The 115,343-nt window shown below is 58.3% G+C and carries 102 protein-coding genes (2 of these 102 only partly in view); 56 read left to right on the forward strand and 46 right to left on the reverse strand.

Going from position 1 to position 115,343, the window contains the following annotated elements; translation table 11 throughout:
* On the reverse strand, positions 1–1,150 hold the start of the coding sequence (locus ACO079_RS07335) for a TonB-dependent receptor domain-containing protein (protein WP_421792883.1). The gene continues 1,448 nt to the left of window position 1, outside the view; 1,150 of the gene's 2,598 nt are visible here — the first part of the coding sequence; the start codon lies at positions 1,148–1,150; its stop codon lies beyond the left edge, outside the window.
* A gap of 79 nt (positions 1,151–1,229) precedes the next feature.
* On the reverse strand, positions 1,230–4,037 hold the full coding sequence (locus ACO079_RS07340; RefSeq protein WP_421792884.1) for a beta strand repeat-containing protein: 2,808 nt from the start codon (positions 4,035–4,037) through the stop codon (positions 1,230–1,232).
* Between the two features lie 479 nt (positions 4,038–4,516).
* Here ACO079_RS07340 and ACO079_RS07345 point away from each other — a divergent pair, with 479 nt between their 5' ends.
* Positions 4,517–5,173, forward strand: coding sequence for a MarC family protein (locus ACO079_RS07345; protein WP_421792885.1), 657 nt, complete (start codon positions 4,517–4,519; stop codon positions 5,171–5,173).
* 96 nt (positions 5,174–5,269) lie between these two features.
* The gene (locus tag ACO079_RS07350; protein WP_421792886.1) at positions 5,270–5,443 is read left to right on the forward strand and encodes a hypothetical protein; all 174 of its coding nucleotides are present in this window, start codon (positions 5,270–5,272) and stop codon (positions 5,441–5,443) included.
* A gap of 530 nt (positions 5,444–5,973) precedes the next feature.
* On the opposite strand, the gene ACO079_RS07355 is transcribed toward ACO079_RS07350, so the two are convergent.
* Both ACO079_RS07355 and ACO079_RS07360 read right to left on the reverse strand, forming a co-directional pair.
* Positions 5,974–7,179 (reverse strand): serine hydrolase domain-containing protein, encoded by a 1,206-nt coding sequence (locus ACO079_RS07355; RefSeq protein ID WP_421792887.1) that lies wholly within the window; start codon positions 7,177–7,179, stop codon positions 5,974–5,976.
* Between the two features lie 289 nt (positions 7,180–7,468).
* On the reverse strand, positions 7,469–10,684 hold the full coding sequence (locus ACO079_RS07360; RefSeq protein ID WP_421792888.1) for a TonB-dependent receptor: 3,216 nt from the start codon (positions 10,682–10,684) through the stop codon (positions 7,469–7,471).
* A 326-nt stretch (positions 10,685–11,010) separates the two neighbouring features.
* On the opposite strand from ACO079_RS07360, the gene ACO079_RS07365 reads away from it, so the two are divergent.
* The 17 genes from ACO079_RS07365 to ACO079_RS07445 all read left to right on the forward strand — a co-directional run bounded on the left by ACO079_RS07365 (position 11,011) and on the right by ACO079_RS07445 (position 29,152).
* On the forward strand, positions 11,011–12,585 hold the full coding sequence (locus ACO079_RS07365) for an ArnT family glycosyltransferase (RefSeq protein ID WP_421792889.1): 1,575 nt from the start codon (positions 11,011–11,013) through the stop codon (positions 12,583–12,585).
* Between the two features lie 50 nt (positions 12,586–12,635).
* The gene (gene gspD, locus ACO079_RS07370) at positions 12,636–14,672 is read left to right on the forward strand and encodes a type II secretion system secretin GspD (protein ID WP_421792890.1); all 2,037 of its coding nucleotides are present in this window, start codon (positions 12,636–12,638) and stop codon (positions 14,670–14,672) included.
* Positions 14,669–15,424: a prepilin peptidase gene (locus ACO079_RS07375; RefSeq protein ID WP_421792891.1), complete on the forward strand. Its 756-nt coding sequence runs from the start codon at positions 14,669–14,671 to the stop codon at positions 15,422–15,424. The genes gspD and ACO079_RS07375 overlap by 4 nt, the downstream gene beginning before the upstream one ends.
* 158 nt (positions 15,425–15,582) lie before the next feature.
* Complete coding sequence (locus tag ACO079_RS07380; protein WP_421792892.1) at positions 15,583–17,556, forward strand: class I SAM-dependent methyltransferase; 1,974 nt, start codon at positions 15,583–15,585, stop codon at positions 17,554–17,556.
* Entirely contained in the window at positions 17,553–18,605 is a 1,053-nt protein-coding gene (locus tag ACO079_RS07385) for a rhamnan synthesis F family protein (protein WP_421792893.1), read from the forward strand. Before ACO079_RS07380 ends, ACO079_RS07385 begins: the two co-directional genes overlap by 4 nt.
* Positions 18,605–20,224 carry a GspE/PulE family protein gene (locus tag ACO079_RS07390; RefSeq protein ID WP_421792894.1) on the forward strand — a complete coding sequence of 540 codons (1,620 nt, stop codon included), beginning with the start codon at positions 18,605–18,607 and terminating at the stop codon, positions 20,222–20,224. Before ACO079_RS07385 ends, ACO079_RS07390 begins: the two co-directional genes overlap by 1 nt.
* Positions 20,224–21,420: a type II secretion system F family protein gene (locus ACO079_RS07395; protein WP_421792895.1), complete on the forward strand. Its 1,197-nt coding sequence runs from the start codon at positions 20,224–20,226 to the stop codon at positions 21,418–21,420. Before ACO079_RS07390 ends, ACO079_RS07395 begins: the two co-directional genes overlap by 1 nt.
* A 9-nt stretch (positions 21,421–21,429) precedes the next feature.
* Positions 21,430–21,822 (forward strand): type II secretion system protein GspG, encoded by a 393-nt coding sequence (locus ACO079_RS07400; RefSeq protein ID WP_421792896.1) that lies wholly within the window; start codon positions 21,430–21,432, stop codon positions 21,820–21,822.
* On the forward strand, positions 21,794–22,291 hold the full coding sequence (locus tag ACO079_RS07405; RefSeq protein WP_421792897.1) for a GspH/FimT family pseudopilin: 498 nt from the start codon (positions 21,794–21,796) through the stop codon (positions 22,289–22,291). Before ACO079_RS07400 ends, ACO079_RS07405 begins: the two co-directional genes overlap by 29 nt.
* Positions 22,278–22,616, forward strand: a complete 339-nt coding sequence (locus ACO079_RS07410; RefSeq protein ID WP_421792898.1) for a PulJ/GspJ family protein — start codon at positions 22,278–22,280, stop codon at positions 22,614–22,616. The genes ACO079_RS07405 and ACO079_RS07410 overlap by 14 nt, the downstream gene beginning before the upstream one ends.
* Positions 22,613–23,269: a prepilin-type N-terminal cleavage/methylation domain-containing protein gene (locus ACO079_RS07415; protein WP_421792899.1), complete on the forward strand. Its 657-nt coding sequence runs from the start codon at positions 22,613–22,615 to the stop codon at positions 23,267–23,269. Before ACO079_RS07410 ends, ACO079_RS07415 begins: the two co-directional genes overlap by 4 nt.
* Positions 23,266–24,150, forward strand: a complete 885-nt coding sequence (locus ACO079_RS07420; protein ID WP_421792900.1) for a general secretion pathway protein GspK — start codon at positions 23,266–23,268, stop codon at positions 24,148–24,150. The genes ACO079_RS07415 and ACO079_RS07420 overlap by 4 nt, the downstream gene beginning before the upstream one ends.
* Positions 24,147–25,163, forward strand: a complete 1,017-nt coding sequence (locus ACO079_RS07425; RefSeq protein ID WP_421792901.1) for a PilN domain-containing protein — start codon at positions 24,147–24,149, stop codon at positions 25,161–25,163. Before ACO079_RS07420 ends, ACO079_RS07425 begins: the two co-directional genes overlap by 4 nt.
* Entirely contained in the window at positions 25,160–25,645 is a 486-nt protein-coding gene (locus tag ACO079_RS07430; RefSeq protein ID WP_421792902.1) for a GspMb/PilO family protein, read from the forward strand. The genes ACO079_RS07425 and ACO079_RS07430 overlap by 4 nt, the downstream gene beginning before the upstream one ends.
* A complete protein-coding gene (locus ACO079_RS07435) occupies positions 25,642–26,130 on the forward strand; it encodes a hypothetical protein (RefSeq protein ID WP_421792903.1) in 489 nt (162 codons plus the stop codon). The genes ACO079_RS07430 and ACO079_RS07435 overlap by 4 nt, the downstream gene beginning before the upstream one ends.
* A gap of 144 nt (positions 26,131–26,274) precedes the next feature.
* A complete protein-coding gene (locus ACO079_RS07440; RefSeq protein ID WP_421788888.1) occupies positions 26,275–28,458 on the forward strand; it encodes a reprolysin-like metallopeptidase in 2,184 nt (727 codons plus the stop codon).
* Positions 28,459–28,468: 10 nt separating this feature from the next.
* Positions 28,469–29,152, forward strand: coding sequence for a hypothetical protein (locus tag ACO079_RS07445; protein WP_421788890.1), 684 nt, complete (start codon positions 28,469–28,471; stop codon positions 29,150–29,152).
* A gap of 35 nt (positions 29,153–29,187) precedes the next feature.
* On the opposite strand, the gene argC is transcribed toward ACO079_RS07445, so the two are convergent.
* From argC to ACO079_RS07460, 3 genes are read right to left on the reverse strand one after another with little or no spacing between them, the layout of a single operon-like run.
* Positions 29,188–30,132, reverse strand: coding sequence for an N-acetyl-gamma-glutamyl-phosphate reductase (argC, locus tag ACO079_RS07450; protein WP_421788891.1), 945 nt, complete (start codon positions 30,130–30,132; stop codon positions 29,188–29,190).
* The gene (locus tag ACO079_RS07455) at positions 30,129–31,448 is read right to left on the reverse strand and encodes an acetylglutamate kinase (protein WP_421788893.1); all 1,320 of its coding nucleotides are present in this window, start codon (positions 31,446–31,448) and stop codon (positions 30,129–30,131) included. Before ACO079_RS07455 ends, argC begins: the two co-directional genes overlap by 4 nt.
* Positions 31,448–32,458 carry an N-acetylornithine carbamoyltransferase gene (locus ACO079_RS07460; protein WP_421792927.1) on the reverse strand — a complete coding sequence of 337 codons (1,011 nt, stop codon included), beginning with the start codon at positions 32,456–32,458 and terminating at the stop codon, positions 31,448–31,450. Before ACO079_RS07460 ends, ACO079_RS07455 begins: the two co-directional genes overlap by 1 nt.
* Positions 32,459–32,649: 191 nt before the next feature.
* Between ACO079_RS07460 and kdsB the strand changes: the two genes are divergently transcribed.
* Genes kdsB through ACO079_RS07480 form a run of 4 tightly spaced genes read left to right on the forward strand, consistent with a single transcriptional unit; the run spans position 32,650 to position 36,390 of the window.
* Positions 32,650–33,432, forward strand: coding sequence for a 3-deoxy-manno-octulosonate cytidylyltransferase (kdsB, locus tag ACO079_RS07465; RefSeq protein ID WP_421788895.1), 783 nt, complete (start codon positions 32,650–32,652; stop codon positions 33,430–33,432).
* Positions 33,429–34,049 carry a histidine phosphatase family protein gene (locus ACO079_RS07470; RefSeq protein WP_421788897.1) on the forward strand — a complete coding sequence of 207 codons (621 nt, stop codon included), beginning with the start codon at positions 33,429–33,431 and terminating at the stop codon, positions 34,047–34,049. Before kdsB ends, ACO079_RS07470 begins: the two co-directional genes overlap by 4 nt.
* Positions 34,046–35,188, forward strand: coding sequence for a CaiB/BaiF CoA transferase family protein (locus tag ACO079_RS07475; protein WP_421788898.1), 1,143 nt, complete (start codon positions 34,046–34,048; stop codon positions 35,186–35,188). The genes ACO079_RS07470 and ACO079_RS07475 overlap by 4 nt, the downstream gene beginning before the upstream one ends.
* On the forward strand, positions 35,185–36,390 hold the full coding sequence (locus tag ACO079_RS07480; RefSeq protein ID WP_421788899.1) for an NAD(P)/FAD-dependent oxidoreductase: 1,206 nt from the start codon (positions 35,185–35,187) through the stop codon (positions 36,388–36,390). Before ACO079_RS07475 ends, ACO079_RS07480 begins: the two co-directional genes overlap by 4 nt.
* Here the strand turns inward: ACO079_RS07480 and ACO079_RS07485 are convergent.
* Positions 36,387–37,073: an SDR family NAD(P)-dependent oxidoreductase gene (locus tag ACO079_RS07485; protein ID WP_421788901.1), complete on the reverse strand. Its 687-nt coding sequence runs from the start codon at positions 37,071–37,073 to the stop codon at positions 36,387–36,389. The genes ACO079_RS07480 and ACO079_RS07485 overlap by 4 nt on opposite strands.
* A 168-nt stretch (positions 37,074–37,241) precedes the next feature.
* On the opposite strand from ACO079_RS07485, the gene ACO079_RS07490 reads away from it, so the two are divergent.
* Together ACO079_RS07490 and pbpC are read left to right on the forward strand one after the other, a co-directional pair.
* Positions 37,242–42,116, forward strand: a complete 4,875-nt coding sequence (locus ACO079_RS07490; protein ID WP_421788902.1) for an alpha-2-macroglobulin family protein — start codon at positions 37,242–37,244, stop codon at positions 42,114–42,116.
* A complete protein-coding gene (gene pbpC, locus ACO079_RS07495; protein WP_421788904.1) occupies positions 42,116–44,155 on the forward strand; it encodes a penicillin-binding protein 1C in 2,040 nt (679 codons plus the stop codon). The genes ACO079_RS07490 and pbpC overlap by 1 nt, the downstream gene beginning before the upstream one ends.
* Positions 44,156–44,270: 115 nt before the next feature.
* Here the strand turns inward: pbpC and ACO079_RS07500 are convergent, their stop codons facing one another.
* From ACO079_RS07500 to ACO079_RS07525, 6 genes are all read right to left on the reverse strand, one after another.
* Complete coding sequence (locus ACO079_RS07500; RefSeq protein ID WP_421788906.1) at positions 44,271–45,197, reverse strand: hypothetical protein; 927 nt, start codon at positions 45,195–45,197, stop codon at positions 44,271–44,273.
* 121 nt (positions 45,198–45,318) lie between these two features.
* The gene (locus ACO079_RS07505; protein ID WP_421788908.1) at positions 45,319–46,188 is read right to left on the reverse strand and encodes an alpha/beta fold hydrolase; all 870 of its coding nucleotides are present in this window, start codon (positions 46,186–46,188) and stop codon (positions 45,319–45,321) included.
* A 6-nt stretch (positions 46,189–46,194) separates the two neighbouring features.
* Positions 46,195–47,301 (reverse strand): ferritin-like domain-containing protein, encoded by a 1,107-nt coding sequence (locus ACO079_RS07510; protein ID WP_421788910.1) that lies wholly within the window; start codon positions 47,299–47,301, stop codon positions 46,195–46,197.
* 95 nt (positions 47,302–47,396) lie between these two features.
* Complete coding sequence (locus ACO079_RS07515; RefSeq protein WP_421788912.1) at positions 47,397–48,332, reverse strand: sterol desaturase family protein; 936 nt, start codon at positions 48,330–48,332, stop codon at positions 47,397–47,399.
* Complete coding sequence (locus ACO079_RS07520) at positions 48,325–48,747, reverse strand: hypothetical protein (RefSeq protein ID WP_421788913.1); 423 nt, start codon at positions 48,745–48,747, stop codon at positions 48,325–48,327. Before ACO079_RS07520 ends, ACO079_RS07515 begins: the two co-directional genes overlap by 8 nt.
* A gap of 70 nt (positions 48,748–48,817) precedes the next feature.
* Positions 48,818–51,379, reverse strand: a complete 2,562-nt coding sequence (locus ACO079_RS07525) for a TonB-dependent receptor (RefSeq protein WP_421788914.1) — start codon at positions 51,377–51,379, stop codon at positions 48,818–48,820.
* A 175-nt stretch (positions 51,380–51,554) separates the two neighbouring features.
* On the opposite strand from ACO079_RS07525, the gene ACO079_RS07530 reads away from it, so the two are divergent.
* From ACO079_RS07530 to rpmE, 10 genes are all read left to right on the forward strand, one after another.
* On the forward strand, positions 51,555–52,760 hold the full coding sequence (locus ACO079_RS07530; protein ID WP_421788916.1) for a serine hydrolase domain-containing protein: 1,206 nt from the start codon (positions 51,555–51,557) through the stop codon (positions 52,758–52,760).
* Position 52,761: 1 nt separating this feature from the next.
* A complete protein-coding gene (locus ACO079_RS07535; RefSeq protein ID WP_421788918.1) occupies positions 52,762–54,366 on the forward strand; it encodes a GMC family oxidoreductase in 1,605 nt (534 codons plus the stop codon).
* 7 nt (positions 54,367–54,373) lie between these two features.
* Positions 54,374–55,780, forward strand: a complete 1,407-nt coding sequence (locus ACO079_RS07540; RefSeq protein ID WP_421788920.1) for a coniferyl aldehyde dehydrogenase — start codon at positions 54,374–54,376, stop codon at positions 55,778–55,780.
* 17 nt (positions 55,781–55,797) lie between these two features.
* Positions 55,798–56,535 carry an SDR family NAD(P)-dependent oxidoreductase gene (locus ACO079_RS07545; protein WP_421788922.1) on the forward strand — a complete coding sequence of 246 codons (738 nt, stop codon included), beginning with the start codon at positions 55,798–55,800 and terminating at the stop codon, positions 56,533–56,535.
* Positions 56,536–56,557: 22 nt separating this feature from the next.
* Entirely contained in the window at positions 56,558–57,004 is a 447-nt protein-coding gene (locus tag ACO079_RS07550; protein WP_421788923.1) for a hypothetical protein, read from the forward strand.
* Between the two features lie 107 nt (positions 57,005–57,111).
* A complete protein-coding gene (locus ACO079_RS07555; RefSeq protein WP_421788925.1) occupies positions 57,112–59,427 on the forward strand; it encodes a penicillin acylase family protein in 2,316 nt (771 codons plus the stop codon).
* A 10-nt stretch (positions 59,428–59,437) separates the two neighbouring features.
* Positions 59,438–61,120: an alkaline phosphatase D family protein gene (locus ACO079_RS07560; protein ID WP_421788927.1), complete on the forward strand. Its 1,683-nt coding sequence runs from the start codon at positions 59,438–59,440 to the stop codon at positions 61,118–61,120.
* Positions 61,121–61,293: 173 nt separating this feature from the next.
* Complete coding sequence (locus ACO079_RS07565) at positions 61,294–62,289, forward strand: hypothetical protein (RefSeq protein ID WP_421788928.1); 996 nt, start codon at positions 61,294–61,296, stop codon at positions 62,287–62,289.
* Positions 62,290–62,292: 3 nt separating this feature from the next.
* Positions 62,293–63,306: a peptidoglycan -binding protein gene (locus ACO079_RS07570; RefSeq protein WP_421788930.1), complete on the forward strand. Its 1,014-nt coding sequence runs from the start codon at positions 62,293–62,295 to the stop codon at positions 63,304–63,306.
* Between the two features lie 95 nt (positions 63,307–63,401).
* Complete coding sequence (rpmE, locus tag ACO079_RS07575; protein ID WP_421788931.1) at positions 63,402–63,620, forward strand: 50S ribosomal protein L31; 219 nt, start codon at positions 63,402–63,404, stop codon at positions 63,618–63,620.
* Between the two features lie 74 nt (positions 63,621–63,694).
* Here the strand turns inward: rpmE and ACO079_RS07580 are convergent, their stop codons facing one another.
* Both ACO079_RS07580 and ACO079_RS07585 read right to left on the reverse strand, forming a co-directional pair.
* Positions 63,695–64,210 (reverse strand): DUF1465 family protein, encoded by a 516-nt coding sequence (locus ACO079_RS07580; RefSeq protein WP_421788933.1) that lies wholly within the window; start codon positions 64,208–64,210, stop codon positions 63,695–63,697.
* Between the two features lie 56 nt (positions 64,211–64,266).
* Entirely contained in the window at positions 64,267–64,461 is a 195-nt protein-coding gene (locus tag ACO079_RS07585; RefSeq protein ID WP_421788935.1) for a DUF1192 domain-containing protein, read from the reverse strand.
* A 75-nt stretch (positions 64,462–64,536) separates the two neighbouring features.
* On the opposite strand from ACO079_RS07585, the gene ACO079_RS07590 reads away from it, so the two are divergent.
* Both ACO079_RS07590 and ACO079_RS07595 read left to right on the forward strand, forming a co-directional pair.
* On the forward strand, positions 64,537–65,523 hold the full coding sequence (locus tag ACO079_RS07590; RefSeq protein ID WP_421788936.1) for an NAD(P)H-quinone oxidoreductase: 987 nt from the start codon (positions 64,537–64,539) through the stop codon (positions 65,521–65,523).
* 151 nt (positions 65,524–65,674) lie between these two features.
* Complete coding sequence (locus ACO079_RS07595; protein ID WP_421788938.1) at positions 65,675–66,367, forward strand: DUF1013 domain-containing protein; 693 nt, start codon at positions 65,675–65,677, stop codon at positions 66,365–66,367.
* Here ACO079_RS07595 and ACO079_RS07600 read toward each other — a convergent pair.
* The 3 genes from ACO079_RS07600 to ACO079_RS07610 form a co-directional block, all read right to left on the reverse strand.
* Entirely contained in the window at positions 66,343–67,152 is an 810-nt protein-coding gene (locus tag ACO079_RS07600; protein WP_421788940.1) for an SDR family NAD(P)-dependent oxidoreductase, read from the reverse strand. The genes ACO079_RS07595 and ACO079_RS07600 overlap by 25 nt on opposite strands.
* 13 nt (positions 67,153–67,165) lie before the next feature.
* On the reverse strand, positions 67,166–68,032 hold the full coding sequence (locus ACO079_RS07605; RefSeq protein WP_421788941.1) for a tetratricopeptide repeat protein: 867 nt from the start codon (positions 68,030–68,032) through the stop codon (positions 67,166–67,168).
* A gap of 86 nt (positions 68,033–68,118) precedes the next feature.
* Positions 68,119–68,289: a DUF465 domain-containing protein gene (locus tag ACO079_RS07610; RefSeq protein WP_421788943.1), complete on the reverse strand. Its 171-nt coding sequence runs from the start codon at positions 68,287–68,289 to the stop codon at positions 68,119–68,121.
* A gap of 92 nt (positions 68,290–68,381) precedes the next feature.
* Here ACO079_RS07610 and ACO079_RS07615 point away from each other — a divergent pair, with 92 nt between their 5' ends.
* From ACO079_RS07615 to ACO079_RS07625, 3 genes are all read left to right on the forward strand, one after another.
* Entirely contained in the window at positions 68,382–68,984 is a 603-nt protein-coding gene (locus ACO079_RS07615; RefSeq protein WP_421788944.1) for a UbiX family flavin prenyltransferase, read from the forward strand.
* Positions 68,981–69,442: a TIGR02444 family protein gene (locus ACO079_RS07620; protein ID WP_421788946.1), complete on the forward strand. Its 462-nt coding sequence runs from the start codon at positions 68,981–68,983 to the stop codon at positions 69,440–69,442. The genes ACO079_RS07615 and ACO079_RS07620 overlap by 4 nt, the downstream gene beginning before the upstream one ends.
* A 65-nt stretch (positions 69,443–69,507) precedes the next feature.
* On the forward strand, positions 69,508–69,723 hold the full coding sequence (locus ACO079_RS07625; RefSeq protein WP_421788948.1) for a YdcH family protein: 216 nt from the start codon (positions 69,508–69,510) through the stop codon (positions 69,721–69,723).
* Between the two features lie 13 nt (positions 69,724–69,736).
* On the opposite strand, the gene ACO079_RS07630 is transcribed toward ACO079_RS07625, so the two are convergent.
* The gene (locus tag ACO079_RS07630; RefSeq protein WP_421788949.1) at positions 69,737–70,474 is read right to left on the reverse strand and encodes a GGDEF domain-containing protein; all 738 of its coding nucleotides are present in this window, start codon (positions 70,472–70,474) and stop codon (positions 69,737–69,739) included.
* Positions 70,475–70,626: 152 nt separating this feature from the next.
* Between ACO079_RS07630 and purE the strand changes: the two genes are divergently transcribed.
* The 3 genes from purE to ACO079_RS07645 are packed head-to-tail and all read left to right on the forward strand — an operon-like array spanning position 70,627 to position 73,025.
* On the forward strand, positions 70,627–71,118 hold the full coding sequence (gene purE, locus ACO079_RS07635; RefSeq protein ID WP_421788951.1) for a 5-(carboxyamino)imidazole ribonucleotide mutase: 492 nt from the start codon (positions 70,627–70,629) through the stop codon (positions 71,116–71,118).
* 6 nt (positions 71,119–71,124) lie between these two features.
* Positions 71,125–72,201 (forward strand): 5-(carboxyamino)imidazole ribonucleotide synthase, encoded by a 1,077-nt coding sequence (locus tag ACO079_RS07640; protein ID WP_421788953.1) that lies wholly within the window; start codon positions 71,125–71,127, stop codon positions 72,199–72,201.
* 41 nt (positions 72,202–72,242) lie between these two features.
* A complete protein-coding gene (locus tag ACO079_RS07645) occupies positions 72,243–73,025 on the forward strand; it encodes a metallophosphoesterase (protein ID WP_421788954.1) in 783 nt (260 codons plus the stop codon).
* Here the strand turns inward: ACO079_RS07645 and ACO079_RS07650 are convergent.
* On the reverse strand, positions 73,022–73,720 hold the full coding sequence (locus ACO079_RS07650; RefSeq protein WP_421788956.1) for a COQ9 family protein: 699 nt from the start codon (positions 73,718–73,720) through the stop codon (positions 73,022–73,024). The genes ACO079_RS07645 and ACO079_RS07650 overlap by 4 nt on opposite strands.
* 115 nt (positions 73,721–73,835) lie before the next feature.
* Here ACO079_RS07650 and rpsU point away from each other — a divergent pair, with 115 nt between their 5' ends.
* A complete protein-coding gene (rpsU, locus tag ACO079_RS07655; RefSeq protein ID WP_421792928.1) occupies positions 73,836–74,090 on the forward strand; it encodes a 30S ribosomal protein S21 in 255 nt (84 codons plus the stop codon).
* A gap of 80 nt (positions 74,091–74,170) precedes the next feature.
* Here the strand turns inward: rpsU and ACO079_RS07660 are convergent, their stop codons facing one another.
* The 3 genes from ACO079_RS07660 to ACO079_RS07670 all read right to left on the reverse strand — a co-directional run bounded on the left by ACO079_RS07660 (position 74,171) and on the right by ACO079_RS07670 (position 77,168).
* Positions 74,171–75,628, reverse strand: a complete 1,458-nt coding sequence (locus ACO079_RS07660) for an ABC transporter permease (protein ID WP_421788957.1) — start codon at positions 75,626–75,628, stop codon at positions 74,171–74,173.
* A complete protein-coding gene (locus tag ACO079_RS07665; RefSeq protein WP_421788959.1) occupies positions 75,628–76,560 on the reverse strand; it encodes an ABC transporter ATP-binding protein in 933 nt (310 codons plus the stop codon). The genes ACO079_RS07660 and ACO079_RS07665 overlap by 1 nt, the downstream gene beginning before the upstream one ends.
* Positions 76,561–76,646: 86 nt before the next feature.
* Complete coding sequence (locus ACO079_RS07670; RefSeq protein ID WP_421788961.1) at positions 76,647–77,168, reverse strand: DinB family protein; 522 nt, start codon at positions 77,166–77,168, stop codon at positions 76,647–76,649.
* Positions 77,169–77,224: 56 nt separating this feature from the next.
* On the opposite strand from ACO079_RS07670, the gene ACO079_RS07675 reads away from it, so the two are divergent.
* Together ACO079_RS07675 and ACO079_RS07680 are read left to right on the forward strand one after the other, a co-directional pair.
* The gene (locus ACO079_RS07675; RefSeq protein ID WP_421788963.1) at positions 77,225–77,806 is read left to right on the forward strand and encodes a YceI family protein; all 582 of its coding nucleotides are present in this window, start codon (positions 77,225–77,227) and stop codon (positions 77,804–77,806) included.
* A 33-nt stretch (positions 77,807–77,839) separates the two neighbouring features.
* Positions 77,840–78,169, forward strand: coding sequence for a TraR/DksA family transcriptional regulator (locus tag ACO079_RS07680; protein WP_421788965.1), 330 nt, complete (start codon positions 77,840–77,842; stop codon positions 78,167–78,169).
* Here ACO079_RS07680 and ACO079_RS07685 read toward each other — a convergent pair.
* The 5 genes from ACO079_RS07685 to thiE form a co-directional block, all read right to left on the reverse strand.
* On the reverse strand, positions 78,166–78,450 hold the full coding sequence (locus ACO079_RS07685) for a hypothetical protein (protein ID WP_421788967.1): 285 nt from the start codon (positions 78,448–78,450) through the stop codon (positions 78,166–78,168). The two genes, ACO079_RS07680 and ACO079_RS07685, sit on opposite strands and share 4 nt — an antisense overlap.
* 58 nt (positions 78,451–78,508) lie before the next feature.
* Positions 78,509–79,303, reverse strand: coding sequence for an inositol monophosphatase family protein (locus tag ACO079_RS07690; RefSeq protein WP_421788968.1), 795 nt, complete (start codon positions 79,301–79,303; stop codon positions 78,509–78,511).
* Between the two features lie 3 nt (positions 79,304–79,306).
* Positions 79,307–79,873, reverse strand: a complete 567-nt coding sequence (gene efp / locus ACO079_RS07695; protein WP_421788969.1) for an elongation factor P — start codon at positions 79,871–79,873, stop codon at positions 79,307–79,309.
* A 126-nt stretch (positions 79,874–79,999) separates the two neighbouring features.
* On the reverse strand, positions 80,000–81,199 hold the full coding sequence (locus tag ACO079_RS07700) for a tetratricopeptide repeat protein (RefSeq protein ID WP_421788971.1): 1,200 nt from the start codon (positions 81,197–81,199) through the stop codon (positions 80,000–80,002).
* Between the two features lie 13 nt (positions 81,200–81,212).
* A complete protein-coding gene (gene thiE / locus ACO079_RS07705; RefSeq protein ID WP_421792929.1) occupies positions 81,213–81,833 on the reverse strand; it encodes a thiamine phosphate synthase in 621 nt (206 codons plus the stop codon).
* Positions 81,834–81,962: 129 nt separating this feature from the next.
* Between thiE and ACO079_RS07710 the strand changes: the two genes are divergently transcribed.
* From ACO079_RS07710 to ACO079_RS07720, 3 genes are all read left to right on the forward strand, one after another.
* A complete protein-coding gene (locus ACO079_RS07710; RefSeq protein WP_421788973.1) occupies positions 81,963–82,364 on the forward strand; it encodes a hypothetical protein in 402 nt (133 codons plus the stop codon).
* Positions 82,365–82,533: 169 nt separating this feature from the next.
* A complete protein-coding gene (locus ACO079_RS07715; RefSeq protein ID WP_421788974.1) occupies positions 82,534–82,917 on the forward strand; it encodes a hypothetical protein in 384 nt (127 codons plus the stop codon).
* 394 nt (positions 82,918–83,311) lie between these two features.
* The gene (locus ACO079_RS07720; protein ID WP_421788975.1) at positions 83,312–83,902 is read left to right on the forward strand and encodes a hypothetical protein; all 591 of its coding nucleotides are present in this window, start codon (positions 83,312–83,314) and stop codon (positions 83,900–83,902) included.
* A 157-nt stretch (positions 83,903–84,059) separates the two neighbouring features.
* Here the strand turns inward: ACO079_RS07720 and ACO079_RS07725 are convergent, their stop codons facing one another.
* From ACO079_RS07725 to rfbC, 6 genes are all read right to left on the reverse strand, one after another.
* Entirely contained in the window at positions 84,060–84,356 is a 297-nt protein-coding gene (locus ACO079_RS07725) for a hypothetical protein (RefSeq protein WP_421788977.1), read from the reverse strand.
* A 562-nt stretch (positions 84,357–84,918) separates the two neighbouring features.
* The gene (locus ACO079_RS07730) at positions 84,919–85,947 is read right to left on the reverse strand and encodes a class I fructose-bisphosphate aldolase (RefSeq protein WP_421788979.1); all 1,029 of its coding nucleotides are present in this window, start codon (positions 85,945–85,947) and stop codon (positions 84,919–84,921) included.
* Between the two features lie 39 nt (positions 85,948–85,986).
* Positions 85,987–87,177: a phosphoglycerate kinase gene (locus ACO079_RS07735; protein WP_421788980.1), complete on the reverse strand. Its 1,191-nt coding sequence runs from the start codon at positions 87,175–87,177 to the stop codon at positions 85,987–85,989.
* A gap of 22 nt (positions 87,178–87,199) precedes the next feature.
* Complete coding sequence (gene gap, locus ACO079_RS07740; RefSeq protein ID WP_421788982.1) at positions 87,200–88,213, reverse strand: type I glyceraldehyde-3-phosphate dehydrogenase; 1,014 nt, start codon at positions 88,211–88,213, stop codon at positions 87,200–87,202.
* 78 nt (positions 88,214–88,291) lie between these two features.
* Complete coding sequence (rfbD, locus tag ACO079_RS07745) at positions 88,292–89,158, reverse strand: dTDP-4-dehydrorhamnose reductase (protein WP_421788983.1); 867 nt, start codon at positions 89,156–89,158, stop codon at positions 88,292–88,294.
* Positions 89,155–89,727, reverse strand: coding sequence for a dTDP-4-dehydrorhamnose 3,5-epimerase (gene rfbC / locus ACO079_RS07750; protein WP_421788985.1), 573 nt, complete (start codon positions 89,725–89,727; stop codon positions 89,155–89,157). Before rfbC ends, rfbD begins: the two co-directional genes overlap by 4 nt.
* 130 nt (positions 89,728–89,857) lie before the next feature.
* Here rfbC and ACO079_RS07755 point away from each other — a divergent pair, with 130 nt between their 5' ends.
* Positions 89,858–91,060: an NAD-dependent epimerase/dehydratase family protein gene (locus ACO079_RS07755; protein ID WP_421788987.1), complete on the forward strand. Its 1,203-nt coding sequence runs from the start codon at positions 89,858–89,860 to the stop codon at positions 91,058–91,060.
* Here ACO079_RS07755 and ACO079_RS07760 read toward each other — a convergent pair.
* Complete coding sequence (locus ACO079_RS07760) at positions 91,057–91,743, reverse strand: sulfotransferase (RefSeq protein ID WP_421788989.1); 687 nt, start codon at positions 91,741–91,743, stop codon at positions 91,057–91,059. The genes ACO079_RS07755 and ACO079_RS07760 overlap by 4 nt on opposite strands.
* Positions 91,736–92,911, reverse strand: coding sequence for an acetylornithine deacetylase (argE, locus tag ACO079_RS07765; protein WP_421788990.1), 1,176 nt, complete (start codon positions 92,909–92,911; stop codon positions 91,736–91,738). Before argE ends, ACO079_RS07760 begins: the two co-directional genes overlap by 8 nt.
* A 126-nt stretch (positions 92,912–93,037) precedes the next feature.
* Between argE and ACO079_RS07770 the strand changes: the two genes are divergently transcribed.
* Positions 93,038–94,672: a pilus assembly protein TadG-related protein gene (locus ACO079_RS07770; RefSeq protein WP_421788992.1), complete on the forward strand. Its 1,635-nt coding sequence runs from the start codon at positions 93,038–93,040 to the stop codon at positions 94,670–94,672.
* Positions 94,673–94,779: 107 nt separating this feature from the next.
* Entirely contained in the window at positions 94,780–96,264 is a 1,485-nt protein-coding gene (locus ACO079_RS07775) for a TadE/TadG family type IV pilus assembly protein (protein ID WP_421788994.1), read from the forward strand.
* Here the strand turns inward: ACO079_RS07775 and ACO079_RS07780 are convergent.
* The 5 genes from ACO079_RS07780 to ACO079_RS07800 form a co-directional block, all read right to left on the reverse strand.
* Positions 96,261–96,893 (reverse strand): FKBP-type peptidyl-prolyl cis-trans isomerase, encoded by a 633-nt coding sequence (locus ACO079_RS07780; protein WP_421788996.1) that lies wholly within the window; start codon positions 96,891–96,893, stop codon positions 96,261–96,263. The genes ACO079_RS07775 and ACO079_RS07780 overlap by 4 nt on opposite strands.
* Positions 96,894–96,937: 44 nt before the next feature.
* Entirely contained in the window at positions 96,938–97,444 is a 507-nt protein-coding gene (locus tag ACO079_RS07785; protein WP_421788998.1) for an SRPBCC family protein, read from the reverse strand.
* Positions 97,445–97,531: 87 nt separating this feature from the next.
* Positions 97,532–99,460: an alpha/beta fold hydrolase gene (locus tag ACO079_RS07790; protein WP_421789000.1), complete on the reverse strand. Its 1,929-nt coding sequence runs from the start codon at positions 99,458–99,460 to the stop codon at positions 97,532–97,534.
* 23 nt (positions 99,461–99,483) lie between these two features.
* Positions 99,484–102,333, reverse strand: coding sequence for a M16 family metallopeptidase (locus ACO079_RS07795; protein ID WP_421789002.1), 2,850 nt, complete (start codon positions 102,331–102,333; stop codon positions 99,484–99,486).
* Between the two features lie 95 nt (positions 102,334–102,428).
* A complete protein-coding gene (locus ACO079_RS07800; protein ID WP_421789004.1) occupies positions 102,429–104,285 on the reverse strand; it encodes a dipeptide ABC transporter ATP-binding protein in 1,857 nt (618 codons plus the stop codon).
* Between the two features lie 112 nt (positions 104,286–104,397).
* Here ACO079_RS07800 and ACO079_RS07805 point away from each other — a divergent pair, with 112 nt between their 5' ends.
* Entirely contained in the window at positions 104,398–106,680 is a 2,283-nt protein-coding gene (locus ACO079_RS07805; RefSeq protein ID WP_421789006.1) for a PAS domain-containing sensor histidine kinase, read from the forward strand.
* On the opposite strand, the gene ACO079_RS07810 is transcribed toward ACO079_RS07805, so the two are convergent.
* The 4 genes from ACO079_RS07810 to ACO079_RS07825 form a co-directional block, all read right to left on the reverse strand.
* Entirely contained in the window at positions 106,677–107,618 is a 942-nt protein-coding gene (locus ACO079_RS07810; RefSeq protein ID WP_421789008.1) for an acyl-CoA desaturase, read from the reverse strand. The two genes, ACO079_RS07805 and ACO079_RS07810, sit on opposite strands and share 4 nt — an antisense overlap.
* Positions 107,619–107,766: 148 nt before the next feature.
* Positions 107,767–109,644, reverse strand: coding sequence for a polysaccharide biosynthesis protein (locus ACO079_RS07815; protein WP_421789010.1), 1,878 nt, complete (start codon positions 109,642–109,644; stop codon positions 107,767–107,769).
* Between the two features lie 83 nt (positions 109,645–109,727).
* Complete coding sequence (locus ACO079_RS07820; protein WP_421789012.1) at positions 109,728–110,249, reverse strand: DsrE family protein; 522 nt, start codon at positions 110,247–110,249, stop codon at positions 109,728–109,730.
* 8 nt (positions 110,250–110,257) lie between these two features.
* Positions 110,258–111,631 (reverse strand): spinster family MFS transporter, encoded by a 1,374-nt coding sequence (locus ACO079_RS07825; protein ID WP_421789013.1) that lies wholly within the window; start codon positions 111,629–111,631, stop codon positions 110,258–110,260.
* 368 nt (positions 111,632–111,999) lie between these two features.
* Here ACO079_RS07825 and ACO079_RS07830 point away from each other — a divergent pair, with 368 nt between their 5' ends.
* From ACO079_RS07830 to ACO079_RS07840, 3 genes are all read left to right on the forward strand, one after another.
* The gene (locus ACO079_RS07830; protein ID WP_421789014.1) at positions 112,000–112,323 is read left to right on the forward strand and encodes a hypothetical protein; all 324 of its coding nucleotides are present in this window, start codon (positions 112,000–112,002) and stop codon (positions 112,321–112,323) included.
* Positions 112,324–112,517: 194 nt separating this feature from the next.
* Positions 112,518–114,242, forward strand: a complete 1,725-nt coding sequence (locus ACO079_RS07835) for an autotransporter assembly complex protein TamA (protein ID WP_421789016.1) — start codon at positions 112,518–112,520, stop codon at positions 114,240–114,242.
* Positions 114,242–115,343: the beginning of a translocation/assembly module TamB domain-containing protein gene (locus tag ACO079_RS07840; protein WP_421789018.1), read on the forward strand. Its footprint extends 2,816 nt past the window's final position; only the first 1,102 of its 3,918 coding nucleotides appear in the window; its start codon is at positions 114,242–114,244; its stop codon lies beyond the right edge, outside the window. Before ACO079_RS07835 ends, ACO079_RS07840 begins: the two co-directional genes overlap by 1 nt.

Raw genomic sequence — 115,343 nt, forward strand, 5'->3', positions numbered from 1 at the left:
GCCAGCGCACTTCGAAATCGTTGAAAAAGTGCTCACCTGCCAATTGGAACATCCCCAGGGACCGCTCATACCAACCGGTGGATTCATCAAACACCTGCCCGGTTGCCCCCGGCGCGTTGAAGTCCCGGCCGGTATCGATCTGCGATTCCTTCGAGGTCGAATGCACATAAAATCCGGTCGCCTGGATCAGATGGTCGCCATTATCAAAGCTGATCGAGCCCAGCGCGTTGGTCTGAACGTCCAGTGCGGATTCCGTAGTCTGAAACTCATTCCCGATAATACCGCCGAGGACGAACTGACGCGTGGCGCGTTGCGTTTCCCAGCCCTGGCTATAGCCCGCAGCGCCGATCAGGCCGACGTCCCAATCGCCCATTGTCGTGGAATAGCCGCCTTCTAGATTGACTGAGGAGTCCGGACCCAATTCGCCTTGCTGGATCACCGTCAATGGTGAATTGACGAGGCTTTCACCCGCTGCTTCGATCTGCGCATCGGTGAGGCTGTTCAGGCGTGTGCCGCTATTGACGACCGCCTGAAGCGGGCCTGGCAAATCGCGTAGGCCGCCATCCCAGCCCGTCCAGTCCTGGTCCGAGCCATGATGGAACAGACCGTCTTCCAGCGTGGTTTCGGTATTGTATCCGATACTGGTTGACAGGTTGATGAAATTCTCGACTGGGCGGCGCAGCGTGCGCAAATCGATCAGACCGCCACCAAACTCGCCCTGATAATTGGCCGAGTAGGTTTTCTGGACTGCAATCCGGTCGAGCACGCCCGACGGGAAGAGATCCAGGGGAACCGTCCGGCGAAGGGGTTCCGGGCTGGGCAAGGGAGACCCGTTCAGAAGGGCCGACGAGTAGCGGTCGCCCAGGCCGCGGACATAGGCAAACCGGCCGCCAACCACCGACAGGCCGGACACCCGGGTCAGCGCAATCGCCGCGTCGCCATCACCGGAGCGTAAAAGATCTTCATTGGTGACAAAGGAGGCCACTTGCGCGGTCTGGCGCTGTGGCTCCGGGATAAATTGACCGCGCACGACAATCGTGTCCTGCGAGATTTGTTCGGCGGTTGCCTCGGCCTGTTGTGCCACAGCCGAAGGGGCTATGAACATCGTGCTGGCGAGGAGCGCACCGCTGAATGAGGTTACCGTTTTCATGGCTTGAACCTTTAAAATCGTGAGCGCGAAAGCATTGGCGGGGGTAGCGCTGACAGGGTTGCCAGCGCCCCGGCCCGTCCTAGCAAGGCGACGCGGCTGTCAGGCCACATGTCCAGCTATCCCACCAGGTGTCCTGGTTGTTCTGAACCGCACCGGCATAGGCGAGGTTCATGAACCAGGGATCCAGCGTGGTGGCATTGAAGGCCGTCACAGCGTTCTCGTTCGCGCCATTGATGAAGGTGCCTGACAAGGAGTTCGTTCCGACCACATTGTTGGTACCTCCATCGATGGCCGCCTGCGCCGTTCCGGCTTCAGAATTCGCGGTTTCGATGCCTGCGGCGCAATCAAACAGCACCGAGTCAAAACTCGGATCCTGGCCGACGCCCTGATACCCGGCTGTGCCATTCCCGGCCGAGCTCTGATAGCGGAAGCATTCATCGCCCTGTTCGAAGAGCACGCCGTTTACATAGCGGCCCACCGTACCGGTGTTCAGACGGAAGCCATTGCCGCCGCCCGAACGGGCCACGAAGGTGAAGTTGGCGACATTGGCATTCGACAGCGGCGTGACGCCATTGCCGGCTGAAGAAGCCTCGACAATATTGTCGCCGCCATTGGCTCGCTGGACAACAATCGCGCGCTGAATGTTGCCGTTATAGCCATTATCCGTGTCGATCGAGTCGTCATCATTTCCGGTCAGCACCAGATTGCGGACATTCACATTCCCGCCAAAGAATTCGACGCCATCGTCGGAATTGTTGTGCACCTGGATGTTTTCCAGCGTCGTTGCATCCGACACGCCTGCCAGGGTGATGCCGTTCAGCTCATTGCCCTGTGTGTTGATGGCGAAACCGGCGAACCGCACGCTGGTATAGGTCAGCGATCCAGACGATTCCGTGGTCGTCGCGCCGCCATAGATGGCATCTGGATTGGTCACGCCTTCCACAATGTTTTCACACTGGGCCGTGCCCGGCGTGGACGCATCGCGGCAGCGATTGATCGGCGCCCTGCCGAGGATCACCAGACCGCCCCATTCCGAAACCGCATCCGTCCGGTCGCCAGCCGCATTCGTGATGTCGTTTTCGGACGTAAAGATCACCGGATTGGCCGCCGTACCGTTCGAGAACAACTGCGAACCGCGGTTCACAACGACATAGTCAGACCCGCTGTCGCCATAAAGCGTCACACCCGATTCAATGGTCAGCGAGGCCGGATCACCGCCCGCCGCATTGCCGTCCGCGCCGACATCCACGCCGACACCAATACGGCCATCGATTTCATAGATATTGCCGCGCGTCAGGCGGATATCGCTCGTGATCACTCCGTTCAGACGGCAAACCGTCACGCCATTGATCGCAATACCCTGATCGGTCGTACCGTTCGGACAGGTCGGGTCCGGGAACAGGGCGAACGTCCAGCCAGCGGCCCAGTTCTGGGTCTCGGTGTCGTTCGGGCCGAACGCGCCGACATAACCGGTATTCGTCAGGAAGGGATCCACCGTCATGGCGTTGAAAGCGGTCATGCCGTTTTCATTCGGTCCCGGGAAATAACTGGCCGCCAGGGAGTTGGCCCCGACCACATTATTGGTGCCGCCATTGATGGCCGCCTGCGCCGTTCCGGCATCTGAATTGCCCGTTGCGATGCCGCCTGCGCAATCGAACAGAACCGAGTCAAAGCTGGGGTCCTGACCGGGGCCCTGATAGCCTGCCGTGCCGTTTCCAGCCGAGTCCTGATAGCGGAAACATTCATCCCCTGCTTCCACCAGCACACCATTCATGTAGCGGCCGACGGTGCCCGTATTCAAACGGAAGCCATTGCCGCCGCCCGCACGTGCGCGGAAGGTGAAGTTGTTGACCGCCGCATTCGACAGCGGCGTGACGCCATTCCCGGCTGAAGAGGCTTCGACAATATTGTCACCGCCATTGGCCCGCTGGACCACGATCGCATTCTGGATCGCGCCCTGATAGCCATTATCGGTATCGATCGAGTCGTCATCATTGCCGGTCAGCACCAGGTTTGTGACATTGACCGTGCCGCCGAAAAACTCGACGCCATCATCCGAGTTATTGTGGACCTGAACATTGCTGACGGTCGTGCCGTCGCCGGTGCCGGCGAAGGTGATGCCGTTCAGCTCATTGCCCTGCGTATTGATGGCAAAGCCGGCAAATTGAACGCGGACATAATCTAGGATGCCCGAACTATCATTCGGCGAAGCGCCACCATAGATCGCATCCGGATTGGTCACGCCTTCCACAATGTTCTCACACTGGACGGTGCCCGGCGTGGACGCATCGCGGCAGCGGTTGATCGGCGCGCGGCCGAGGATCACCAGACCGCCCCATTCGGAAATATTATCGCCACCGGCATCATTGCCGGGGTCATTGTCGGCCCGGCGGATCAGATCGTCTTCCGACGTCATCACGATCGGGTTGGCGGCCGTGCCGTCAGCCTCGATCCTCGAGCCGCGATTGACGACCAGATAGTCCGCCCCGCTGGTGCCGAACAGGGTCACGCCTGGCTCGATGGTGAGGCGCGCCGGGGAACCACCGGCATTGCCATCAGCCCCGACATCCGACCCGATATCGACGCGGCCCTGGATCCGGTAAACCACGCCGGTTTCATTCGTCAGCGTCAAATTCGACAGAACAGCGCCCGAGATCAGGGCCACCGTATTGCCGGCAACCGGCGTGGCCGCACAGGTAAAGCCGGCCGGGCAAGGCGCGGCACCCGTGCCGCCGCCACCACCGCCGCCACCACCGCCGCCGCCGCCGGGGCCAGTGCCCGGATTGGTGACGCCAGGAGAGGCGATTTCCGAACCCTGTGTACACGCGGCCAGCGTGCCAGCTGCCGCCACAAGCAACAGCTTTTTGAAACGCGAGTTGAATGACATTTAAAACCCCCAGGAGGAACAACGCAGAGCAAGCGGTTTGCACGCGAATCCGGACGGCTCGCGCGCGTGATCGGCGGCGAAAAAATCGGATGTTTGTAACGGCGAGATGACGGTTTTGATGTGGAATCGTGTCGGCACGGGTGTCTCAAGAAACCGTCATTCAGTGCACGGAATTTATAAAAATTCAGAGGCCTGTTTTTGGGCCGGTTTTCAACCACACCACATCAAAACTCCGCCCCCTCCTCACATCTATAAATTTTGTGTGACAGCGGCGCATGGGGGTTTTGGCGGCGGCTCAGGCGGCCCACACGGGTTCGCGTGTCAGAGGAAGGGGAGTGGCCGCCTTCTATCTCGGACGTCAAAGTCCTGACGTTATCCCCCTCAATTTTTCAACGCCGGTCTGCAAAACCGGGAATCGCCAAACGCCCACACCCGTGATAGGGCCGCTGAACCTCTGAACTGAACCGGACTTATCCGCCATGGACGCGCTCGACCTCACCCTCCTTACCGCCAGTTTCGTGACCTTTTTTGTGGTCATCGACCCGATTGGCGTGGCGCCCATTTTTGCCGCGCTGACCAATGGCTCTACGCCCGCGCATCGCCGCATCATGGCGATCAAGTCCGTGCTGATTGCCTCGGGCGTTTTGATCGCCTTTGCCTATGGCGGGGAATGGCTGTTAGGCGCGCTGCATATCAGCCTGGATGCCTTCCGGGCCGCCGGCGGGGTTTTGCTCTTCCTCATTGCGCTCGACATGATTTTCGAAAAGCGCACCGAACGCCGCGAGGAACGGGCCGAGAAAATGGCCGGTGAAGATCATGACATCGAGGGGACAAATGAAGACATTTCTGTCTTTCCCATGGCCATCCCCATGATGGCCGGGCCGGGCGCAATTGCGTCCATCATGCTGTTCATGTCCGCCGATGGGGGCAGCGCTCTGGGTCAGGTCGCGATATTTGGCGGCCTGGCGGCCAACCTTCTGCTTTGTTTGGTGATATTCTTGGCTATTGGCCCAGTTATGAAACTGCTGGGCGACACTCTGGCGGCCATGATAACGCGGATTCTGGGCGTGATCCTGGCAGCTCTCGCGGCGCAATTTATCTTTGACGGCATTGCCGGGGCCTTGCTGGCAGGCTGAGGCCCGGCTTTGTCCAGAGACTGCCAAATTCTGGCCGCAAGCGTTTTTTAAAGACTTTTTGCTAGGCTTTGAACGTCTTTGGAAAGGTCAATTTTGATGGTCCGGCTTGCCATGTTCATAGCAGCGCTTGCCCTGGTCCTGACCGGTGTGTCTGCCAGTGCCTATGCGTTCACGCATGGCCATGTGGAAGCCGGTATTGCCTTTCTCTGGCCCGCCCTTGCCCTGGCGCTGATCCTCGGCATGGCCGCACCGAAGCGCAATCAGACCTGAGGCGAATGCGGGCTAGCCCCCCTCATCAATCAACGCAACCAAACTTCGCGTGTAATAACTCTTTTTGTTCTGGAATTCGGCTGAAGCGAAATAGTCGCTATGGCGGCGCAATTGGCCTTTAACGACCGCACGCCATTCGTTGTCTCCGCGCGTACAGTCTAACACTTCCACCAGCGAGTATAACATGTGAGCGACGAACAGTTCGTACTGCGTCAATCGTCCTTCTGACCGAATTTTGGCCAAATCCGGCACAACAAGGTCAGGCCGGTTGATCGCATCTTCGAGGGAATGCCGGTAAAGTGACTTGGCCGTTGCTTCGCGTTGTATCGAACGGTTTGAATTGATCTGTATGTAGGCGTTGGGCAGTCAGACAATTGCAAAAGCAGCGGCTAAGGCCGTAGCGAACCAGCCGACTACCGTCGCGGAGTCGACCCAGCTGGAGAAATCAGGCTTAACTGCCTCAGTTTTTCTGGATGATTTCCCGCATTTGAAAACACAGTCTTAACGTTTCGAAAAAACGCCAACCGCTCCTACTCGTCCAGCTGATCAAGCCAATCGCCGGGCCCGTCGCCGGTCCGCAAATCCATCAGCGTTGGAAACAACCACCAGGGCGCATCACCATCCGCATTCCAGAGCGCAACGAAGGCGAAATCTGCCGCCGGCTCCATGTAGATCTGGGCCCCATAGCCGGACAAATATCCGGAATGTGTCAGCAACTCCCGGCCATTCCAGTTATACGTGCGCCAGCCCAGCGCATAACCGGTCGAGTCAATTCGCTCCGACAAGCGATGAAGCCGCCTTGTCTGGCTTGGCGTGTCGCCGAGGCTGGTGTGAACACGGCGGAGAACCGCCTCGGGAAGGCGCTGATTCAGACCAAGATGCGCGTTCGCATACGCGATCATATCGCGCAGAGATACATTCACACCGGCCGCTGAAACGGTCGTATCATACGCTGTCGCCGGGTCTCCTGCGGCGGGCAATCCATTGACGCGTTCGCGCCGGCGATGCGGCCTGGCCCAGCTTGCCGCAGTCATCAGATCGTCAACGCCGATCGTGGCGTCATCCATACCCAGCCGTTCAAAAAGCCACACCTGCATGGCCAGTTCAAAAGGCAGGCCCGCCGCCTGTGCCCCGAGTGTTTCCAGACTGGTATAGGCAACATTCTGATAGCTATAGCAGTCACCTGGTCGGCAAACGGTTCTTTGGGTCTGGAAGCGATCCCGCAGCTGATAAAGCTCGCTGCCGCGTTCCATGGCACGATCCAGTGCATAGGGCACAAGACCGGTCCGCTGAGCCAATACCTGTTCGGCCGTTGCACTGCGCCCGCGCGGCAAAGGCAGCAATTCGCGTGGCACTTCGCCCAGCAGGTCGAGCCGGCCTTCATTTTCCAGCAATGCCATGAGCGTGCCCGTCATGCCTTTGGACACCGAGGCCGCCCGGAAAAGGGTACGGTCCGTAACGGCACGGCCCGAACCGGCTTCTTCTTCACCCGCCGTATAGACCATGACGAGTTCGCCCTGATCGATAACAGCCACAGCCAGGCCCGCCATGTAGTCACGGGCTGCGACCTCTTCGAGACGATCACGGAAAGGATCAAGGTAATCCAGCGGAGTTGGCGCACGCGGCGGGGACGTCATCAAGACAGGCTCCAGCGCCAGGAACATGGCCGGGGACGTCTGAACAAACATGGCTGGATTGGACGCAGCAGCCTTGCCGGTCCAAACACACAGCAACATCATAACTCCCAATAGGGCGCGCATTTACTCCCCCAAAATCCGGTATCCCGCAGAAAGAAAAGCTCCTGCGTTGCTGACTGCGCTTCCACGTTTCTCCACCGAAGCAGAAAACTCCAAAGCGTTCTCCCAAGTCAGCAGCGGACCACCAGAGAAGCTAGCATTCTTCTCTTTCGCGGCGAGTCTTGCAAGAGGCGGGCCGAATTTCCTGGCAAATAAAAACGCTGGCCGAAAAGAAAAAGGGCGGCCCGAAGACCGCCCAATTCCTTATCCGGTACTCAAAAACGGGTTCTTAGAACTCGTAGCGGAAACCGAACTGGATCTGCCACAATGAGCGGCGCGAGATGCGGCTCTCATTGGAATGCGGAATTCCGCGAGCGTCGTCATAGGTATAAGCGCCCGTATTCGGGTCGATATCCCACAGTTCGACAACCGGCTGGAAGTACTCGTAACGAACTTGCTCCACACGGCCCCAGTCATCATTCAACAGATTGCCCAGGTTCTCGATGTCCATGAAGAAGACACCCCGTGCAGACCGCGGGAAGAAGGCCGGAATTTCCTGCTGGAACCGCAAGTCAAATACCGTCGACCACGGGCTCTGGAAGCCATTGGCCGGGGCGATTTGACCGGCATAGTTGATCAGACCGGTTTGCGCCAGATACGCGTTGAACGCGTTCAGATCAAAGCCCGGCGTGAAGTTGACCAGCGGGTCAGAGGTTGCCGTAACGACACCATTGGCATTGGTCTGCGGCACGTAGAAGAGCGTACCTTCGTCATCCGCTGCCCGTTCGTTGATACCGAACGGTGAAATGCGGCGGTACTTCCGGTTCGGGCCTTCCGTGTAGCCATAGGTGTACGAGAAGTTCCGGCCCGAGCGGCGTTCCATGAACAGCTCGACCCGTGTCTCATACTCACCAAAGAAAGCATGACGCCAGCCGAGACGGGCAGCAATCTGATGCTCGATCTCGTAGTTCGACGGACGAACCAGCGGGTTCTGACGGTCCGAGGTGGCATGGTCAGAATAGTTCGACGTCGCCGTGGAGGACGTGCCCGGATGGATCTCGTCGATATTGGCGTTGGTGTAGTTCAACCAGAATGACACACCGTTATCGAAGTCATTCGACAGGCTGAAGGCGTAGGTGGTGCCGCCACCGCCATCTTCATTGCGGATCAGAATTTCCTGTCGGGCCGTCGAACAGGAATAGATCGGGCGGCCATCAACCGGCGAGGTGCTCGTCGGCGTGGTGCACGATGCGTCATACCAGAACGGTGAATCCTGGCGGTCATCGAACAGGGCGTCGAAGGTGAACAGGAAGTTGTCGACGTCCGCGATGCTGAATTCGACATCTGCCCCCAGCGAGCCTCGCCAGACTGACGGAATTTCAAAGCTGGGATGCAAAGCATTCACATCGCCATCGCCTGATACCAGACCGGTCGTAGCGGCCGTCGGCAGAATGCGCGCATCCACATTGTTGATCGGCCCACCGATGAAGATCGAGTCAATCGTCACACCGTCGTTGGAATAACCGTTCGAAATCCACACAGCCGGGTTACCGCCAGAGAACAGCCCATAGCCACCGCGAAGGGTGATACCCGTCGTTTCAAACAGACCTGCCGAGAAATTCCGGTCCCAGGCGTAGTTGAAACCAAAACGCGGCATCCAGATGTTCAACCCGTCCAGCGTGGTCGTGTTGGAGAAGCCGTTGCGCGCCGCAAACTGCGGGTTCGGCGTGATGTTATTCGATGCGCCATAGGTTTCATAGCGCAGGCCGAACAACAGGGTCAGATTATCGTTCCACGTATATTCGTCTTGCACATAGAACGAATTAATCGAGTAATCCCAGTTCGCTGCACCATCGCGCTCATTGTTGGAAACGGCGTTGTTGTAGAACAGGCCGGAAGCCGTGCGGTTCTGGAGGTCGGTGATCGAGTCAAAGTCGTATGACCCTTCCGAACCCGGAACGAACAGGTTGAAGGTTTGCTGTTCGCGGCGTTCAAAACCGGTCGAGAACAGGTGGTTGCCAGCCACGTATTCACCACGCAGCGAGATTTGCGTCAGCTCGTTTTCCAGCTCGTTGGCATGACGGAAGAAGTCCGGACCAACCGAAACCGTACCACCCGTCGGCGTGCGGATCTGGAAGTTTGCGAAGTCCGCACCGTCAACCGAATTCTGCCCGGTTTGCTGAGTGGAAAAGGAATAACGGAACTCGGTCGAGAAGTTCGAGGTCCAGTCCGAGAGAACCTGCAAGGCGTAGGTCTCGGTCTGCTCCGAACGATTGTACCAGGTTGAGGGCGTACCGATGCTGGCGCCATCGTTCCGCTCTTGCGTCGAGGTGCCATCATTGGAGTTGTAGGTGAATTTGACCCGGTGATCTTCGTTGACGTTCCAGTCCACAGTGAACAGGAACTTTTCGTCTTCATTGTTCAGATCGGCCTGATCGAAATTCGTCAGGTTCAGACCATAGACGGTTTGCATGATGCCGAGGATCTGATCGACTTCTGCCTGCGTCACATTGTTTTCGGTAAACTGCCCCAACGGACCACCCAGCGGGGTCTCGCCAAGCGGATCAGTCCGCTCGAACAATTCGTAGGAAGCAAAGAAGAACAGACGGTCTTCAATGATCGGGCCGCCAAATGTGAGGCCCCAGGTCGTTTCTTCAAAGTCCGCCGTGCCCAGCTGGACGTTTTCAGTGGTGTCACCGATGAGGCTTTGGTCGGTGAAGAAGTAATAGGCCGAACCGGAAAAATCATTGGTACCCGAACGGGTCACAGCCGTCAGCGTGCCGCCTGTAAAGCCCGAGGTCTGGACATCGTATGGCGCAACTTCGACCGCAAGCGCTTCCAGCGCATCGATCGAAACCGGACCGCGGTTCTCGGCAGGGAAGCCCGAAGAGTTGAGGCCGAACAGGTCGTTCTGCGTCACACCGTCGAGGGTAAAGGAGTTGAAGCGGTTATTGGCACCTGCGATGGAGATGGCGTCGCCATTTTCCGGGTCCAGGTTCGCAAACGGCGAAAGGCGTGCAATGTCGCGCGGATCGCGGCTGATGCTCGGAAGACCGGTAATGTCGTCAATGTTGAAGTTGGCGCGCGGGCCTGTTGCCAGGTCACCGAGGTTCAAGGCCGAAGCCGTCACGACGATGACATCATCAGTCGTCGTACCGGACATCAGTGTGAGGGGAACATTCAGCGTTTCGCCGACGTTCAGGAAGACACCCTCGACACGCTCAGGCGAAAAGCCGTTCGCCGTGACCGTAATGGTGTAGGGACCGCCAACGCGCAGGCCGGTCGCCGAGAAACGGCCGGAGGCGTCTGTGGTCGTGGTCGAGGCCGTACCCGACGGAGCGTGAACGATAACAACCGACGCTCCCGATACGACGGCACCGCCATCGGCGGTCACAACGCCGCGGACGTTCGATGTAATCTGCTGGGCGTAAACAGCCGCCGGCGTGGCGACAGCGAACAGGGCGGCAGCAGCCGCGCTGTAAGCAATTTTTTTCGTAAATGACATGGTCTTCCAATCCCCACGAGTCGACGAAGCAGGGCACGCGCGTGCCCCTGTTAAACACGAGGCGGGCCATACTGCCGCTTATGGAAGGTTCCGTGACTCATTTGTAAAGCTTTTGTGACTAAAGCCGGGGTGCAGATTGTTGCGCTGCAACATCGCCGCGAAACACGATCATGATATACGCTCTAAACCATTTATATAAATTAATAATTCCATTCTCGCAGTTCTTGAACACTATCCACAAGTCTCAGTTTCCAGGCGAAGCTAGCCGCCGCATTTCGGAAAAAGTGAGGCTTGTATGTTACACCCCGTTCCGGCAGGAAGCCGTCATGCTGCCATCAAGCCAAACAGGTGAGTCGCGAGCGCCCCTCTATTGGGGGGCGATGGCCATTCTGGCGATTGCGCTATTACGGATTCTTGGCCTAGCCGCCAACCAGCTCCAACTCTACCCCGATGAAGCCCAGTACTGGGTTTGGTCCTGGACCATCGAATGGGGCTATTTTTCAAAACCCCCGCTGATTGCCTGGGTGATCGGATTATCGACCTCCATCCTCGGAGACACGGATTTTGCGATCCGCCTGCCTTCTCTTTTGTTTCATACAATGGGCGCTGTGTTCCTGATGCTGATCGCGCATCGGGTGGCAGGCGGATGGGCGGGCCTGTTCGCGGCGCTTGTCTATCTGACTATGCCGGGCGTGGGCATCGGGGCGATGGTCATTTCAACGGACTCGCTCTTACTGCCGCTTTGGGCGGGAGCACTCTACTGCCTGATCCGTTTGCGCGACGGCGAGGGTGGCTGGGTCTCCGCTGCCGGCCTCGGTCTCTTCCTGGGGCTGGCGTTTCTGGCCAAATATGCCGCTATCTATTTCCTCATCGGCACAGTGCTCGCTCTGGTCTTTGATCGCCCGGTGCGGCGGGCCTTGTTGTCATTCAAGGGGCTGCTCGCCGCGGTGCTCCTACTGTCGCTTTGGGGCCCGAACCTGCTTTGGAATGCGTCGAATGATTTTGCCACGGTCCAGCACACGGCGGCTAACGCGAACTGGCAGGGGAGCTTGTTCAACTTCGAAGAGATGCTTGGCTTTGTCGGTGAACAGTTTGGCGTTTTCGGCTTCCTTTCATTCCCGGCGATGTTGATCGCGGCTGTTCTCGCCTGGCGAACCCCGCAACGTACCGGGCAAAGCCTGGAACGATTGTTGACGCTCTATTGCCTGCCAGCCCTGGCGGCCGTTTCGGTTCAGGCATTTATCAGCCGCGCGCACGCCAACTGGGCGGCGTCCGCCTATGTCGCCGGCACGCTACTGGTAGTTTTTTTATTGCTGCGGGGTCCAAGATGGCGGCGCTACATTCTGATCGCCTCCATCGCAGCGGGGGCAATCTTCTCTGCGACCGTCTCAACGGTGGCCGCCCAGCCTTCGCTGGTTGCGGGCCAGAGTATCGCGCGCGGCGTTCGCCATTTGCAGTCCTGGCCTGAAACGGCCGAAGCGATCGCGCCACTGGAAACGAGAGGCAACTACACGGCGCTCGTGTTCGACAACCGGAATGTCTTCCATCAGATGCAGCGCTATGGCCGGAATTTACAAACGCCTCTGGCGATGTGGCAGCGATATGGCACGCCGCACAATCAGGCCGAGGCTGTCTGGGCGCTGGACGATGGAACACCCGGTCCGGTGCTAATCATTGCGGATCGCGAATGGGAACGCGCCCGCTTGCTTGCCGATTTTGAACGCGTCGAGGAAATCACAACGCTGTCCATTCCGACCGGTGGCCATGCTGATCGGCGTTTAACGGTGTATGAAGGCTATAATTATAGGCGTCTTCAAAGAGACGCCGATTACGAGGCGCGGTTTTCAGATGCTATGGCTGCTGGCAGTGCCAGCGGGGCAGATGAAACGCTTGGACGCTGAGAGGTCTGCGGTTTAACGTACGCTGCGGTTGGCACTGAAAGGTCGTGTGCATGTTGGTGAATAACTCGCTGCGCGTTCTGGGCATGCTTGTGCTCGCAACGGCTCTGGCCTCCTGTACGGCCAGCCGGCAGAGCGTGCTTACGGATGGCGGTCCATTATCGCGCCTGCCCGACACAAATCCGGCAACCAACACAGGCGAACGCCGGGAAGGAAATGGCGACATCATCCAGAGCGCCCAAAGGGGTGAGCGGCTCGAAGAAACCGTCATCTATGGCGAAAATGTCCGCCCGGGATCGGGCCGGATCCAGGCCGATGCTTTGCCCAGCGGGGCCTTTACGGTGAACTTTGCGGATGCCCGCGTCGATGAAGCCGCTCAAACGATTTTCGGCGACCTTCTGGATGAACCCTACCTGATCGACCCGCGTGTGCAGGGCCGTGTGACGGTCAATACGCCGCGGCCCCTATCGCGGGAGGGATTGCTCGCTCTTTTTGAAGCCAGCCTTTCGGTCAATAACGCAGCGCTCGTCAGCGCAGATGGTGTTTATAGGGTCATGCCCGCCGGTGAAGCGCAAACGGCAGGGCTGGCGCGGTTTGCCGCTGCGACCCAGCCGGGTTGGGGCGTGACCGCTATACCGTTGAGATTCATCGCTGCTAACGAGCTCCGGACGCTCATGGAATCGGTCGTCACGCGCCCGGGTGCCTTACGGGCCGATCCGGCGCGGAACCTGTTGCTGATTGTTGGATCAGCTCCTGAACGGCGAAATGCCGCCGCAGCCGCCGAAGCCTTCGACGTCGATTGGATGGCCGGTCAATCCATCGCACTAATACCGCTGGCCAATGCGAGTGCCGCTGACGTCATCGAGGATGTCAGGGCGATTTATGCCTCGGGCGGCGATGCCAACTCAAGCGGGGCTTTGAGGCTGCAGGATGTCGAGCGGCTGAACGCCATTCTGGCCATTGCGCCAAGCCGGCAGTTGCTCGATCAGGCGCGGGGCTGGATTGCCGAACTGGACATTGGCGGCGCGGATGGGTCCACCTTGCGCACCTATTTCCTGGAAAATGGCGAAGCCGAGGAAACCGCCGCCTTGTTGAATGAACTGTTGGGCGATGGTGCGCTCGGCGGCGTCGCACCGGACCTGGACACCGCCACGGCATCATCCAGCGGGTCTGGAAATGGCGGCAGGATGTCGGGAGAAATCCGGGTTATTGCAGACACAATCAACAATGCCATTCTCGTGCTCGCTGACCCGGCAGGGCAGGCCTTGGTGGAGCGGGCGCTTGAAGCGATTGACCGCACACCGGTTCAAGTCGTCATTGAGGCTGTGATTGCAGAGGTCACGCTGAACGATACGCTCCGTTACGGTGTTCAGTTTTTCTTTGAAGGCGACGGTATTGATGGCGTCGCTGACAGCGGCCGCGGCGGCTTTGGCGTTAGCGGTTTTGATGCGAATGGAAACTTCCCGGGCTTCAACATGCTGCTGGAAACCGGCGACAATGCGCGGGCCGCATTGGACGCGCTTTCATCTGTCACGGACCTGACCGTTGTCTCCTCGCCGACCGTGCTTGTCCGGGACAATGCAACGGCCAACTTCCAGGTTGGCGATGAAGTGCCAATTGTAACGCGCCAGTCCAATTCTGTGGTCAATCCGGATTCGCCCGTCGTCAACAATGTCGAGTTCCGCGATACGGGTGTGCTTCTAACGGTCACGCCGCGCGTATCCTCGACCGGCCTGGTTACGATGGAAATCGAACAGGAGGTTTCTAATGTCGCGACCGGATCGGGCAGCTCCCTGACGCCAACAATTTCGTCCCGCTCGCTGTCGACAACAGTGTCCATCCGCTCTGGACAGACCGTCATTCTGGGCGGTTTGATTGATGAAAGCCGGGATAATGCACGCGACAGCATTCCGGGGGTGAACCGCATTCCGCTGATCGGGGACGCCTTGAGCCAAACCACTCAGAACACCACGCGCACGGAGTTGCTGATTTTTCTCACCCCCCGCGTCATTGATTCCGACGAAGATGCAGCGGCGATCACAAACGAGATCCGGCGCCGAATGGAATTGTTAAATCCGGAACTCAATTGATCAGCGGCTTCCTCGAGGTTTTCCTTCTTGCTGCGGCTTTGTTCGTCGGAAGCTTTGTAACGGCCGCGGCCAACGCCTGGCCTGACTGGAAGCAAATCATCTCCGGGCGCTCCGGCTGCGGTGAGTGTGGCCGTCGCTTGAGTCTCATTGAACTCATTCCTGTGGTTAGCTTTCTGCTACAGCGCGGCGCGTGCCGGACGTGCGGCGCGCGCATCTGGTGGCTTCATCCTGTTGGCGAGATTTTCGCCCTTTTCATCGCAGCACTGTCCGTTTTCGTGTTCGATGGAGCGTGGTCGCTGGCAGGTTGCCTGTTCGGCTGGATCCTTTTGTTCGGCGCGCTTGTCGATGCGCGGACATTCTTGCTTCCCGATGTCGTGACCTTGGGGCTGATACCCGCCGGGCTCGCCATGTCATATACCTCAGGCGGCCAGAGCCAGCTTGTTATGTCTGCACTTGGCGCCGTCATCGGTTTTGCCAGCCTTGCGGTGCTCGGCCTGGTCTATCGCTGGCTACGCGGCCGGGAAGGCCTGGGTCTCGGGGATGCCAAATTGCTGGCCGCCGGTGGCGCCTGGGCCGGACCTTATGCCTTGCCATGGATTGTGACCCTGGGCGCAGGCGCAACCCTGTTCATCGTTCTGATCCGGCATGTTCTTGGTCAGAAAGTGGATGCGACCACAGCGGTGCCGCTGGGCCCCGGCCTCGCGGCAGGTTGCTATTTGGCCTATTGTTTGCCTTACCTCGTCCGGATCTGAGCGAAGGCATTCACGTGTTCAAACGGCACCCCCTGCAGATTGGCCCGAGCAAGAAACTGACCCGCAAACCGGACGGATTGTGGGCAGAGCCTTGGATGGTGTGGCGGGAAAACGGCTGGCGCGAATTAACGTGTCCCGCCTGCCAGACGACCAGCCTTATGCCGAAGCGCGTTGATGCAAACCCGCCCTTCAAGCCAAAGCTTCGTTATGCGCTCTATCAATGCGAATCCTGCGGCACGCTCCATTACCCGGATGCCGAGGTTTTCGAGTATGAGAGCCGCCGAGACGCAGACCTTGCGAGAAAGTTCTATCTGGAAGTCGGGGCCGGACTTGATGCCATGATTGCGCCCTTGGCCTGGGCGGGGATGGAGAACGTATCAAGCTATCTGGAAGTCGGCGGCGGCTACGGATTTTCAGTTGATTTCGCTGCACGCGAACTGGGTTGGGACGCCGCAAACATCGACCCTTCTTTTCTGGCACAGACCGGTGCACGCGATCTCGGACACCGGCATATCGCTGCCTATCTCAGCCCCGATCATGCCCTGGCCAATGCGTCATTCGACCGCGTGCTGTCCTCGGAAGTGATCGAGCATGTCAGCGATCCGGACCAATTCATTCAAACGCTGGATGCGGCGCTCGCGCCCAATGGCGTCCTGATGTTGACCACGCCGAACGCAAATGTTGTGCGATCGGGCGCGAGCCTTGATGAGCTTTTGCCGGTCATCACGGCAGGCCATCATCTCATCATATTTTCCGAAGCCGGCTTGAAGTCTGCGCTTAAGCGCGCCGGCTATGCGCATGTCCATGTCAAACAGGCCGGAGCGACCCTCTATGCGGTGGCGTCACATGAAAAGATCGATGTGAAGTTCGATGCGCGGCCAGACCGGGCGCGTTTGCAGACCTATCTTAAAAACCGGCTAGAGACGCTGGGCGATGACCACGCCCTGTTCTCAGCTTTTGCCGTTCGATTGCTGAAAGAGTGTGTCCATACCGCAAACTGGGAAAAAGCCGGAAAAATCCGCGACAAGGTCGCAACGCGATGGCTGAACGATTTCGGATTCGATATCAATCGGGCCGACGGCATCAATCCGGTCTTCATCCGGACCGAAAAAGGACAGCGAACACGTCTCCGGAAATTTGCGGCCAATTATCCGTTCTCACTTGCCATTGCGCTCTATTATTCGGGGCGGATTGAACAGAATTCAGGCAATATATCATCTGCAATTGCGGCATTCCGCGCGTCTGCGCGTGCTGCCAGAACGCTGCAATCGGCCTTCACAGCCATGTTCGCGGCCTGCCGGGAGACGGAAGAAGCCGGCCTTCGAAGCACGCTGGCCTCTGCCGAACTGGAAGCGTCAAGCCATCCGGACGCGGCAGTGCACAGCCTCCTCTCGGTCGCGGATCTGGACGGCGAGTTGTTGCAAACGGAATGGTCCCGCATCGCGTGTCATGTCTACGCGGCGAATGCGCTTTCGGGGCAGAGCGAAGCGGTTGAAGCGATCGAACCTTTTGTCAGGGGGCAAATCTCCGCCCGGATCGACCAAGAGCAGGGCCTGGATACAACCACAGGCTATGCAGCAGGCGGACTTGGGGAAACGGCCCTTCAACGCGGGCAACCAGACCATGCACGCCGATGGTTCAAAATTGCAGCTGATGCCATGAACGACCCGGCTGAAGAACTGGTTTTTACCAGGAAGGCAGCGGCACTTGAGCCCAAGCCCAAATCCCTCGGAGACCAGCTTGTTGATGCGTTGAATTCGGAACAACCCGAAGATGCAAATGAACCCGCCCGTACGCTATTGTCTTACCCGGTCGAACATCCGGAAATCTGCCGCTCAACGGCCTTTGGCCTGGGCATTTACAGCCTGAACATCAAACCCGATGCAACAGCCGCCGTGAAATGGTTTGCCCGGGCGGCCGAACTGTCCGTGGAAGATCAGAAGCTGGATGCCGAGTTTCATTTGGCATTGGCCGCAAACCGCCTTCCGGACAAGGAACGGGACCTGATTTTGCCTGACCTACTCCGAAAACTCGAAAAAGAGGTTCCAGAAAACAGTGATTTAAACTCGCGAGTGAGACTGTTAGCCGATAGGTATAGGGCCGAAACCGGCTTGAGGGAGACGCACGCGTGAGTTGGCGCCGATATATCCGATGGATCAAATGGCCCTGGCGATGGGTGTTCGATCAAAGAGAACGCAAGGATTATATCGCTCAAGCCACGTCCCGGCTGATCGCCTCAGCCATCGGTCCCAAATCCATGGTCAAGCAAACCTGGAGCGGCGAAACGGACCTGAAGACCGCAAAGGATGTGGCCGTCCTTGTGACATGGGATGCGAAAGGCCGCGTCCACGACTTCCTGATCGAGCATATGAAATCGCTCAAGAAGGCCGGACGGGCGGTCATCCTGGTGTCCAACAGTCCCAAATTTCCGGAATCCGAAATCGCGCGGGCAAAACCGTATTGCGCGCTAATCGCCTGGCGCAGGAACAGGGGGTACGACTTTGGCGCCTATCGGGATGGGCTTATGCTCGTGCCGGACTATGATGCGCTCAACTCATTGATTTTATTGAATGACAGCGTTTATGGCCCCTTTCAATCGCTCAGACCCCTGCTGAAGCAGATGAACGATAAACAGGCAGATGTCTGGGGGATGACCGACAGCTGGGATACACGCTGGCATTTGCAGAGTTATTTTCTGCTCTTTCATACGGCCGCCCTGCAAAATGAAAAAGTGCGCGCCCTCTGGACAAACTGGAAACATGTCCAATCCAAGTCGTGGATAATAAACAAGCTGGAAATCGGGTTGACCGGGCAGCTTGAGCGCGCCGGGCTTCGTTGCGCAGCGCTTTTTCCTTACCGCCGCGAAGTCACAAAGTTCGCCAATACGGTGCGGGACAATCAATTACTGGCGAATGAGAGCCTGCCGGAACCACATAGAAAACTGCTCGGCCGCATGCTGGAACTCGCCGACGCTGGCGCGCCGATGAATCCGTGTCATTTCTTCTGGGATCAGTTGATTGCGGATGGCTTTCCTTATTTGAAGCGGGAGGTATTGACCGCCAATCCGATTGGAATGCCGCGTCTCTACGAATGGAGTGATGTCATTTCTGACATCAGCGAGTATGATCCGGACCATGTCGTGCGGCATCTAAGAGCGATCGCGAAGAACCGGGTGGTGTAATGGACAGCCAGGCCGAAACCGGCTGGATCGAAACGATTAACGGCCTGTCCGAGGCCGATATTGGTCGTGCCCGGCGGTTATCGGCCGAAACCGGAGAAAGGCTGGCCCGCGCTTTGAAACGCCTGGGTGCCGCTTCGGATATTGCCATCGCGGATGCGTTGGCAAACGCAACCGGGCTTGAACGGATTTCCCTTGATGCCTTCCCGGCACAGCCTTTGGAAGCCGGGGGCGTATCGCCGCAATTTCTGCAGGACGCCAGCGCCATTCCGATCGCGTTGGAAGACCGTGAAATTGTGCTGGCGGTGGCAGATCCGACCGACCCCGCACCTGCTGAAGGGATCCGATTGGCGACGGGATTGAATGTCGCGCTTCGCGTGGCCGCCTTCGCAGACATAGAGGCCGCTCATTCGCGCCTCTACGGCGAAGCCGCCAGCGGAACCGAAAGCATTGCCGATGATTTTGGCGATGGCGAAGACTTAAAAGACCTCGCCAGCGAAGCGCCCGTCGTTCGCCTTGTGAATGACCTACTATCCGAGGCCCTGAATTCGCGCGCCTCGGATATTCATATTGAACCTTTCCGGGACCGGCTTCGTATCCGTTTCCGGATTGACGGCGTCTTGCACGATCAAACGCCGCCGAAGCCCGGGCTGGCCCGACTGGTTACCAGCCGGGTAAAAATCCTGGCCGGATTGGATATCGCAGAACGCCGGCGCCCGCAGGACGGCCGCGCCCGTACGACCATTTCCGGCCGCGCGCTCGACTTGCGGGTTGCAACCGCACCGACGGCCCATGGTGAAAGCGTCACTATTCGACTGCTGGAAGACCGGGATACGCAGGTAAAACTGGATGATCTGGGGCTTTCAGAAAAACAACGGACGCATCTGACCTCGCACCTGAGCGCGCCCTATGGATTGATCCTCGTAACCGGCCCCACCGGGTCGGGAAAAACCACCACGCTCGCTGGCGCTCTGGATCAGCTGAATGTGACCGAACGAAAGTTGGTCTCGATCGAGGATCCGATTGAATATCAGATCGAAGGCGTCAATCAGATCGCCGTGAACTCACCCATCGGTCTGACCTTCGCCAGTGTTCTCCGCTCCGTTTTGCGTCACGATCCGGATGTGATTGTGGTCGGCGAGCTCCGCGATGGTGAAACAGCCGAGATCGCGATCAATGCCGCCCTGACAGGCCATTTGGTGCTCGCGACTGTTCACACCAACACCGCCTCTGGTGCCGCCCCCCGCCTGATTGATATGGGCGTGGACCCGGCGCTGCTTCGATCAACATTGCGTTTATCCATTGCCCAGCGGCTGGTGCGCCAGCTTTGTCCGGACTGCAAGACGCCGGACGCCCCGCCTCCGGGCCTGAAAACCGCGTGGAAGGCCGTCGGCTGTGAGCACTGTGCTCATACCGGATATCGCGGCCGGATTGGCGTGTTTGAGTTCGTTGATATCAAGGATGACATCGCGGATGCGCTGAAATCCGGTGTCGCTGCGTCTGAGATAGAAAAGCTGGCACGGCAGAAAAACATGTCTTCCATTCGCGGAGATGCGCTCACCAAGGTTGAGGCCGGCATCACCTCGATCGACGAGGTCAATCGCGTACTGGGAGCCGCCTGATGGCGCTCTTTGCGGTCCGCGCTATCCGGCCAGATGGCGGTGAGGAAACCGTGCGCATCGAAGCCACGGACAAAACCGCTGCGGCGGCAACGGTCACCGCCCGCGGGCTGACACCCATCCGGGTTCAACCTGCGCGCCAGACCGCGCAAAGGCAGGCCTCTGGCCGGTCCCGCAAATTGGCGACCCGCATTGCCCGCGAACTTTCTGTGTTGATCGCCGCCGGGCTCAGCATCGAACCGGCCCTGGCGGCGTTGTCGCGTCACGCCGCAGATAAAAGATTGAAAGAGGCCGCAGACACGCTGCTGGCCGATGTGCGGAACGGCGCCTCTCTCTCCGAGGCTTTCGCGAAAAGACCGGAGCATTTCCCTGCGCCTTTCCCCGAAATTGCGGAGGCTGGCGAAGCGGGTGGAGCGCTAGGGGCGGCTCTGGGAGACCTGGCTGACGCGCGCGAACGCCGGGAGGCCGTCGAAGCATCTATTCGCGGGGCTCTGGCCTATCCGGCCTTTCTTCTGATCATGGCCATCGGAGCGGTTTCAGCTTTGCTGGTGTTCGTGGTTCCGCGTTTCGAAGGCCTGTTTGACCAGATTGGCCGGGACGTGCCGGTGCAAGCCGAATTCGTATTCGGTGCCGCGCGAGCGGTCGCCACTTATGGCCCGTGGATTTTGGCGCTGATCATTGGATTGGTCGTGCTTGCCAGGATCGCCCTCGCGCGGCCGGATATACGTGAAGCATTTGATCGATGGACGTTGGGATTGCCGCTGATTGGCGACAGCATCCGGACCATGATCGCCGCCCGCTTTTGCCGGGTTCTCGCGCTGCTTTTACAAAATGGCCTATCCGCCGTGCCGGCTTTGCGCCTCGCCGCGAGAGCAGCCGGAAACCGGTGGGCTGTGCGGCGTCTGGGAGAAGCCCTAGCCGAAGTTCGTACCGGACGCGGGTTTTCTGAACGTGTAGAAGCGTCAGATGTCCTGCCCCCGCTTGCAGCCGAGTTGCTGTCAGTCGGTGAGGAAACCGGCGATCTTGGCGCTGCAGCCGGGCGGCTCGCCAGCTTCTATGAAACCCAGTTTGAACAGAATTCGCGATTAATCGCCCGAATTGTCGAACCCGCCGTCATCGTGTTTGCCGGCCTTGCCATTGGCGGCGTGATCGTGTCGATTCTCTCCGCACTGGTCAGTATCAATCAGGTTGACTTCTAGAGGCTCATCATGCGCCAGACAAATAACACCAAATCAGACCCGCGAAGCGGCTACTCTTTGATAGAGATCATCGTTGTGTTGGTCATTATAGGCCTCTTGATCGCGCTGGTCGGACCTCAGGTTTTTCGCTTTGTCGGGCGTGCCAACAGTGACACCGCAGCCGCTCAAATCGAAAGTATTGCAACCCAGTTGAACTTCTATCGCCTCGAAAATGGCGATTACCCTGACGATCTGTCCGCGCTGGTGCTGGAAGACAACCAATCGGTGCCAAACGACCCATGGGATCAACCCTATGTCTATGAATATCTGGGCACAGGTCAGGCCCGCATAGGCACCTATGGCCGCGATGGCGAGGAAGGCGGTGAAGGCGAGGATGAGGACATCTTCCGCACGATCCAGTAGGCCAATCAACCACCGATCAGACCCCGGATCGGGCTACACGCTTACGGAATTACTGGTCGCGCTACTGGTCCTCGGGCTGGTGACCGCCCTGGTCGCCCCGATGCTGTTCCGGACGTCCCCGCAACGCGAATTAACCCGTTCCATCGAATTGATCGAACAAGCGGCCCGCATGGCCCGTACGGAAGCCCGATTGACCGGTCAGGATACCCTCCTGCGACTGGATGTGGACGCCCGCACCTTGCTCGTTTTGCCAAGCGAACAGACCTTCGCCTTGAACCGCGATATCGAGATCCGGGCAACCGTCGCCGAAGCTGAACTCGACGGAGACCTGGCCTCTGTCCGTTTTTTTCCAGAGGGCGCAACAACAGGCGGCACCTTCCTGCTGGCACTGGAGGACCGCGAAGCGGCCATGCGGATTAATTGGCTGACCGGGCAGGCAGAAAGGCTCGATCCCGATGAGCTCGACTAAGCGCGGTTTCACCCTGGTCGAGACGGTAATTGCCATGGCGCTGGCGAGTGCCGGGCTGGCGGCCGTGTATCAGGTCTATGCGTCTGCCGCCCGCGCCGAGCAAGGGGCCAGCCAGGCCGAGGCCGCCGCGGCGATTATGGAAAATCTGATGCTGACCATTGATGATAACGCGTCAGGTCAAACCGAAAACTTTGACTGGACGGTTGAAATTGCACCGTCTGCAGAACTGGATCAGTTGGAGATCATCACCATCCGGCTGACGACCGAAACGGGCCGTAATTTTGAGCTCCGCTACGAACGCGCACGGGCAGAGGCGCCGCAATGAAGCGTGGTTTCACTCTCGCGGAGATGCTGATCGCGCTCGCCCTGACGGCGCTAGCGATTGGCATCATCTCGGAAGGCGTCCGCCGCTCGCTGGATTTCCAGAACCAGCTGATGGCCTTCCGCACCGAGCGTGAAGACCAGAGCGCAGCCCTAGAGGCGGTACGAAGCCGCCTTGAACGATTGCTGCCGGCCATTCGCACTGAAACCGAAGACGGCGAAAGCGGCGTATATTTTATTGGTCAGCCGGATCGTTTGGTCTTCCTGAGCGCGGATCCGGGATATCCATCGCGTGCAGGCGTTTATGAATACCGCATGGAGATCGTGCCGGAAGACGGCGAATCGGACACCGGGCCTGCTCTGATTGTCTCGCGCCGGTCACTCACGGATCTCGACCGGTTCAACCAGCCCGATGAAGCGTGGCAAAGCTGGACATTGCCGCTCAGCCAATCGGTAAGCTTTGGCTATGCCGAAGCTGGCAGTAGCGGCTCTTCAAGCTGGCAAAGCCAAAGTGATTATCCCGGCTTGATCACCCTTGTGGCGGACGGCGCCGAAATGCCTTCGATCAGCATTCCATTGCCACAGGCTGCGCCGGAAACAGAGGCGCCGGACCCCGGATCGGAAAACATGGCGCAAAATGAGGCGGGTGAGCCATGAGATCGCGCCGCGGAATTGCGCTTTTGATGGTGGTGGCACTGCTGGCGCTTTTGTCAGTCGCAGCGGGAATGACTGCCCTTTCGGCGCGCACATCCGCCTCCAGCGCATTCGCCAGCCTGGAACGATTGGAGTTGCGCGCGTCGATTGATAGCGTGGTTGCACGTGCGGCGATCCAGCTCGCAGATGAAAATGATGGCACCCGCTGGCGCGCGGATGGGCGGCTCTATGAAATTGCCATCGGGGATATCGAGCTGGATATCCGCATTGTCGCAGAAAACGGACGCTTTGACCTCAATCAGGGCAACCCTGAAATCCTGGCCGCCCTGTTGGAAGAAATCGAGATATCACCTCTAGCAGCGCGCAGGATTTCCGGTGCCTTTGCAGATTGGCGCGACGAAGACGACGATGTCGGGCAAAACGGCGCAGAATCTGCCGCATATCGGGCAGATAACCGCCCTCCCCCCGGCAATCGCCCCTTCATTGCGGTTGAGGAGTTCCGCAATGTTCTGGGCGTTGACCGCGACGTCTTCTCACGGGTCGAGCCCTATCTGACCCTTTATGGGACCGAAGCAGTTTCTGCTGAAATCGCACCTCCCTTGCTCATAGAGGCCGCAGGCGTTTCCTCCGGAGATGCGCGGCGGATACTGTCGGCGCGAGCAAGAGGGGGCGAGCCGCCTGAAATCGACGGTTCGGCAGGGTTTGATCCTGACCAGCCAGCCGTTTATGCGATTTTCATCGAGGCAGAGGCCGGATCCGGTGCGCGAATGGCGCGTGAAGTCATCATTCATCTGCCCGGCGAAGAAGACTTGTATGATGTGCTATCCCGGCATAGCCATGTATTTGGATATGCCGAGTTTCTCAATCCGGAGCCGGATGCGTGACATCAATAGTGAACGCCATTCAGCGGGGCCTCAGCGCGTGGCGCGACGACGTGGACAGTGCAGCCGCCGATTTGCCGGTGATCGGCGGATTGTTCGCGCGCTCCTGGCGTGTGCTGCGCTATGATGCTTCAGGCTGCGTGTACACGAATGCAGACGGGGAAACGCTGGAGATTTCCGCGAGTGAGGATGCGGACGCCGCGAGGGCCGAGATCGCGCGGCTCGGGCGCAAGGGCCCACTGGTTCTGCGGTTGGCTGCGCCCCTAGGACTTAAACGGGAAGCGAGCTTTCCGACCGCCGCAAAAAAACACCTGGAGGAAGCGATCGAGCTGGCGCTTCCACGCCTTTCGCCTCTGCCAGTGGAAGACATCCTCTTCGCTGCGGATACATCCGGGATTTCAGAGACTGATGGCCGCTTCAGCCTGCCGATATCGATCATGCGGCAAGACACGCTCGCCGCGGCGATGCGGCGGGCAAGCGAATTTGGCCTCGACATCGCCGCTGTCGATCTTGAAACAGATGATCCGCGTGCCGCACCGGCAATCGATTTGCGGGAGAACAGATCCTCGCCGTCATCAGGACGTTCAGCCTTCATGATGAGTGCGGTGATCACCAGCATTCTGCTGGTTGCGATTGCAGGTCTCACGCTGGACCGGAATCTCCGCCTGGATCCGGTCTATGAAGCAGCCCGCCGACCGGCCAGCCTGGAAGCGCGCCTGGAAGCGGCCATCGAACATGCCGAGGACAAATCACGTGCAGGCTCTGCCGTTGCGGCGTTGGCGGATCTAAGCCGCCGGTTGCCCGATGGGGCCTATGTAACGGGTGTTTCCTATGAAAATGGCACCCTGCGATTGACGGGCCTTGCCTGGGATGCGGCCGCCGCCTTGCGGGCGCTGGACGCTGCGGATGAATTTGCTGACGCCGCCTTTGACGGCGCGACCGTCAGGGATGAGGAAACCGGGCGCGAAAGATTTGAACTCACAGTGCGCCATCGTGTCACTGGGAGCCGGTCATGAGCGCCAGTCCGCGGCAATTGATCTCGCTTGCCTGTACGGGCGTAGTTGTCCTGGCCGCCTCCATCTATTTTGCGATGACACTGAATGGCTGGTTCAAGATTCAAGCGGATACCGAGACGGCAATCGCCGAGCAGGCTGTTCCCCCGGCGGCCGACCCGGCGCGTTATCTAACACCAGGTGACAATCTCGCTGTCGCAACCTCAAACCTTCAAAGCCGGCTGAATTCCGCCGCGCGCAGCGCAAATGTCACAGCAAGCCGTGTCCAGATTTCCGATCCTGATGAGCGGGATCCGCTCGCATTGCGCCTCGAATTCCAAGCAGAAGGCGAAATGGAAAACCTCGCCCAATTGCTGCATTCCCTGGAAGCAGGATTGCCTGCATTGATCATTGAAGAAGCGCAACTGACCCCCATTCGCCGGTCTGAACGCCTGCAACTGACCGCGACCGTGAGCGCGCGACGCGAGCCGGGAGGCGATTCGTGACCCAACGAACCCGCTTGCTTCTCCTGGTAGCCGCTGTCCTCGTGGTGTTGGTCGCGCTTCGATATCTGGTCTGGACCGACACGGGTGTTGTCCAGCCATCGCCCCCGGCTGAACGAGCAAGCTCAACTGTCGAGATCCGTCAGGAAACCGGCGATTTCCTTCCAGGATTCGAGTCCTTCGATGCCATTGCTGCCAGACCGCTTTTCAGGTCCGACCGCCGGCCAGCGCCCGTTGAGGTCGTTCAAGCCCCTGTATTGACACCACAAACGGCAACACAAATCGGCGAGCCGGAATTTACGGTTATCGGCACCGTGACCGGGCCCGAGGGCGGCGTGGCAACGATTAGGACAGAGGGGGAAACCCGCCGGGCCTATGTCGGCGATACAATTGAAGGCTGGAGGATTGATTCAATTTCCAGAAGTTCGATCGAAGTCTCCAATAGTGGCAATGCCTATCGGCTGCCGATTGGCGAACGCGAGCCGTAAGCGGGATTGTTGCAAGGAAACGCGCCCGGAAAAACGAAGCGCAGGCCGGACTGGGTCAGTAGCATTGCGGGCCAGCCAATTCACGTTATTGTAGGCGGAGTTTGACGGTTTTCGTCTCCCCCGGCGATGTTTATGGAGTACAGCATGATACGAGCATGGATGGCGGCAATTGCGCTCTCTATCGCGCCCGCCTCGGCAGCTTGGAGCATGGATATGTTCCAGGGTGCCCAAACGCTCGCTTTCGATGGCGCGGCAGGCGATGAAGTCCGTTTCGAAAGCCTGTCTCCGAATGTTATGGAAATGTTGCCGGGCGAGCGTATCGAGTTGAACATCGGGGCGGGATATACCGCTGAACTCGACCGGATCGATGAACAGGCATTGGGCGCACGCACCTGGATCGGACGCCTCGAAGGGGGCGATCTCACCGATCGCGTGATTATTTCAGAGCTGAATGGCATCGCCTTCGGACGAATCGCAACGCATGACGGGGTCTGGAACATTGTTCCTGACGCAAATGGCGGGCACAGGGTCTTCCGGCATCCAGATAATGCGACCCGTGCCTATGGCTCCGATGATCAGGTGCTGCCGAGCGCGCCTGCGCTGGTCAGCGCGTATGAAGCCACCGCAATTCCGGCTTCGAACATTGATTCTGGACAAGCCGTCCCGGTCGGATCGAACGGCACGCTGGATATTGCCGTCGTCTATACACAAAGCATGGTCGACACTTGGGGCCTCGCCGTTGGCGGACGCGTGCAATACCTGATCGCCCTTCTTGATCAGGCTCTGGTCGAAAGCGACACAGGGATGCGGGCCCGGCTCGTTCATCTTAGCCAGGTCACAGGCGTAGAAGCCGCCAGCAATACAGCCACGATCTATGATCTTGAAGATGGTGTCGTGAACGGCATTGCTTCGGATAACCAGCCGCAGGGCGCCGGCCAGGATTTCAGCAGCCTGCAAGCCGTTCGCGATGCGGTTGGCGCTGACCTTGTCGTGCTGGTTCGTCGCCACTTCAGCCCGTCTGGCACCGTCAGCCGTCCTGGCGGCACCTGCGGGGCGGCATTCATCTCGGGTAGCGGCAATGGCTCAATTGGTCCGGCGGATGCCGGTATGGGCCTCTCGGTGGTCAGCGACTTCATCGACGGGAATGATACCAACCTCACTGACGGATACAGCTTTTGCTCGGACTTGTCCTTTGCCCAGGAAGTCGGCCACAATTTGGGTTTTGCGCACAATCGCGAGAATATCGGCGCGAGTGGCGTTTTTGACTACGCAAATGGCTATCGTGTCGATTGCGAATTCATCACCATCATGGCGCAGGGTTCAGAGCAATCGCCTGGCGTAAATTGCCCCGGTGCGGGCCGGCATGAAGTCCAGGTTCCCTATTTCTCCAACCCGGGCATAAATCTTTGCACGAATGGGGCCCCTTGCGGCGTTGACTCAAATAGCGCGAATTCCGCCGACAATGCGCTGGCGGCGCGCAATGCCGGCCTCAACGTCAACAATTTCCGGGCGGAAGTGCCTCGCATCCGCTCGTCGATTCTGCCGATTTCGCGGTCTGTCAGAAACGGCCAGACGGCAACCGCGTTTGCGACCCTGATCAATCCGGCCAGCTCCAATACGACCGCACAAGGCTGTGGGTTGCGGCTGGCCGGGTCTGACGCCTCAAGCTTTACATTCCAGACAACCGATGCGTCCAATGAATTGACCGGCACGGCAAACACACCGGTCGACATCCCTGCAGGCGGGTCCCAGAATTTCGTTTTTGCGGTGACATCGGCCACAACTTTCGTGAATGACAGCAATCAGGTTGGTTTCACCGTTCCCAGCATCAATGATGAAACCGAGCTTTTCATCGAAGCCTATTGTGCCAATCGGCGTTCGGATGAATATGTCCGGGGTCTGAATTCGCTCAGCTTCACCTCATCCCCCTCACCGGTCGCAGATGTGATCGCCCTCGTGGCAACGGTTAATAATGACGGCTGGATCGACATTCCGGCCACCGGCAATCCGGTCGGCATTGCTTCCGTGGCAGTCTCGAATGTTGGACAAGGCGTGATTATATCGGCATCTGCCGATACCGGCGGCCGGTCTTTCGGCATTGAGAGAATTGAGCTTTGCGGCACGGATGCGCAAGGCAATTGCCTGACAGCGAGAGATGATACCATCAACGCCATTCTTCAAACAAATGGTGTTGCGACTTTCGCCATATTTGTGCGCGGGAATGGACAGGCAATTGAAGCCAACCCTGCAACCAATCGGATTTTCATCCGATTCCGCGAAGGAAATGCCCTGCGCGGAGCAACGAGTGTCGCCGTTCGAACCCAATAAGGAGGCTGATATGACCCGTCATCTCGCGACTTTTTCCTTGTCTGCTACGCTGGCATTGTCGTGTTCAACGATGGCGATGGCCGACATAATGGTGAGCCAGAATGACGGCCAATGGCAGGTCAGCGCCGAGGGCGAACGCCTTTCCGAAGTCCTTGAAACCATCCAGGCCGAAGCGGGATTCCGGCTTGTCGGTGCCGACCGGCTTGTCGACAACAACCCGGTGACCGCCGAACTCGAGGGTTCGATCGATGACGTTCTTGGCCGTTTGCTGGCAGGCTTTGATTATGCGCTCGTTTACGGCGAGACCCCTGAAACCCAGAATGATCTTCAGCGAGTGGTTCTGTTGTCCGGACGCGCGGGCAGCGCACCGGATGAAAGCCAGCGGCTAAGCGCGGAACGCATTCCCGCGGACATAACCGAGGAAGAGGGCCGGCGGGTCAGCGATTTGCTGCAGCGTCAAGTCCAGCCTTTGATTGACGCCGAATCCGGGGAAGAGGCGACGACACCGGCCACGACAACAGCATCGAATGAAACACAATCCGGCAATGATGAACCGCCGGCGGGTGATGATTATGAGCTTGATCCGGAAACGCAGGCCGCGCTGGCGGAAGCAACACAACGGGCCCAACAGGACCTGCAAGCATTGGTGAATGCGCTGCGCGCGGCAGAACAAAACTCTGGCAATGACAATTGATCACTGAGGCCATTGAGAGATTTGGAACACCCCGGTCATGCCGGGGTGTTTTCGTATCGGCCTTCAGGCAAATCGAGGGCTAAAGACAGGTTCTGCAGGGCCTGAACGGCTGCGCCTTTCTGAAGGTTATCCAGCGCGCTGACGACCGTAAATGCCCGCCCGTCCTCGCCCAGCGAGAACCCGCCGATCATGCTGCCCGGCTGACCAGAAATCTGGGCTGGTTCAGGCGCAACGTCATTCAAGCTGAGCAGGGCTTCGTCTGCGTAGGCAGTTTCGTAAATCTCCCGCAGCGTTTCTAGATCGGACGGCTCGGCCAATGTCATCTGAACCGTCGTGATCAATCCGCTGAAAAAGGGCGCAACGTGCGGGGAAAACCGAACCGGACGACCCAGATGGTGCGCCATTTCCTGTTCGTGAATATGTCCGGTCAGCGCGTATGGGATCAGATTATCTTTCAGGGCCGCAGCATCATTCTTCCGCGAGGGCGTGGTCCCCGCGCCTGAATAGCCCGATACACCAAACACGTGGGCCGAGCCGGACAACAGCGTCCGGACCGGAGCAATCGCCAGCTGGCCGCAAGTTGCATAGCAGCCCGGATTGGCAATCCGCTTGGCCCCTTTGAGGGGTTCGCGGCCATAGATTTCTGGAAGTCCATAGACCCAGTCCGGCGCGAACCGGTAATCTGCCGAGAGATCCACGATGACTGTTTCCGGCGAGACCGCCTCAACAAAGGGCGCTCCGGCCCCGTTCGGCAAAGCAAGGATCACGGCGTCCAGCGCCTGCCCGGCTAGATCCCTGGGTGAGATTGCTTTAAACAGAAGGTCTGATTTCAGCTCGGGGGCCGTGGCCGTGACGGGTTGACCGGCGAGCTCTCGTGAGCTGGCGAGAACCAGTTCCATATCGGTTCGCCAAGACAGATGGCGGAGGATCTCGCGGCCTGTATATCCGCGCCCTCCGATGAGACCAATCCGTGCCGTCATGGCACCGCAACCAGGGTTTCCGGAAGCGCGGCAATATGATCCGCGAGGCCTGGCATGCGCGAGATATCGTCCTCGCCACGCCAGAAAACCGTCCAGTCGCCTTTTCTGACAGCCCCATCACATTGGCTGAAATAGAATTGGTTGATCGGGTTCAGCGTTTTGGAACGCCAATAGAGCCGCGGCGCGTAATCCACGAGCTGATGCCAGACCGCCCGCGCCAGCCCTTCTCCCCGCGCATCTTCCATCACCGCGAACTTGTCCAGATAGAGGACTTCATCAATGCGCCCCACAACCGCCGCTGCGCGATAATGTTCGGTCACGATCAACCGATCCAGAGCCAGCTGGTCCCGATACCCCTTTACCGGCGCCTTGCCAAAAGAGGCTTCGATCAGCGCTTCAAGACGGTCCCAATCGATCTTGTCGTGTTGTGTTTCGTGAATGATCCGTTCACCGCGCCGTACGAGCGTGCCGGCCCCTGCATGTGTGAAAAGCTCCTGGCTCAGCCCTTCTGGAGAGGTGATGGCGACAGAGCTTGTGAGCGGGAGCGTCTCCAGCAGCGCCTGGATCTGATCGATTTTCAGCCGCATCCCGCCACTGATCCACTCTGCTGACGCCAGCCAGTCACGATCGCTCGCCAGATTTAGCGCCGAGATAATAGTCCCGTCCGCATCGAGCAATCCGCCGGTTTCTGTCAGGAAAATGACCTTGTAAGGCTGCAGGGTCTCGACCAGTGCGGCAACGGCATGGTCGGCATTGATATTGACCAGCTCGCCCGCCCCTGTTTCACCCAGACAGGCCAGAACCGGAATTTCTTCGCCCCGGACCGCGGCATCAACAAGATCGAGCGAAACACCGGACATTTCGCCAACGCGGCCATAAACGTCTTCATCCAGCAGCCTGGCGCCGAATACGCCTGTCGGGATGCAGGCCGCTCGCCCCCCCTGATCTCGTATAGCATCGACGATCGCGATATTGGCCTTGCCCAGCGCCTCCCGGATCACTGGAATCGCCTCGCGCGGCGTGACACGAAGATTATTGACCTTTTTGCTTTCAATCCCGGCCTGGCTCAACGCCTCATCCAGCTGCGGGCCGCCGCCATGAACCACGATGGGAGACAGGCCGACGGTCTGCAAAAACGTCAGCGCTGCGGCCAACCCGTCGAGATCATCACGAATAACGGCACCGCCAACCTTCACAACCGCAAAACGCGACTGATCCAGTTTGGAAAACCGGTTCAGATATTCGCGCACTTCCTTGCCATCGCGCATGTGCGAGAGGAGACGCAGGATCGTCGCACGGGTCGCAGCTTCACTCATCAGATCGTCTCGGAATCCCGGGCGAGCGCTTCGAGCATCGCCTTTTGGACATGAAGCCGGTTTTCAGCTTCTTCAATGCCGAGAAAAGCCGGGGAATCGACAACATTATCAGCGATTTTCACATTCCGGCGCATGGGCAGGCAATGGCTGACCACGGCATTATTGGTCATCGACATTTTGGCCTCATCGACCATGAATCCTGATCCTTTGGCGCGGTAGGGGGCCTCGCCGTCCCATTGCCCGTAAAAGGGCAAAGCGCCCCAGCTTTTCGCATAAACCATGTCCGCGCCGCGATAGGCGGCTTCGACATCGGTTGTCAGATCAAAGCTGGCGCCATGCGCGGCACAGTTTTCAGCCGCAGCTGACATGTAACGCTCGTCCAGACGATAAACCTCATCAGGGACAAGCATCCGGACATTCAGACCGAATTTGGACGCCATCAGAATGGCAGAATTCGCCACTGCGGTATTCAGCGGCCTCGGATGAGGTACCCAGGTGAGAAGGAATGTCTTGTCCTTCACATCGCCAAGCTTCTCCTGCAGGGCCATCATCATCGCCAGTTCCTGACAGGGATGAACGATGGTTTCCATATTCACGATGGGCACGCTGGCGTGGCGGGAAAAAGCCGTGATCAGCGGGTCTTCGCGTTCAGCTTCCCAGTTTTCAAATTTCGGGAAACACCGGATCGCGATCATATCGACATAGCGTGAAAGCACCCGCGCGGCTTCGATGACGTGCTCCTCGGCATCGCCATCCATCACGGCACCCGGTTCAAACTCCATCGGCCAGGTTCCCGACCGGGCGTCCAGCACGATTCCGCGGCCTCCCAGCTGCGCGATCCCGATCTCGAATGAGGTCCGTGTGCGCAGCGAGGGGTTGAAGAATACAAGCGCCACGCTTTTGCCTTCGAGGGCTGAACTGGATGCACCTGCCTTGAGCGCGCGGGCGCGATCCAGCACGGCCTGCAGCTCGTCTTGACCCCAATCCTCGGTCGTCAGAAAATGGCGCATCATCGTCCTTCTCATGGCGCTGACGTCTCGCCTTGCGAGACCTCACATGTGCAAGGGCGAAGGTTTATCGTCCCCTTGCCAGCCGCGATAGCCCCCAGCGCGAAAAGCCTGCAATCACGCTTGCGCGCCAACCGGTTGATCCGATGGCGGGAATGCCGCACAAGACGGGCATCAAAGAACCGGAAGACCAAATGAGCGTTCTTGCTGTCATCCCCGCCCGCTACGGGTCTACCCGTTTCCCGGGCAAGCCCCTTGCCGAAATCGCTGGCCAAAAAATGATCGAGCGTGTCTGGCGGCATACGGCCGCCGCAGACGGCGTGGATCAGGTTGTTGTTGCAACAGATGACGATCGCATTGCTAACGCTGTCACAGCTTTTGGCGGTGACGCCGTGATGACACCGGCAAGCTGCCGCAATGGAAGCGAGCGCGCCCTGGCGGCGTATGACGCGCTCGATAGCGACGCGGATATCATCGTGAATGTGCAAGGCGATGCCGTGCTGACGCCGCCCTGGGTAATCGGGGCCGTGCCGACACTTATGCGGTCGGACAGCTCGATCCGGATGGCCACGCCCGCCGTGAAAATGCCGCCTGACACCGAGACCAAATTCCGTGCCGCCAAGGCAGCGGGAGAGGTGGGCGGCACAACGGTCGTCTTCGACCGGCAAATGAATGCCTTGTACTTCTCCAAAACCGTGATCCCGTTTCAGCGCAACGCCGAAGCTGGAACGCCCACCTGGCAGCATATTGGCCTCTATGGCTATCGCGCCGATACGCTTCGTGAGATTGTCTCGTTGGAACCCAGCCCGCTGGAGAAAGCAGAAAGTCTGGAACAGCTGCGAGCGCTGGAAAACGGCATTGGCATCAAGATCGTTGAAGTGGACTATTCCGGGCGCTCGGCCTGGTCGGTCGATGCCCCGTCTGATGTGGCCGAGGTTGAGGCAATTATCGCGCGTGAGGGAGAGCTGGTGCCGTGAGCCTGCTTCTCCTTGCACGACATGGAAATACGTTCGGACCCGGAGACAAAATCGTCTGGGTCGGCGCCAAGGAAGATTTGCCGCTGGTCAAATCCGGTGAAGCCCAGGCCGCCTTGCTAGGCGAGAGCCTGCGCGAACGCAGCCTGGCACCTGCAACGCTCGTCGCCGGGCCGCTCAAACGCACACGCCGGGCGGCCGAGATTATCAAGGCCATTACCGCCTCTGATGCCCCCATCAACATCGACAAACGCCTGACCGAGATCGATTATGGCTTATGGGGCGGCAAGACCGATGAAGAAATCACCGCCGAATTCGGCCCCGACGCAGTTGCAAACTGGCGCGATCATCATCAGCGGCCCGAAAAGGCCGGCTGGAAACCCGACCCGGACACGTTGAAGGCCAATGCCCTCGGCGTACTCGCAGATATGGCATCTTCCGAGAGCCCCGCGATGGTCATCACGTCGAACGGCATTCTCCGCTATTTCCACACCGCCCTTGGCTTTGCCGGTGATGCCAAGGTAAAAACCGGTCATGTCTGCGCGGCGCGCCGCGAGGGGGAAGCATGGCGGCCTCTTTTCTGGAACCAAGCCCCTGATCAGCTGCCGGAGTTGCCATGAGCCGGCCGTTGGACGGGATTCGCGTTATTGAGCTCGCAGGGATCGGGCCGGGTCCTTTGGCCGGTCAATTGCTGGCGGATCTGGGTGCCGATGTGATCAGCATCGACCGCAAGGCCGAGCCCGTCATGATGGAGCGGCCCAAAGATGCCAATCGGCGCAATAAGCGCTCCATCGCCATCAATCTGAAAGCGGAAGGCGCATCAGATATCGTCCTGAAGCTTTGTGAAACCGCGGACATTCTGTTTGAAGGGTTTCGCCCCGGCGTCGCGGAACGCCTCGGTCTGGGTCCGGATAATGTGCACGCCGTTAATCCAGCTCTGGTCTATGGCCGGCTCACCGGCTGGGGACAGGACGGACCGCTGTCTGATCGCGCCGGCCATGACATCAACTATATCTCCATCACCGGCGCGCTGGACGCCATCGGCAGCAAGGACAAGCCGGTCCCTCCCCTGAATCTGGTGGGGGATTATGCCGGCGGTTCGCTGATGCTGGTCTATGGGATGATGGCGGCCCTCGTGAAAGCAAAGTCCACGGGCAAGGGCGATATCGTCGATGCGGCCATGACCGATGGCAGCGCCGCAATTATGAGCCTGATCCATTCCCTTCGCGCCGGTGGGCTCTGGAAGGATGAGCGCGAGGCCAACCTGATTGATGGCGGCACACCTTTTTACCGCTGCTATGAAACCGCTGACGGCAAATTCATGGCGGTCGGGTCAATCGAACCGCAGTTTTTTGCCGAGCTGATAACCGGTCTGGGCCTCTCTGAAGACTGGCTGGCCAGGCAATATGACCAAACCGCCTGGCCCGGCCTGCAGGCCGAGTTGGAATCAGTGTTTAAGACGAAATCCCGAAAAGAATGGACGGCGCACTTTGAAACGACGGATGCGTGCGTCTCGCCGGTTCTGACCATGGGCGAAGCGCCAGGCCATCCCCACAACCAAGCCCGCGGAACATTCGTCGAGCAGGACGGATACTTGCAGCCCGCCGCGGCTCCGCGCTTTTCCGGCGGCGAAAGTGACATCCGGCGTGGCGCCTATTTTCAGGGCGAGGATACGGCCACCATCTTGAAAGAAGCTGGCTATAACGAAGGGATGATTGCCGCCATGATTGAAGCTGGACAGGTGCAGCAATCCTCATGATGGAGCCCATTATCATCGTTGGCGCCGGACAGGCTGGCGTGCAATTGGCGGACAGCTTGCGCCGCGAAGGGTTTGATGGACCGATCACGCTTGTGGGTGACGAGAATCAACCGCCCTATCAACGTCCGCCCTTGTCAAAAGCGTTTCTGTTGGACCAGATCGAAGAGGCCCGGCTGCCGCTTCGCCCCTATGCGTTTTACGAACAGCGCAACATCATCCCGCGTTTCGGTGTCCGCGTGACTGCAATCGACCGGGCGGCAAAAACGATCACGCTCGATACCGGCGAAACGCTGAGCTATGCCAGGCTTGCGCTTTGCCTTGGGACTTCGGTCCGTATTCCCCCCATTCCGGGTGCAGATCGGCCCCATGTTCACGTCCTGCGGACACTGGACGACAGTCTGGCGCTCAAACGCGCCATGGCTGATGCCAACTCGGTCGCCGTGATCGGCGGCGGGTTTATCGGCTTGGAGGTGGCGGCCTCGGCGCGCAAGCTCGGCAAACAGGTGACGGTCATCGAAGCCCTCGACCGGGTAATGAAGCGCGCGGTCAGCGAGCCGGTTTCGCGCTTTTTCGAAGATCTCCACCGCTCGGAAGGCGCAGGCTTACGCCTTGAAACCCTGACGGCCCGAATTGATGAGGCCACGCTCGAGCTTTCCGATGGTGAAACGATCCCCGCCGATCTGGTCGTTCTGGGGACGGGGGTCAGCCCTTGCGATGATCTCGCCGTGTCTGCCGGACTTGATTGCGACAATGGCATCATCGTCGATGAGTATTGCCGCACGTCCGATCCGGATATCGTAGCGGCAGGCGATTGCGCCAATCATCCCAATTTCCTGACCGGTGAACGCTTGCGTCTGGAATCGGTTCAGAATGCCATCGACGAAGCCAAGATCGCCGCAAAAACCCTCACCGGCACACTCGACATATACAAGGCCGTGCCCTGGTTCTGGTCAGACCAGTATGACATCAAACTGCAGATGGCTGGCCTGTCCATGGATACAGATGAGAGCGTTATGCGCGGTGACCCCGCATCAGGATCGTTTTCGATTTTCTACTTCAAAGACGGTCTGGTCATGGCGGCAGATTCGATCAACGCTCCAGCCGACCATATGGCCGCTCGCCGGATACTTGCGAACGAGCAACGCGACCTCACGCCACAGCAAGCCGCCGATCGTGAATTTGACCTGAAGCTGGCTTTCTAGACTTTCCCGGTCACAGGGACCAAAGCGCCGGTGACGGCTTTGGCCGCATCAGACGCCAGAAACAGCATGACCGAGGCCAGATCCTCCGGCTTCACCCAGATATCGGGGTCCGTATCGGGCATATCTGCCCGGTTTTGCGGCGTATCGATGATTGAGGGCAAGACGGCATTTACGGTCACATTCGTTGACTTCAATTCTTCTGCCAACGCTTCGGTCAATCGCATCACACCGGATTTCGACGCGGTATAGGCGCCCATACCCTCGCCCGCCTTCAGCGCGGCTGCCGCGCCGACATTGACGATCCGGCCAGCGGGCGCCGCTTTCAGATAAGGCAACGCCATTTTGCAAGCGGTGGCCGCGGTTTTCACATTGATCGTGTAAAGAAAGTCCCAGCTTTCCAGATTGCCACCTTCCAGAGTTTCCCAACGGAACCCCCCCGCAATGTTGAGCAGCGCATCAAGCCGGCCATGCTCTTTGACGATACCATTGAACAGATCGGCGACCGCCTCCGCGTCCGTCATATCCACACCGCCCATCGCATGAGCGCCGTCGGGGAAGCTTTCGCGCGGCTCCTCAGCGCGATCGATGGCAATAACCGTCCAGCCGGAACCCAAGGCCGAGCGCACGACGAACTCTCCCAGAAATCCGAAACCACCGGTGATGGCGATGACTTTGTTTGCCATGAAAGCCTCCTTTGAATGCGCGGGACACTAGCGTTCAAGCGACGCCTGACAAGCGTTCCGGCATCGAATGACCCGGATTATGCCCGCAGATTGTCACAAAAGAGGGGGATGAAAATTCCCGCGACCCGTGAAATGATGGGCGCAAGGGGAAGGGATAGGGAGACCACCATGACACACCGGGCTTTGCGCTGGGGATTCGCCGCTGCCGCATCTGTATCATTTGTTCTTGCAGCATGTTCCGAACCGGAAACCGGGGGCACCGGCCCCGCTGAGGCGGACGGGATAGAACTCGCAAGCCGCTCGGCCAGTGCGCCTCGGCCCGAACCCGAATATCCGGACAGCTTTGATTATCTGCGCTACCGCATTGATGTGTCCGACGCCCAACCCGCAGCGTGCTTTATCTTTTCCGAAGCACTCGACCCGGCGGTTGATTATGGACCCTTTGTCGAGCTGGATCCGCCGCTAAGCGTTGCGCTTCGGGTGGATGGTTCCACACTGTGCCTGGGTGGATTGGGGTTCGGCGATGCGCCGGACGTCACGCTATTGGAAGGCCTGCCCTCTGCCGATGGTGATCCACTTCAAACATCGGAAACAACCACGGTCGAGTTTGGCGACCGCCCGGCCTATGTCGGCTTTTCGGGCGATGGCATTATTTTACCCCGGATTGATGCCGACGGCATTCCCATCGAAACCGTCAATGTCGATGAAGTTTCAATCCAGGTCCTTCGTATCAATGACCGGGCCTTGGCGTTCCGCGAGCTGACGCAAGGCTATACCGCCGCAGAAAATGAATGGGGATCGATTTGGGGCGAAGAAAGCCCGAACGGTGTCGGCCGCGTCATCTGGGAAGGCACGATGGATACTTCTGCCGATCCCAATGCGCCCAATGTAACGGTTATGCCCCTCGCCGAAACGATCGGCGTATTAGAGCCCGGCGCGTATTTCCTGCGCGTCCGCGATAACACGGCAGATGAAGAAGAGAACCGCCCGGCCCGGTCCGAACGCTGGTTCATCATTACCGATCTCGCCATCACCTCCTATGTCGGCCTGGACGGGATTGATGTGACTGTCCGCTCGTTACAGACAGGGCGGCCGGTTGACGATGTTGATGTTCAACTGATTGCCGGATCAAACGAAATCCTTGCTGACGAGCAGACAGGAAATGACGGCCAGGTCCGGTTTGACGGTCCAATCTCCAATGGCAGCGGCGCTAACGCTCCGCGTTTGCTTGTGGCCTATGGGCCTGACGGTGACTTCGCCATGCTCGACCTCGCCCGCTCGCCGGTCGATCTCTCGGAGCACAACACCGGTGGCCGCCGGGTTCCGGATGGCGCAGACGCCTTCCTTTATCTCGATCGCGGCATTTATCGCCCGGGCGAAATCGTCCATGCCAGCGCCCTGATCCGGGACCGTGAAGCCAACGCCATCGAGGACCGCGCCGGCAGTTTCGTTTTGTATGCGCCCAACGGGATCGAGTCGGACCGCCTGCGGTTTGATGGCGCGGCCATGGCCGGTGGCCTTCAGCATGAATTCGCGATTTCGCCGGCTGCAGCGCGCGGTGTCTGGCGGCTTGCCCTCGAGCTTGACGGGATGGGCGTCGTCGGCCGTGCCAGCTTCTCGGTCGAGGATTTCGTGCCGCAACGTATCGAGCTTTCGCTGAATACCGATGACGCCACGCCGCTCAAGGCTAATGAGACCCGCAGCATCGAATCCAACGTCCGCTTTTTATACGGCGCTCCTGGCGCCGGCTTGCCCATTGAAGGCGAGGTCCGGATCCAAACCGACCCCTCGCCTTTTGATGACTTTGCGGGCTATCGCTTTGGCCTGCACGATCGCAGCTTCCAGCAAATCGCCTATGATCTGCCGGACACGATCACCGATGGCGCAGGCCGCGCAATTCTGGGCCTGAATACCGAAAACCGGGGCATTGACGCGACCCAGCCCTTGAGGGCACGCGTTGTCGTTTCAGCGATCGAGCCAGGCGGACGGCCTGTGCGCGATGATGTGCGCATCCCCTACCGGCCAAGGGATGTTTATATCGGCGTCGAGCCGGACTTCGAAGGACGCCCGGAGCGCGATGCAGAGACCCGATTCAATGTCATTTCGGTCGATGCCGATGGCAATCTGACGGATGCGCGTCTGGAATGGCATTTGACCCGCCGCGATTACCGCTATGACTGGTATCGTGAAAGTGGGGGCAATTGGCGCTGGCGCCGGACCAGTTTCACGGTCCCGATTGAAAGCGGCGTCATTGAAACCGGTGGCGAGATTTCCAGCGTGGTGACACCACCGCTCGATTGGGGGAACTACCGCCTCGAAGTGAACGGTCCGGACGGCATCGCCTCCAGCTATGGATTCTGGGTCGGTTGGGGCCGCGTGGCTCAGGATGGGGTTGAAGCGCCTGATCGCGTCCGCATTGCCACGCCGGAAGAGTCTCCGGCCATCGGTTCGACGGCTCAGATCAGCCTGCAAGCCCCCTATGCGGGCGAGGCGGAAATTGTGGTCGCAACCGACCGCGTGATCGCCAGCTATTCTATGAGCCTGCCGGAAGGCGGCGTGGGCTTTACGCTGCCTGTGACCGAAGACTGGGGGACGGGTGCCTATGTCATGGCCACCGTCTACACGCCGCGCGATGCCGCCGCTCAACCGCGGCCGCGGCGGGCTGTCGGGGTGGCGTATATCCCGGTGAACGCTGATGAGCGCACCATCGATATCGCTTTCGACATGCCCGAACTGGTTCGCCCCCGGCAAACCGTATCGGTCGAACTCGAGGCCAGCCGCAATACGCGCAATGCCTATGTCACCCTGGCGGCGGTTGATGAGGGGATTTTGCTGCTGACGCGGTTTGAATCGCCGGATCCGGTCGATTGGTATTTCGGACAGCGCGCGCTGGATGTGGCGCTCTATGACGATTATGGCCGATTGCTGGATCCCAATCAGGGCGCGGCATCTCCGGTCCGATCCGGGGGTGATCAGATCGGCGGTGCGGGTCTGACCGTCGTCCCCACCCAGACCGTTGCCCTGTTCTCTGGTCCGGTTGAATTCAACCGGCAGGGCCGCGCGACACTCGATATCGAAGTGCCGGACTTTAATGGCGAACTGCGCCTGATGGCGGTTGCCTGGTCAGATGAGGCCATCGGATCCGCGGCGCAGCCTCTAACCGTGCGGGATCCGGTCCCGGCCGAGTTGATCCTGCCTCGCTTCCTGGCGCCCGGCGATAACGCCGAGGCAACGCTGACGATTGATAATGTCGAAGGCGAGGCCGGTGATTATGTCGCCATCTTCTCCAGCGAAGGGCCTGTGATCTTCGATCAGCCCCGCAATGGCGCAGCCATGGAGCCGGGCGAACGCCGGGATGCCGCCGTCGGTATCGGCGCAAGCGACATTGGCATTGCCCAGCTCAGCATGGACGTAGTCGGCCCGGATCTGGAACTGGGATCCAGCTATCCGATCCAGGTTCGCTCGCCTTTCCGGCCGATCAGCCGGTACCAGCGCCTCGCTTTGGCGCCGGGTGAGAACTGGTCACCAAACCCGGAGGCTTTGGCGGAATTCAATCCCGGCGAGGCAGAGCTCCAGATCAGTTTCTCCGCCATTCCGATGGATGCTGCGGCGATTTACGAAAATCTCAGCCGCTACCCGTTCGGTTGCACGGAACAGCAAGCCAGCCGGGCCATGCCTCTGCTTTATGCCGATCAGATGGCCGCTCTGGCAGGGTTGGATGCGGATGAAGAAATTGCCGTCCGTGTCCGGGACACTGTTGAGGTCTTGCTGAACCGGCAAAGCTCGGACGGCGCAATAGGTCAATGGCGCATGGGCGACCGCTATGCCGATGGCTGGCTCGGCGCGTATGCGACCGACTTCCTCGCCCGGGCCGATGACGCCGGATATCAGGTGCCGGAAGCCGCGTTGGAACGCGCCTATACGGTGCTGGGGCATATCGCGCGTGGTGATTTCTACCGCGCGGGTGGATATGACACAGATATCCGCCGCGGTCCCTGGCAACGCGATACCCAACAGCGCTTGAACGACCGCAGTCAGGCTTATGCGTTTTACGTGCTGGCCCGCGCCGGCCGCGTGGATGTCAGCCGGTTGCGCTATTTCCACGATAACCGGATTGAGGCCATCGATAGCCCGCTGGCACGGGCCCATATCGGTGCCGCGCTGGCGATGGCAGGCGACCGCTCACGCAGCACGAATGCTTTCGATCTGGCGGAACAGGCCCTCGGCTACCGGAATGCGGGTGATTATTATCAAACCCCGCGCCGCGACCTTGCGGGCGTTCTGGCCATGGCGGCTGAAGCCGGTGACACGGATCGAGTCCAGCGTCTGGGGGATCGGGTCGCAACCGAACTGCCCGCCGTTGACCGGCTCACCACACAGGAAATGGCCTTCCTGCTTCTCGCCGCTCACGCCCTCACGAGCGAGGGAGACGATGTGGCGGTGGCTCCCGATGGCGCGGTGACGGTGCGAACCGAAGGGGTCAGCTATGCAATGAGCCCGGCCGATCTGGGCGAAGGCGCGGTCTTTACCAATGAAGCCGGTAACCCGGTCTGGCTGACCTCTGTCGCGCGCGGCACACCGGCACAAGCCCCGGCGGCCGAGGCCTCGCTGCTTTTCGTGTCCAAACAGATCCGCAATACCGATGGGTTCCCTGCGGACCTGTCGAATGTGGATCAGGGCGACCGCTTCATCATTTCGATTGAAATCGGCAATCCCGAGCAGCGGCGCGCGCCTCTGATTGTCGCGGATCTTCTCCCTGCCGGATTCGAGATCGAAGCCATTGTCCAACCTGCGGAAGGCGGACCAAATGGCCCGTATAACTGGCTAGGCGAGATCGACTCCGCCCGCCTCCAGGAAGCCCGGGATGATCGCTATGTTGCGGCGGTCGAGGTCTATGGCCGCCGGGTTGAGCGTTATGCCTACATCGTCCGCGCGGTCACACCCGGCCGGTTCACCATCCCGGGCGTCGTCGTGGAGGACATGTACCGGACGGATGTCTTTGCCCGAAGCGAGGCCGGTGAAGTGGTCATTCAGGCACGCTGATGATCCGCGTCTGGAAAGCCTGGGCCCTCAGCGGCGGGGCGGCCTTTGCAGCCGCGCTCGCCGTGCTCGTGCTTGATCAGGTTTTCCCACCGCCCGAACTGTCGGAACGCTCCACCGTCATTGCAGATGGCAGAGGCCAGATTTTCAGAGCCTTTCCAGTAGAAGACGGACGTTGGCGTTTGGCGGCCGATCTCGACGTGATTGATCCGGCTTTTATCGAGGCCTTGATCGCGATCGAAGACGAACGCTTTTATCAACATCGCGGTGTCGATGCTCACGCAATTGTACGGGCCAGCCTTAACGCGGTTCGTGCTGGCGAAATTGTGTCCGGAGCCTCCACATTGAGCATGCAGACCGCCCGCCTTCTGGAACCGCGGCCCAATCGCAATATGGGCTCCAAATTGATCGAGATGTGGCGGGCATTCCAGCTTGAGCGGCGATATTCAAAGACAGAAATACTGGAAATATATCTGACACTTGCGCCCTATGGCGGAAATCTGGAAGGCGTCACATCTGCCAGTTGGGCCTGGTTCGGGCATGCGCCTGACCGGCTTACACCTGCGCAGATTGCTTTGCTGATCGCGCTGCCTCAAGCGCCCGAAGCCCGGCGTCCAGACCTTCGGCCGGCAAGCGCCGCCAGCGGACGGGAGAGAATTCTGACCCGTCTCGCCGGCTATGGTTTGATTGCGGCCGATATCGCCGCCGAATCTGCATCGGATCGTCTCCCCACAAGACAGGATTTCCCGGCCCTCGCTTGGCATGCCAGCCAATCTCTCCGGACCGTTGAGGCCGATGGAAATCAGGTGGTCACATCCACTCTGGACTATCGCCTGCAGATCGCTGCTGAACAGCTTGTCGCAAGATCGGCTGAACAAGCGGGGCCAGACGTTCAACTGGCTGTCCTGATCGTAGAGAATGAGACACGCGCCGTTCGCGCCGCGATTGGTTCGGCCAATCGAAACCAGGCCGGCGGCTGGATCGATCTGACAAACCGGCCGCGGTCGCCGGGATCCACGCTCAAGCCCTTTATCTATGGCATGGCATTCGATGACGGGCTGGCCACGCCGCAGACCCGCATTACCGATTCGCCCCGGCGATTTGATAGCTACATGCCGGAGAACTTTGATCGCATTTTCCGCGGCGATGTCACCATAGCTCAGGCGCTTCAACACTCCCTCAACGTGCCAGCGGTCGAAGCGCTTGACGGTGTGGGCGCAGCGCGCTTTGCCGCAGGATTACGATTTGCGGGTACCGATCCGGCGATTGCAGACCGGGCGGAAACGGAGACCGGCCTGGCCATCGCACTGGGCGGTGCAGGCCTAACCGTGCGGGATGTTGCAACGCTCTATACCGGGCTCGCCAATGGTGGCGAAGTCCGGCCCTTGGTCTGGCATGAAGGCGCCGCGGATAACGCGCCGGGTTTGCGCATCCTCAGTGCAGAATCGGCCGATGAAATTCTCTCGATCCTGCGGGGGTCACCGCAGCCTGCAGGGCGGGCTCCGGCAAGCCTGACCCATGCGGCTCCGGCGATAGCTTTTAAAACCGGCACCAGCTGGGGCTACCGCGATGCCTGGGCTGCGGGCGTGGCCCAGGGCCACACGATCGTGGTTTGGGTCGGACGAGCCGATGCTAGGCCACGGACCGGAGAAACCGGGCGGCAGGCCGCCCTGCCCATCCTTTTCGAGCTGTTTGATCTTCTGCCGCGGTCAGAAACGCCACGCGATGAAAGGGAGCCATGGCGTATCGCTCAAGACACGCCCCAACCGCTTGAAAGATACCGCCGCAATCCGGACCCGGAAATCCTTTTTCCACCGGATGACTCAGAGGTTTGGATGGACCGGAATGGCGGGGAATATGTGCTGGCCGGACGCGGTGAAAGCGCGCTTGTCTGGTTCGCTGATGGTGAGGCCGTACCGCTGAATGCCGCAGGTGAACCCGTCTGGTCACCGCAAGGGCCAGGGTTTTATGAAATCCGCGCAGTGGACCGCGAAGGCCGCCACACCCGCTCGCGTGTGCGGATCGTCACATCGGACAGCTAGCCGATTAGCGTAAGGATCAATCCTCCTTATCGACTGCATAGAAAAACGCTCCGCCCGGGTTTTCCGGACGGAGCGCTTTATCCAGAATTGATCAGGCTTACGCCCGGATCATTTCTTATTGACGGCCCAGAATGCGGCTTTCGGCAGCCCCATTATACTGGTCGTAATGCGTGTCGAAATCGACGCCGCCGGAATGGTCTTGATAGGACATCGGCGTGCGCGAACGCTCAACAGTCGGAGCGTTGAAGTTCGGCAGTTCGATCTCTTCACAGTCCATCATACGCCACTCATAGCGCTCGGACTGGACCAGACGATAGCGGGTGATCGTTTCGGTACGGCCCTGAACCGTGCGGCTTTCAACTGTGGCCGGCTGGGTCAGGAACTGAACCGTATAGGTGTCATACTCGGCCGGGATCGGAATTTCTTCCACACGGCCCCGCTCGACGAGCACCTCACGAGAGACGCTGGCATATTCCGCCGGCGTTTCGATTTCATCGATGCGCGCAGGCTGAACCACCACGTTGCGGGTTACCGTGCGGTATTCGCCCGGCTCTTCAACCAGACACCATACCTCACCGGTTTCCGGATCGTAACGCGTGATTTGCGCACCCGGCACCCGACCGCGTTGCCAGACCATGCGCGGCTCGCGCACCATGATCTGCTCGGTCACGGTTTCATGAACCGCCGGACGCACCACATATTCGGTGTAAGCCGGACGAACCAGGATGGTTTCCGTGATGGTCTCGTAAACCGGCTGATGGACCACATAGCGCACACCAGCTTCACGGGAGACATACTCCTCGATCCGCTCGTCCAGACGCGGCGGTGCGACATCATAGGTTTCGTAGGCGTCCGAAGACGTAATCGTTTCGGTGTACGGCTCGAAAACCGGCTCGATGCGGACGCGTGCATAGCACTCACCCGGCGTGGCACTTGATGGTGGTTCCGACGGGAACCAGGACATATCATCAGCCGATGCGACGCTGGCAGTCGAGCCGATCATAAGGGCGGCAGTACCGCCAAGCAGTAGACGACGAAGCATGAGTAGCGTTCCCCCAAGGTCATAAATCCATTCACGTACTGTAACCCGCCGAACACCGGACGTTAAGGAGAAATTAATGTTCGAAGGCCGGATTAACCCTGATTTTCCAGTTTTTCGCGTTTCACGAGAATCTCAATGCCGCCAAAAAGGAAAGAATCGCGTCAAAGGCGATTTTCTCGGTCAAAAGTGGCGTATGTCCGGTGCGCGGCACTTCGACGAGCTTCATTTTTGCATGCCGCGCGCGCATTCTTGTCGCGATTTCGCGCGTCAGGAGTTCTGAAAGCGCCCCGCGGACCAACAGGGTGGGGATTTCTTGCAACAGGTCGAACGCGTTCCAACGCTCTTTGGCGGGAGCGCCCCCGCCCAACATGGTTAATACCGCCGGATCATAGTCGGACCGGAATCGCTGCGGTCCCTCTTGCCGGTGGGTTCGCCGGGCAAAGGCGAGCCAGAATGCTTCCGACATTTCGTCGGGGTGAACATGGCCATTCACGTCCCGGCATCTCTGCGCCGCATCCTTCCAGGATTGGATCGGCTTTCCTTTGCCGGCGATCCTCGCAATATTGGCAACACCTTTGGCGTCAACTTCAGGACCAATGTCATTGAGTATGAGCGCCGCCACCCGTTCTGGATGGAGCGCGCCGGCCATCATTCCGATTCCGCCACCCATCGACGAGCCAATCCAGATCGCGCGTTCAACATCAAAAGTGTCCAGCCAGGCGAGACAATCTGCCAGATAGGTTGCCAGCTGATAGCGGGAAGGATCTTTCGCGTAATCGCTTTCACCCCGCCCGCGCATATCAAGCGCCAGGACACGATATCCTTCCAACGCCAATTGCGGCGCAAAATCTTCAAAGTCGCGGGAATTTCGGGTCAGCCCATGCAGGCATATGCAAAACGGCGCATCTGACGCAGCCGGGTAGTACCGCCCGAACAACCGGGCCCCCTCCGGCACGTTTAGCCAGACCAGTTCGTGATCAAGCTTGCTCAAGCGCGATTATTCGGCGTGTCCGACGGCCGCGACATTGCCTTCTTCGCCGGCTTTCGCAACCGCTTCGACATAGGCGCGCCGGGCATCGAATTCCTTGGCTTTGGCCTCGTCATCCGCCTGAAGGTCTTCCGGATTCAGATTGGCATATCCCATTACGTCCATTTCCTCGAACGTCTTCTGGATCGGCTTGCCCCAGATTCCAACGTCTTTAACGATAGGCACAATGCGCTGGAACAGCATGGAGCGATAGTGCTTCACGATCTCCGAATTGTCCGAATGCTCCACGCATTCCTGAACCGGCAAATCGAGCGCACGGTAAACCTCACGGGCATCTGTCATCCGGTCACGCATCAACCAACAGGCCTCGACAAGAAACTCTTCGCGTTCGTCGCGTTCGGCCTGTGTGAGTTGGGGATAATAGTCGCGCAGCGAAATCCGGCCAAATGCGACATGGCGCGCCTCATCTTCCATGACATAGGCGTTGACCATCCGCGCCAGCGGGTTTTGTGCCATGTCCCGGATGGCCCCGAATGCGGCCAGCGCCAGGCCCTCGATCACGACTTGCATGGCCAGATAAGTCATGTCCCACCGGCTATCGCGCAGGGCCTGGTCCACCAATTCCTGCAAGGGGCCGGTCATCGGGTAAGCGACTTCGAACTTTTTGAGCAGCATGCGATAGGCCTCGACATGGCGGGCCTCATCCATGACCTGGGTCGCGGCGTAAAATTTCGCATCCAGGTCAGGGACCTGTTGCACAATCTTCGCGGCACACAAGAGCGCCGCCTGCTCGCCTTGAAGGAATTGCGAGATATTCCAGGACTGAGAGTGGCGCGTCAGCTCGGCGCGTTCCTTTTCGTTCATCTTCTCCCAGATGGGTGAACCATAGAGTCCGCCGATTTCCGGCGGCAATTCCATCGGGTTTTCCGGATCCAGCTCCAGCGACCAGTCGATCCGGTTGACCGCATCCCACTGCATGTCTTTGCCCTTTTGATAAAGGTGCATCAGGGTCTGGCGGCCTTCATCGAATTCCCAGTCAAACACAGCATCGAATTCTTGCGGCACGGTCCAGCTCGGATCGATGTCCGGAAGCGGATAAAGTTCGCGCAAGCTCATGGCTCTCTCCCCTTACAGTGCCGCGTTCTTGAAAAGTAAACGCTGTTCACTTTCGGGCAGAGTGATTGAAATTTACGTAAAAGGCAAGGTCGGACTTATTCGGCAGGCGACACTGACGGCTTGGCCTCCGTCATGGATTTGACGGGGCGTTCAACGCCGGCCTGCTTCTTGATCGCCTTGGTCGTTAATCGCGATCCATCCGGTGACCAGCCTGGCGGGGCGAACACATAAGCCAAAGCATGCTTTATAGACCGGGCCGAAGCGACGTCCTTGATGATCCCCCACCATTCATGCACGGCAATGCGCAACGGATTGTAGGTGCCGAGATTTCGGATGATCCCATAGCGGCAAGGCTCTTCTTCCATCTCGCGCTGGAAGGTCCCGAATAGACGGTCCCAGATGATGAAAACGCCGGCGTAATTCCGGTCCAGATAGACGGCATTCGTGGCGTGATGCACGCGATGATGCGAGGGCGTGTTAAAAATCGCTTCGATCGGGGCGGGTAGTTTCTTGATGGCTTCGGTATGAATCCAGAACTGATAGACGAGGTTCAACGCCCCGCAGAAGGCAACCATCGCCGGCGGAAAGCCAAGAAGGATCATCCAGGTCCCAAACCAGATGAATTTCAGCGTCAGCACGTTGAACCAGGGCTGCCTCAAAGCCGTGGTGAGATTGTAATGCTGGGACGAATGATGGGTCACATGATCGGCCCAGAACCAGCGGATTGTATGCGCGAATCTGTGCGACCAGTAATAGACGAAATCATCCAGCAAAAAGCAGGCAATCCAGACATACCAGGCCCAGCCAAAATCAAAGAGGGCATAGGATTGGATCAACCCGTACCATGCTGCGCCAATGCTCGCGAAAACAATACCGGCGACGTTATTGCCCAAACCCATCATCAGACTCGCGGCCGAATCCCGCGGCTCGAATGAGGCCCGCCCGGTTTGCCGCGCATAGATCAGCTCGGCAATGATCAGCAGAACAAAAAAAGGAATGGCGATCTGGATTGGATCGAGCAGATCAGGCATGGGCTGTGCCTTCCGGACAGAATCGGAACCGCCATTGCCGGGCCGTTGTTTCCGAGCCCAGTTGCAGAGTAACGCCGGGCAGGGTGAAATCGCGGAATCTGACGATCAGATCAGATCCGGCTTGCTCAGCGGATTTGACATCGGAGGGGGAGATCAACCGGGAAACCAGAATATCTCCCTGCGCAACCACCAGCCCGGTCCGGTCACCGTCTTTTTCTGCAATCAGCGCGGCTGTCTTGTCGGTGGTCAGCATTTCCTCGCCGGGCTCAAAGGCCAGATAGTCTTCAATGAGCCGCTGCCGCGCCGCGCCGGCAGACGGAATGCGTGACGGTTTCCATCCGCCCAGCCAGACATTGAGCGCCACCAGAATACTGATCGCTACGACCGAAACCGTTATCAGGACCAAGGGAGACATGAGGGAATCATTGCCATGAAAAAGGGCGGAGGCAAGACCTCCGCCCTCATCCAATTGTCGCAGCTATTTCCTAGCGGCGGGCACGTACGGTCACGCCGAACGTCCGCGGGTCACCCGGATAGCCATTGATATTGCCCGGCAGGGTCGAGTTGAAGCCGCCCTGCAGATACTCTTCATCAGCAAGGTTACGGCCCCAGACCTGCACTTCCCAGCTTCCTGTATCGGAGCCGATACCAATGCTGCCATTCAGGAGGTTATAGCCTTCCTGCGTGATCAACGGGTCCAGATCGGTGGTCAGGAAACGATCCGAGATGAAGTAGACTTCGCCGCGGAGGAACATCTCCATATTGTCCCGAATCGGATGCACATAAAGGGCAGTGAGGTTACCGGTGATTTCAGCCGTACCGGTATCCCGGCCCGACAAATCCTGCACCGGAACAAGTGCCGGAGAGGTCGCGCTGGCGCGGAAAGTACAGTTCGACGTATCCGAGACCGGGCACGGACCATTGGCGAAGCTGACATATTTGGATTCCCACAGCCAGGTCACGCCACCGGTAATGGTCAAACGCTCGGTCGGCTGGAACAACCCTTCGATCTCGATGCCGCCGACCTGGATTTCACCAGCATTGTCCGGGACGAAAGACGAGCCCGTAAACACGTTGGTTTGGAAATCTTCGATGTTCTGACGGAAGATCGCGGTATTCAGAATGAAGGAGTTGGAACGAACTTTCACACCGAATTCCAGGGCCGTAACGGTCTCGGGATCGAAGGTGAAACTGCCAACCCGGGCAGCGGCCGAATCGAGCGCATATCCGCCGCCTTTGAAGCCGCGCGAATACGAACCGTAGACATTCACATTATCATTGACGTCATAGGCTGCGATCAACGTCCCCGTCCAGGCCGAGTCTGACCGCGAGTCCGTAAAGTCAGGTGCCGGCGGGAAGAATTGCAGTGCACCCAGGCCCAATAGGGTGTTGACGTTCGGATCAACCGCAGCCGCTTGAGCTCCCGCTACGATCTGAGCGAACCCAGCCGGGTTGTTGGCCTGAACCAGTGCGACGTTAGCCGGCGTAAATGGAAGGCCGGTCGCCTGTGTAAAGGCGGCTGGAAAAATGATTGCATTGAAGCCGATCTGTACAAAATCCAGAGCCGCGAACGGGTCGTCGATCTGGATATTACTGGCCGCGTCCTTTTCATCATTCGAGTAACGCAAGCCGCCAGTCAGCGTAAACCGGTCATTCACGTGCCAGTCGAGCTGCCCGAAGATGGCGAAGGTATCGTTGTTCTGATCGAACGTCGCGGTCTGTCCGGAATTGACGGCAAAATACTGCCCCGGCACACACCCCGGCACGGCACCAAGCGGAACACCAGGGACCAAACCGTTACAAAGCGCTTCAACAAAGCCCACGCCTCCCCCTGAGAACGCATCCGCGAACGGGCGCAGCAGCGGACCCTGACGGGTGATGTTGGTGGTGTTCAGATTCTGGTGGAAGAAATAGGCACCGAACAGATAATCAATCGTCCGGTCACCCGTTGACGTCAGGCGGAATTCCTGGGTCGTCGTCTGATAGTCCTGGTCCAGGTAACGGCGAGCGTTCAACTGTCCATCGGTCCAGTCCGGGTCGATATCCTGTTCTTCATCATAACCGCGATAAGAGGTCAGCGAGGTGAAAGTCGCGCCGTCAAAATCCCAGTTCATTTCAACCGACAGACCGCCGGTATCGATTACAGAGCGGACACTGCCATCGATTGCGACCTGTCCAGAGAACGGATTCACAGGCAGCTGCGTCACACCGAGAAGCGTGAACGCGCCAGCATTGGTCGGTGAAATCGCTGTGAACGGTGCGGCACAGCAGTTTTCGTCGATAAAGCCCTGATCAGCGATCAAACGCAGCGCAAAGCGGTCATTTGGCTCCCAGAGAAGCTGGCCACGCCAGCCCCAGCGGTCGCGCTCGTTCACATTCCGCCCATCCGTCACATTGGTGATGAAGCCATCACGCGCATTATAGTTCAGGTCCAGGCGCCCGGCGATCGTTTCGGTGATCGGGCCAGAAGTCGCCGCACGGATGGTGCGCTGGTTAAACTCGCCCAGTGTGACTTCCAGCTCTTGTTCCACCGTGTCCATATTGGGAGCGGCTGTAATAAAGCTGATCACACCGGCTGAGGTGTTTTTACCAAACAGCGTGGATTGCGGACCGCGAAGCACTTCCACGCGTTCGACGCCGAGGAAGTCATTGATCGATGCGCCATTCCGCGACCGGTAAACACCGTCCACGAAAACGCCGACTGAGGGTTCGATACCCCAATTGAATGTCGACGAGCCGATCGAGCGGATCGAGAAGGACGTGTTCGAAGACGACGCGTCAGTATTCACGCGCAATGACGGGACAAGCGTTTGAAGATCGCGGACATCGCGCAATTGCGATTGCTCCAGCACATCTCCCTGAACGGCGGTCACCGCAACAGGCGTGTCCTGCAGGGTCGACTCCCGGCGCTGCGCGGTCACGGTAATCGTGTCAGTGATTTGCGAATGTGCCGGCGCGGCTGTCAGTAGTGCAACCGGAACGGCGGCCATAGCGGCATAGGTTAGGGCCGACGTGCCCATAGCCAGTTTACGAAACGTCTTCTGCATATTTCTCCCCCTGGATCACCGCGTTTGACTTGCGGCGTGAGCTTTTATTGCGCCTACTAGATCAAACTTCGATGCTCTTGTCAGTAGCGAACAAGCAACAGGCGAGCATCGAGTTGCAGCCGCGCGTGCAGGACGTGTGCCAAATGCAGGTTAATTGGGGGGAAATTACAACATCATGCTGACGCGTATATTGGGTGCCGTAATTCTTTTCATTGTTTTAGCAGCCACTGCGTTGGCGAGTTGGTACTTCCGTCCCTGGTCGGACTATTCGCCCGCCCGGGTCGCCGAGGCCTTTGATCCCGACAACATAATCGATGTGTCACTGGGCATGTTCGGCTATTTTCCCTACGCCGATGTCAGCACCGCCAGCTCAACCGCCCTGCCCCGCGCATTAACCGATTTGCGTGTCAGCTATGAATTTGAGGGTGAGACCCGTTCTCTTGAAAGCTATTTGGCCGAGTCCCAGTCACTGGGGTTGGTGGTGTTGCATGACGGCGTCGTGGTTCACGAGCGCTACCTTAATGGCGCAGACGAATTCAGCCGCCCGACCTCCTGGTCTGTTGCCAAGAGTTTTGTGGCCAGCCTGATCGCTATCGCCATGCAAGAAGGTCGCATCGAAAATCTCGATCAACTGGCTCAGGAGTTTGCCCCGCAGTTCGAGGGTTCGGACTTTGGCAATACCTCCTTGCGCCACTTGTTGATGATGTCGACCGGAATCGACTTCATCGAGGATTATAATGATACGGACTCGGATATCGGTGTCCTGTTCCGGGATCCGTTCGTGTTCGGCAGTGATATTGATGCAGCGCTGTTGGCATTCGAACGCGACACCGAGGCCGGCACGCAACTCGATTACATTTCGTCGGCGACCCATGTTTTATCCGCTGTGCTGCGCGGGATTTATAATCAGCCATTACACCGGATCGTCGAGGAAAAGATCTGGCAACAACTGGGCATGGAAGGCGACGCCTATTGGAACCAGAACGTCATGGGCGAAGAGGGGGTGGCGCTCGGTTATTGCTGTCTGAATGCCCGGCCCGTTGACTATGCGCGCTTTGGCCAATGGTATTTGCAGGATGGCGTCTGGGAAGGTGAGCGATTATTGCCGGAAGGTTGGGTCGAAATGGCCACCACGGCGAACGCGCCCTTTCAGGAGGCGGATGCCACCTATCCCTTGCGCGGTTATGGACTGCACTTCTGGTTCCCCGAGACAGATCGCGGCGAGTATTTTGCCGCGGGTATTTATGGCCAGTACATCTGGGTGGATCCGTCGCGCAACATCGTGATCTCGCGCTTCGCGGCCGATCCGCAATGGGGCGCGCGAACAGCAGAAACCTTCGCCGCTTTCCGCGCGATCGCAGCTGAAGTCGCGGGAGAATAACGTGGCAGATTTTGCGAATGAATATGACTACATCATCGTTGGCGCGGGCTCGGCCGGGTGCGTCCTTGCTGAACAGCTCACCCGCGACCGCGACGTAACGGTGTGTGTGCTTGAAGCCGGCAAAAGCGATGACCACCCGACGATCCGCACGGCCATGCTTTTAAAGGAGGTCGTTTCCGGCGGGCCTTACAACTGGTCTTACGAAACAGAACCGCAAGCCCGGCTGAACGATCGCCGCCTGTTCTGGCCGCGGGGCAAAACGCTCGGCGGATCCTCGTCGATCAACGCCATGCACTATATGCGCGGCGCGCCGGAAAACTTCGACGAGTGGGGAGAGATGTCGGGCGATCCCGGCTGGAGCTGGGAAGATGCCAAGGCGCGCTTCATCGCACAGGAAAATAACGACGCGTTTAATGGCGGTTTGCACGGGCAAAGCGGCCCCTTGCACGTTCAATCCATCCCGAAGCTGAACCCGCTGACGAAACTCTTCCTGCAAGCCGGCAGCGAGCTTCAATATCCCGAAAACGAAGACTTCAACGGCGAAAAGCAATACGGCTTCGGACCTTATCAGGTGACCATGAACGGGCCGCGCCGCTGGAGCGCAGCGGACGCCTTCCTGCGCCCGGCGATGGAGCGGGGAAATTTGACGATCATCACCGAGGCACTCGGTCACAAGGTGCGCCTCGAGAACAAACGCGCGACCGGCATTGTCGCCGGGATCGCGGGCGAGATCACCGAGCTGACCGCTCGCAAGGAAGTCATACTGGCGGGCGGTGCGATCAACTCGCCGCAACTTTTGCAGCTGTCTGGTATCGGCGATCCGGATTGGTTGAAAGCCGCCGGCGTGACGCCGGAAATCGATCTGCCCGGTGTGGGCCGCAATCTTCAGGACCATCTGGATGTCTCGGCCCTGGCGCAGGTCAAAACGACCGAAGCAATTGGCACCTCCCTGCAGAGATTGCCAAGAATTTTGTACGACGTGGCCCGCTGGATGATCCGCGGGGATGGCGACTTCACGATCAACCCGGTGCAAGGCGGGGCGTTCATTTCATCAGCCGTGGCAGGCGATTTGCCCGACCTGCAGCTCGTCTTCATCCCCGGCTATTCCAATGATCATGGGAAGACCACGATCCATGGCCATGGCATGACCTTGCATGTCTGCCATCTGTATCCGGAAAGCCGTGGAACCATCCGCATCAAAAGCGATGATCCCAACGAATATCCGCTGATCGATCCCAACTATCTCGACAGCGATTTTGACATGACGGCGCTTGTGGATGGCTATGCGAAAGTGATCGACATTTTGCGCGCCCCCGCCTTCACGGACGAGTTCGTCGATTGGAAATATCCAGCCGATCCCGACAGCCGCGACGGGCTGATCACCGACATCAAGGAGCGCGCCCAGACACTTTACCACCCCACCTCGACCTGTGCGATGGGGACGGGAGAGCTGGCCGTGCTCGATTCCAAATGCCGGGTTCGGGGCGTGGAAGGGTTGCGCGTTGTCGATGCCTCCTCCATGCCGCGCCTTGTTGGCGGCAATACCAACGCCCCGACCATGATGCTGGCCGATAAGGCCGGTGAAATGATCCGCGAAAACGCGTGAGGACCAAATGAGCGATACCGACACAAAAGAAATCGAGCGCATGAATCAGCTGTTCGCGGCCCAGAAAGCCGCCTTCGAAACCGACCGCCACCGCGCCTATGAAGATCGCCTTCGCGATATCGATGCGATTGCGTCGCTGAATGCCAAACACAAGGACGCCATCAAGGACGCCGCAGCCGCAGATTTTGGCGTGCGCTCCCGCTGCGAGACCCAGCTGTCGGAAATTTCCTACATGCGCACCGCCGCCGAGCACACGCGACGCCAGCTCTGGAGCTGGATGCAGAAGAAGAAGGTCTCGATCCCCGGCAATCTGAAGCCCGGCAAGGCCTATATCCGCCGCGAACCGATTGGCGTTGTCGGCATTATCTCACCCTGGAATTATCCCTATCAGTTGGCTTTCTCACCAATCCTGGCCGCTTTGGCCGCTGGCTGCCGGGTTATGCTGAAGCCATCCGAATACACGCCCAACATGTCCGAACTCATGAAGTCCATGCTGGCGGAAGAGTTCGATGAAGATCATGTCGCGGTAGTGTTGGGCGGTCCGGACGTTGGGCAGGCCTTCACCACCATCGCGTTCGATCATCTGCTCTATACCGGCTCGACACAAGTGGGCCGCCTGGTTGCCAAAGCCGCCGCTGAAAACCTGACACCTGTCACGCTGGAACTCGGCGGCAAATCTCCGGTCATCGTGGCCGATGATTTCCCGTCTGAAAAAGCCGGTGAGACGCTCGCCTTCGGAAAATTCATGAATGCCGGCCAGACCTGTATCGCGCCGGATTATGTGCTCGCCCCGGAAGGCCGTTCGCGAACCATCGCCGACAGCATCATCGCCCGGGTGCAAAAAGCCTACCCCGATTGGGCGACAGATGAAGACTACACCGCCATCGTTTCCGACAAGCATTATGAGCGCCTGAATGGCCTCATTGAGGAAGCTCGCGCAGGCGGCGCAGAGATCCTGCAAGCCGAAGGCGGCGATCCGGGCAATGCCCGCAAGATCGCGCCGACGGTCGTCTTGAACCCGCCCGAAGACTCCGGGCTGATGCAGGAAGAAATCTTCGGGCCTGTCTTGCCCATCGTGGAACACAACGGCCTTGAAGACGCGATGAAGCGCGTGAATGCCAGGGACCGGCCGCTGGCGCTTTACGTCTATTCAAAAAACAAAAAGACGGCGCGCTCTGTGATCGAAGGGACGATCTCCGGCGGCACGGTCATCAACAACACCATGCTGCACTATGCGGTCGAGGATCTGCCCTTTGGCGGCGTCGGAGCCTCAGGCTATGGCGCCTATCATGGCGAGGCCGGGTTTGAGACCTTCACGCATGCGCGGGCCGTGTTTGAAGCGCCGGTCTGGCATCCCTCGCGCCTGATCCAGCCGCCCTATGGCAAAATCTTCGACGCGGTGGCGAACAAGTAAGGGCGAACACTAAAGCCATGCTCGAAGGAAAAACCGTCCTCATCACCGGGGCCTCCAGAGGCGTTGGCAAGGAAACCGCCCGCTCCTGCGCCAAAGCGGGCGCGCGGGTCATCATTCATTTCAATGCCAATGAATCCGCTGCGAATGAGCTTGCCCGGGAAGTCGCGGCTGTCGGCTGCATCGGCGAAGACCTGTCACAGCCCGGCGCGGCAGACCGGCTTTGGGACTCGGCGAAAGACATGGCTGACGGTGTAATCAACGCTCTGGTCAACAATGCGGGCGTTTACCGGGCGACCCCGTTAAGCGATTCGGGCAGCTGGCAATCCGGTTGGGCTGAGCAGCTTCAGGTCAATGTGATGGCGCCTTGCGAATTAATGCGCAATGCGATCAATGCCTGGGGCCAGGCAGGCGGCTCAATCGTCAATATTGCGTCCCGCGCGGCCTATCGCGGCGATGGTCCGAACCATGCCGGGTACGCGGCTTCGAAAGGCGCGCTGGTCGCTGCCGCAAAGACGCTGGCGCGGGCGCATGCCAAAAACAATGTGCTGATCTACACGCTCACGCCCGGATGGATTGAAACGGACATGGCCCCCTCCCGCGTGGAAGCCCGCGCCGAAGCCGTCAAGGACATCCCATTGGGCCGTGTGGCTCAGCCACAGGAAGTGGCCGCCATGGCGGCGTTCCTTCTGTCAGGACAGTGCGGTTCGGCGACCGGGTCGGTCTTCGATATCAATGGCGCAAGCTACGTAAGGTGATGCTAGCACTTTGGGGACAATGATGCTGAATGCTCTAACAATATCTTTTGTTGCTATACTGCTATCAGGTCAGGAGACCGACGCTAATTTTGATGAAATGCCGTCTCAGGCCTACGCTGCATGGAACTGCGCGTTTCTTGCCGGACAACTGGGTGATGAGCATACAGAGGATGCTCGCGAGCTTTCCGAGCTCGGTTATAGGCTCGCAATCACCTTTCTTGAGGCGGCATTTGAAGATCCAGAAAGCGTCGACACCTCGCGAATGCCGGTCGTCTATTTGTTAAGTCGGCATGGCCCCTCGCCCGATTTCGTTGCTGGGGCTTGGTGGGCCCACACCGCAAATAACGCTGTTGATGAATACTCGCGAGATGATCAACTCAACCCACTTCCTAGCGACACTTGGGAGATGCGAGCTGAATCACTATACCGAGAAAAGAACTGTGAGATTATTCTCCAACTGATGGACTGAAGCTCGCCAGTTTCGTGCGCTAATTCCCGACTCCCCATAGCCGCAAACCCTGCTAGGTTTGTGAGAAGTGAACATCATTCACGATTTGGCTTCTTGGGGGATTGAGTATGCGTTGGGTGATCCGCGGAATTGCTGGCGTTCTGGGTCTGGCAATTTTCATTGTAGCAGTGGCAGCCGGCTACGTTTTCTATCGATTTTCGTCCTCCCAGCCGCGCACAGAAGGGTCGGTGCAGGTGGCGGGCCTGTCAGCGGAAGCCCACATCGTCCGCGACGAATTCGGCGTTCCGCATATCTTTGGCGAGACCGACGAGGATATCTATTTCGCCATCGGTTACGCGCACGCACAGGACCGTTTCTTCCAGATGGATATGATGCGCCGCTATGTGCATGGCGAGCTCGCCGCCCTGCTGGGCCATCTAAATCCGGCAACGCGTTATGCCGATGCCCGATCCCGAAATCGCGGCTATCATCTGGTCGCTCATGCCGCCGTTGAAAATGCCGACCCGGAAATGCGCGCGGCGATCGAAGCCTATGCGCGCGGCGTAAATGCCCGCCTCGCCGAAGGACGGCATCCGCCCGAATACCTGTTCCTGCAAGCCACGCCGGAACCCTGGGAGTTACATGATAGCGCGGCCGTGGTGGTCTACATGGCGGACAGCCTCGCCGCCGGTGAATACGCCGAAGTGGCAAACCGGGAACTTGGGGAAATACTCTCCGCTGAACAATTTGCGGAATTCCTGCCCGGCTATCCCGACTGGGCCCCGACCATGCTGCAATCAGAAGACTTTCCGCCGCTGGAACCCGAAACACCTATCGAGGAGCCAACGACCGAAGCGCAACCGGACTTTGATGATGGCTCCAATGCCTGGGTCTTGTCCGGCGACCACACGGTCAGCGGCGAGCCTCTGCTGGCCAATGATCCGCACCTGTCGCTGGGCGCGCCGGGTATCTGGTATTTTGCGCGGCTTGATCTGCCCCAGGGCGCCGTAGTCGGCGCCACAATTGCGGGTTCACCCCTGGTGGTGCTGGGCCGGAATCAGGTGTCGGCCTGGGGATTTACCAATACCGGTTTCGACGTGATCGACATGCAACCATATGCCGCGGGGTCACTGGCCACGACGACACGCACAGAGGTCATCGAAGTGCGCGGTGGCGAAGATATCACCCTCACCTTCCGCGATGCCGAGAACGGTCCGGTGCTCAATCCGGACTATTTCAATCTTGATGTGTTCGGCGATCAGGATGTCGTGCTGGTTTCTACAGCGCTCAGCCGCGACAACCGCGTGGCGGACGTCTCGCTCGACCTCATGCTGTCGCAAAGCTGGGATGAGTTTGTCGAGGCCGGGCGCGGCTTCACCGCGCCCATGCAGAACATGCACTACGCGCATATCGATGGCACGATTGGCTACACAACACCTGGCCTGCTTCCCATCCGGGACGAGGACGGCAACTGGACGGGCTATGTGCCCTATGAGGAATTGCCGCGCGTGCGCAACCCGATCTCCGGGCGCATTGCCTCGGGCAATAACCGCATCACACCGGACAACTATCCTTACGATACACCCGGCACTTATACGGCCTACCGGGCCGAGCGCATCGAGCAGCGGCTGGATGCGGTCGACCAGCATTCGCCGGAAAGCTTTCAGGACATCATCATGGATGTCACCTCCGCACAGGTGGCCCGCCTCTTGCCCGCTCTGCGTGACGCGCAACCACAGACAGAGGCCGGGATACAAGCCCTCTCTCTGATCCGGGAATGGGACGGGGACATGGCCGCCGTGCGCGCCGAGCCGCTGATTTATTCGCTCTGGTATCGCGACATCGCTGAAGCGATTTACGGCGATGAACTCGGCGAGGATTTCAACCGTTTCCTGTCGTCGCGCCGCGTCTTCACCGAAAATGTTCTGATGGGCAGCGATGATCACTGGTGCGATGACATCACAACAGACGGCAATGAATCCTGCGAACAACGCCTCGGTATCGCGCTGGATGCCGCCATGGCGCGAGGCATTGAACGATTTGGGCCTGATATCGATAACTGGACCTGGGGCAGCGCGCATCAGGCGGTATTTGACCATCCGGTGTTCACCGGATCAGGTCTACCGCTGCTTGAGGACTGGTTTACCGTGCGACAGCCGGTCGGCGGCGATAGTTCAACCGTGAATGTCGCTGTGTTCTCGGTCAGGGCTCAGAGTTTTGATGTCTTTCACGGCCCCTCGCTGCGGGCCATTTACGACCTTTCAGATCTTGAGAGTTCGCGATTCATGCACGCGCCGGGGCAATCCGGGCATCCCTGGTCAGATCATTACCGCGATCTTGCGCCCCTGTGGGCCGCCGGTGAGAGTTTTGAAATGCGCACCGATTGGGGGCCTGAAGATGCGCCGGCAAATATGCGTGTATTGACATTGCGGCCAGCAAACTAGGAGGCACGTTATGGCTATCAGAATTACACGCCGCGGCGCCCTGTTTGGAGCTTCGGGCCTTGCGTTTACCGCAGCCGCCTGCTCAGGCGGACCGCGCCGGCCAGAACCGGAACCACAGACCGGCCCCTTCCGGCACGGGGTTGCATCTGGCGAGCCAGACCAGACCAGCGTGGTTATATGGACAGCCATCACCGATGATTCCGGTGGCGAATATATATTCCAGCTTGCAACCGATGACGCGTTTGAAGACGTCGTTTTCGAGGAGCGCGAAGAGCGCACCTACGTCACGAGCAATGAAATTTCGACCTTCAAAACGCTGGCGACCGGGCTGGCACCCGGAACACGCTATTATTTCCGGATGCTGCACAATGGCATTTCGTCCCCGATTGGCCGGACCCGCACGCTTCCGGAAGGCGCCGTGAGTGAATTCAAATTCGCGGTTTGCTCCTGTTCGAATTATCCGGCCGGTTATTTCAATGCCTACCGGGAGGTCGCGAACACGCCGGATCTCGATCTGGTCCTGCACATGGGCGATTACATCTATGAATACGCCGCCGATGGTTATGCTTCTGAAGATGCCGAGCGCATGGACCGGGTTGTCGACCCGCTGACCGAGCTGTTTTCCTATGGCGACTATGCGCGCCGCTATGCGCTCTATAAGTCCGATCCGGACCTACAGGCCGCCCATGCCGCGGCACCCTGGTTCATGATGTGGGATGATCACGAAACAGCGAATGATGCGTGGGCGACCGGCGCTGAAAATCACAATGACGGCGAAGGCGAGTGGGATGAACGCGTGTATAACGCTTTGCGGGCTTTCCATGACTGGAATCCCACCCGCGAACCGGACGGTCAGATCGGATCGGTTAGACTGGCCGAGATTGGAGATCTCGCAACGCTGGCCGTCACCGAATCCCGCCTTTCGGCGCGAAGCCAGCCGATGGATTTTAGCAATTTTCCGATCCCGAATGATGCAGATCCGGATGATCCAGCCAACCATCAGGCGATCACCGAATGGCGCGAACAGGAAGTTGGCCGGAACGATCGGGAAATGCTGGGCACCGAACAGATCGCAGCGATCGCGGATGCCTATGAAGCCGCCGCAGGGAAACCCTGGCGTTTGCTCGGCGGTCAGGTGCTGCTCGGCCGTGTGGAAGCCCCTAACATGATGGAGGCCCTGCCCGGCTGGCTGAAATTCATCGTTTCAAGGTCCGACGATCTGGCCTGGGGCTATATCCAGCGGTCTCAGTTCGACATTCCGTTTAATCTGGATGCCTGGGATGGTTATGTCGCCGAGCGTGAGCGTCTCTATAACGCAGTTCGCGAAAGCGCTGGCGATATGATCGCTTTTGCGGGTGACAGTCATAATTTCTGGACCAACCAGCTGACCGATAGCGCGGGCAATCGGCTTGGCTTTGAATTCGGCACAAGCTCCATCACCTCACCGTCACCCTTCGAGCGCATCCCCGCGCCCGGCGTCTCTTTCTCACGCATCATCGAAGCGGGGAATGCTGATGTGATCCGCCACAATGATCGCGATAAAGGCTTTGTCCGGGTGACTATGACACCGGACGCGCTCGAAGCCGATTTCGTCACGGTCTCGACCATCAAGCAGCGCGGCTACACAGCCGGGTCAGACAGCCGCTGGCGCGTCACGCGCGGGCAAAACGGGCTGGAAATCGAAGCGGTCTGATCGCGAAACCTTGAGTCAATTCAACCTGCTGAATCGATTCAGTTTTTGCGTATCGGAATGAGATTCCGATTCCGCTTTTTTAACCTGCCGGAATGTTCACTGGCCGCCCTGAAATCGACATGATAGCAAGGCACGACCCTTGGACGGGTGCTGGGAGAAGGAAGGACAGACCGATGCCATCGCGGTTTGAAGAAACAGACAAGCGCGCCATTCCGGACGTGAAATTTACCGGCCCGGGCAGCTATTTGTTCTGGATGACGATCTTCCTTGGCGCGGTTGGCGTCATTGGTGTTTTGCTGATCGGTCCTCTGGAAACTGCGTTCATGGCAAATGTTGCCATTAATGGTCTGATCCTCGGCGTGCTGTTTGTCGGTATCATCTACACCTACCTGCAGGCCCTCTCGATCGGCCCGGCTGCGCGCTGGTTGGTGCGTTTCCGTACAACCGACGACCCGGCAAGCCTCCCCAATCCGCCCAGCATGATTGCGCCCATGGCGTCTATGATCGGAGATACCGGGTCGCGCGCCCGCATGTCTGCGGGTTCTGTCAGAACCGTGCTTGATTCCGTCGGTGCCCGGATGTCGGAAGCAGGCGCTTTCACCCGCTATTTCGGGCGATTGCTGATTTTCCTTGGCCTGCTCGGCACCTTCTGGGGATTGCTGCAGGTCGTCTCGGAAGTCGGCGAAGCGGTACGGGCCGTGACGGCAACCGCCACAGGCGGCGAAGCAGACGTGCTGCGCCTGATGTCGGCCATTGAAGAACCCATTCAGGGCATGGGAACCGCGTTCGCCTCCTCCCTGTTCGGTCTGGCAGGGTCACTGGTCATCGGTTTCCTGGATTTGCAGGCCAGCCGGGCCCAGAACCGGTTTTATAATGAGATCGAAGAGTGGCTGTCCTCCATCTCGCGGGTTGCTGCTGCCGGTCCGTCAACCACGTCGGATGGAGAGATGTCTCCCGCCTATGTAGGCGCTTTGCTGGAACAGACCGCTGAAACGCTCGACCGCTTGGCGCATACGCTTGAGAAACACAATCGCGATCTTGATACGACCATGCGGCGAATGGCGGAGGAAAGCGCCTCCGGCCAGCAGGAAGCCGCGCGCGCCTTGCGCGATGAAATCCGCGTCCTTGTAAGAGCCATCGAGGCGCAGAATCGCAATCGAGGGAACTAGGCGATGAGTTTCGCCCCGCGTCTCTCCCGATTCTCGGAGGCTGATTCCGGTGACCATTGGCCGGGCTTTGTCGATGCGCTGGCGACCTTGCTGCTGGTCATTGTTTTCCTGTTGTCGATTTTTGTGGCCGGTCAGTTCGCCCTCAGCCGGGCGCTCGGCGACCGGGACGAACAGCTCGAAGCGTTAAACCAACAGCTGGCAACCCTCACCGATGAACTGGCTCTCGCCGAAGGTGAGAATCAAAGGCTGGAACAGGAAATGCTCACCCTCCGCGCCACGCTGGCGGACGTTCAGAACGAACGCGATGAGCTCTCTGACCAGCTGGTCGTTGTGCTGGGCCGGTTGGAGGACGTCCAATCGAGACTGGCGCTGGAAGAAGAGGTTACAGCCGGCCAATTGGATCAGCTCACCGCGCTGAACCTGCAAATGCAGGCGCTGCGTGATCAGCTGGCCGAACTTAATAGCCTGCTGGAAGCTGCAGAAGCCCGCGAAGCCGAGCTGGAGAGCCAGATTGTCAATCTTGGCGAACGCCTCAATGTCGCGCTGGCCAGCCGCGCGGCCGAGCTTGCCCGCTATCGGTCTGACTTCTTTGGCCGGCTTCGGGAAATTCTTGGCAACCGGACGGGCGTCACCGTGGTAGGAGACCGATTTGTCTTTGAAACCGACGTGTTATTTGCGTCCGGATCCGCAGCGCTTTCCAATGATGGCCGTGAGAGCTTGCGTCCGATTGCTGACGCAATCGTCCAGCTGACACAGGAAATTCCAGAAGAACTGGATTGGGTGATCCGCATTGACGGGCATACCGATCCGCGCCCGATCCGCACCACCTATCCGTCGAACTGGCACCTGTCGGCTGCGCGCGCGATCTCCGTGGTGAACTGGTTTGAGGATTTGGGCGTCCCGCCGCAACACCTTGTGGCCGCTGGCTTTGGCGAGCATCAACCGATTGCCGATGGCGACACCGAGGAAGCCTATGCCCGCAACCGCCGGATCGAACTGAAACTGACCAGCCGATAGCCGTATCGCGGCTTGCCCTTTGACTTTGGCTCGGTTATAAGCCGCGCCTCATTTGGCGGGGAAACCCGCAGACGACGTTATTGCCGGAGCGCAAAATGCAAAAAGACATTCACCCCGACTATCACTTCATCACTGTGAAGATGACCGACGGGACGACCTTCCAGACCCGCTCCACCTTTGGCAAGGATGGCGACACGCTGACGCTGGATATCGATCCGACCACCCATCCGGCCTGGACGGGCGGTGGCCAGCAATTGCTGGATCGTGGCGGCCGCGTCTCGCGCTTTAAAGACAAGTTCAAAGGCTTCGCCTGATCCGTTATTCGGATATCGGAAACGAGAAAGCCGCGCTTCGCCGCGGCTTTTTCTTTGCCTCATTTCCGGCGTGCCTAGCTGAAGGCGTTTTTCAGCCGGTTGAGCTGATCTTCCACCGGGCTGGCGCCTGACCCTTCGCTATCAAACAAAGAGTCATCAATCCGCTTCAATCGCGCATAGAGTTTGCGGGACCGCGCAGCGAGATCGGTAAGCACGCCAGGGGCAACCTCGCCATCAGCCGGCCAGAGCTCTTCTTCCTCATCATCGTCCGGCAAGCGGTATTGCCCCGAAACAAGTTGATCCGGCGAAAGATCCCCCTCCGAGACCTGCCGCTGAGCAAGCAGCCAGGACGCCGCCTGCATCAGCCGCGTGGTCAGCTTCATGCTTTCGGCGGCATAGGCCAGAGCGCCGGCACGGCCGAGCGCTTTGGCATCTTCCCGGCCCGGACCATCCAGATAACCGGCGGTTTCCTCCACCATATCCATCCCATCCCGGAACAGGCGGGCGAAAAGCTCGCTGCCAGCAAATTCAGCGACGCGCTCGGCCGGATTGCCGGAAGAAAACCCCGTCTCGTTTAGCTCGTCACTCATTTACGCTCACTTTAAATGGTTTTGACCACCGGGTTGCAACCCGCGGGCCAGTTGTATCAACCTTGTTTGAAGACCGCTTCGGCTGCCGCCCGGCCAGACTGTTTCGACGCAATCACGGCATCAATGCGGGAAATCTCGGCCTCGATGGCCGCCTTTCGCTCCTCCAGAGCTTCGATAGAAAAATCAGATAGATCCTCGCCGGGCACAATCGCATCCGAATTGGGTTTTGATGGCGAATCGTCTTCAAACATGGCGGCGTTCCTGCTTGCTGTTTTCGACCCTAGCGCTCACGATGTTTTTTGTCGCCCCCTGACGCGGAGACCGGTTTGGCCAATCCCGAAACGCATCGCATCGCCATCGTTCCTGAACCCGGCGGGCCCGGGAACATCAAAATTGCCGAACGCAGACTGCCAGAGCTCGCTGCGGACGAAGTCCTGATCAAGACCGCCGCTTGCGGCGTCAACAAGCCGGACACGTTTGAACGCATGGGATTTTATCCCCTGCCACCCGGCGCACCCGAGGGGCTGGGTCTGGAAGCTTCGGGTATCGTGCAAGCAATTGGCCGCGACGTGACCCGCTTCATGGCGGGTGAGAAGGTCTGCGCGCTGGTAGCCGGCGGGGGATATTCCGACTATGTGATCGCCAAGCAAGGCAATACGCTTCACGTACCCGACGGGGTCGATCTTTTTTCTGCCGCAGGCCTGCCCGAGACCGTCTTTACAGTCTGGGCAAATGTGTTTGAAGCTGGTCAGCTGAAGGCAGGCGAAATCCTGCTGGTACATGGCGGAGCCGGGGGCATCGGCACGACAGCCATCCAGATGGGCAAAGCGGCGGGCGCGCGGGTTTTTGCCACGGCCGGTTCACCGGAAAAGTGTGCCTTGTGCGAGAATGTCGGGGCAGACCGGGCGATCAACTATCGCGAGGAAGATTTTGGCCAGATAATTGCCGAAGCCGGCGGTGCAAACGTCATCCTCGACATGGTCGGCGGAAATTATGTCCAGAAAAATATCGACTGCGCCGCGTTTCAGGGTCGCATTGTTCAGATCGCATTCCTTCAAGGCTCGCGCGTTGAGGTCGATTTGATGCGCGTCATGCTGAAACAGCTGACGCTGACCGGTTCCACACTCCGCGCCCGGCCCGATGCGGAAAAAGCCCGGCTCGCCAAAGCGATTGAGGAGATCGTCTGGCCATGGCTGAAAAACGGCCAATTGGCAGCACAGGTCCACAAGACCTTCCAGCTTTCAGACGTCGCAGAAGCGCATGAGTTGATGGATAGCGGCGGCCATTCCGGGAAAATCCTGCTCATTCCCTGAGTTTGCGCCCTTTTCAGCCCCCCCACCGCCTTGTATAGACAGGCCAAAGCGCTGATCGAGACCATCCGGTCAGCGTCGGAAGCCTTCAACCACCCGGCATCCGTGCCGGGTTTTTCTATGGCCGCAGCAAATGCGCCGGGAGAGAGTATTCATGACCGAAGTTTTGATGCCGAAAGCCACCGCCGTCTGGCTGGTAGACAATACGGCGCTGACTTTTGAACAGATTGCCGATTTTTGTGGCCTGCACCGCCTGGAAGTCAAAGGCATCGCGGACGGCGATGTGGCCGCTGGCGTGCGCGGCGCAGACCCGATTTCGAACGGTCAGCTCACCCGAGAGGAAATTGCCAAAGCCGAAGCGGATTCAGACTATCGGATGACGGCCATCAAGTCTCGTTTCGACGACCTGCATCAGCCGCGCAAGAAGCGCGGGCCGCGCTATACACCGCTCTCGCGCCGTCAATCGCGTCCGGATGCCATTGCCTGGCTGGTCCGCAACCACCCGGAGCTGACCGATGGCCAGATTTCCAAACTGATTGGCACCACCAAGACCACCATTGAAGCCGTGCGGGAACGCACGCATTGGAATTCGGCCAATATCAAGCCGACCGATCCGGTTACGCTTGGCTTGACGACCCAGCTTGATCTCGACGAGCAGGTTCGCAAGGCCTCGTCGCGCCGTGAAAAAATGGAAGCGGAACGCGCGGCCAGTGGTGAAGCCCCGATCGCCGAAGAGGCGCAGCCAGCATCGGCGGCTCAGGAGGCTGAGCCCGCTACCAGCCTTGATGATGTGAATCTCGAGACGCTGTTTGGCGGAAACAATCAGTCGGATGACGACGCCAGATAATTCAAGGCCAATCTGCCGCCATCCGCATAGATGCATTCACCTGTGATGTAGCTTGCATCTTTTGACGCCAGAAAATGCACGACCCCGGCGACCTCGTCGGGGTCGCCGATTCTTGCGAGCGGCGTCCGCGACATAACCTTGCTCATGGCGCTCCGGTCTTCAAGAACCGCTTTGAGCACATCGGTATTGATACTACCCGGACCCACCGCATTTACGCGTATTCCCATCGGGGCAAGCGCCAATGCCATGGACTTGGTCAGCTGGTTGATGGCCCCCTTGGTTGCGCAATAAGCCAGCTGATCCGCGATTGCGACAACGGCATTCACGGACGACATGTTGATGATCGCATATCGCTTGCGGCAATCGTCTGTCCGTTCGTCATTCTCGTGGATCTGTTCAGCCATCTGCCGGGCAGCCGCGCGGGCAACCAGAAAAGCTCCGGTCAGATTTACCGAAATCACCTTTTCAAAGTCCTCGGGCGGCAAGTTCAAAATGTCGCCCTTGGAGACGATCCCGGCATTGTTGACCAACACATCGACGCGCCCGAATGTTGAGAGCGTCTCGGCCAAGAGGTTTGCGACCGCCAGGCGGTCCGCGACATTGCAGTCAACAAAGAGGGCTTTTTCCTTCTCCGCGCCCAGTTCTTCGGCCAACGCCTTGCCGGCTGTCCTGTCGGTATCAGCGACAACAACCCTGAGCCCGTCTTCGGCAAACCGGCGCGCGCACGCCTTGCCAATGCCATTAGCCGCCCCTGTGACGATAACAACGCGATCGGATGCCGGCATCTAATACTCCTGCTTATTCCGCATTTATGCGGGTGCGAAGATAATCGCGTTCAAGCGTTTCGGAATCCGGATTCAATTCATAGGCCCGCGCATAGAGCTCACGCGCTTCGTCTATCCGGTCCAGACCTTCGAGAGCTGCAGCCCGGGAGTGCACAATGGCGCCATTCTCCGGTTCGGCATCAACCGCCTGATCGCAGATCGGCAAGGCTGTATCGTATTGAGAGTTCATAACCAGCGCCCAACAAAGCGCGTTCAGTGCAAACCCGCTCTCCGGATCAATCTCGACGGCGCGCCGGGCGTTATCAATTGCCTGATCATTGAGATCCAGATCCAGAAGCGCCGCGGACAGATTGATCCAGCCACCGGCCCATTCAGGTTCCAGCCGGGTGACCGTATCAAAGGCTGCGACGGCTTCTGCATTGCGGCCGAGCTCGCCGTACAGACCTCCCAGGTTCAATTGCGTCATGACATCCTGAGGCAGCTCCCGCCGCGCCGCTTCAAGGTCCTCGATCGCCCCATCGGTATTTCCGGTATAGCGGCGCGCAATCCCGCGGTTGCGGCGGACATAGGGATTGTCGAATTCAACGCCCTGTGTTTCGGCAATGGCATAGGCCAGATTGAATTCATGAAGCGCGTCTTCAAAGCGTTCTTCATACAGATAAGCTCCACCCAATCGGGTGTGGATAATCGCTTCGCGCGCAGGCTCCAGCTCGACCGACTCAAGGCAGGCCTCAAAAGACGTGATAGCCGCCTCGGAGTTTCCTTCTGCGAGCGCATCCTCACCATCCTGGCACGGATCGCCCTGTGCGGTCACCGGTCCGGCATCCGAACACGCCTGAAGCGTCAGGACAAAGGAAAGGGCAAGAAGTGCGCGGAACATTCGCAGCTCCAGATTAAGGCGTCTGATCATGCAAGCAGGGCGGCCTTTCGCAAGGCCGCCCTGCTGTAATTAGGTTCAATTTCCCGTTAGTCACCTCGTCGAAGCGACTCTATCTGTTCTTTAAGCTTGAGCTTCTGTTTTTTGAGAGAGGCGAGTTGAAGCGTATCGGATCCCGGTCGTTTGCTTTCCATTTCAATGAGATCATCAAGTTTGTCGTGGCGGGAGTCCAATTCACGGATGTGCGCTTCAATCGTCATATGTCGCCTCCTTGCGCTAAATACATGTCTCAATGTGAATAGAAGCATCGAATGATCTATGTGTCACTTCACATTTGGAAACGGAGCTAGGAATGTCTGAACGCAAGCGCTTGATCGTTGGAATCTCCGGCGCATCTGGCGCAATTTACGGCATTCGCATGCTGCAAGCTCTGAAAGAGCTGGGCATCGAGACGCACCTGGTCGCCTCAAAGGCTGCCGAGATGACGCTCGGCTATGAAACTGAGCTGACGCCACGCGATCTCAAAGCACTGGCGGATTACGCCTACAAACCCTCTGATATCGGCGCTGCCCCCGCATCGGGTTCTTTCAAAAATTTGGGAATGGTCGTCGCCCCCTGCTCTGTCAGGTCGATGGCCGAGATTGCGACCGGCGTCACATCCGGCCTCATCGCGCGGGCAGCAGACGTCACCTTGAAAGAACGCCGCCGGCTGGTGCTGATGGTGCGCGAAACACCCTTTCATCTCGGCCATTTGCGGACCATGACGCAGCTCACCGAGATGGGAGCCATCATTCATCCGCCCTTGCCAGCCTTCTACGCGAATCCAAAAACGCTGGATGACCTGGTCAATCAATCCGTTGGCCGCACGCTGGACCTTTTCGGGCTGGACTGGAAACCGACCCGGAGATGGGGTGAGGACCTTGAGGGCGGCAAGCGCCCTGCGGCAAAAACATGAGCCACGCGTTCTGGGAGTGGTCCCTGGAGCGATACGATCAGCCGGGTGTCGCGTCCGAAGCCATCCAGCTGCAGGATGAATTTGGGCTCAACGTCAATACCTGCCTCTGGTGTGTTTGGCTCGCAGAAGAAGGCCGGGACGCCGCCCCTTTGCTGGACCAGGCCGTTCAGGCGATAGCCCCCTGGTCTATGGGGGTTACCGAAGCCATCCGGGAGGCGCGCAGGAAAGCAAAAAACCATCCGCGTGCCGACACGCTCTATAAGTCCATACTCGCTTGCGAACTCGACGCCGAGCATGTCGAACAAGACATCCTCTTCGAGCTGGCTGCCCATGCACAACCGGCAAGCTTGCCCCCTTTAGAAACCGCCAGGAATGCGCTTGAGCGCTATGCCGAAATGGCCGCCAGCCCGGCAAATTTCGATCCGTTTTTGAAAACCGTTTTCCCAACCGGCAAATAAGTGTAAAAGACGGTTCAATCCGGCGTAACCGGGTCTTTCAGCCAATAACGCAAACAAGAACGGCGATGAGCGAAGACGAATTCCTCGAAAAATCCACCTTGCGGGCCAAGATTGATGAGCTGAAATTCCGCCATCGGTCTCTGGATTCTGAGGTGCAGGCTTTGCAGGAGCTGGGCGTTTCAGACCAGCTGAAGGTCGCGCGCCTTAAAAAGGAAAAGCTTCAGCTGAAAGACCGGATTGCGTCCCTGGAAGATCGGCTGATGCCCGACATAATTGCCTGATAAATCGGACAGTTCAGCCGTCCGCGGCGGCTTTGATCTCTTGTTTGCGGGCATACATGGCTGCATCGGCCTGTGCCATGGCAGCGTCAACTGCGACGCCCGGCTGAAGCGGATGCACCCCCCAGGCAGCATTGATGTGCAATTCCATACCTTCATGCACAAACGCCGTATTCTGGATTTCAGAAGCCAACTCATCGGCTTTGTGCTCGGCCTGAACAACGGTCGTCAGCGTTAAAACTACGCCGAACTCATCTCCACCGAGCCGGCCAACCGAATCAGTCTCCCGCAGATTTCCGGTCAAAGTGGCCGCAACATGATGCAAGGCGGCATCGCCCGCCGCATGGCCATATTCGTCATTGATTTGCTTGAATCCATTCAGATCAAAATAAACCAAAGCGGACGGAGCCTGATGCCGCTCGGCCAATGCGAGCGCCCGCGACACTTCCCGGACAAAGGCGCGGCGGTTCAACACGGGCAATAGCACATCGTGATCGGCCAGCGATTCCAGTTCGCGCACCCGCTTGCGCAAGCGCTCTGTATCCTTACGGAGCTGATCAACCTCGCCCATCAAGGTCAAAAGCGCGCGTTGCACATTTGGGGTCAGCTCGTTCTCTGGCACGCCCATGATCTGGGCGGCATCGCGCGGCGCCGCTGCACCTGCACTTGATGACGCAGAACCGCTAGACGGCGCTTTCGCCGCGTCACCCGTGGACCGCATCTTGTTCAGCGCATCAAAAGGACGAATTCGCATGGGAAATCCCGCATTCGGTCAAACTTGCCGTAAGCTTCCCTCGGCGCGGTTAAGAAAGGGTCAAGGTTAACAAGACGCGAAGCGCTTTTTCTTGACGCAAGGGCGCGCTTGGCTATGTTGCCGCGCTTTCCAAAAGCCGAGGAGGCTTTCTGTTGAGCGCCACATCTCCCCGCATCGCGATTATTATGGGCTCCCGCTCGGACTGGCCGACAATGAAAGCGGCTACTGACGTGCTTGATGCACTGGGCGCGGACTATGAAACGCGCGTGGTCTCGGCCCACCGGACACCCGATCGTATGTCGGAATTCGCCAAATCGGCAAAAGATTGCGGCGTTCAGGTGATCATTGCCGGCGCCGGGGGTGCGGCCCACCTACCCGGCATGGTGGCGTCTATGACGACGCTCCCCGTCCTGGGCGTACCAGTTGAATCTAAAGCCCTGAAGGGCATGGACAGCCTGCTGTCCATCGTTCAGATGCCGGGCGGTGTCCCGGTTGGGACGCTGGCGATTGGAGAACCGGGCGCGAAGAATGCCGGTCTGATGGCGGCGGCCATCGTGGCGCTGTCGGATGACGCGCTCGCCAATCGTCTTGCGGACTGGCGTCAGGCCCAAACGGATCGCGTCCCGGACACGGTTGAAGACTAAACCCGTATGAGCGCCCCCCTGCCTCCCGGATCGGTCATTGGCATTCTTGGCGGTGGCCAGCTGGGCCGAATGCTGGCTCAGGCCGGCGCGCAGCTGGGCTTTGATGTCCAGATTTTTGATCCAGAGCCGGATTGTCCTGCCGCCCGCGTTGCGGCCCGCAGCTGGGCGGCGCCCTGGGACGATCAAGGCGCGATCCAAGCCTTTGCCGGCAAGTGCGATGTCATTACATTTGAATGGGAAAACGTCCCGGCCAGCGCGCTGGAGGCCGCAGAAAGCCGCGCACCGGTCCGGCCGGGCCGGAAATCCCTCGAACTCACACAAGACCGCCTGGTCGAGAAAAACTTCATTCGGGAAGCGGGGTGCCGGACCGTCGATTTTGCCGAAGTGAGCTCCCTTGCCGATCTGGAAACCGCGGTTCAATCCATTGGTCGGCCTTCAATCCTGAAGACGCGGCGCTTCGGGTATGACGGCAAGGGGCAGGCGGTGATTCGGGAGACCACCGACTTTGCGGAGGCTTGGGCTTCTATCGGTGAAAAACCGGCCATTCTCGAAGGCTATGCTGATTTTGATCGTGAGCTGTCCATCGTGGCGGCCCGCAGCTTGGACGGCACAATCGCGGCGTTCCCTTTGGCTGAAAACCAACACGCAGACGGCATACTGCGGCTCTCGAAAGGTCCAGCCGAAAGCAGCGCCAGTACTAAATCTTCAGCCCTTCGTATCGCCGAAGCCATCGGAAACGGGCTCGATCATGTCGGCGTCTTCGCTGTCGAACTGTTTGATCTCGGCGGGGATCTGATCGTCAATGAAATCGCACCGCGCGTCCATAATTCCGGGCACTGGACCATGGATGCGTGCGCTTGTGATCAGTTCGAACAGCATATGCGCGCGGCGGCCGGCTGGTCGCTCGGGCTAACGGACCCCCATTCAGCCTGCGAAATGACCAACCTCATCGGTGACGATGCAGCCCGATGGGGTGAACTTGCGGCAGACCCGGCGGCCCGCCTGCATCTCTATGGCAAACGCAATATGCGGCCCGGCCGGAAAATGGGTCATATCAACCGGCTTTTACCTCTTACCGACTAAACAAGGCTTGAACTCAGCCCCTGCCCCGCTAAGGGAGACGCATGACGGTTCAGCGACCTGATTCCTGGAAAGACCAGCGCGGCCCTTTTGATATCATCGGGGATGTGCATGGCTGCGCGCGCGAGCTCGAAAAACTTCTGGAAAAACTTGGCTACACGCTGAAATCTCGCGGGCCCCGAGGCACGCGGACAACCAGGATCGCCCACCCGAACGGCCGCAAAGTGATTTTCGTCGGTGATCTGGTCGATCGTGGCCCGGCCTCGATGGACGTCTTGCGTCTGGCCATGCAGGGCGAGGCAGACGACACCTCACGATGCGTCATCGGCAATCATGACGACAAATTCCTGCGCTGGTTGATGGGCCGCGATGTTCAGGTCTCGAGCAGTCTCAAGACGACGATTAAAGAAACAAAGCAGGAAAAGCGGAAATTCCTGAACCAGGCGCGGGCCTATCTGGAAAGCCTGCCCGGTCATCTGATTCTGGATGACGGGCGTTTGATCGTCGCCCATGCCGGCCTGCCGGAAAAGTTTCACGGCATTGAAAGCCGCCAGTCACGGGCCTTTGCCATGTATGGCGAAACGACCGGGCAAACCGATGATCTGGGCTTCCCGATCCGCCGCGACTGGGCACGCAACTACACCGGCACGCCGACCGTCGTACATGGCCATGTTGCGGAGAAAAAAGTCCGCCATAAAAACAATGTCTGGTGTCTCGATACCGGCGTTGTTTATGGTGGAAAGCTCACCGCGCTTCGCTGGCCGGAAGAAGAAATCGTTCAGGTCAAAGCCAAGCGGGACTGGTTTCCAAATCCGCGCTGGAACTAGCGGCGGGAACGGCCATAGCGCAAGCCTGCCAACACTTCAGCGGGGTCCGGCCAGTCCTTTGTCATTTTTTGAAAACCCGCCTTGGCTTTCTCAAACTCCATGACATTCTGGATCCGCCGGTCGAGAAAGGCTTTGGCCTTTGCCTTATCCGGGTTTTCATCATTCAGCCAGGCCGCCAATGAGCTTGTGTAAACAGCCGAGAGAATCGTGCGTTTGGAATACCAGTTGAAATCGGTCGACGGATCCTTCAGCGCCCGCCAGATCTTGTCCGACGTGGCCCAGATCAATTCCGGCCCCAGCGACCCGGCATCATGCAGCATCAACCGGGCCCGCGCCCGGCGCGCCGCCTCTTCATGCCGGCCAATAGCTTCAAGTCGCGCCTGGACACCCAGTGTGACACGGTCGCGAATCTTCATGGACGCCAGATCAGCAGCTTCCATGCGGGCCAGCATGGCCTCATCCAGCCGCAGCGACCAATGCGCAATCACGTCCAGAACACCACGCGGCGCGGCCAACAGGGTCGCCTCTTCGCTCACACCGGCGTCTTCGGCGGCTTCGCGCAGCATGGCATCGGACCAGCCCTCATAGGCCGCGTGAACCAGCGCCGCATCCAGCAAGAGATCGAGATCAGTTGGGGTGTCTTTTGACATCATGCCGCCTATGTAGAGCAACACCGCCGCGGCGTCGATGCGCATTGCGTCACAGGCGTTTGAGGGTGTGGACAGGCCGCTCTGGCTCTGCTAATAGCCGCGCCTCTCGGCAAGAGGCCTGCGGTCGCCACGAATCTGTGCGGCTGCGCAACAGATTTGAATAGACACAGGAGAGCGGACCATCGTTCAGATTATTGTGCGCGAGAACAATGTGGAGCAAGCGCTCCGCGCGCTGAAAAAGAAGATGCAGCGGGAAGGCACTTTCCGTGAAATGAAGCGTCGCAATCACTTCGAGAAGCCCTCGGAGAAGCGCGCGCGCCAGAAGGCCGAGGCGATCCGCCGGGCCCGCAAGCTGGCTCGCAAGCGCGCACAGCGCGAAGGCCTGCTGGGCGGTGCCAAGGGGCGCCGCCGCTAGGCCACCGCAAGCCCAAGCCGAACGGGTTTAAAGTAAAACGCCGCGCTGATCTCAGCGCGGCGTTTCCTTTTGTTGCCCTGTTACGTTGTTACCTTCTTGCGGCTGAACAGCTTCTTCACCGAAGAGGCATTCGCGCGGCCCAGCGCGCCTTGCCGGAAGATCAGAGAGGCCAGCCCGATAATCAGGACCGCTGTTGCAATCATCAACACGCTGGTGCCTACCAGCTCAAAAAGACCCGGATCGGTTTGCAAGCGCGACAGCATCAGGAAAGGTGTCCAGATCGGCACCCAGGAGGCCACCTGTAGGAAGGGTGAGTCCGGATTTTCAAGCGTCACCATGATGATAATAAAGGGCACCATCATGATGAGGATCATCGGGCTCATCAACGACTGCGCTTCCTGCAGCGTGTCGCAAAGCGACCCGATTGCCAGATACATTGTGCCGAACATCAGATAGCCGACCACAAAGTACGCAATCGCGGGGATCAGCAGCCCCGGGTCGAACACCGCACCGAGAATACCCGCAACGGGCAGATTCGCTGCGGCTGCAACCGACTGGGCGGTCAAAAGACCAACCGTACCCACACCGCCCCAGACCATCATGAAGGTCGCGGTAACACCGGCGACACCGATCAGCTTGCCGACGAGGATCTCATGAAAACGCGCGGTCGCCAGCAAAGTCTCCAAAATCTTGTTGCCTTTCTCCTCGATCATGGCGGTCAACAGCATGTTGGTGACCGAAAAGATCATCACCCAAAGGCCGATTGAGAAGAAAATACCGACCACAAACGGAATCCGGTCTTCAATACTGACCTCGGCATCCTCCCGGCCACGTTCAGGTGAAAGCTCTCTGACACGGGGGTTCATCGCATTGATCTCGGCCAGCGCCTCCGAAGAAATGCCTGCGGCTTCCAGAGCGTCTGTCCGGACAAAATCCCGCAGCGTTCTGCGGGCGGCGGATCTCAGCCCCGTGCTGGTGCGATTGTCACTCCAATACTCGCCGGTCACGCCGAAATCACCGCCGCGCTGAAACAGAACCGCTGCGAACAAGGCATGGTCTTCGCCATCAACGGTGATGCTTTGTTCACCGAGGAGGAAGGGTTGCAACTCTTCGATCGAATTTCCTGGCGCTTCTACCCTGACAAAGCGGCTGGCGAATTGTGCTTCAGATATCTCGACCGGCACGCCGAGGGCTTGCAGGGCTTCCGGAAAGCCTTCCAGACCTGGCTCCGCGCGTAGGGCGGCCTCAACAGCCGGCATCGCATCCTCCCGGCCTGCGCCTTGTGCGATCGGGCGCAATGCCTCGAGCACCTCGTCTTTCTGTCCTTCGACCAGTTCCTGTTCCAACCGCCGGTCAAGCGCCATGCCCGTCTGGTCGATGACGGCGTAATAACGCGTGGGTTGAGAGTTCTCTGCGAGGAGCGGGATCAAAAATCCGACCGCCATAAAGAACGGAACGGACATCAGGGACAGCCAGAAGCCCCAAGTGGCCACATAAGACAGGTATTCCCGCCGGGCGATAAGATAGATCGCGCGCATTACACCGTCTCCCGGTTTGAGCTTTCGACCAGCTCGACAAAAACATCATGAAGGTGCGCCCGCATGGGTTCGAACCGGGCCAACCGCACGCCGGCATCCACACACGCTTTCAGCACATCCTGAGCATCTTTTCCGGGGGCCAGCTCAACGGTCCAGCCCCGCAAGCCCTCAGGCGCCTCCTCAGTCGAGATTTCGCCCGTGTCGGCGAGGATCTGTGTCAGATCATGGTCGCTGGCGCTCTCGATGATCACGCGTCTGGGCACTTGTGAAAGGGCCTCCGATACAGACCCGTCAAACACTTTCCGGCCTTTGGAAATCAGCACTATCTTGTCGCAGAGCCGTTCAGCATGTTCCATGACATGCGTCGAAAACAGGATCGTTTTGCCGCGATTGGCTTCCGCCCGGATCATCTCTTCCAGCATCTTCTGGTTCACCGGGTCCAGCCCTGAAAACGGTTCATCGAGGATGATGAACTCCGGATCGTGCGCCAGCGTCGCAATAATCTGGACTTTCTGGGCCATGCCTTTCGACATTTCCTTGATCTTCTTGCCGCGCGCTTCGCCCAGCCCGAATTTCTCCAGACCTTCCCGGGCCGCCCGGCGCGCTGCGGGCATCGTCATGCCCTTCATACGGCCAAAGAAAATGATGACGTCTTCGGCTTTCATTTTCTTGTAGATGCCGCGCTCTTCCGGAAGGAAACCAACGCTTTCCAGCACTTTGGCTCCGGGCGTTTTGCCGAAAAGGGCGACACGGCCGGCATCCGGCTTGATAATCCCCAGCGCCATGCGTAACGACGTGGTTTTGCCGGCACCATTGGGTCCCAGAAATCCGGTAATCTGACCGCGATTGACCTCCAGCGAGAAGGAATCAACGGCCGTTTGACCTGAATAGCGTTTCGTAACGCCATCCAGAGAAAGAATATTTTCGGTCATGACTGTCCCTGTCGAACCTGTTTGTTCGGGAAACTAGGCGGGCCTGTCAGCCCTGACTACCGGGAAGGGCTGCCGGTTCGTCTCCCCTAAGCAGTGGGCAAAACGAAATAAAGCAAATCCAGCGGTGGCGGATCCAGGCCCTCAACCGACAGCATGTGATGCACCTGTCCCCGATGGTGGGTCTGGTGATTGAAGAAATGGGTCAGGATGGTTTGCCGCGCCAACTTGTGCGCTTCGCCCCTTGTGTTGGAATAATGCACGTCCTCTGGAAGATCATCTTCATTCAGGCTGTCTACAAACGACGAAATTCGCAAATCCATCAACTGGCGCTCCATCCATAATTCGCCGAGCGTCTCGAACGGTATCTCTCGAAGATTGGTCGGGTTCGGGCCCTCACCAGTGAGCCGGAACATCCAGATCCGGTCGGCAATCAGGATATGGGTCAACGCGCCGAAAAGACTGCCAAAATAGGCCCCATTGTTGGACTTGATTTGACCTTCGGAGAGCTGCTTAACCGCCTCATAAAGCCGTTCATTGGCCCAGGCATTGTAGGCCGCCATCCCCAGGAAGTGTTCACGCATCTTTGCTTTGCCTTTCCAATTCGTCATTTGAAGGCTGACCTGCGGGCTCTCATTATTTTTTGGTTCAATCAGGGGAGCAAACAATGAACAAGCCATTCTTGGCAATTTGCCTGACCGTCACAGCAGCCACGCCCGTGCTGGCGCAAGATGTTTACGACATCGATTCATCGCATACACAGGCCACGTTCTCGGTCGACCGGTTCGGGTTTACGACTATTTTCGGCAGCTTTGGCACATCCGGAGGCACAATCACGCTGGATGCCGAGGCACCAGAAAACTCCAGCGTTTCAGCCTTCGTTGAAACCGGCTCTGTCATGGCAGGTGATCCGGTCAGGGACGAACACCTCGCCGGACCCTTCTGGCTGAACGCGCCAGAAAATGCACAGCTTACGTTTGAATCAACGTCTGTAGCGCTGACGGGCGAGAATACAGCTGATGTGACCGGCCAGCTGACGCTCTGGGGAGAAGCCCGGGAAGTGACGTTCAATGCCGTCCTGAATCAGATGGCCACGGACCCCTCCAATCAACGCCCGGCGGTCGGCTTTACCATTACCGGCACGATAAACCGCACAGATTGGGGCCACGAGATCGCGTCACAGCTTGTTGGCACCGAGATCGGCATCCGCATTGAAACGCTGGCGCACTTACGCGCTGAGGAAGAATAGGCGCATTAATCCATCGAGTGCTAGGCTTCGCGCATGGCCCTCGATGAGACCAAAGCCCGAAACCGCTTGCTGGCGCTGAAAGACGAGCTGATTGGCTTGTCTTCGAAAGCGAAAGATGATCGCAAACCGGTAACGCTCGACCAACAATCTGTCGGGCGATTATCCCGGCAGGATAGCCTGCAGGTTCAAGCCATGGCGAAAGCGGCTGATGCCCGCCGTGCTCTGGAGTTGCGCCGCATCGAGGCCGCGCTGAAACGGCTGGACGAAGGCGAGTTTGGCGATTGTGTCGAGTGCGGAGAGGCGATTGCGGAAAAGCGGCTCAAGAGCGACCCAGCCGCGCCGCGTTGTGCGGCCTGCGCCTAGTCCACACCGGGAAAACTCTCCACAAACTTGACCTTGATATCCGGGAAGCTGTCGACAAAGCGGATCGTAAAATCCGGAAAGCTGTCAACAAATTCCCATTCGCCGCAATCATCCGGGAAACTCTCGACGGTTTTCACACGCAAATCCGGAAAACTTTCGACGACCTGAACTTCAATGTCGGCGAAGGAGTCGACGACCTGGACCTCCCCATAGAGCGGGATACCATTCCAGGTGCAGTCTTCGGTCACATCGCCATCAGCGATCATCAATAGCTCAAGCATTGCGCAGACCTCCCTGCCTTGCAGGTAAACGCAATCCGGCTGAATGCAGGATGACTGGTTAGGCGGCGGCTTTCAGTTTTTCGCCAATCTGCGGCACAACATGCTCGTTTCCGGCGATAATGCTTCCGGTTTCCAGCACGTCATTTTTGCCATCGGCCTCGGCATAAAAGCCTCCGGCTTCACGGATCAGGATCAGGCCAGCCGCGATGTCCCAGGCATTCAGATCGCGTTCCCAGAAGCCGTCAAACCGGCCAGCCGCCGTCCATGCCAGATCGAGAGATGCCGCCCCGAAGCGGCGGATACCCGCCACGTTTGGCATGACTTGATAGAGCTCTTTGAGAAAGCGCGCATGCCCGCGCTTGCCGAAATACGGCGTGCCGGTCGCAATGACACATTCCGAAAGCTCGCGGCGGGCCGATACCCGCAAACGCCGTTCGTCCAACCAGGCGCCCGTGCCTTTTTCCGAATGGAACATATCGCCTGTCACCGGGTTGTAGATCACCCCGGCAACAATCTCGCCCTCGCGCTCCAGCGCAATCGAAATGGCAAAGTGTGGCTGGCTGTGCAGGAAGTTCAGCGTGCCGTCGAGCGGATCAATGATCCAGCGATGGGTTTTGTCGGTCCCCTCCACAACACCGCGCTCTTCCATCAAGAACCCGTAGCCCGGACGCGCCGCGCTCAGCGTTTCAAAGAGAATATCTTCGGCTTTCCGATCCGCTGCAGACACGAAATCTGCCGGTCCTTTGCGGGACACCTGAAGGTGTTCGACTTCGCCAAAATCGCGCGCCAGTGCCCGGCCGGCCTTGCGTGCCGCGCCTTGCATGACTTCCATCAGAGCAGTGAGACGGCCCATGGGTCAGTCAGCCCGCTTGGAATAGCTGCCGTCTTCGGTCGAGATGATGACACGCTCGCCGACGCCCACAAAAGGCGGCACCGACGTGCGGACACCATTGGAAAGAACAGCCGGCTTGTAGGAATTGGCCGCCGTCTGACCTTTCACGACCGGCTCGGTATCGGCGATTTCCAGCTCGACAAATTGCGGCAGGGTAAGGCCGATCGGGCGCTCCTCATAAAATTCCAGCTCAACCATCATGCCATCGGTGAGATAGGCGCCGGTATCCTCGCCGATGAACTCCATGGACAGCTCAATCTGCTCATAGCTTTCCGTGTCCATGAAGGTGGCCATGGTGTCGTCCTTGAACAGGAATTGAAATTCCTTTTGTTCCAGACGCACGCGTTCGACCTTGTCAGCCGCCCGGAAACGCTCATTCAGCTTGCGGCCATCGAGAATGTTCTTCAACTCGACCTGCGCAAAGGCACCGCCCTTGCCGGGCTTTACATGATCGGTTTTTACAACCGTCCAGATGGTGTCCTGGTGTTGCAAGACCATACCTGGCCGGACTTCATTCCCGTTGATTTTCATGGACGGCATTCCTGTTGGCTGTCTTCACGATGTAATCCAGCAACGAAAAGGTCGTGGGCCGGACAAGTCGCGCGCGTCCTATCAGGCCGCAGCCAAAGCGGCAAGCATCCGCAACGCCCTGATCGATCAGCGCGAGCGGTAGGCCGTCACCTCGGACTGAATACGGTTGGCTTCAGACGCTGACAGCGCATTTTCCAGCTGCGCCTCCAAACGGTCGCGGTCGGTGTTGTAGGCGCGTGACCCGTCCATCTCGTATTCGGCCATAAGCGCCCAGTAATAGGCGCGGACCAGATTGCGTTCCACGCCATCACCCGTGGCAAGCGCCAGCGCATAAAGATAGCGGGACTCAGAATCGCCTCCGACCGCCCCTTGCGCAAACCATTCCGCGGCAAGGGCGGGCGCCGGTTCAGCGCCATTCCATCCCGAATACAGCATCAGACCGTACTGACCCATCGCCGGGGCAAATCCGGATTCGGCAGACAGACGAATATAACGGAGGGCGGCCTCATCATCCTGTGGACCGCCTTCCCCCGAAGCCGCCATCAAGCCGGCCTGCAAAGCCGCTTCGGCATGTCCTGCCTCGCCCGCCCGTTCATACCAGGGCCGCGCCGCTTCCGGGCTTTCCGGCCCCCCGGCCCAGACATCCAGCATCTGGGCCAGCTGGAACATCGCTTCGCTATTGTCCTGGGTGGCGGCCCGCTCGGCCCATTCCAGCGCCAGATCGGCGTCCTGAGGCACAGGTGAAGCTTTAAGAACCAGCGCATAGGACAGCATGGCGGGGACATAGCCTGCCTGGGCCGCGCGATAGAAAAAGTTCCGCGCTTCGGTCTCCAGCAAACGGCCACGGCCTTGCTGCGCCATAAGGCCCAGCCGGTAATTTCCAACCGGCTCGCCCTGGCTGGCCGCCCGGCGATACCAGCGCGCGGCCTGCTCGTCAGAAGCCGCTTCGATTTGTCCGTCATCATGCATCAGACCCGCCAGGCTGGCGGCCTGCGCATGTCCGCCGGCGGCCGCAGTGCGCGCATGAACATAGGCGGCTTCATAATCGCCCGTCGCATAGGCCAGCTGGGCGCGATTGAAGATCTCCTGCACATCACCTTGTGGCACCGGCGTCTCGTCGAGATCGGCCGGTCCTGTGCCCAGCGCCGCATCCTGGGTAGCCGCATCAATGACATCCAGGTCCCGCAGCAAAGGCACGGGCGCATCCTCGTCCGTCTCTGCCTGGTCCACAGGCGGATCGGCAGCCTCTTCGGTTTCAGGAGTTTCATCCTGCGCCGCTGCAAAAGCAGGCATCATCAACAGCACGGCTAGCCAACGATAGACCATCGTCACCTCGTAATTACTCGCCCCGCATCAATGCGTTGAACGCTATAACGGCCTTTGCCGGTCCGTCCACATGCGACCACACACCCGAGGACACAGCCAGGAAGTCCGCGCCCGCCTCGATCAGCGGTTTCGCGTTCTCCACCGTGATGCCTCCAATCGCAACGCTCGGGATTTCAAAAATCTCTGACCACCATTCCAGAATATCCAGATCAGCCATGCTCGGCGGTTCTTTGGTTTGCGTCGGATAGAAGGCCCCGAAGGCCACATAGTCTGCCCCGGCTTCACCCGCCTGCATGGCCAGATGCCGGCTGTCATGACAGGTCACCCCCAGCATGCGCCTCGGCCCGATGGCCGCACGGGCCTGTTTGGCGGGCACATCACCCTGGCCGACATGCACGCCATCACAGCCCAGCGCGACGGCCAATTCCGGATCATCATTCAAGATCACCGCCACGTCGCGCGCCTGAGCCGCTTTGATCAGCGGTGGGGCCAGCTGTTTGATCTCGTCAACAGAATGATCTTTCAAACGGATCTGCAGAGCCGCCACCTCCCCGGCCTCGAGCGCCTCGATCAGCGTCTCAAGAAAGCCCGCATCAAGGCGCGGCGGGGTGAGGAGATAAAGCTGGCATGTCATGGGCGGCGTGTAGCGCGTTTGACGGATGCGGAAAACCCCCACGCGAACCGGCTCGCCCGTCACGAGAAAGTGTTTGCCTACGGATGGTTAGGTAAAATAGCGTGCGCGCCGGGTGGGGAGATAAGACAAATGATGCGTATTCTGAATATGCTGATCCTGGGGGGATTAGCGATCTGGGCCGCTTCTTTTTTTCTCAACGGGTCTGCGTCAGACGCCAACACAACAATCCTGACAATGGAAGAGCGCCACGCCTTTGCTGAAGAGGCCTGTGCGGCGGCCTGGCAAGCCATGCCGGGCTTTGGTCCGGTCACGTCGCGGCATGCCGAAGCGCGCGAGGATTATGACGAGGTTTATGCCTGCACCGGTGTTGCACCCCGCGCGGGCGAGGTCTTGCTGGTGGCCCGCTATGCCGGGGGTCCGCGCAGGGACGCGGTCAGCTATCGCATTGATGCCTTATGCGATGCGGCGGGCAATTCCCTGCTGGAAGGCGGCGGGCGCATGCCGGAGGCATGCGCGGCGGCTGAGGCGTAGAGCCTGAGGATTAGTTGGCGACCCGTCGCTCGCTTCGTGGATCGACACCGCCTGCATTAGCTGCATCGTCATAGCGATGCGGACGGCCTTAAGTTGGGCTTGGGTTTTGATGACAACCCGATAGCTTTCGCTTAGCGTGCAGTCGGCTCGTTTTCGTAGAGAAAATACCATGAAAAGGCTTCTGCTATCCACGATCGCAGCGTTCGCCATGTCCACTTCATCAAGTGCAGGCGAACCTGTTGTCGGGCTGAACATTGTCCTTGAAATGAACGGTGTGATGATCGCGTCGGGCAACACAGACGAGGATGGCAGCGTCAGTTTTCTCTTGCCACGCGATGGCCTTTACGATCTTTCAGCCACAAACTGGCAAAACTTCACCGAGGCAGATCGTCCCCACTTCACCTCAATCGTCACGACGGATGACGGTCTATGGGTGTCTTCATGTCTTTGCAAAAGCGATGTGTATGTCACTTTTAGATCGTTCCGTTGGGACCAGGCAGCAATAGTCCGCATCGAATATTCGAACGAAGATTTGGAACATAGCAGGCGGTAGACCGTATCAGTTGATCGCGCTTCGCAGTGGTTCAACCGCGGCATCGAAAGCAATGATTTCATCGGAGAGGTCGGAACACTGGACCAGGGCAAACGCACGGGCGACCACCGCCAGACCCGCACATTTCTATAAGATCGTTCAAGTCATGCCCTAGAGGTTAGGGCTTTTGGCGGGCGTGTCGAAGAGGGGGGATTATAGACCTGGAGGTTCTGCCACTAGCCCACAAAAACAATATGTTGGAAAGACCGTGATGTGTCGAGTTTGCGGTTATTGTTCGACAGTGATGGTTGAGCGCGTTCAATGTCGCGATTGCACTGAACTTCCAGTATTATTATTTTTTTGGATCAGTCGCTCGATTTAGCGCACTGTCTAGTATCGAATATATGAGGAATAAATGTCTGAAAACGATGATGAAGTTAGGCGCAAGCGTGAGCAATTTGGAGCCTACGACTATCGAACAGCACAAGCGGAAAGAGAAAGGGCAGAGGCAGAACGCCGTGAGCAGCAAAAAAGGGCCGATGAGCAAGCCCAACAGCTAGCAGAGCTGAGGCGTACAATCACCAAGCCCAAGATGAAACAAGGCGCTTCGCCTTCCAAGCAGCCTTCTTCCAAAAGCTCGCAGCCCAAGGAAAAGGGGCAACACGGCCCAACGTCTTCCAAAAGCTCGCGGCCTAAGGCAAAAGTGAAACACGGCGCAACGTCTTCCAAAAGCTCACCGCCCAATCCTACCGCAGCGAATTCCGCAACTGCCAGCGCCAACAATGCACAGGCTTCGCAATGGGACGGAATAGTAATAATCTATGGGTTCATTGTGGGGCTAGTGCTTGCTCAATTTATCCAAATGCAAAGTCTTACCTATGTACTTCTATGTGGGGCGGTCGGGGCAGGAATAGCTTACACATTTCGTAAAGAAATTAAGGCAATCGCAAAAGTGCTATTTATAATCAGTATCATAGGGTTAGTGCTGTGGTTGTTATTGCGATAAATTTCAATGGGTAAGGATGCGAAACCCATGACCTAGATCAAGGCAATTTCGAATAATTTGGCTCTTCGGCTTAAACTATTTACGTCATTTTATGTGCGCGGGTACTTGCGAATATTTGCTCGTATAGACCCAATCTACTATTCATCTCATTCAAACGTCACTGCTCATCGTTTGGGTCTCCTTGCTGAAGTCTGGCCCTAATCTGATCTGCCAATAATTGACCAAATCCGCCAACGGTCACGGCCCCTACCCAGAGCTGAATGGCTTGCCGTTCATATTCAGCGGAACCGAAGCCGTCATTGTATGTTATCATAATGGGAACCAAAAAATATTTCGCTATATAGAAACCAACAAGGAAAAGTAGAATGGAGGCCCCTTCGGGCAATCCAAATCGTGGCCTCAACAGCCCTAGACTGTCGTTGTAGGGGCTGTTCATCTTAGGTTTTTTGCTCATTTATCGTAACTCGAATTGTTCAACTCAGTTCTCCATCAGCCAAATCTAACCTAAATTAGTTTTTTGTGCATAGCTCACGAGAGTCCAATACTTTCCCTCTAGCAGGCGTTGAATGGGTCATGCACTAGTGACGCCCAACAAGCTTCGCTCTACCCGGCTCCATTGAATTTGAATTAGATCTCTTGACTCCCGTGCTGCACTGGGTCGGGGCTCATCCCCGCCTTATCCCCACCGCGCCATCTGCGCATAGACTCCCTCCCCGAACCGGGCCCCGCATACCTCACCGTGCGACCGGTTATCCCCATAACCGGGTCCGGCTAAGCCGGCAAATCGGAGTCGGATCGGAAACTTTTCGGAGTCTAGCCGGACGTTTCCAGGAGTCGCGAAAATGATCGCTCAACCCAATACAGACAGGCCAATCCAATGGACACGCGCATCCACGGCCGCCGTAATCGTAGTAGTAGTCGTAGGAGACGAAATTCTGGTTTCAGAAAAATTATCCACGCAAACGCAAGCAGAACGATTCTTCATCCTGCTGACGCTTGGATGGACAAAATCTCTTCTAGCCTTCGTTTTCGAGCGCCTCTGTCCACTCACCCTTGGCGGCGAGGCCATTCATCCGGGCACGGTGATTGAACGCTTTTTGACCGGCTTCGACATCCGAGCCATTCCAGGCTTTCAGCGGAGCGGCCTGCAACGCACGGCCATAAGAGAAGGTCAGCGGCCAGGGCAGATCATATGCCGCATTCATGGCGTTGAGATGCGCGGTGGCTTCTTCATCACTCTGACCGCCAGAAAGGAAGGCGATGCCCGGCACAGCCGCCGGCACGCAATTGGCCAGACACTGCACCGTCATATCGGCAACTTCTTCAACGCTGGCCTGATCCGGGCATTTCTTTCCGGCGATGATCATGTTGGGCTTCAGGATCGTGCCTTCCAGCTCCACACCGTGATCATAAAGTGCTTTGTAAAGCGCTTTGAGGCCGTATTCGGTGACTTCATAGCAGCGCTCGATGGAATGATCGCCATCCATCAGAACTTCCGGTTCGACGATCGGCACAATGCCCGCTTCCTGACAAAGCGCCGCATAACGCGCCAGCGCGTGCATGTTCACATCTATGCAATAGGGCGAGGGAATGCTGTCATCGCCTTCGCGGCCAATGTCGATCACCGCGCGCCATTTGGCGAAGCGCGCACCAATCTCGTGATACTCATTCAGACGATCGCGCAGACCATCGAGACCTTCGGTGACTTTCTCACCCGGCGCACCCGCCAGATCCTTGGCCCCGGTGTCGACCTTGATACCCGGCACGGCACCGGACGCCGCAATCAGCTCGACCAGCGGCGTGCCATCGGCAGCTTTCTGGCGCAGGGTTTCATCATAAAGGATGACGCCGGAGATGCAGTCATTCATGGCCGGCTGGGTGCGGAACAGCATTTCGCGCCAGTCGCGGCGGCTATCCGTGGTCGATTCCAGGCCAATCGTATCAAAACGCTTCTTGATCGTGCCGGTGGATTCATCCGCCGCCAGAATGCCCTGGCCGTGCGCCACCATTTTGTTGGCAATCGAGTTGAGTTCTTCGAGATCCATAATCATGTCCCCAGCAGATCGGTTTTGACGTTCTTAGACTTATTCTGTGACAGCTTCCACGCCCGGAAGCGCTTTGCCTTCCATCCACTCCAGGAAGGCCCCGCCCGCCGTCGAAATGAAGGTGAAATCTCCTGCAGCACCGGCTTGATTCAGCGCGGCAACCGTATCGCCACCGCCTGCGACCGCAATCAGCTTGCGTCCGCGGCAGCGCTGACCTGCATATTTCGCAGCTTCCACGGTGGAAGTGTCAAATGGCGGCGTTTCAAACGCGCCCAGCGGACCATTCCAGATCAACGTGTCGCTGGCATCGATATGATCGGCAATGTCATCAACGGTTTTGGAGCCGCAATCGAGCGCCATCATATGCGCCGGAATCGCTTCGATAGAGACCGTCTGCGTATCCGGGTTCGGCGCAAACTCTTCTGCGCAAACCAGATCGGTTGGCAGGATCAGCTCGCAGCCATGTGTGCGGGCCGCCGCCATGATGGTTTTCGCGGTTGCGGTGAAGTCGGCCTCGTACAGGCTTATGCCCACGCCAAACCCTTGAGCGGCGATAAAGGTATTCGCCATAGCCCCGCCGACAAACAGCTTGTCGACCTTGGTCACCAGATTTTCCAGAAGCGCGATTTTGGTCGAGACCTTCGCCCCACCCACAACGGCCATCACCGGCCGTTTCGGATCGGTCAGGGCTTGCGACAGATGATCCAGCTCGCGCTGCATCGCCAGACCGGCATAGGCCGGCATATGCTCGGCCAAACCCGCAGTAGACGCATGGGCGCGGTGAGCCGCCGAGAAAGCATCATTGACGAAAAGGTCGCCCAGCTTGGCGAGTTGTGCCGTGAAATCCGGATCGTTCTTTTCTTCACCGGCGTGATAGCGCGTATTTTCCAGAAGCAGGACCTGGCCTGCCTCCAATGCCGCAACAGCCGCCTCGGCATCCGGACCAATACAATCTTCGGCAAAGGCCACAGGCGCCGCCAGCAAATCCGCCAGTTCCGGCGCAACCGGCGCCAGCGTGGCTTCGGGCACGCGCGAACCTTTAGGACGCCCGAAATGCGCCAGCAGGATGACTTTGGCTTTCTCGCGCTTGAGATGGGAAATCGTCGGCAGAGCCGCCATCAGCCGAGTCGCATCTGTGATGCGGCCGTCTTTCATCGGCACGTTGAAATCCACGCGGACCAGAACCCGCTTGCCATGAACATCGGCGTCATCAATCCGGCGCAAACCCATATCAGCCCCCGCTTAATCCGGCCTAGAGGAAACGGCCCATGGCCGCTGCCGTATCGATCATGCGGCAGGCAAAGCCCCACTCATTGTCATACCAGGTCATCACCCGGGCCAGGCGCTCATCGATCACCTTGATCTTGTCGACGGCCACAATGGACGAACGGCTATCATGATTATAATCGATCGAGACCAGCGGAATGTCGTCATAGCCCAGAATGCCCTTCATCGGACCGTCCGCGGCCGCCTTGATAGCATCGGTCAGCTCTTCCGCAGACGTCGCTTTGCCCGGCGTGAAGACCAGATCAATCAACGAAACATTGGGCGTTGGAACGCGAACAGCCGCACCGTCCAGCTTGCCGACCAGTTCCGGCAGGACGAGCCCCACGGCTTTCGCCGCACCGGTAGAGGTTGGCACCATTGACATGGCGGCCGCGCGCGCGCGGTGCAAATCCTTGTGGTTCCGGTCCAGCGTCGGTTGATCGCCGGTATAGGCATGGATTGTGGTCATGTGACCGCGCTCGATGCCCACCGCATCATTCAGAACTTTCGCGACCGGAGCCAGACCATTCGTGGTGCAGGACGCGTTCGAGACGACCACATCATCCGCCGTCAGCGTGTCATGGTTCACACCGTAAACGATGGTCTTGTCGGCATTCTTGGCCGGAGCGGAGCACAGCACTTTCTTGGCACCGGAACCTTCGATGTGCGCCATCGAGGCTTCTTTGGAGTTGAACTTGCCGGTGCATTCCAGCACCAGATCCACGCCCATATCGCCCCAGGGCAGTTGAGAGGGATCACGGTTTGAGACTTTCTGGATCTTGCCAAAGCCCGCATCAATCCAGTCATCGCCTACCTCAATTGTGCCCGGATAGCGGCCATGCACGCTGTCATATGTCAGAAGGTGCGCATTGGTTTCTGGCGTCGAGGAATCATTGATCGCAACAACCTCGACCTCATCCCAGCGCTTTTCTTCCAGAACAGCGCGCAGCGCCAGACGACCGATGCGGCCAAAGCCCGTAATGGCGACCCGAACAGCCATGCCAAACTCCTTGATTTTCCGATCACGAGCGGAAGCCATACTCCGCCAAATTGAAAGTCGCGCGCCGTTTAGCCTCTCTTAGGCACCGCGTCCACCGACCCCCATCATTTCAAGGCACCTTTCCAGCGACTCCCGCCAGTCTGGCAGGACGATGCCATAGTCGCGTTCCGCTTTGGACAAATCGAGCCTGGTGTCGCCAGGTCGGCGTGCCGGCGTCGGATAATCACTGGTCGCAATCCCGTGAATGGGTGTCTCTAATCCGGCGCCTCTAACCGCAGCCTCGGCCAGGTCCCGCCAACTGCCCTCACCGCGATTGGTGACATGCAACAGACCACCCGGCGCGCCGCCGCGCAAATGCTCAGCCAGGACCAATAAAGCATCTGCCAATGCATGCGCTTCGGTCGGACGTCCAATCTGATCGGCCACCACGTTCAGCTGGTCGCGCTCGGAACCCAGACGCAGCATGGTGCGCACAAAGTTCTGACCTGCCGGAGCGTAGACCCAGCTGGTGCGCACCACCAATGCACCCGGGTGAGCCGCCAGCACCGCCTGCTCGCCATCGGCTTTTGTTTGGCCGTACACATTCAACGGAGCCGTTGGATCCTCTTCCGCATAAGGTGCACCGCCCAGCCCGTTAAACACATAGTCGGTAGAAATATGGATCAGAGGCGCACCCAATGCCTCGGCTGTCCGCGCCAATGCCGCAGGCCCGGTCTCGTTTAACGCTCGCGCCGTCTCGATTTCGCTCTCGGCCTTATCGACTGCTGTGTAAGCGGCGGCATTGATGATTGCATCCGGAGACGCCTGCCCGATCAGATCGGCGAGGCCGGTAGGGTTGGCCAAATCAATCTGCGGACGGCCAGCTCGGACGACGTCATGCTTGCCAGCCTGCGCCGCCAAGGCGCGCGCCACCTGCCCAGTCGATCCAATAACCAAAATCTTCACGACGCGAACTCGAAGAGCTTCGGGAGATCGGCAAGGACTGGCGCCTTTCTGTCCTTTTCCGACGTTATAGCGGTCGCGGTATCAAACGGCCATTCAATGCCCAGCGCAGGATCATTCCAGAATATTCCGCCATCGTGTTCCGCCGAGTACGGATTATCGACCTTATAAGCGATCTCGCTATCAGGTTTGAGCGTCACAAAACCATGCGCAAAGCCGCGCGGCACCCAAAGCTGGTGGCCATTTTCTTCGGTTAGCGTGGTTCCTGCCCATTTGCCAAAGGTTGGAGAACCATGACGAATATCTACGATCACGTCATGAATCGCCCCACGCGGACACCGGACCAGCTTGGCTTGTGCCATGGGTGGCGATTGAAAGTGCAAGCCTCTCACCGTACCAACCGCGCCAGAGCGCGAGGCATTATCCTGCACGAAGCGTGTTTCAACGCCAGTAAGAGACTGAAAGCGTTCTTCATTCCAGACCTCTTCAAACCAACCGCGATCATCACCGAAGCGGCGCGGTTCAAGAAGAAACGCATCCGAAAAAGGTCCGAAGGGTTCGATTTCAGCCAAACCGGTCTCCTGATCTGGTTTTGCAGCGCCCAGTCTACCTGCTAGATTGCGGCAGCAAAGGCTTGTCATCACGCTTTACGCTTGCGACAAGGCCCGCCAATTCGAAAACTCTGATATGTGGGTGCTCATTATGAAGGTGATCGTTCTCGGCGGCGACGGATTTTGCGGGTGGCCAACAGCCCTGCACCTATCCAACCTGGGTCATGATGTCGTGATTGTCGACAACCTTTCCCGGCGGAAGATTGATGTCGAACTCGAAGTCGATTCGCTTACGCCGATTCAGCCCATGAGCGTCAGGCTTGACGCGTGGAAGGAAGTTTCGGGCAAAGAAATCCGCTTCGTCGATATGAATGTCGGCAAGGATTATCAGGAACTCGTGAACCTGATCTTGGCAGAACAGCCGGAAGCCATCGTTCATTTTGCCGAGCAGCGCGCTGCGCCCTATTCCATGAAAACCGCGCGCCACAAGCGCTACACAGTGGACAACAATCTGAACGCCACGAATGACGTCCTGGCCGCCATTGTTGAGTCCGGCCTCGACATACACCTCGTCCACCTCGGCACGATGGGCGTTTACGGCTATGGCACCGCGGGGATGAAAATTCCGGAAGGCTATCTGCGGGTAAAGGTCGACACCGCTAATGGACCGGTTGAGCAGGACATTCTCTATCCCGCCAACCCTGGCTCCATCTACCATATGACCAAGACGCAGGATGCGCTCTTCTTCCATTTCTACAACAAGAATGACGGGCTAAAGATCACCGATCTCCACCAGGGTATCGTCTGGGGTACCCAGACCGATGAGACCCGCAAGGACGAGCGGCTGATCAACCGCTTCGATTATGATGGTGATTATGGAACGGTCCTGAATCGATTCCTGATGCAAGCCGCGATCGGCCACCCCCTGACGGTTCACGGCACCGGAGGACAGACGCGTGCCTTCATCCATATTCAGGATACGGTCCGCTGTATCGAGCTGGCATTGAAAAACCGGCCCGAAGCGGGCGACCGCGTTCATATTATGAACCAGATGACGGAAACCCACCGGGTGCGCGAACTGGCAGATTTGATCTCTCAGATGACCGGCGTTGAAATCAGCAATCTGCCCAATCCGCGCAATGAAGCGGATGAGAACGAGCTTCACGTTGAGAACGAAACTTTCCTGTCTTACGGGCTCGAACCGATCACGCTGGAAGCCGGGTTGCTCGAAGAAGTCACCGAGATTGCAAAGAAATATGCAGACCGCTGCGACCGCTCGAAAGTGGTTTCCGTGTCTTACTGGAACAAGGACCGCGAAGCGGCCCAGAAGGCCGATCTGAAAGCAGTTTCCTAAAGCGCACCCTGGCGTGGCCAGCCCGGGTCCTTCGGGCTGCCATGGCCGCGTTCGGGATAGCAAAACGCGACCGCTTCCTCGATTGCGGCATCACTTGGATCCAGCCCGCAAAAAGCGATCAGCTTGTCGATGAACCGCTCGGGCCGTACGAGCGACTTTTCATAGCTGACTATCGCCGCTGGCAGTCGCGTTTCCGCCAGATAGCGCTGACAGCGTTGATAAAGATTCAGCGTATCCTCCAGCGCTTCCAGCAAGGGCAACCCTGTCAGCATGTGCACGCGCTGAGCCGCCGCCAGCGGGTCTCGGAAGGCAACAATAATGCGGGGATCAGGTAACAAAGGCTCGATCTGCGGCGCGTAATATACGCCGTGCGGATCTTTCCAGCCCCACGATGTTTCTACCTTTGCCCGCGATTCGATGATTGGGATCATCCTTTCGAGCGCCGAGACCAAAGCATCGCCCGCCGGATCGCTCAACTCGCCAGCCGGGCCGCGCGCGTCCTGTATGTCCAGATCCTCATTGTTTCCGTGGCCCTGACGCTCACCCATATCAACGCCCAGAATGCGCAACGCGCCGGCCACCATGGACGTTCCCCCGCGGGGAGCCCCGAAGACGAAAATTCCCCGGCCCGGCGTGTCATCCGCCGGATTGATGACCTGAAATGGTTCAGAACGCTCATACATGGGCATCATCTTTCAGATAAGCCGGAAGCTTCGAAAGAAATTTGAGGCATTGCTCAAGCTGCGAAATCTCGACAAACTCGTCTGGCTTATGGGCCTGGTCGATATGCCCGGGACCACAGATCACCGTCGACAGACCGGCTGACTGGAACTGGCCGCCCTCGGTGCCGAATGACACGAAACGCTCCGCATTATCGCCGGTCAGGCGCCTTGCCAGTTCTTCAGCAGCACCGTTCTGCTCGGGTCGCAAAGGCGGCGCATCTGACCGCTGAATGACGCGAACCGAAGCTTTGGGGGCTGTTTGCTTCATCCGCGCCTCGACGGTTTCAGCCAGTTCACGCAGGCCGTCACCAACCGCGCGGGCATCATCCCACGGGGCAGGCCGCATCAAGCTTTCGAACCAGGCCTGCCTGGCGAGAATATTGACCGCCTCACCGCCCCACACCTGACCAATTGTGATTGTGCCATAGGGCGGATCAAACGGGCTGTCATCAGGTGCAGTGTCTTTCCAGGCGTCAGCCTGGTCGACCAGATACTGCATCATTGGCACCGCATGCGTCACAGCACAGGCACCGTCTTCTACCTTGGAGGAATGTGCTTCCAGCCCCTCCACCTCAACACGAACGGAGTAAAGACCCTTATGGCCTGTCACGACCTTCATACCCGTTGGCTCGCCGATGATCGCGATGGAGGGTTGCGGGCCACTGGCGGTCATTTCGCGGATCATCGCCGGAGCGCCAAGACACCCCACCTCTTCGTCATAGGAAAAGGCAAAATGGACAGGGCGTTTCAGATCCGCTTCCGCAAAGCGTTCGGCCGTCACCAGAGCACAGGCGATAAAGCCTTTCATATCGCAGGTGCCGCGGCCAAAGAGCTTGCCATCCCGCTCGATCATATTGAAAGGGTCACTTGACCAGTCCTGCCCTTCGACCGGCACCACATCGGTATGACCGGAGAGGACAACGCCTCCATCAACCTGCGGACCCAGAATGGCATGCAAATTGGCTTTGTTAGCCGTGTCATCGCCCGTGCGCTGACAAATCGCGCCCAACGCGGTGAGGTGACGCTCTGCATAATCGATCACAGACAGATTGCTGTCGCGCGAAACCGTCGCCATGCCAATAAGATCAGCAAGGCAGGACTTTATTTGCTGCACGGGGAGTTCGCTCAAGACAGTCTCCTTTGTCACTTCATTCACTAGCCCGGCGTTTACCCGCGATAAACCCTGTATTTCCACGTGATTTTAAGAGGTTTGCGGCATCTTCCACACAGGAATGGTGAACAAAGGCCTGATCCAATGAGGCGGTTTTTCACAAATCTGACGAGCTTCCTCGCCGCGACGGGCGGGAATGTCGCGACAGTTTTCTCGCTTGCGCTGGTACCGATCGCAGGAATGGGCGGCGGAGCGATTGATTTCGCGCAGGCCATGAATGCGCGAGGCCGTCTCGCCGAAGCGCTTGATGCTGCCGCGCTGGCTGTAGGCTCAAACCCGAATTTGACACTGGCGCAATCGGAACAGGCGGCAATGGACTTCTTGGCCGCGAACTACCCGGCCCGCGAGATTGGCGATGTTCATTCGATCAGCCTCAGCATTGATGATGATGAGGGCATTGTAACAATCTCCGGTCAGTCACGTATCCAGACCACCCTGCTCGGCCTTGTAGGAATGGACTACATCAATGTCGACTGGACCAGCCAGGTTGTCCGCGCCCAAAACAACCTCGAACTGGTCATGGTGCTGGACAATACCGGGTCCATGGGCGGATCAAAGATCCGCGCGCTCCGCGACGCTGCAACCACCTTGACTGGGATGCTGCATGATAATGCCGCCAATCCGGATGATCTCCGGATCGGCCTTGTTCCATTTGCTGCCACCGTGAATGTGGGACGCTCCTTCGAACGGTCTTGGTGGCTCGATCCCGACGGTGACGCGCCATATCATGCCAACTGGCAAGCCGGTGATGATAACGGAACAGAGGTTGAAGTCTGTGAACGACGTGGACGCGGTAGAGGTCGCGGGCGCGGGCGCGGACGCGGACGCGAGGTGTGCCGAACCGAAGAGATCGAAGACACAGGATTCGAAACCCACTGGAATCTCTTTGATGATCTGCGCAATACACGTTGGGACGGTTGTGTCGAAGCCCGGCCGCTGCCGTTGGATATCGAGGATGTAGCGCCAAGCCGGAATGATCCTGATACGCTTTTCGTGCCATTCTTTGCCCCTGACGAGCCGGATTCCGGCGGCTTTTCAAATAGCTATCTCGATGATGATGACGGGATTCTTGGGGGCTTGCTTAGTGGTTTGGGCGTTCCTGGACTGTTGGCTGTCCTCGCTGATATCACCAAATATGATCGCGGCCGTCCCCGCAATGGCGGGCCGAACGACGGTTGCACGACAACTCCTATCACGCCGATGACGGGCAATCGCCGCGCGGTAGAAAATGCAATCGCCGATATGGGTGCCTCTGGAACCACGAATATTCCCAATGGCATCGCCTGGGGCGTGCGGGTTATTTCTCCACAGGAGCCCTTCACCGAAGGCGTCGCCTATAACGAACGCAATACAATCAAGGCGATGATCATCCTGACAGACGGCGAGAATGTCTTGCGCGGCCGTGGCACCCCGTTGCTTTCGGATTACTCTGCCTACGGCTATATTTCCGAGGGTCGTTTGGGTGTCGAAACGTCTTCCAGCAATCAGCTTTCAGATGCGCTTGATGGGCGAACAGCAGCCGCTTGCCGTTATGCGCGTGAGCAAGGCATCCGGGTCTATACGATCACTTTCCAGGTCAATTCAGGCTCCACGCGGCGGCTTATGGAAGAGTGCGCCTCGCACCCGAGCCTTTACTTCGACAGCCCGTCGAACGAAGCGCTCCAGAACGCCTTTGAGCTGATTGCCGGCGATCTCAGCAATCTCCGGATTGCCCGCTAAACAACCCCATTCAATCGACCAATTCTTAACCCTGCGCCACGCTTTCGAGTGCGCAGGGTCTTATTTTGCGGATTCCTGCCCCGTGGTTTTGACGCGGGGTCCGCAGCATGTTCCGCAACTGGTTTAAATCCTTTCTCGCCGATCAACGCGCCAATGTCGCGATGATCTTTGCCCTTATGCTGGTACCGGTTACCGTCATGGGCGGCGGCGCGGTCGACTTCAATCAGGCCATGAATGCGCGCGCGCGACTGGCCGAAGCGCTGGATGCCGCAGCGCTCGCCGTCGGAGCCAGCCCGAATCTGCCAACCGAAGATGCCATTTCTCTGGCGCAGTCTGTCGTCGCGGCAAACTACCCCGACTATGAAGTAGGCGATCTGGGAACAATCAATGTCTCGGTCGATGACACCAATAATGTTGTCATCGTGTCCGGAACATCGCGGGTTGAAACCGCCTTTCTCGGCCTGATCGGCATCGAACATCTGACTGTTGATTGGGAAAGCGAGGTTCAGCGCGCCCGCACCGCCCTGGAACTGGTTATGGTGCTCGACAACACCGGCTCGATGTCCGGTTCGAAGATTGCCGCCTTGCGCGACGCTGCCGCGCTTCTCACCGAGATCCTGCACGACAATGCCGACGATCCGGACATGCTGGAGATCGGCCTGGTGCCGTTTTCCTCAACGGTAAATGTCGGCACGGAATATGAGCGCGCCTGGTGGCTTGATCCCGATGGCATCTCGCCTGTGCATTCCAACAACTTTGATCCACCGGCCAATCGCTGGGATGTGATTGATTCCATGCAGTATGAAAGCTGGGACGGTTGTATTGAGGCGCGGGAAATCCCCTTGGATGTCGAAGACATTGCTCCCGATCCCGGCGATCCGGATACGCTATTTGTGCCCTATTTTGCACCGGACGAGCCCAGCGGATACTCCGGCTATTCCAACAGCTATATGTCCGATGGAATGGGTGGCTCCAACCTGCTCGCCCGGCTGATGAACAGCGATAAATATGCGGGCGTGAACCCCTGGGGATCGGCCTCCAACTGGGGCTGCACAGCGCGCCCGATCACGCCACTGACGCAAAGCCGCTCCATCATTGATGATGCGATCGATGACATGATTGCAAGCGGCACGACCAATATCCCCATTGGGGTGTCCTGGGGGGTCCGCGTGCTCTCGCCGCAAGCGCCTTTCACGGAAGGCAACGCCTATGATGACGAGGAAAACATCAAGGCCATGGTCATCCTCACCGATGGTACAAACGTCATCAACGGCCGGAGCAATATCAACTACTCGGATTATTCCGGCTATGGCTATATCCGCGAGGGCCGTCTGGGCGTGATATCCTCCAGCTCATGGCTTCTGCGGAATGCGCTGAATGACCGGACGGCCGCCGCCTGCGCCTATGCGCGCGCCCAGGGCATCCGCGTTTATACCATCACCTTTCAGGTCAACAATTCGACCACCCGCGACCTGATGCGCGCGTGCGCCTCGCACTCGAGCCTGTATTTCGACAGCCCCTCGAATGAGGCCTTGCGCAATGCCTTCGAGCTGATCGCGGGCGACCTCACCAATCTGCGCCTGTCGCGCTAGGCGTCGTCGCAACCCCCGTCTTCGCGGCCCGGCAGGCAGATCAGTTCCATCCGGAAATAAAGCGTCTGATTTGATCCGATCGGACCCCCGGGCGTACCGCGCGCGCCATAGCCCAGCTCGGCAGGAATATAGAGCTCCCACTCTTCCCCGGTCCGCATCAAACCCAGCGCTTCAACCCATCCGGAGATCAGGCGTCCGGATGGAAACTCCGCAGGCGTTCCGCGATCATATGAAGAATCAAACGTCTCACCTTCCGTACTCGTGCCCTCATAATGCACGCGCACCAATTCTCCGCCTTCCGGCGTCAAACCCTCTTCGCCAGCAGCGCGAAGAATACGGAAATGCAAGCCTGACGGCAGCGCATAAACGCAAGGCGCAGCGCTGATCATTTCCAGATAAAGTTCACCTGCAAGGCCATTCCTTGTTGCGATATCCGGGTTACCGCCGAATTCGGGCACACTCATGGTCACGGCAACTTCCGGATAGTCCGCGACTTCGCATTGGCGCGCCGCTTCAACCACTGACTGGGCATTTTCAGGATCAGCCGGAACCGGTGGAACCGGCGGTGTAGCCGGATTGCTGGAACAGGCGGCAAGCGCAAACACACCAAGCAAGGCAACAGAACGCATTGGGGACTCCCTTAATTCAAGCGATCGGCTGCGCCGAAGGCAGCCTATTCTGACGGCGTCGTCAATGCCTCGGCCATCAGGGAAAGCACTTGTGGCCAATTGTCCTGAAAATAGGCATAGGCTTCATCCCACTCACCGCCTTCGCCCCAGCCGGAATGGGTCACCATGACGCGCGTTGAGGTCTCGCCGACCGGTATAATCTCGATCGTCAGGGGTGTCAGGTGAGGCCGCACCTCCTGCATGTAGGGCGGCAAGGCCCAGGTGACCGTCAGCATCCGGTTCTCTTGCAATCCAAGAATAGTGGTCCCTTCAGACCCCCTCATGCCCTCAGGTGCATCCGGAAGAAAATAAACCTCATAGATACCGCCAGGGCGCAAATCGATCTGCGCAGCGGGCGCAAAAAAGGACAGCCCGTCTTCGGTGGTCCACATTTCCCAGATGGCTTCAGGTGTGGCTTCAACTTCTACCGAAGCGACGATGATACGGTCAGTTGCGAAGGCGGACGCAGCCGCGCACAAACCGGCCAGCAAGCTGGACGCAATACGGATCATCAACACATCCCCCAATGAATGTGTCGGAATTCTAGTTGATGAAGTGAAATCCGGCGAGCCACATTTCTGTGACCCGCCGGGCTTTTATCAGTCGTCCAGTTCCAGCGTTTCGTGCAGGAACATGGTGACGGCCTCACGCATGAAGTCCTGATTGGATCGCTTGGCAAATCCATGACCTTCATCCATCGCGAGGAGATACCAGGGGTCGCCACCGGCTTCGCGGACGGCGGCGAGGATTTGCTCGGCTTCGCTGGTCGGTACCCGCGGGTCATTATAGCCCTGAATGATAAACAGCGGGCTCGTGATCCGTTCAGGATGGTTGGCCGGAGAAATTTCCTGCAGGTGCTGATACATGTCCGGATCTCGCTCATCGCCATATTCGGCCCGGCGGAGATCACGGCGATAACCGGATGTGTTTTGCAGGAACGTCACGAAGTTGGAAATTCCAACAATGTTCACGCCACCTGCGAGCCGGTCGGAGTAGTGCATCAACGAAGCCAGCACCATATAACCACCATAGGATCCGCCATAAACCACGACGCGGTCAGCATCGAGTTCCGGCTGTTCCGCGATCCAATCCAGCAGGGCACCGATGTCACGCACGGAATCTTCGCGCAGGAAGCCATTGTCCATCGCGACATACTCGGACCCATAACCCGCAGATCCGCGGACATTTGGGGCAATCACCGCGGCCCCAAGCTCGGATGTCCAGTACTGGAAGGTCGAGGAGAAGCCCGGACGATACTGGGATTCAGGTCCGCCATGGATCGAAACGATCACCGGGAGCGGTTCGTCACTTTCCGGACGGAAATAGAAAGCCGGGACGTCCAGCCCGTCAAAGCTTTCATATTCGATCAGCGTCGGCGATACGAAGGTGGACGTATCAAGACCGCCGACCTCGCTTTGGGTCCAGCGTGTCAGCGCCGTCGACCCAACCTCGAATGACCAGGCGTCAGCTGGGGAGGTCGAGGCAACAAATGTAAGGCCGATACGGTCCCCGGCTTCGTCAAAGGACAATCCCCCCAGCAGACCGACCGGCAATTCCGGAACCGGCAGAGCTTCGCCCGTCGCCGTATCGATCATGTGAAGCTCGGATAGCCCGCCTGCATTTGTTGCATAAGCAATGCGGCTGCCATCCGGTGAAACATCCATAGAGGTAATGTCCCACCCATGATCCGGGCCAAAGGGGGTCACCTCGCCCGTCTCCAGATCAATCTGGGTGATACGGCGAAACTCGCCGAACTGATCGCTGACTGCCCAGATAAACTCGCCTGACGGATCGAATTCGACCGCGGCGTAGGAGATTTCAACATCCGGATTGATCTGCGCCATCTCACCGCTTTCCAGGTCCAGAAGGTGGATCTGGGAATGCTGGATCGAGAAATAGCGGCCAATGATCAGGTGTGAGCCATCCGGCGACCAGTCGACCGGATACATGGCCCCCTCGCCCTCCAGCACTTTGCGGCGCGTGGCTTCCGGATTATCAACGGCAGCCACATAAATGTCCCAGTCAGCTTCACCCGGCAGGGCCCGATACCAGGCCATCCGGTCACCATCATTAGACCAGGCAAGCCCGCCATTCCGGGTGTCCGGCTCGGTGATGCGTGTCGTTTCACCGCTCTCCAGATCGAAGAAATAGGCCTGGAACATCTCGTCCCCGCCGGTATCGCGGGTGAAAACAAAACCTCCTCCGCGTTCCGGCCGGTAGCTCGCGCCGCCAACCCGCTCATCAAAGAAAGTCAGCTGGCGGCGCATCCCCATCGGGGACGCCACATGGTGGATCTGGGTTGTTTCGCCAAAACGGGTGGAAACCAGAATGCCACCATCTTCACCGACGAAGCCCTGAAACCCGGCCGAGCGGGTATTCTGGAATTGCTGCAATCGATCTCGCACGGATTGAGGGATATCCGGGATGTTTTCCATCACCAGATTGCCTTCTGTGATCCGTTCGACGTCCTGGCTCCAGGCCGCTCCGGCCAGCAGGCCTGCGGTAAGCATTCCGGTTAGAATCCGCATTATTTCCTCCCAATTTTCGTGGTTTAGCGGTCCGCGTTTGGCAAAATAGACACGCGATAAGCCGTGTCATCGCGGATATAGGTCCGTGCGACATCGACGATTTCGTCGAGCGAAATGCTTTCATAGTCAGACGTGATTGAGCGAATTCGATCCAGCCGCTCGGGGTGCTCAATGGATTGAGTCAGCCAGGAGAGCCAGACACCATTACTTTCAAACGCATTCTGGATTTGTTCAAGAAGCGGCCGTCTCGCCCGCAACAATTCATCGTCGGTGATCTCGCCATTCGCCATATCTTCAGCGATCTGATCAATCGTGGCATAAACTTCCTCGACATTGTCGACGGTCACATCCGCACCGACATAAAGATAGCCATAATCCGGATGATAGAAGCTTTCGACATTGGATGAGGCCGCCGAATAGGTAAATGCTTCGGCCTCCCGCAGAGTTTCCGTCAACTTCAGCGCCAGCACGGCCCGCATCAAGCGCAAGGTACGGGAACGGCGCGGATCCGTATCATCTGTTGTTGGCCAATAGACATTCACCAGCGCCTGGTCCTCACCGCCATTGTGATTAAGCACGATTGGCTGATCCGTGGGATCAGGAAATTCCAGAATTGCATTGGAGTCATCAAGCGGCCACGTTCCGGCCCGGTCCGGCATTGCGCCAAGCGTGGACGCAATTGCATCAACCACGGCCTGCTCTTCAAAATCGCCAACCACCGTTACTTCGATCGGTGCGTTTTCGAGCGCTGGCATGAGGAATGCCCGGACATCGTCCAGATCAATTGCCATGGCCTCTTCCAGGGTCGGGAATCCGTAGCGTTGGTCGCCTGAGCGCAACATGCGGCCGAGTTCACGGCTACGGACGCCGCCCGGGGTTGATCCCAGACTCCGCAGCGATTCCGGCAGGGTTGCGCGATATTGCGCGAGGCTCTCCGGACGGAATCCCGGTGCCGTGAAATACGCCGCAAACAACTGGAATTGCAGCAAGAGATCATCAGACGTGGTCGTGCCCGACATGTTGAAACCGCCTGCGCTGACGCCAAAACTGCCGCCGACATTCCGTCCTGCCAGCACGCGTTGCAGCTCATCAATGGAGTGAGCTTCAAGACCGCCTGCAGTAAAAATATTCCCGGCAACGGTATCGACAACGGGTTCGGCAATCGGTTCCAGATCTCCGTGTCCGAAAGTAAGATTGATCCGGATAAGGTCGGTTTCGAAATCGGTCTGCTTTAGTGTCACACTGACACCATTGTCGAAGACAAGTTGGGTCACGTCGAGATCGTCAACCTGTGTGCGTTCGAGCACTTCACCAGGTTCTCCAAATTCTTCATACGCCCAAGCCGCCAGCTCTTCTTCCTCCATGGCTGCAACGGCCACTTCAGTACTGGCATTCCAGACCTCGGCAATCTGCGCTTCGGCGTTTTCAATCTCCAGCGAGGACGCCAGTAGAACCAGCGGGCCATTACCCTCCCATTGTTCCCGGAAGGCAGCATTTACGGCCTCAAGCGTCAGCGTCTCCTCAAGGCGGTTGAAACGCTCCAGCGCATCCGCGGGATGACTGAAGACCGTTTCGGAAAGCCAGCTGCCCCATAACGCCTCTGCCAGCCCGACAGAGCCGCGAGTATCGGCTTGTTCAGCGGCGGTCTCGAGACCGGTTCGCAAATTGATCAGCTGTTCATCCAGCTCGGATTGGGTGAAACCAAATTCCAGAGCCCGGCGGCGCTCCTGTTCGACGATTCCCATCGCTTCTTCCCAGCGCTCAGGTTGAGACACCGCAAGGATGTTAGCTCGCGCGGCAACACCGAACTCGTCGGTTGAGTAACCCGAACCGGCTTGAATCAAGGGCGAGGTTCCTGAATTAACGATGGTCGAGAACCGGCGGGTCAGAATCGAATTGCCAAGCGAATCCAGCAGGCCTTCATACCGGCTGGCAACCGTATCCGGTTCAATGGTGTCGGGCTTTATGGATTCCACGGTGATGACCGTGAAAAAGTCCGGATCCTGGAAATAACCGGTATCAAAACCGCGATCGGCATCAACTTCAGCAGCAACCGGAACCGTGCCGGGGTCCTCTGGCATTTCCCAGTCTGAGAAACGCTCGATGATCATCGCCTCGATCTCGGCGGCATCGAAATCGCCCACGATCGACAGGAAGGTGCGGTCGGGCGTGTAGTACTCTTCATAATAGCGCAAAAAGGCCTCACGCGGTGCCGTGGATATGACCTCTGGAATACCAATCGCATCGCGCTGGGCGGCCAGCGAACCGGGATAACGGAATTCAAGAAGCGCATTTTGCCAGCGCCGGATAGGCGTATCCCGGACACGTTCCTCAGAAAGGATGATGTTGCGCTCGCGATCAATTGCCTCTTCGGTCATGGTCAGGTTGGAAGCCGTTTCGCGCATCAGGAACAGACCGGTCCCGAGGGTGTCGGCGTCGGTCTCCGGCATGTCGAGCTGATAAACGACCAATTCCCGTCCGGTCCCGGCATTGGTGTCCGGGCCGAATTGCAGCCCGTACCGCTCAAGCAAGGCGACCATCTCGCCTTCCGGAACATTCTCGGAGCCGTTGAAAGCCATGTGCTCGAGGAAGTGAGCCAGACCCCGCTGGTCTTCATCCTCGACCAGCGAACCTACATTCAGCGCCATGCGGATGGACGCTGTATTCGGCGGCGTATCATTCTCCATGATGGCATAGCGCATCCCGTTTTCCAGCATGCCGTAAGTCACAGAGGGGTCGGGCGCGATGTCGCTGTTGTCGTGCGCGAAACCCTCACCTTGCCAGGTGAAAGCTGACGGGGCACCCAGAACCGTTACAGCGGCCATAAGCGCTACTAACGGCTGGGAAAACCGCAAACCCGATGAAATTGACATCCAGACCATCCTTACCAACCAAAATCGCGCCGCAACCTAAGGCGTCGCGGCGCGCTTCCATAATGAATTATAGGTCAGATTGTCGGTCAGTCCGGTCAGTTTTCAACCACAGTCTCGATGGGGTCATGCTCGGCAACAAAATGTCCCGGTTCCACCTCTTGCAATTGTGGCCGGTATTGCTCGGCCCCTTCCTCATCGATCAGCTTTGATTTCAGGAAGCGCAGCTGGGCCCGGGGGTCCATCGGGGACGGCAGATCGCCCTCCAGCTTGATCCGCTCACGGGATTTTTCAATTGCCGGATCGGGGATGGGAACAGCGGAAATGAGCGCCTGCGTGTAGGGATGGCGGGCATTGTCATAGATTTGCTGCCGGTCAGCCAGTTCCACCACGCGCCCCAGATACAAAACCATGACCCGGTGGGACACTTCGCGCACGACCGACAGGTCATGAGAGATGAAGATCATGGAGAGATCCATCTCTTTTTGAAGGTTGATCAACAACTCGATGATCTGGGCTTGAATCGATACATCCAGCGCCGAAACCGCTTCGTCGCAGATCACCAGTTTCGGCCCGAGAATCATGGCCCGGGCAATTCCGACCCGCTGGTTTTGGCCGCCTGAAAGCTCATGCGGGTAGCGGTTGATCATATTCGGATCGAGACCGACCTTTTGCATCATAGCGCGGACGCATGCCTGACGCTGTTCGCGGTTGAGGCGCCGCTCATAGGTCAGCAGTGGCTCGGCAATCGACGCGCCAACTGTCATACGGGGGTCAAGCGAAGCCAGCGGATCCTGGAACACGATCTGCAAATCGCGGCGGGATTCCCGCAATTTCTTTTTGTTGGCTTTGGTCAGGTCGCGGCCTAGCCAGGCTATTGTACCTCCGATCGCCGGGACCAGCTGCAACACTGCACGCGCAAGCGTGGACTTCCCACAACCGGATTCGCCAACCACGCCCAGCGTTTCCCCGCGGCGAAGATCAAAACTGATACCGTCGACCGCTTTCAGGGGTTTGCGCTTTGGGAATATTCCGCCACCAACGGTGATCGGGAAGTGAACCCTCACATCCTCCGCCTGCAATAACGGGGCTTCCCCCTCCCGCTCTTCATATTTGGGAAGAGCGGCATGACCCGGCTTATCGGGCTGGTCGATCCGCGGCATGGCGTCGAGCAACATGCGCGTATATTCGTTTTCCGGCTCGTGAAAGATCTTTTCGACGGTTCCGCTTTCGACATAAACGCCGTGGCGCATCACCTCGACCCGGTCGGCCATACGGGCGACCACACCCATATCGTGCGTGATCAGGGCAATTGCGGCACCGGTTTCCTTTTTCAGGTCATCCATGATGTCGAGCACTTGAGCCTGGACCGTGACATCCAGGGCCGTTGTAGGTTCGTCCGCGATCAACAGGTCCGGCTCGCATAGCATCGACATCGCGATCATGACACGCTGGCGCATCCCGCCGGACAGTTCATGCGGGTACTGCTTCAGCCGCCGTTTTGCTTCTGGAATGCGGACGCGCTCCAACCAATCAAGTGCGCGCTTGTCAGCCGCGTCACCTTGGAGACGCATATGTTTCTTGAGGACTTCGTGCATTTGATCACCGACCCGCATATGCGCTGTCAGTGAGGTCAACGGATCCTGGAAGATCATGGTCATCGACTTGCCACGGATCTTGTTCAACTTTCCGGTGCCGAGGTTCAGAATTTCCTGACCACGGTATTTGATTGATCCCGTCGCCTTCCCATTCGAAGCCAGCAGCCCCATCGCCGTCAGGAATGTCTGGCTTTTCCCCGAACCGGACTCACCGACAACCGCGAGGCACTCGCCGGGTTCAATCTTTAGATTGATCCCGCGAACCGCATCCACCGCCCCGTCTGGCGTGGAAAAAGTCACGGCAAGGTCTTCAACAGATAATATCGGGCTGCTGCCCTCGCGGCCGTTCTGGGTCACACTTTTCATCCCGGATGACTGACCGCGGGAGGATAATGCCCAATCCCCGTTTGACCAGCCTCGGCCTCAGGCGGTCCGCAGCCGGGAACAAACAGTTTCAGGAGATCAGAGAATGCGTATCCTAACAACTGATTCGGGAGCCGGGATGAGCCAGTCGACCTCAATTGCCGCTACACTGGAACAGCTGTTTCGGCGCTCGCCTGATGCCATCGTCGTGGTCCATGCAGACCGGACTATCTGGCAGGTGAATACTGCCTTCGAGAAGCTGAGCGGGTATCGCGCGGCGGAAGTTCTCGGCCGCACAACCGATTTTCTCTACACCAGCAAGGTCGAATACAACCGTATCTGGGCATCACGAGAGAAGACGGATTCAGGTCTGTTCTCGACAACATATCGACAATCCTTCGTCAGGAAAGATGGAAGCCAGTTCACGGGAGAGGCCGTGGGCATTCCAATTCGCGATGAGACCGGCGAGCCGACCGGACATATCACAATCGTCAGGGACGTAACGGACGAGCCAAAAACCCGCGCTCCGGCGACAGAAACTGAAAAACTTTTTCTGGACGCTCTGGAGTCGAGCCGCGAAACAGCCTGGCGCTTTGATCTCGCAAGTGAACAGATCGATGTCGCAGGTCCGGTCGCGCAAACCGTTTTCAAGGCCGAAGGGCCTGTCATCCGGCTGACACTGGAAGAATGGAAAGCAAGGCTGACGCCCGATAGCCGGGATCGTTGTGACCGCCTCGTCAGGGAAATCATCACCAAGGGCGAAGCGCAGGCTGACCTTGTCTTCGAAGAATCAGCGGGTGAGTCCATCATCATTTCTGACCGCGGACGGGTCGTGTCACGTAATGCTGACGGCAGCCCGTCCGTGATCGCCGGGCTCTTCACTGACGTCACAGAACACAAATCGCTTGAGCAACGGTTTGCGGAAACCGACATCTACCTGTCCACGGCGCTGGAGGCGGCTGACCTCGCCGCATGGCGATTTGATCTGGTAGAAAACATAACGCGTTTGGCCGGCCCGCTGACGCGTTATCTTGATCTGGAAAGCCAGGCTGGCGAATTCACAGGAGCGTATTGGTGTTCCTTCGTGCACCGGGATGATCTGGGTGAAGTGATCCGTCAAACAGCCGCCATGGCAGAGGGCCGCTCCGATACTGTAAATCTGCTGTATCGCGTCCGGGATGCTGACAACAGCTGGAGATGGATCAGGTCAATCGGCCGGGTCACGGAGAAGTCAGCGGACGGGAACGGGCTGGTAGCAAACGGTATTATCCATGATGTGACAGACTCCATCGAGCTTCAGGAACGCCTGGAGAGCGAACGCAACCGATTTGAGCGCATTTTCCGCCGGACACCTGCAATGCTGCAGCAGATTAACGCGCAAGGGATCATCACGGATGTCAGCGCTTACTGGCTCAGCCACCTCGGCTATGAGCGAAACGAAGTTATTGGCAAGGCCGCGACATTATTTTTATCTAAAGAATCGAGAATTTACGCAGAACAACACGCCTTGCCTGATTTTCTTTCTTCCGGAAAAGCGCGAAATGTTGCGCTTCAATTCAGGAAGAAAAATGGTGATGTGATTGATGGGTTGCTGAACGCCTATCTTGAAACCGACCCGCAATCCGAGGAACGCACCGGATATTGCGTCATAACAGATGTCACCCAGCTGCGGCGTGCCTATCGGGATCTTGAAAGGTCAAACCGGGAACTGGATCGCTTCGCAACGATAGCATCTCATGATCTGCAAGAGCCCTTGAGAAAGATATCGGCGTTTTCGACCCTCCTCAGGACGCGATATGGCGGACGCCTCGACAGCGACGGCGACAGGAGCCTCGAATTTCTTGCCGATGCTGCAGGTCGAATGCAGAGCCTGATCGATAATCTGCTTGAATATGCTCAGCTTGAATCCCGCCCTCTGAAACCCCGCAAAATTTCATTGAAAGCAATGATTGGCGAGGTTGAGGAAAGGCTCGCCGATCGTGTTGCGCGAACGGGGACGACGATCCGATTGATCGGCAAAGACGAGCTTGTCGCAGATCCGTTTCTACTCATGCAATGCCTTCAAAATCTCATTTCGAATGCAATCAAATACCGATCCGATGCAGCACCAGAAATTAAGGTTGAACTGGCAGAATCCGACTCAGGTTGGATTTTGACCGTTTCCGATAATGGCGTCGGATTCGATCCGAAATTCGCAGATAAGATTTTCGAACCTTTCCGGCGCCTTCATCCGCGCGGTCAATATGACGGTGCCGGTATTGGCCTTGCGATCGTCCGGCAGTCGATTGACCGGCAAAATGGCCGGATCTCGGTCGAGGCCCGGCCCGGGAAAGGCAGTAAGTTTTCTATGTGGCTGCCAAACCGGCGCCAGGAAAGAAACGTAGCCTAACGATCCCCGTTGGTGGCTGGCACAGGCGCCGGCAGGAATTGCGGCGCGATTTTCAGATCTTTTGCCAGGTTCAACTTGTTCATGATCAACAAGGCCGTGCCATTGTAATCAACAATCCGGTTCCACAAGCCTCGTTTCGGCAAGTGCAGGGCGCTACGCGGGAAATCGTGATGGTGAGCGTGGAGCGCCTCGCCACCCGTCAGGAAGGCCAGGACGTAATCGAACCATTTCGGGGTCTGCAAATGGCCAAACACATTCACGCCCAGCGTCGTGGCATGAAACTGGATCCCTCGCCCGATCACCAGGCAGGCATGCAGGATCGCCACCAGCACGAGCGGCCCGCCCAAGAAGAACACGGTCGCATAGATCGCCAGCGGCACCAGAAGGTGAGCGACAAAATAAAGCCACAGGAAATGCTTGTCGTGGAACACGACCACCTTATAGCGCTCAAGCCACCGTGCCATCGGCCGTTCCAGATCTGCCTCATCGCGCCATAACAGCCAGCCGACCCATGCCCAGAGCTTGCCCTCATGCGGGTTGTGTGGATCGCCCGCCTGGTCCGACCAGTGATGGTGTTGGGTATGATAATTGACCCAGTCCTTGAAGCGCCCCTGCATTGCAATCACACAATTGATGACCACCATTATCTGGGCGGGCACCGCCAGTTGACCTGCCCGGTGTTGCATCACACGATGCAAGGGACCGATCCCCATATTGCAAACGAAAACCGCAAGCGCGATCGTCGCGATCGCCAATGGCGCATACCACCAATGCAACGTCACGCCCTCAAAAACCAGGCCTGTAAGGATGGCCGCTAGAAGTGCCAGCACACCCAGCGCAGGATAGACAATAGCGGAGAAAACACTCGCCCAGTCCAGAGTTTGCCAGTTTTTCAGAATGGCTTCGGACCGGGCGATAATCGAAATATCGGGAGTCATTTACAAACCTTGATCGTCAGTTAGCGCCACGCGTGCGGCAGGTCGGTTAAAGTGGCCAAAGGATGTCCTGTTTTTAAAAATATTGGCAACCCCCTTTTGATGATCCGTAAACGGATCGAGCGGCCATTTTTCTAGTTTGGATTGCAATCTAGCCGCCGCGAATTCGTCCGACCTCGGAGTGAATTTCATCCGCCACTTCGATCTTGCTGTGTTTGCGGGCAAAAGCGACCAGCGCCTTTACATCATCTGCTGAGTAGCGGCTTGCGGCATTCGGGCGAACTTTTCGCAGCCCATCCATTTCGGAGATTAGGCTTTCCCCTGCATCGATGAGTTTTTCACGCAGTTTTTCGCCGGGGCGAGGTCCGATGACCTCTATTTCGATGGCCGATTCCATACCGGCGGGCGCGCATAACTCGATCAAACGCTGCGCCATATCCTCGATCCGGACGGGTTCGCCCATATCCAGAACGTAGACTGCGGGATCGACGCCATTCTTGGCCGCCTCCAATGTCGCGTGCAACACCAGCTGAACCGCTTCAGGGACCGTCATGAAGTAACGTTCCATGTCGGGATGGGTAATCGTAACCGGACCGCCAGCTTCGATTTGCGAACGGAAGATGGGCACAACCGACCCATTTGAACCCAAGACATTGCCGAAGCGCACAACACCAAAGCGGGTTCCATTCTCCGCTGCTTCGGCCATGTCCAGAATTACCGCCTCCGCAAGACGCTTTGCGGCTCCCATGACGTTGACCGGCTCGACTGCCTTGTCAGTGGAGATCAGGACCATTTGTTCTACGCCGAACTCGCGCGCGGCTTTGGCAACGTTTTCCGTGCCCTTAACATTGGTTTCGATGGCTTGCCGCGGATGGTCTTCCATGAGCGAAACATGCTTGAAGGCCGCCGCATGAAATATCACATCCGGGCGTGTGCTTTTGATCGCGTCGCGGATCGCTTCGCCGTCCCGGATATCGCGCAGCAGGGTCTGGCGTTTCACAGAGGTGAAGCGTGCGGCTATTTCCCTGTCGATGTCAAAAAGAGGCGTTTCTGCCAGATCCAGCATGACCAGTTCTGAGCATCCCAGTGCGGCAGCCTGACGGCAGAGCTCAGAGCCGATCGTTCCGCCGGCGCCTGTCACCATGATGCGGCGCTTGCGGAAGCCATTTCGCAGCGGCTCGACCGGCAAGTTCACCGGCGGCCGCGAAAGCAGATCCTCTAGCCGCAATTTCCGAAAGCGGACCGTACCGTGGTCAGTCTCGGAAAGTTCGGAGGTTCGCGGCAGGGTGAGGATGCGGAAGTCGCGCTTGCGCAACCTGGCGATCGCAGCGCGATCAATGCCTTTCAAAGTTGGCGGCGGCGCGGTGAAGACAAGCGCCACATCGCTCTCCGGCCCATCCGTCTGAGCATCCGCAATGGATTCAAGCACGCGGGTTGTCCCCAACACGCGAATGCCTCGGATCCCCTGACCAGACAAACCCTCTTCATCGAGCACAATGCCAACAGGCTCATAGCCGAAATCCGGTCGATCGATGATTTCCCGCAAGGTCGCATCAACATCTTCCGGCGTGCCGATCAGGATCATGCGGGGTTTGCCTGCATGAATATCCCGCACCGGCAGCGGGAGCAGCAATTCTGCAAGCCTTTGTTCCCGAGCCGCCCGGACAGCCGTTCTAACCAGCATCATTCCACCGGTCGCGAGCATCCAGGTGAATCCGTAAAACTCACCCGGTCCAATAGCCTGCCGGAACATCAGAAAATTTATCAGCGCCAGGCCGAGCGTCGAAAACAGAGCGACCTGAACGATCCTCAAAAGGTCAGGCGGCGAAACATATCGCCAGGAATGCCGATAGACGCGCGCTGGAATCTGCGCCAACACGACCAGCCCGGCAAACAGTACGGCGTTTACCAACCAGACAAACAAGCCGCCTTCAGGCAGGCCACTTGAGGACGCCAGAAACCAGCCGCCGAAAAAGGCAGCCAGCGCAATCATGATATCGATCAGCAACTTGGTGGTGATCGTTAGCAAAGGAGCCCCCGCTCGGCTTGCCCGGCAACTAGACGCTGCTTACCGGATAATCCGTTAGAATGTATCGGACTTTTTACAGCGCCCTAGAAGGGATTAAGCGTATATCCGCTCTGTTGCAATTGGGCATGGGCTGTCATCGCAGACAGGGACATGCGGACGCCCGGCAAGAGGGCTTCGCTTGTAACCCCATAGTATGTCGCCGATTGGCCGCAAACATGGATCTCGACACCCTGCTCGATCAAAGCGGCTATCAAGGGAGCATTTGTCTCCGAAGCCCCTTCGGCGACATCCGCCACATCACGAACAGCGCGCCCGTGAATGACGAGAGCGAGATGTATTTTCTCCGGATGCACACCGGCCGCAGCGTGCATATTGATAAAGCGAGCCGCACTCACCAGCGACCGATTCAATCCGCCGTCCTCTGCCGGAGCCGCGACATCGAATGCAATCCGGAATTCTGCATCCAGCGGGATGGCCTCAGCACCAGCCACCTCCGCCACCGGTCCGTAATCAGAAATGATCGGCCCGGTGGTAAAATCGTCTGGTAGATCCTGCGCAAGAGCCAACGGGAAGGCCCCAATGAACAGGCCAATCAGGCTCAACACGCCTCTCCTCAACGCTCCGCCTCCCAATCCTTCTCGATATGCCGGCCCGCCAGGAGGAACAGGATAGCCGCGGGAATGATCAGCGATGCAATCACCAGAATTGCAATCCGAAGCGCGCCGTCACCATAGGTCGCTGCCAGAAAATCGCTCAGAGCACCGACGGCAGGTGGTCCAAATCCCAATCCAATTATGTTGATAATCAACAATAGAACCGCCGGTGCCATGGCCCGCATGGCCGGCTTCACAAGATTTTGCGCAACCGCCCAGACGGGTCCGTACCACATCGAACCCAGCGCGCTGGCAATACCCAGCAACAAGAAGGCAAATGCGTTTGGCGGAATAGAAAGCGAAACGAAATAGATTGGCAGCGAGAACAGAAGTGCCGTTCCGGGAATGACGACATAGGCACTGAGCCGTTTTGCTGAAAACTTGTCGGTCAGAAAACCACCCAGTAGCGTGCCCACAAATCCACCACCTCCGATCACAAATGAATACGGGATGGCCGCATTTGCCAGCGCGTCTTGCGGAGCAACACCGGCGGCCAGCGAAATCCGGACGAAATAGCTGAGCAACCAGGGAAAGAGACCGTACCCAACCAGCGACGCAATAGCGGCAGCAAAAGCGACGAACCAGAACGCCGGCTTGCTTGTGAGGGCCCGAACAACATCTCCGAGCGAAGCGCGTGTCTTTTCTTTCGCAGCGGCGCTGTCAAAACGGCCTCGGGGCGGTTCCTTAATGGTCAGCTTGACAATTATCGCCAGGATAATGCCGGGTATACCGACGATCAGGAACGGGACCCGCCAGGCGTCATCTGCGCCAATCGCCGCTAGCCAGCCCGGCGCGCCATAAGTCTCGTAATAATCCGCCACCCAGCGGTATACGACGGCTGTCATAAGAATTCCGATAACCGATCCGACCGGAATACCCAGCGAATAGATCGACAGCGCGCTTCCGCGTTTTCGCGGATGGACGTAATCAGAAATCAGAGAGTGCGCAGGCGGCGAACAGCCTGCCTCACCAATGCCGACACCGACCCGCATCAAGAACAGCATCAGATAGGAATTCACCAATCCAAACAAAGCGGTAAATCCACTCCAGACCGCCAGCGAAATGGAGATGATCGAGACCCGGTTCCACCGATCCGCGAGATAAGCCAGTGGAATGCCCAGCGTGGCGTAGAGAAACGCAAAGGCGGGCCCTGTCAAAAGACCCAACTGAAAATCCGAAAGGCCAAAAAAGGCCTTCAACGGTTCTTGCATGACGGCAACGATCTGCCGGTCGATGAAATTGAACGTGTAAACGACAAATAGCGAAAGAACGACATATTGCGCATAGGCCGGGCGCGGTGCGTCATCCGCCTGCGGCGCGACAGGGTCTGCCATGATTTTCTCCCCTTGCGGGATTTCGAAAATCTTCCCGCTTGAAACAATCATTACCGGGCCAATCAAATCTGGCAATGCATCTCCCGGCATGAGCGGCAGAACATTGTCGGCCATTGAGCTAAATGACCGGGCTTCCCGACGGGATAACGCGGTTGAATGCCGCATTATTTTTCACCTAACAGCCGAAACTCGACTCCATTCGGCATTCAATTTGAGGTAATAAATATAAATATTACAATATAATAGAGGCTTTTTTGGTTCATATGAGAAAGTGGCTATTATTCCGAATACGGATGGTTTACATTTATATGACAAATCGGTGACACAAAAACGTCTGACTGGACACATAAGAAAAAGGGGACACCCCCATGAAAAAAACCATTCTGACTCTTGCAGCCGTAGGCGCGATTGCGGCACCATCGCTGGCTGCTGACGATATTTTTGAATTCGCGGCGAACACCGCAGAATTCGACAACATCCGTACAATCTCGCAACTCTATGAACGCCTTGATGAGGCCGTCCTTCAATATTGCGATCGCCTGGTTGATCGCACACAGGTGGACACCTGCCATGAGCAAGTGCTGACGTCCGTGGTGGACCAGTTTGACAATCAAGACTTGAGCGATCTGCACGCTCGGTCGACAGGCTCGGATGAAAGCCTTGAGCTTACATCCCGGGATGATGGCGTCTGATCAACGTCATTATAGCGCAGAGTGGCGGCGGCAGGGTTTGACCAACCCCAACGCCTGGGACTGAATCCTGCCGCTGCTGCCAATGTCAGCCTTGCACTTAAAACGCAGCCGAGCTGTTCTTCCGGGCACTTTCCCGCCATAAACATCGCAAATACTGATGGAAGTTATCCATCAGTCTTGTAGCGGTCGGTTGAATGCGGCGTTTTCTTTCGCTTCTGTTTGTATGGGTTTGGGTTACTGCATCCCCTGCAGCCGCCGATAGCCCATTGGCGGATATCAACGGCATAGAGAATGCGGATCTGCGTCAACAGGTGTTGGACATTCTCGGCCGGACTGAGGCTGGCCCGGAAGATGAAATTTCGATGCGCCGGAATCTGCGCACCGCACAAAACCGGGCCATCCGGTATCTTCGTTCTCAAGGCTATTACGCTGTCAGGATCGACAGCGAGCTTGACGAGGAAGGCAGGCCCCTGCTCTCGATCGAACTGGGTACACGATATACGGTCGGCCGCTTTTCCATCGAAGCCTTTCCGGACACTGCCGCCAACACAGCAGAAGCCGCTATTCAGCTCGCGCCTGATCAATGGCTGACCGCCGACTGGGTGCTGGAAAACGAGGCCATGGGCCTCGCGGCAATTGAGAACGCCGGGTGGCCCGAAGCCGACATTCTCGAGCGGGAAGTTATAATCGATCACGCCGCTCGCGAGGGGACAGTAACCTTCCGGTACAACCCCGGGCCTTTCTCACGCTATGGCGGTATCGATCTGGCTTCACCAGAATGGCGCGCGCCGTTTATCGGCAGATTGGCGTCATTACAGCCGGGTGATCCGGTTGCGCTGGAAGATCTTGATCAATTCGAAGCCCGGCTGGGGCGGCTGGAAAGTGTTCGCCGCGCCGAGGTCCGGATGAGCCCCGTTGGACCAGATGGAGAGGAAACAAGGCCGGTCATTGTCGAGCTTGAAGCCGCCCCGCGCCATGCCATTGAGGCGAGCCTTGGATACTCCACAACAGAAGGGGCGGGTTTAAATCTGGGCTGGTCCCGCCGGAACATGTTTGCGGGTGATGAAACGCTGAACATTTCCAGCGAAGTCGCCACGCTGGTCCAGTCCCTCTCCGCCAGCTTGACCATTCCGCACTGGCGGCGGGCCGATCAGGGTCTTGTACTGACCGGCGGTTTGAAGTCGGAGGACACCGATGCATTCCAGCAGGAAGAAGCGCTGGCCGGCTTCAGCTTCTATCGTGACCTCACGGACGAACTGACATTCCGGGCCGGCACATCGTTTGATTATTCGCGGGTGACGGATGCTTTGGGGGTGCGCGATATCAGCTCGCTGCGAGGCAATGTCGCCCTGGCATTGGATCAACGCGATGATCCTCTGGACCCATCGTCAGGTGTCCACGCGGCAGTCATTCTCAGGCCCGGCTACAGTTTTGGCGACACCAGCCCGGTCTATTTGCAAACCGAATTGCGGGGCAGCGCCTATTATTCCCTTGCAGAAAATCTCGTGCTCGCAGCCCGAACCCGTATCGGCATGACAATGGGCACCGGCGCTGCAGACCTCGCGGCAGATCAGCGTTTCTACGCGGGTGGTGGCGGATCGGCGCGCGGGTTTGAGTTCCAGTCCCTTTCTCCCATCGGCCCGAACGGAGCCCCCTTTGGCGGCCTCTCGGTCATTGAAATGAGCGGTGAAGCGCGATGGCGTAGCGAGGGGCGTTGGGGCGCAGCGGCTTTCGTCGACAGCGCATTCGCAAGCGCGTCGCGCACGCCTCAATTTGATGAAATGCGGGCCGCCTTTGGCGTTGGGGTTCGTTATCATCTGGACTTTGCGCCGATCCGCTTTGACATCGCCACACCATTTGACCGTCGCCCGGGCGAAGACGCTGTGCATTTCTACATCAGCATCGGGCAGGCATTTTGATGTTTGCCGGTCGCCCACGTCTGAAACGCTGGCTTGTCCGCAGCAGCCTGGCGGCCTTTGCGCTGATCGGGTTGGTTTTTACTTTGCTTTGGGCCGCTACTGGCCCGCTTGGGCGCTGGACAGTGATGCAGGTCGCGCATGAACGCCAGTTGCCGCGCGGGCTGGAACTTCACATCGAAGGACTTTCCGGAAATGTGCTGAGCCGCGCGCGCATCGAGCGGCTGGCCGTTCTGGATGAGGCTGGCGAGTTTCTGGTTCTCCAGGAGACGGAGCTTAGCTGGTCTGCACTCGCTGCGCTCGGGGGGCTAATCGACATTCACGGTCTGAGCGTGTCCCGGATGGAGTTATTGCGGCGCCCCGTGCTGACCCCTTCACAGGCCAGCAGCGGTTCGCCTCCGCGGCTCCGGGTCGGAGCGCTATTGATCGATGAGCTACACATTTCTGAGGCTGTTCTCGGCCAGTCCGCCAGTTTCCGGATCGACGGCGAGGGCAATCTGCAGCAAACCCGGCGGGTCGCAATCAACATCCAGCGCCTCGATGCTCCCGATGATTTTGTCTCGGCGCAGTTTACGTTATCAGACGACAGCCAGGTCTCTGGTATGGCGAATGGCGCGATCTCCGGTTCCGGCCCGCTGGCGGCCGTTCTGCCACTTGATGGCCGCGATATTGATTTTCAGGCTCGATTGACGGGTACGCAGTCAGTCGGCGGCGGGACCGCAGTCGTAAACCTGGCGCAGTCCGATCTTGCCAATGCGGCATTTGACTGGAACGGCGGCAATTGGACTGCAAGCATCGATATCCGCGGCGGAACGCTGGAGGAACTTCGAAATCTCCCATTTGCGCCTCGCGGGTCACTCGGGTTTGGCGGCACGCTCGCGCCCTTTGCGGTCACGACAATTGATGCGCAAGGCGAAGGATGGCGCGTGAATGCAGAGCCGGCAGGCGATCAACGCGCGCAGGTCAATCTGTTTCTGGAACGCAATCTTTTAAGGCAGCTGTCGCGCAACACCGTCGACGCACAACAACTGCAATGGTCGGGTCATCTGGACTGGCAAGCCGGTTGGGTCGCGGATGGCATCCTGGAGGCTTCAAATCTGAATA

The sequence above is a fragment of the Hyphobacterium sp. genome (genome assembly GCF_965228115.1).
Classification (GTDB): domain Bacteria; phylum Pseudomonadota; class Alphaproteobacteria; order Caulobacterales; family Maricaulaceae; genus Hyphobacterium.

Bases quoted from the DNA above. Each gene is read 5' to 3' on its own strand.
- ACO079_RS07770 (WP_421788992.1), top strand. From the start codon at position 93,038: ATGAGGCGGTTTTTCACAAATCTGACGAGCTTCCTCGCCGCGACGGGC.
- ACO079_RS07660 (WP_421788957.1), bottom strand. From the start codon at position 75,628: ATGCGCGCGATCTATCTTATCGCCCGGCGGGAATACCTGTCTTATGTG.
- ACO079_RS07690 (WP_421788968.1), bottom strand. From the start codon at position 79,303: ATGGGCCGTCTCACTGCTCTGATGGAAGTCATGCAAGGCGCGGCACGC.
- ACO079_RS07515 (WP_421788912.1), bottom strand. From the start codon at position 48,332: ATGCCTGATCTGCTCGATCCAATCCAGATCGCCATTCCTTTTTTTGTT.
- ACO079_RS07610 (WP_421788943.1), bottom strand. From the start codon at position 68,289: ATGACGATTGAAGCGCACATCCGTGAATTGGACTCCCGCCACGACAAA.
- ACO079_RS07725 (WP_421788977.1), bottom strand. From the start codon at position 84,356: ATGAGCAAAAAACCTAAGATGAACAGCCCCTACAACGACAGTCTAGGG.
- ACO079_RS07340 (WP_421792884.1), bottom strand. From the start codon at position 4,037: ATGTCATTCAACTCGCGTTTCAAAAAGCTGTTGCTTGTGGCGGCAGCT.
- ACO079_RS07680 (WP_421788965.1), top strand. From the start codon at position 77,840: ATGGCCCTCGATGAGACCAAAGCCCGAAACCGCTTGCTGGCGCTGAAA.
- ACO079_RS07380 (WP_421792892.1), top strand. From the start codon at position 15,583: ATGCCGAAGCGCGTTGATGCAAACCCGCCCTTCAAGCCAAAGCTTCGT.
- ACO079_RS07580 (WP_421788933.1), bottom strand. From the start codon at position 64,210: ATGAGTGACGAGCTAAACGAGACGGGGTTTTCTTCCGGCAATCCGGCC.
- ACO079_RS07565 (WP_421788928.1), top strand. From the start codon at position 61,294: ATGCCATCGCGGTTTGAAGAAACAGACAAGCGCGCCATTCCGGACGTG.
- ACO079_RS07665 (WP_421788959.1), bottom strand. From the start codon at position 76,560: ATGACCGAAAATATTCTTTCTCTGGATGGCGTTACGAAACGCTATTCA.
- ACO079_RS07545 (WP_421788922.1), top strand. From the start codon at position 55,798: ATGCTCGAAGGAAAAACCGTCCTCATCACCGGGGCCTCCAGAGGCGTT.
- pbpC (WP_421788904.1), top strand. From the start codon at position 42,116: ATGATCCGCGTCTGGAAAGCCTGGGCCCTCAGCGGCGGGGCGGCCTTT.
- ACO079_RS07585 (WP_421788935.1), bottom strand. From the start codon at position 64,461: ATGTTTGAAGACGATTCGCCATCAAAACCCAATTCGGATGCGATTGTG.
- ACO079_RS07775 (WP_421788994.1), top strand. From the start codon at position 94,780: ATGTTCCGCAACTGGTTTAAATCCTTTCTCGCCGATCAACGCGCCAAT.
- ACO079_RS07630 (WP_421788949.1), bottom strand. From the start codon at position 70,474: ATGCGAATTCGTCCTTTTGATGCGCTGAACAAGATGCGGTCCACGGGT.
- ACO079_RS07720 (WP_421788975.1), top strand. From the start codon at position 83,312: ATGTCTGAAAACGATGATGAAGTTAGGCGCAAGCGTGAGCAATTTGGA.
- ACO079_RS07710 (WP_421788973.1), top strand. From the start codon at position 81,963: ATGATGCGTATTCTGAATATGCTGATCCTGGGGGGATTAGCGATCTGG.
- ACO079_RS07345 (WP_421792885.1), top strand. From the start codon at position 4,517: ATGGACGCGCTCGACCTCACCCTCCTTACCGCCAGTTTCGTGACCTTT.
- ACO079_RS07795 (WP_421789002.1), bottom strand. From the start codon at position 102,333: ATGTCAATTTCATCGGGTTTGCGGTTTTCCCAGCCGTTAGTAGCGCTT.
- ACO079_RS07830 (WP_421789014.1), top strand. From the start codon at position 112,000: ATGAAAAAAACCATTCTGACTCTTGCAGCCGTAGGCGCGATTGCGGCA.
- efp (WP_421788969.1), bottom strand. From the start codon at position 79,873: ATGAAAATCAACGGGAATGAAGTCCGGCCAGGTATGGTCTTGCAACAC.
- ACO079_RS07500 (WP_421788906.1), bottom strand. From the start codon at position 45,197: ATGCTTCGTCGTCTACTGCTTGGCGGTACTGCCGCCCTTATGATCGGC.
- ACO079_RS07615 (WP_421788944.1), top strand. From the start codon at position 68,382: ATGTCTGAACGCAAGCGCTTGATCGTTGGAATCTCCGGCGCATCTGGC.
- ACO079_RS07755 (WP_421788987.1), top strand. From the start codon at position 89,858: ATGAAGGTGATCGTTCTCGGCGGCGACGGATTTTGCGGGTGGCCAACA.
- ACO079_RS07595 (WP_421788938.1), top strand. From the start codon at position 65,675: ATGACCGAAGTTTTGATGCCGAAAGCCACCGCCGTCTGGCTGGTAGAC.
- ACO079_RS07625 (WP_421788948.1), top strand. From the start codon at position 69,508: ATGAGCGAAGACGAATTCCTCGAAAAATCCACCTTGCGGGCCAAGATT.
- ACO079_RS07700 (WP_421788971.1), bottom strand. From the start codon at position 81,199: ATGGTCTATCGTTGGCTAGCCGTGCTGTTGATGATGCCTGCTTTTGCA.
- ACO079_RS07600 (WP_421788940.1), bottom strand. From the start codon at position 67,152: ATGCCGGCATCCGATCGCGTTGTTATCGTCACAGGGGCGGCTAATGGC.
- ACO079_RS07405 (WP_421792897.1), top strand. From the start codon at position 21,794: ATGAGGACATCTTCCGCACGATCCAGTAGGCCAATCAACCACCGATCA.
- ACO079_RS07670 (WP_421788961.1), bottom strand. From the start codon at position 77,168: ATGACGAATTGGAAAGGCAAAGCAAAGATGCGTGAACACTTCCTGGGG.
- ACO079_RS07715 (WP_421788974.1), top strand. From the start codon at position 82,534: ATGAAAAGGCTTCTGCTATCCACGATCGCAGCGTTCGCCATGTCCACT.
- ACO079_RS07810 (WP_421789008.1), bottom strand. From the start codon at position 107,618: ATGACTCCCGATATTTCGATTATCGCCCGGTCCGAAGCCATTCTGAAA.
- ACO079_RS07620 (WP_421788946.1), top strand. From the start codon at position 68,981: ATGAGCCACGCGTTCTGGGAGTGGTCCCTGGAGCGATACGATCAGCCG.
- ACO079_RS07790 (WP_421789000.1), bottom strand. From the start codon at position 99,460: ATGCGGATTCTAACCGGAATGCTTACCGCAGGCCTGCTGGCCGGAGCG.
- ACO079_RS07480 (WP_421788899.1), top strand. From the start codon at position 35,185: ATGATGGAGCCCATTATCATCGTTGGCGCCGGACAGGCTGGCGTGCAA.
- ACO079_RS07350 (WP_421792886.1), top strand. From the start codon at position 5,270: ATGGTCCGGCTTGCCATGTTCATAGCAGCGCTTGCCCTGGTCCTGACC.
- gap (WP_421788982.1), bottom strand. From the start codon at position 88,213: ATGGCTGTTCGGGTCGCCATTACGGGCTTTGGCCGCATCGGTCGTCTG.
- rpmE (WP_421788931.1), top strand. From the start codon at position 63,402: ATGCAAAAAGACATTCACCCCGACTATCACTTCATCACTGTGAAGATG.
- ACO079_RS07510 (WP_421788910.1), bottom strand. From the start codon at position 47,301: ATGAGCTTGCGCGAACTTTATCCGCTTCCGGACATCGATCCGAGCTGG.
- ACO079_RS07735 (WP_421788980.1), bottom strand. From the start codon at position 87,177: ATGGGTTTGCGCCGGATTGATGACGCCGATGTTCATGGCAAGCGGGTT.
- ACO079_RS07805 (WP_421789006.1), top strand. From the start codon at position 104,398: ATGCGTATCCTAACAACTGATTCGGGAGCCGGGATGAGCCAGTCGACC.
- ACO079_RS07550 (WP_421788923.1), top strand. From the start codon at position 56,558: ATGCTGAATGCTCTAACAATATCTTTTGTTGCTATACTGCTATCAGGT.
- ACO079_RS07730 (WP_421788979.1), bottom strand. From the start codon at position 85,947: ATGGATCTCGAAGAACTCAACTCGATTGCCAACAAAATGGTGGCGCAC.
- ACO079_RS07605 (WP_421788941.1), bottom strand. From the start codon at position 68,032: ATGTTCCGCGCACTTCTTGCCCTTTCCTTTGTCCTGACGCTTCAGGCG.
- ACO079_RS07355 (WP_421792887.1), bottom strand. From the start codon at position 7,179: ATGTTGCTGTGTGTTTGGACCGGCAAGGCTGCTGCGTCCAATCCAGCC.
- ACO079_RS07520 (WP_421788913.1), bottom strand. From the start codon at position 48,747: ATGTCTCCCTTGGTCCTGATAACGGTTTCGGTCGTAGCGATCAGTATT.
- ACO079_RS07780 (WP_421788996.1), bottom strand. From the start codon at position 96,893: ATGCGTTCTGTTGCCTTGCTTGGTGTGTTTGCGCTTGCCGCCTGTTCC.
- ACO079_RS07650 (WP_421788956.1), bottom strand. From the start codon at position 73,720: ATGCGCATCGACGCCGCGGCGGTGTTGCTCTACATAGGCGGCATGATG.
- ACO079_RS07490 (WP_421788902.1), top strand. From the start codon at position 37,242: ATGACACACCGGGCTTTGCGCTGGGGATTCGCCGCTGCCGCATCTGTA.
- ACO079_RS07685 (WP_421788967.1), bottom strand. From the start codon at position 78,450: ATGCTTGAGCTATTGATGATCGCTGATGGCGATGTGACCGAAGACTGC.
- ACO079_RS07400 (WP_421792896.1), top strand. From the start codon at position 21,430: ATGCGCCAGACAAATAACACCAAATCAGACCCGCGAAGCGGCTACTCT.
- ACO079_RS07530 (WP_421788916.1), top strand. From the start codon at position 51,555: ATGCTGACGCGTATATTGGGTGCCGTAATTCTTTTCATTGTTTTAGCA.
- kdsB (WP_421788895.1), top strand. From the start codon at position 32,650: ATGAGCGTTCTTGCTGTCATCCCCGCCCGCTACGGGTCTACCCGTTTC.
- ACO079_RS07445 (WP_421788890.1), top strand. From the start codon at position 28,469: ATGACCCGTCATCTCGCGACTTTTTCCTTGTCTGCTACGCTGGCATTG.
- ACO079_RS07570 (WP_421788930.1), top strand. From the start codon at position 62,293: ATGAGTTTCGCCCCGCGTCTCTCCCGATTCTCGGAGGCTGATTCCGGT.
- ACO079_RS07430 (WP_421792902.1), top strand. From the start codon at position 25,160: ATGAGCGCCAGTCCGCGGCAATTGATCTCGCTTGCCTGTACGGGCGTA.
- ACO079_RS07395 (WP_421792895.1), top strand. From the start codon at position 20,224: ATGGCGCTCTTTGCGGTCCGCGCTATCCGGCCAGATGGCGGTGAGGAA.
- ACO079_RS07455 (WP_421788893.1), bottom strand. From the start codon at position 31,448: ATGAGTGAAGCTGCGACCCGTGCGACGATCCTGCGTCTCCTCTCGCAC.
- ACO079_RS07360 (WP_421792888.1), bottom strand. From the start codon at position 10,684: ATGTCATTTACGAAAAAAATTGCTTACAGCGCGGCTGCTGCCGCCCTG.
- thiE (WP_421792929.1), bottom strand. From the start codon at position 81,833: ATGACATGCCAGCTTTATCTCCTCACCCCGCCGCGCCTTGATGCGGGC.
- ACO079_RS07540 (WP_421788920.1), top strand. From the start codon at position 54,374: ATGAGCGATACCGACACAAAAGAAATCGAGCGCATGAATCAGCTGTTC.
- ACO079_RS07460 (WP_421792927.1), bottom strand. From the start codon at position 32,458: ATGCGCCATTTTCTGACGACCGAGGATTGGGGTCAAGACGAGCTGCAG.
- ACO079_RS07475 (WP_421788898.1), top strand. From the start codon at position 34,046: ATGAGCCGGCCGTTGGACGGGATTCGCGTTATTGAGCTCGCAGGGATC.
- ACO079_RS07410 (WP_421792898.1), top strand. From the start codon at position 22,278: ATGAGCTCGACTAAGCGCGGTTTCACCCTGGTCGAGACGGTAATTGCC.
- ACO079_RS07390 (WP_421792894.1), top strand. From the start codon at position 18,605: ATGGACAGCCAGGCCGAAACCGGCTGGATCGAAACGATTAACGGCCTG.
- argC (WP_421788891.1), bottom strand. From the start codon at position 30,132: ATGACGGCACGGATTGGTCTCATCGGAGGGCGCGGATATACAGGCCGC.
- ACO079_RS07825 (WP_421789013.1), bottom strand. From the start codon at position 111,631: ATGGCAGACCCTGTCGCGCCGCAGGCGGATGACGCACCGCGCCCGGCC.
- ACO079_RS07760 (WP_421788989.1), bottom strand. From the start codon at position 91,743: ATGTATGAGCGTTCTGAACCATTTCAGGTCATCAATCCGGCGGATGAC.
- ACO079_RS07415 (WP_421792899.1), top strand. From the start codon at position 22,613: ATGAAGCGTGGTTTCACTCTCGCGGAGATGCTGATCGCGCTCGCCCTG.
- gspD (WP_421792890.1), top strand. From the start codon at position 12,636: ATGTTGGTGAATAACTCGCTGCGCGTTCTGGGCATGCTTGTGCTCGCA.
- ACO079_RS07675 (WP_421788963.1), top strand. From the start codon at position 77,225: ATGAACAAGCCATTCTTGGCAATTTGCCTGACCGTCACAGCAGCCACG.
- ACO079_RS07560 (WP_421788927.1), top strand. From the start codon at position 59,438: ATGGCTATCAGAATTACACGCCGCGGCGCCCTGTTTGGAGCTTCGGGC.
- ACO079_RS07440 (WP_421788888.1), top strand. From the start codon at position 26,275: ATGATACGAGCATGGATGGCGGCAATTGCGCTCTCTATCGCGCCCGCC.
- ACO079_RS07525 (WP_421788914.1), bottom strand. From the start codon at position 51,379: ATGCAGAAGACGTTTCGTAAACTGGCTATGGGCACGTCGGCCCTAACC.
- ACO079_RS07645 (WP_421788954.1), top strand. From the start codon at position 72,243: ATGACGGTTCAGCGACCTGATTCCTGGAAAGACCAGCGCGGCCCTTTT.
- ACO079_RS07835 (WP_421789016.1), top strand. From the start codon at position 112,518: ATGCGGCGTTTTCTTTCGCTTCTGTTTGTATGGGTTTGGGTTACTGCA.
- ACO079_RS07640 (WP_421788953.1), top strand. From the start codon at position 71,125: ATGAGCGCCCCCCTGCCTCCCGGATCGGTCATTGGCATTCTTGGCGGT.
- ACO079_RS07365 (WP_421792889.1), top strand. From the start codon at position 11,011: ATGCTGCCATCAAGCCAAACAGGTGAGTCGCGAGCGCCCCTCTATTGG.
- ACO079_RS07555 (WP_421788925.1), top strand. From the start codon at position 57,112: ATGCGTTGGGTGATCCGCGGAATTGCTGGCGTTCTGGGTCTGGCAATT.
- ACO079_RS07485 (WP_421788901.1), bottom strand. From the start codon at position 37,073: ATGGCAAACAAAGTCATCGCCATCACCGGTGGTTTCGGATTTCTGGGA.
- ACO079_RS07785 (WP_421788998.1), bottom strand. From the start codon at position 97,444: ATGATCCGTATTGCGTCCAGCTTGCTGGCCGGTTTGTGCGCGGCTGCG.
- ACO079_RS07420 (WP_421792900.1), top strand. From the start codon at position 23,266: ATGAGATCGCGCCGCGGAATTGCGCTTTTGATGGTGGTGGCACTGCTG.